We start from the raw sequence: 114097 nt of genomic DNA on the forward strand, positions 1-114097 counted from the left end.
CCAGATGACGCCCGTGATCACCATGGCCACGAACAGGATTAATGCAAAATTACCGAGGATCGGTTGCAGATTCATCGCTTCTTGCTCTTCCCTTATTTTTCTTCAACTTGAAGGATGGCGAGGAAGGCTTCCTGCGGGATCTCCACCGAGCCCACCTGCTTCATGCGCTTCTTGCCGGCCTTTTGCTTTTCCAACAGTTTCTTCTTACGGCTGACGTCGCCGCCATAGCACTTCGCCAGCACGTTCTTGCGCAGCGCCTTGACGTTCTCACGCGAGATGATCGTCGCGCCGATCGCGGCCTGGATCGCCACGTCGAACATCTGGCGCGGAATCAGTTCGCGCATCTTGGCCGCGACCTGGCGGCCGCGGTAGGCGGCGTTCGCGCGGTGCACGATGATGGCCAGCGCGTCGACCTTGTCGCCGTTGATCAGCATGTCGACCTTCACGACGTCCGATGCGCGGTATTCCTTGAACTCGTAATCCATCGACGCATAGCCGCGCGACGTCGACTTCAAGCGGTCGAAGAAGTCCAGCACGATCTCGGCCATCGGGATCTCATACACCAGTTTCACCTGGCGGCCGTGGTAACTCATGTCCATCTGCACGCCGCGCTTGCCGGTGCACAGCGTGATGACGGCGCCGACATATTCCTGCGGCATGTACAGATTGACGGTGACGATCGGCTCGCGCACTTCGTCGATCTTCGACACTTCCGGCATCTTGGACGGGTTGTCGACCTTGATCATCGTGCCGTCGCGCATGATGACTTCGTACACGACGGTCGGCGCAGTGGTGATCAGGTCCTGGTCGAATTCGCGCTCCAGGCGTTCCTGGATGACGTCCATGTGCAACAGGCCCAGGAAGCCGCAGCGGAAGCCGAAGCCCAGCGCCTGCGACACTTCCGGTTCGTACTGCAGGGCGGCGTCGTTCAGTTTCAGCTTTTCCAGCGAATCGCGCAGCGCGTCGTACTGGTTCGCTTCCACCGGGAACAGGCCCGCGAACACCTGCGGCTGCACTTCCTTGAAGCCGGGCAGCGGCTCGGGCGCGGGACGCGAGGCCAGCGTGACGGTATCGCCGACCTTCGCAGCCTTCAGTTCCTTGATGCCGGCGATGATGAAGCCCACCTGGCCGGCCTTCAGCTCCGGCAGTTGCACGGAGCGCGGGGTGAACACGCCGACCTGCTCGACCAGTTGCTGGGATTCCGTCGCCATCAGCAGGATCTTGTCTTTCGGACGCAGCGTGCCGTTCTTCACTCTCACCAGCATCACGACGCCGACGTAGCTGTCGTACCACGAGTCGACGATCAGCGCCTGCAGCGGCGCGTCCGGATCGCCTTCCGGCGGCGGCACCTTCGCGATCAGCGTTTCCAGCACGTCTTCCACGCCCAGCCCGGTCTTGGCCGAGCAGGTGGTGGCGTCGGTGGCATCGAGGCCGATGACGTCCTCGATCTCCTGCTTGGCGCGGTCCGGGTCGGCGTGCGGCAGGTCGATCTTGTTCAGGATGGGCACCACTTCCACGCCCAGGTCGAGCGCCGTGTAGCAGTTGGCGACGGTCTGCGCTTCCACGCCCTGCGACGCGTCGACGACGAGCAGCGCGCCTTCGCACGCGGACAGCGAACGCGACACTTCATAGCTGAAGTCGACGTGGCCCGGGGTGTCGATCAGGTTCAGGTTATAGGTCTGGCCATCGCGCGCCTTGTAGGACAGCGCCGCGGTCTGGGCCTTGATGGTGATGCCGCGCTCGCGCTCCAGGTCCATCGAGTCGAGCACCTGCTCGTCCATTTCACGTTCCGACAAGCCGCCGCACAGCTGGATGATGCGGTCGGCCAGCGTCGATTTACCGTGATCGATGTGGGCGATGATGGAAAAGTTACGTATGTTTTTCATTAACAAACTCAAAACCAAAAAGAGCGGCACGCGGCCAGGCCGGCACGGGCGATGTCCTCATCGTCGGCCGGCGCAATACGAAAAAAGCGCCGCGTCTGGGGGACGGGAAGTTCCCCGGGCGAGCGCCTTATCGAGCGAGATGCGGCGACGATGCGCCGGGGACTCACCCGTAAGCTGCCCATTTTACCGGATTTCGGGCCGGCCGGGTCTTGTCGGGCTGTCAACGGCTGTCCAAATTTCATTTCCAACCGTCAAGTTAGGCATGGGGGCGCCGTTAAAGGGACATCTGCGGCACGCCGCCTTCCCTTCCATAGCCACCATGATCTATACGTCCGATCCGCAAGCATGGAGCGCCCGGCTGGGCCAGCCCATCGAGCAACGCATCCTGCCCCTGCCCGACGATGTGCGCGAATTCGTGCACCAGGTGAACATGGCCACCGGCCTCGACGCCGTGCCGGCCCCGTGCACGCCGGATGCGGCGCTGCAGGCGGACCTGCGCGCCGCGCTGACGGGCATGCCGGCCGCCGTGCGCGACCTCGTGAGCCCGCTGCTGCTGGGCGTTTGCGTCGGCCGCGGCCTCGGCTCGTCGGGCGTGACGGACATCGTCGCGGACGCGGTCGACAATCGCATCCTCGGCTGCATCGTGCTGCTCGACATGGACCTGCTGGAATCGCACACCGCGAATTCCTGGGCGACGTGGAAGGAAAACCTCCCGTTCGGCGGCCCCGGCTTCACGCTCGCCGCGACCATCGCGGAACCCCGCGACGACACCCGCGCGCACGCGCTGCAATTCCTGCTGCTGCACGAATTCGGCCATGTCGTGACGGCGGGCGGCACGTTTCTGCCGCGCTGGTGGGAACCGGTGCCGGAAGCAACGTTCCCCTTCCTCGACCTCAGCTGGGGCGTCAATGCGCAAGGGCGCTTTGTGCCGTGGGACGGGTCGAATTTCGAGCTGCGGGGCGTCGTCGATTTCTACGGCACCAACAAGCTGGACAGCGACGCCATCGTGACGGCGTACTCCGGCCTGGAAGGCAGCGACTTCGCCAGCCTGTACGGCGCGACGAATCCCTACGACGATTTCGCCGAATGCTTTGCGAGCTACGCCCATCATGAATTGCTGGGTCGTCCTTACCTGCTGCGCGTCGACTACGACGGCGTGCCGCAGGCGACGCTCGACAGTTTCTGGGCGAGCCCGCGCAGCGCGGCGAAGCGGGCGTTCATGCGGGGGTTGCTGGGGGAGGCGCCTGCACTGGCCGTCGCCAACGATGCGCAGGTACTCGTCGCAGCATAAAAATCACCGTCGTTCCCGCCTGCACGGGAACGACGGTCAATTTGACGCCGCGTTTGCAGCGCGGTGCAGCATCGCTTCGAACGCGCGGAACACCTTGTCCATCACGGGTCCCTTGTACGGATACTTGCCCGGATCGTCCATCGCGTGCACGACCATGGCATTGTCCACTTCGAAGATGAGCAGCCGGCCATCCTGCGTTTCCGCGCAGTCGATGCCCAGGTAAGGCAGGCCGATGCGCGCATCGATGTCCGCCAGCGCGGCCGCGTGGCGGCGCGCGAAACCGGTGTCGAAATCGGCCATGGCGGCCGCCTCCTCCGCCCGCTTGTCCGCGCTGTCGTCCATGTCCGCGTTCAGGTAGTGCACCATCCAGTGCGACGAGATCGCCAGGTGGCAGATGAACGGCTGACCGTCGATCAGCACGATGCGGTATTTGCGGAACTGGCCGTCCTGGCCGGAATAATCGACGAACGGCGCCAGATAGAATTCGCCCGACGGCTGCGCCGCCAGGTAGTCGCGCAACGCCGCCGCATCGGCCACCTTCTGCAGGTCGGTGCCCGCGTGCGAGTCGAGCGGGCGCACGATCAGGGGAAATGCCGCACCCGGCAATAACGCCTGCACGTCGAGCGCGGCGCCGGCCAATTGCTCCGCCGTCGCGCGGGCCACGCGCACCGTGCGCGGCATCAGCACGCCCGTCGCCCCTTCCAGCTTCGCATGCGCGCCGTCGCGCGACAGGTGCGCGATCCGTTCCGGGCGGTTGACGACGGGACGCGGCCAGCCGTCCAGCATCTGCGCCACGTCGCGCAGCAGCGGCACGTTGGCGTCGGATTGCGCGAGCGCGACGAACAGCACGTCGTGGTCGGGCACCTGTTCCGGCAGCGGCAGGTCGAGCGTCAGGTATTGCACGTTCGCGGCGATGCTTGACGTCTGCAGCAGGAATTCGATCGGCGTGTTGGCCATGAAGTCGCCGGGTCCCATCAGCACGAGCAGGTGCAACGTGGGCGTGCGTGCCGGTGCCGGCAGCGCGTACAGCGAGCGGGTGGCAAGCGCGTGCCGCTGCACGTCCAGGCCGGCCTCGCGCTGGCCCAGCAGTTGCAGCACGAAGCTCGCGTCCAGCCAGGCGTTCGCGTCGTCCGGGTTGGCCTGCGCGCGCGCCAGCAGCAGCTCGCCGACCGGACGCAGGTCGGCGCGATAAAAGGCGCAGCGCATCAGCGTGGCGGCGCCGATCAGCGGGGCGTACGGTGTGGTGGCGGCGTCGATGAGTTCGGGCGTGATCATGGGGCGGGTGGCAAGGAGAGACGGCGGCCGGCGCGCAGCACGGCATCGACGAGCGCGTCGATGTCGGCCGGGCCGGTGCGGTGGTTGACGATGGCGGCGCGGATCGCATAGCGGCCACCGAGCGTGGTCGCCGACGGCGCCACGCGGCCTTCGTCGTACAGGGACAGCACGATCTCGCGATTGACGCGTTCGGGATCGGCGCAGACATAGCGGAAGCAGACGATGTTCAAGGTGACGGGCGCCGCCAGTTCCAGTTCCGGCTCGGCCGCGATGCGTTCGGCCAGCTCGCGCGCCCGCGCGCACGTGGCCGAGATCGAGCGGCCGATGGCGTCGGCGCCGTAGACCTGGAACGTCAGCCACGTCTTCAATGCGCGGAAACCCCGCGACAGGTCGGGCCCTACGTCGCACGGCCACGCCGCGCCCGCCGCGAGGCCGCGTCCCGCGCGCTGCAGGTAGGCGGCCGGTGCCGCGAACGCGTCCAGCATGCGGTCGCCGTCGCGCGCCATGAAATACCCGGCGTCGTATGGCACCTGCCCCCATTTATGGAAATCGAAGGCGATCGAATCGGCCCGGGCGATGCCGTCGAGCAGCGGCGCGACGTCCGGCGCGAGCATGCCCAGCGCCGCATAGGCGCCGTCGACGTGCAGCCACAGCGCGTGCTCGCGGGCGAAATCGGCCAGCGCGGCCAGTGGGTCGATGGCGCCCGTGTTCACCGTCCCGGCGCTGGCCACGACGAGGAACGGCCGCAGTCCGTTGGCGCGGTCCGCGGCGACCTGCGCGGCGAGATCAAGCAGGTCCATGCGGCCGGCGGCGTCCACGCGCACGCAGCGCAAGGCCTCGGTGCCGAAGCCCGCCATGTCCATCGCCTTCGCGATGCAGCCGTGGGCTTCCGTCGACGCGTACGCGCGCAGCCCGGCGTGCGCCGCGAGCCCGTGTGCGCGCACGTCGCGCCCCAGCGCGTGTGTCCGCGCGACGACGACACCCATGAAGTTGGCGATCGACGTGCCCGTGACGAACACGCCGCACGCCCCGGCGGGAAAGCCGAACAGCGACGTCATCCAGCTTGAGACCTGGTGCTCGACCTCGACGGGCGCCTGGTTGCGCCCGCCGACATTGGCATTCAGCGCGCCGGCGATCATTTCGGCCAGCATGCCGACCGGCGTGCCGGCGCCATGCACCCACCCCATGAAGCCCGGATGCGGGTTGCCGACGGTATAGGGAATCACATTGTCTTGCAGGCTGCGGTAGGCGTCCGCCAGCGAACCGGGGCCGCGCGGCATGGGTGAGCGCAGGCTGTCGCGCGCCGCGTCCGGCATCTGCTGCCAGACGGGCCGGGCGCGGATGCCTTCCAGGTGGTCGAACATGTCGTCCAGCATCCGGTGCCCGAGGACACGGATGTCTTTCCAGTCGTCGGGGTCGAGGGTAGCGTCGGGGCCGTCAGCCATATGCGTCATTCAGGAAGCGATTGCGCCGATTATCGCAGGTGACGGCGGTATCGAACCGAAGAACACGAAGGGAATGTCGCGGCACTCCACGCGCTAGGCCACAGCCGCGGGTTCCAGCCCGAGGTGGCGCCGCAGCGCCGCCTCGTCGAGGAAGTAGTGGCAGAGCTCCGGCCCGGCCGGGTCGCCGTACAGCACGGGCACGAGCTCGTCGAAGCGGGCGACCAGGGCCGGGTCGGCGTCGACATCGACCACGTCCACCGTGTACGCCTGCCCCTGCCGTGCCATGAAGGCCTGCAGCGCTGCCAGCATGTCTTCGCACAGGTGGCAGTACGACCTCGAGTACAGCGTGAAACGTGGTGCCGTGCTCATTGGCGCGGCCGGATGACGAGGTAGCGCGAGACGTTATCGCGCCGCACCAGCAGGGCCACCGGTTTTTTGACGTCGAGCTTGGCGACGAGTCCGTTGAACTGGGCGGCGCTCGTGATCTCGACATTGTTCATCTGCAGGATCACGTCGCCCTGGCGGATGCCGGCCGACGCCGCGCGGCCTTCGGCGAACTCGACCAGCACGCCCGCCTCCGTCTTGAGCTCGCGCTTCTGTACGGCGGTGAGGTCGGACACGTGCAGCCCGAGCGCGTTCGGCGCCTGGTCGGGCGCCGGTTTCTTCGGCGTCGCTTTGGCCGTCGGCGATTTTTCGTCCTGCAGTTCGACGATGGTCACCGGCAGGTCGAGCTGGCTGCCGCGGCGCCACACGGTGACGGTGGCGCGGCTGCCGACGGGGCTGCCGCCCACGAGGCGCGGCAGGTCGGAGCTGCGTTCGATGTCCTTGCCGTTGAATTTCAGGATGATGTCGCCGGTCTTGAGCCCGGCCTTGTCCGCCGGGCCGCCCGGCTCGACCATCGCGACCTCGGCGCCGCGCGCGCGGCCCAGGCCCAGCGATTCGGCGACGTCCGTCGTCACTTCGCTGATCTGCACGCCGAGACGCCCGCGCGTGACCTTGCCGGTCTTGCGGATCTGGTCGGCGACGCGCATGACCTCGTCGATCGGCACGGCGAACGAGATGCCGTTGTACCCGCCGGACAAGGTCGCGATCTGCGAATTGATGCCGATGACTTCGCCGCGCATATTGATCAGCGGCCCGCCCGAGTTGCCGGGGTTGACGGCCACGTCGCTCTGGATCAGCGGCAAATATTCTCCCGTATCGCGCGCCTTGGCCGAGATGATGCCGGCCGTCACCGTGTTCTCCAGGTTGAACGGCGAGCCGATGGCGATCACCCACTCGCCCACGCGGATCTTGCTGGAATCGCCGATGCGTACGCTGGGCAGATTGCGCGCGTCGACCTTGAGCAGCGCCACGTCGCTGCGGGCATCCGAGCCCAGCACCTTGGCCTTGAATTCGCGCCGGTCGGTGAGCGTCACGACGACCTCGTCCGCCCCCTCCACGACGTGGGCATTGGTCAGCACGAACCCGTCGTCCGAAATGATGAAGCCGGAACCGACGCCGCGCTGCACGCGCTCTTCCTGCGGCTGCTCCGCGGGCCCGCCGCGGCGTCCGCGCGGCACCATCTGGCCGCCGAAGAAGCGGCGCAGGAATTCCTGCATCTCTTCGTCGGGCCCGCCCTGGTCGAGGCGGATGCGTTCGGTGGTCCGGATGTTGACGACGGCCGGGCCGACCTTGTCGACGAGGTCGGCAAAGTCGGGCAGGCCGGTGACGGTCGGGGCGGCAACGGGAGCGGCCGCGTGGGCCGCCGGGAGGGATATCAGACTCGCGCCCGCAAATACGAGGGCGGACAGGATCGCGCTTCCGGTTTTGCTTGTCATAGGATCGAAAAGGTCTGGGCTGGAATGGTTGGTATGTTAAGACAAAAGTGCATTGTTGTCGCGTTGGCACCGCCGTGGCGAACGGGGCGGCATAGCGGTGCCGGCGGTTCGCGCCGGTGAGGATGTGAAAGCCGGTCCGGCGCGGATCGGGCTCAGGTGGGTCCGGCCACGGTCTGGTCGAACTGCGCCGCCGGACCGGCCGTATCGCTGGCGGCGGCCCCGCGTTTGGCGGGAAGCGGTTCGGCGTCGAGGCGGGCCGCCAGCTTCTCTGCGAAGCCGGGCGACAGGTCGGGCGCGGGCGCCGCGCGCAGGACGTCGCCGACGTGATGAAAGAGCGCCCACGCCTGTTCGCCGTCCGGCGTATCCAGGGCGGCGAGTGCCAGTTCCTGGTCGCCGTCCGGGATCTCGCCGTCGCTCAACGCCGAGATGAGTTCGCGGTTTTTCTTGTTCGTATCCATATTCGTTACGCCGGCATGTGAAAATTTTTCTTCATCATCGCTACCTACCGGCGTTTATCCGCCGAGATATCCAGCAAGGGCCGCAATTTCTCGGCGATGACTTCACGCGCCCGGAAAATCCGGCTCCGCACCGTCCCGATTGGACACGCCATCACTTCAGAGATTTCCTCGTAGCTTAAACCTTCTATTTCGCGCAGAACGATCGCCGTGCGTAATTCCAACGGCAATGCTTCCATGGCCGCATTCACGGTATAGGCGATCTGCTTGCTGGCCAACACCGATTCCGGTGTATTAATGTCGCGCAAGCTATCCGCGTCGTCAAATCCTTCCGCACGTTCGGCATCGGCTTCCGTCGAGGTCGGCGCGCGCCTGCCTTGCGTCACAAGAAAATTCTTTGCCGTGTTAATTCCTATTCGATATAGCCACGTATAAAACGCGGAATCGCCGCGGAAATGGCGCAATGCCCGGAAGGCCTTGATAAAGGTTTCCTGCACCACGTCTTCCGCCTCGGCCGGATCGTGCACGAGGCGCGACACGAGCCGCATCAGGCGACGCTGGTATTTTGCCACCAGCAGGTCGAACGCCCGGCGATCGCCAGCCTGGACGCGCTCAACCAGCAGTTGATCACATTCGCGTTCGGTCGTCACTGCAATGCCCCGTTGGCTGCGGCGGCGTCCCTGTTATACGGAAACGGTCTCGACGTTTCCTTAAGAGTTGGTCCGCTGCAATGAGTTCGTCGTGTCTTCGCATCCTTCGTCTGCATCTCCGCGCCGGCCGACCACTGCCAGCGCGACCGCCAGCGCGCGCCACGTCGCCGTGTCGACGCTGTCGCGCCACACGGCCAGGACCTGCGGCCCCGTGCCCGGCGCGGCGTGCCGCAACATCATCAGCATCGGCCAGATCACCGAGCCTGGCAGCAGGACCGCAATGCCGTCATCCCGACTGCCCACGTCCTGTTGTACCGTCACGCGTAGGTCGCCGGTTCCAGAAATATCAATCCGGTGCGTCTTTGGACGCACCGCCGTGGTGCCGAGCACAGCGAGGCCGGCACCGGCCAGCGCGAGCGCCACCAGAGGCGTTAGCAGGAAACGTCCAGGAGCCAATAGCCCGACGGCCAACGACGACGCGCCTAGCGCCAAGCCGGCCCCGCCCCATAGGCAACGCTGGATGCGTGACGGCCTGACGAGCGCGGATACCGCGATCGACATGGGAAGCTTTCGTGGGGTTGTTGTTGTGACCGCTCTACCGGAAAAGACAAACGCCCATTCCTTGGACAGGAATGGGCGTCTGAAAGTTCGGCTATTTCGGATCGATTAGATCTTGGCGAAGACGAGCGTGCCGTTGGTGCCGCCGAAACCGAAGGAGTTTTTCACCGCATAATCGATCTTCATGTCCCGCGCCGTGTTGGCGCAGAAGTCCAGGTCGCATTCCGGATCCTGGTTGAAGATGTTGATCGTCGGCGGCGAGACCTGGTTGTGGATCGCGAGCACGGTGAACACCGACTCGAGTCCGCCCGCGCCACCCAGCAGGTGACCCGTCATCGACTTGGTGGAGTTGACGACCAGCTTCTTCGCATGGTCGCCGAAGGTGCGCTTGATGCCCTTCACTTCCGCCATGTCGCCCACCGGGGTCGACGTGCCGTGCGCGTTCACGTAGTGCACCTGGTCCGGATTGATGCCCGCGTACTGCATGGCCGATACCATGCAGCGCGCTGCGCCGCTGCCGTCCTCGAGGGGTGCCGTGATGTGGTTGGCGTCCGCGCTCATGCCGAAGCCGACGACTTCCGCATAGATCTTGGCGCCGCGCGCCTTGGCATGTTCGTACTCTTCGAGCACCATGACGCCGGCGCCCTCGCCCAGCACGAAGCCGTCGCGGTCGCGGTCCCACGGACGCGAAGCCGTGGCCGGATCGTCATTGCGCGACGACAGCGCGCGTGCCGCGGCGAAACCGCCCAGGCCCAGCGGCGACATCGTCGATTCCGCGCCGCCGGCGATCATCACGTCGGCGTCGCCGTATTCGATCAGGCGGGCAGCCTGGCCGATGCAATGCAGGCCGGTCGTGCACGCGGTCACGATGGCCAGGTTCGGGCCGCGCAGGCCGAACTTGATCGACAGGTCGCCCGAGATCATGTTGATGATCGACGCCGGGACGAAGAACGGCGAAATGCGGCGCGGACCGCGCGTGTCGTACTCCGACTTGGTCTCTTCGATCAGCGGCAGGCCGCCGATGCCGGAGCCCACGAGCACGCCGATGCGGTCGGCATTGTCCTCGGTGACGACGAGGCCCGAATCCTGTAACGCCTGGATGCCCGCGGCCATGCCGAAATGGATGAACGTATCCATATGACGGCCTTCCTTGCCCGGCAGGTATTCCTCGACGTTAAAGTTCTTCACTTCGCCCGCGAAGCGGGTCGAAAATGGCGTTGCGTCGAACTTGGTGATGTTGGCAATGCCCGATTTGCCCGCCAGTGCTGCCTCCCACGCGTCGGCAATGGTGTTGCCGATCGGAGAGATGCAACCCAGGCCGGTAACGACGACACGGCGGTTGCGTGAACTCAAGCGCTTCTCCTGAAATCCTGAAAGCTTAGGCCTTGACGTGTGCCTGTGCGTACTCGATAGCCTGGCGAACGGTCGTGATCTTCTCGGCCTGCTCGTCCGGGATTTCCATTTCGAATTCGTCTTCCAGGGCCATCACCAGTTCCACGGTGTCCAGCGAGTCAGCGCCGAGGTCGTCAACGAACGAGGAATCGATTTTGATGTCTGCTTCGGCAACGCCCAGTTGCTCAGCGACGATTTTTTTAACGCGTTGTTCGATATCCGACATGTTATGGCTCCATTAGGTATGTGTTGCGGAAAGTGCGCGCATTTTATCAGGGTTTGCGCGTTGAAAAACTATTTTCAGCGTCTGACGCTAAATCAGCTGAAACTACTGCGAACTGCTGAGAATTACTTTAAAACCCCATCACCTCGTCGTTCCCGCCATGCTGGGCGTCCTGGTCGGCTCACACGGATCCCCGCGTCCGCGGGAGTCGTTTCCGGCAATGCCGGGAAGGACGGCTGACCGATCAGTTCATGTACATGCCGCCGTTGACGTGCAGCTCGGTACCCGTGATGTAGCCCGCTTGCGGGCTCGCCAGGAAGGCGACCGCATGCGCGATGTCTTCCGGCTGGCCCAGGCGGCCCAGCGGGATCTGCGTCAGCAGCGCCTCGTGTTGGCCTTCGCCCAGCGACTTGGTCATGTCGGTATCGATGAAGCCCGGCGCCACGCAGTTGACGGTGATGTTGCGGCTGCCGATCTCGCGCGCCAGCGCGCGGGTCATGCCGGCCACGCCGGCCTTGGCCGCCGCGTAATTCATCTGCCCCGGATTGCCGGCCGCGCCGACGACGGACGTGATGTTGATGATACGCCCCTGCTTGGCCTTCATCATCCCGCGCAGCACGGCGCGCGACAGGCGGCCGACGGCGGTCAGGTTGGTGGCGATCACGTTGTCCCACTCCTCGTCTTTCATGCGCATCGCCAATTGATCTTGGGTGATGCCGGCATTGTTGACGAGGATGCCGATGGTGCCGACGTTCTTGCTGACGTCGTCGATGACGGCGGCGCATTGCGCGGCGTCGGTGACGTTCAGCACGACGCCCTTGCCGCCGAACTCGGCGAGGTAGGCGCCGATGGCTTCGGCACCGGCTGCCGTCGTGGCGGTGCCGACGACCTTGGCGCCCTGGCGAGCCAGTTCGAGCGCGATGGCCTTGCCGATGCCGCGCGAGGCACCGGTGACGAGGGCGACTTGGTTTTGCAGATTCATTTTGTCCTCTTCTTTTCTAACGGGGATTCGGCTGTGCTCAGCCTTTGACGGCGGCGAGCACGCGCTCCAGCGCGGCCTGGTCGACCAGGGCTTCGCCCACCAGCACCGGGTCGATACGTTTGGCCATGCCGATCAGGGTCTTGCTCGGTGCGCATTCGATGACTTGCGTCACGCCGTCCGCGGCCATCTTCTGCATGGTCTCGACCCAGCGCACGGGACCGGCAGCCTGGCGCACCAAGGCGTCCTTGATCGCGGCCGGATCGTTCAGGATAGCGACGTCCACGTTGTTGATCAAGTCGATCTGCGGCGCGGCAAAATCCAGGTTCGCCATGTAGTCGCGCAGGCGGTCCGACGCCGGCTTCAGCAGCGACGAGTGGAACGGCGCCGACACGGCCAGCTTCATGGCGCGCTTGGCGCCCTTGGCCTTGGCGATGTCGCAGGCGCGCTCCACGGCGGCCGTGTGGCCGGCGATCACGATCTGCGTCGGCTCGTTGAAGTTCACGGCTTCGACCACCTCACCTTGGGCGGCTTCGGCACACACGACACGGACGTCGTCGGCCGACAGGCCGAGGATCACGGCCATGCCGCCCTGCCCGACCGGCACGGCATCCTGCATCGATTGCGCGCGGAAGCGCACGAGCGGCACGGCATCCTTGAAGTCGATCACGCCGGCGGCGACGAGCGCCGAGTATTCGCCGAGGCTGTGGCCGGCGACGACGGCCGGCTTGGGGCCGCCCGCGGCGATCCACGCGCGGTAGACGGCGACGGCGGCCGTCAGCATCACGGGCTGCGTGTTGGTGGTCAGGTCCAGGTCTTCCTTCGGACCTTCGGCGATCAGCTTGCCGATGTCCTGGCCCAGCGCGTCCGACGCCTCAAGCACGGTCTGTTCGACGGCTTTGTTGCCGGCGAAGCCGTTCAGCATGCCGACGGCTTGCGCGCCCTGGCCGGTGAAGAGAAATGCGAATTTGCTCATCAAGTGCTCCTTGATTGTTGTTCGTTAGGGCCCGTCCGGCGCATCACATGCGCGCGAGCACGGCGCCCCAGGTAAAGCCGCCGCCCACGCCTTCCATCATGACGTTGTGGCCGGGCTTGATGCGGCCGTCGCGCACGGCGACATCGAGCGCCAGCGGGATCGACGCGGCCGACGTGTTGCCGTGTTCGTTGACGGTGACGACCATCTTCTCGGTCGACATGCCCAGCTTCTTCGCGGTGCCCGTCATGATGCGCAGGTTGGCCTGGTGCGGGATCAGCCAGTCGATCTCGCCGGCCGGCATCTGCGCATGCGCCAGCGCTTCGTTGGCGACCTTTTCCAGCACGGAGACGGCCAGCTTGAACACGGCCGGGCCGTCCATGTACAGGAATTTCTGGTTCGTGGCCAGGTTCGACGGGTTCGCCGGGCCGCACAGGATGCCGCCGTGACTGCCGTCGGCATGCAGCTTGACGGCGAGCACGCCCGGCTCTTCGGACGCGGCCAGCACGACGGCGCCGGCGCCGTCGCCGAACAGCACGCAGGTGCTACGGTCATCGAAGTCGAGGATGCGCGAAAACACTTCCGAGCCGATCACGAGCACGTTCTTTGCATTGCCGGCCTTGATGAAGGCGTCGGCCGTCGCCATCGCGTAGACGAAGCCGGAGCAGACGGCGCCCATGTCGAACGCGGCGCTGTTGTTGCGCATGCCCAGCTTGTTCTGGACGATGCAGGCCGTGCTGGGGAAGCTGCCGAAAAAGTCCGGCGTCGAGGTGGCGACGATGATCAGGTCGATCTGTTCGGCCTCCAGACCGGCCGCCTCGAGCGCCTTGCGCGCCGCGTTCACGGCCAGGTCCGAGGCGTTTTCGTCGGCCGCCGCGTAATGGCGGGCGGAGATGCCGCTGCGGGTCACGATCCACTCGTCCGAGGTCTCGATGCCCTTGGCGGCCAGCTGGACCGCGAGGTCGTCGTTCGTGACACGCTGCGCGGGCAGATAACTGCCGGTGCCGATAATTTTGCTATAAGTCATTGCTAACCCTGCTGAATAGTTGAGCCTGGCGCTTCCGGATTGGGAGCTTGCGGCAACATTTCGGCGATCAAGGTCGAGAGTTGCGCCTGCACATTATATTTCGCCGCGTCAAAAGCGCGCCGAAGTGCCCACTCGTAGGCGTAAGCACTGGCACCGCCATGGCTCTTGAATACCAGGCCTTTCAGGCCCAGCAGACCGGCGCCGTTATAACTTTCGGGGTTCAGCTTCTTGAGCGATTTGCGCGCGAACAGTGCACCGATCTTCGACATCGTCGTTTCCAGGAACACCGATTTGACGAAGCGCGACAAGCCCTCGATCGCCTTCAACGTCACATTGCCGACGAAACCGTCGCACACGACGACGTCGACCGTACCCTTGAAGATGTCGTTGCCTTCGACGTTGCCGTGGAAGTTCAGCACGCCGCGTTCGTGGTCGGCCCGCAGCAGGGGCGCGGTGGCCTTGACCACTTCATTGCCCTTGATCTCTTCCGTGCCGACATTCAGCAGGCCGATGCTCGGGCGGCGGTGTTCCATCGCCTCGAACAGCACGGCGCCCATGATGGCGAACTGGTGCAGGTGATGGGGCTCGCAGTCGACGTTGGCGCCCAGGTCCAGCATATAGGTCGGGCCACCCTTCTGGTTCGGCAGGATCGAACAGATGGCCGGACGGTCGACGTCGGCCATGGTTTTCAGGACATAGCGCGAGATCGCCATCAGCGCGCCCGTATTACCGGCGGAGACGCAGACGTCGGCGCTGCCATCCTTGACGAGCTCGATCGCGACGCGCATGGACGAATCCTTCTTGCGGCGCAGGGCGACTTCGACGGGATCGTCCATGGCGACCACCTCGGACGCATGGCGGACGGTCAGGCGCGGGTTGTCGCCCGCATGATGTTTCTTGAGTTCAGCGCGGACCAGCTCTTCCTGGCCGACGAGGATCAGCTCGGCGTCGGGTTCGCGCTTGAGGAATGCGAGGGCTGCCGGGATGGTCACGGCGGGGCCGTGGTCGCCGCCCATGCAGTCGATGGAAATTTTGATTGTCATTTGTCGGGATGCACCGCGGGCTCAAGGTCGGCCGGCGGCTGCTCGTTCTCGGCAGGAAGCAAGGCGGAAGGCAAAGCAGGCCGAGTCAGCGGGATGGTAAATGACGGAGTTACCGCGAAAGAAAAAGCGGTGCCACGCATTCGACATACGTTGCACCGCTTTCATGGAACAAAACAGCAAGGCGTCGATTACTCGTCGTTCTTGGTCTTGAGCACTTTACGGCCACGGTAGAAACCGTTCGGGCTGATGTGGTGACGCAGATGCGTTTCGCCGGTGGTCGGCTCGACTGCCAGGTTCGGGGCGGTCAGGAAATCGTGCGAACGGTGCATGCCGCGCTTCGACGGGGACTTCTTATTCTGTTGAACTGCCATGATGACTCCTAAACATAAGTTCTAAAATTCTAACACATTCGACTTGCAAGTACATGCGCATCGAGTATCCCAGCGGCAATAACTATGGGAACGCCATTGCCGACATGCTTAACGCTGCCTTACAACGATGACTCAATACTCGAGCTGCACGCGTTTGACACGTTTTGACGCTGCGAATGCTACCTGTACGTAGCACCCACTGCAATTCTTTTATTCTGATTTGAGGCTCTTCAATGCCGCGAACGGCGATACCTTCTCGGACTTGATGGAGTCCAGCAGCTTGGTATCGGGGCACACCTCGTGTTTCGGTGCCTGCGGCAGGGCCAGCAGGGCTTCATCTTCCAGCAGATCGCGGATGTCGCAGGTGTGGCTGCCGACGATCACGTCGATACTCTCGTCGTCGAGGATTTCCTCGATTTCGTCCGCTTCCGCGTCGTCCTTGCCCAGCACCAGCACGGTCGACGAATCGATCTCGTAGCCGAACGGGGTCAGGCAGCGCTGGCAGACCAGCTGCACGGTGCCGGAGACGGACAGCGTCAGCATCGGATACCCCTGCCGGGTCTGGCCGCCCTGGATGGACCAGGCGATCTCGCCGGACTTGTCGGCGCATTCGGCCGCCAGGCGGGTCATGTCCGCCACCGGCGTGACGCCTTCACGATGGCCGTTGTTCCGACAAAACTCAAAAGCGTCGATGACAAAAGCGCTCATTTGGAAAAACATCCCCGGAAAACCTGCGATAATAGCAGGCTTCGGCCCGCGCAGTCAAAGACTCCGTCGCAAAAGCGCTATCTTCCTGTTTTATTTACAAAAATCGATGCAACAAACCGCTCTTCCGCGCCTCATTCTTGCCTCCAGTTCCGCCTACCGGCGTGAGTTGTTGAAACGACTGCACCTGCCGTTCGAAGCGATCTCGCCCGACATCGACGAGAGCCCGCTCCCCGGCGAGACGCCGGAAGCGACGGCCCTGCGCCTGGCTCGCGAAAAAGCAGCGGCTGTCGCCCGCAAGCATCCCGGCGCGCTCGTGATCGGCTCGGACCAGGTGGCCACGCTGGACGGCGCCCAGATCGGCAAACCCGGCGACCACGCCCGCGCCCTCGCCCAGTTGCAGACGATGCGCGGCCGCCGCGTCGTGTTCCATACGGCCCTGTGCCTGTGGGACGGACGCCTGCCCGAAAAGGACGCCGCGCAGATCGAGAATGTGCAGGTGGCCGTGACGTTCCGCGACCTGCCGGATGCCGAACTGGACGCCTATCTGCGCATTGAACAGCCGTACGACTGCGCCGGCAGCGCCAAGAACGAGGGACTCGGCATCGCGCTGCTCGAACGCATCGACAGCCACGACCCGACCGCCCTCACCGGCCTGCCCCTGATCGCCCTGACGGGCATGCTGCGCCGCGCCGGCATGCCGTTCTTCACATCCCAACAATAAACAATATGCCCGGTACGCTCTACCTGATCCCGAACACCCTCGGCCCGACCGAAGCGGCGCCGCACGCGCTGTCCCACATCCTGCCCGAACAGGTGCAGGACATCGCCAGCAAGCTCGATTATTTCGTGGCCGAGAACGCCAAGACGGCGCGCGCCTTCCTGAAACTGGTCGCCATCGACCATCCGCTCGCGCGCCCGCTGCAGGAAATCCAGATCGCCGAACTGAACGTCAATACGCCGCCGCAGGCGCTGGCCGCCCTGCTGGCGCCGCTGCTCGAAGGGCGCGATGCGGGTCTCGTGTCGGAAGCGGGCGTGCCGGCCGTCGCCGATCCCGGCGCCGACCTCGTCCGGCTGGCACACCAGCATGGCGTGAACGTGCGCCCGCTCGTCGGCCCCTCGTCGCTGCTGCTGGCCGTGATGGCGAGCGGCTTGAACGGCCAGAGCTTCGCATTCAACGGTTATCTGCCGACGGACGCCGCGCAGCGCACGAAGCGTATCCAGCAACTGGAACAGCGCTCGCGTAGCGACAAGCAGACGCAGTTGCTGATCGAAACGCCTTACCGCAATGGCGCGATGCTGGAAGCGCTCGTCGCCGCCTGCCAGCCGGGCACGTTGATCTGCGTCGCGACCGATCTGTCGCTGACGACGGAAACCGTGCGCACGCAGACGGCCGCCAAATGGAAGGCACAACTGGCGGCCGGCAAGGCGCCCGACTTCCACAAGAAGCCGACCGTCTTCCTGTTCCTGGCACAGTAAGAAGCGCTCAGCGCACCTCGGCGCCCAGTTCGCGCACCCAGCCGAACGCCGCCAGCTCGATCTCGCGCACCTGCTTGACGGACAGCCCCAGCCGCCCCAGCGCGGCGCCCAGGTCGCGCCCTGCCTCCGCGTGCTCAAGCGATTCCGCGATGTTCAGCATGGCGCCATAGTCGCCGTCGCGCTCCAACAGGGCCGCGCGGACGTCGCGCGAGATGTCGACCTTGTCGAGGATCTCGCGCATCGGCACGCCGAACAGCGCATCCATCAACGACATGATGCCGACCGTGAACGCCGTGTTGGCGCCGGCGACGTCGCCCGGGCGCAGGGTCAAGGTCATCAGCTCGAGCAGGCGGCCGCGCGTCGTGGCCATCTGCAGCAGCGGCGAATTCAGTTCGACGTGGCCCTCCGGTCCGCTGTACAGCAGGATCTGCACCCAGCGCTGCAGCTGGCTGCGGCCGAGCAGGGCGAGCGCCTGCGAGATCGATTCCACGCGCGGCGCGCCCGTGCCCGTCAGGTGGCCGTTCACGAGGCGCAGCAGGTTCAGGCTGAGCAGCGGGTCGCGCTTGACGGCCGCTTCGATGGCCTCGTTGTCCGCCTGCGAGTGGATCAGGTCCATCAGGCGCAGCAGCACGAGTTCGGACGGCGTGATCTTCTTGCCCGACAGGATCGCCGGGCGCGCAAAATAATAGCCCTGGAAATATTCGAAGCCGAGTTCCAGGCATAGCTGGAATTCCTCGACCGTTTCGACCTTTTCCGCCAGCAGTTTCTGGTGCGGTCCGCGCAGTGTGTGCACGAGCTCGGCCAATTCGCCGCCCTCGACGCCCTGCAAGTCGATCTTGATGACGTCGACGAGGTTCCTGAGCTTGCTTACCTGCTCGGAATGGCCTATAACATCGTCGAGAGCGAACTTGAAACCGAGCTCTTTCAATTCCCTAATGCGCGCCAGCAATTGCGTCGTGGGACGGACAGTTTCCAGGATTTCGAGAATGACCTGATCGGGAGGCAGGAACCGCACGAAATCGCTCATCAACACGACCTCGTCGACATTGACGAAGGCAATCTGCTCGCCCACCACCTGCTTCATGCCCAGCTGCGACGCATGGGAGATCACGGCGGCGGTGGCGGCGGCATAATCGGTCAGCTGCGCGTCCTCATGCTCCGGGGCGGCGCGGAACAGCAACTCGAACGCCACCAGTTTCTGGTCGCGCCCGAGTATGGGCTGGCGCGCCAAAAAGAAATCGTCGGACGGCGTGGACGTGGCTGCCGTTGCTACCGCATGCATGTAAAAACTCCTGAAACGCACGGCACGCACCATGCGCACCGGGCCCGGTCTGGCCGGGATACCGGTCCGACTATACTACAGACGGGAAGTCTTTACATTTCGACATCGTATCAAATCGTTTCAGACATAGTTGTGCTCGCGAGAAACGATTCATGCAAGCGGGTCAGGAACGGCCCGATCCGTTGCGTTTCAACGGGCCGCGCGGTGCCGGTTTCGCCTCCGTGCGTGGACCGCGCGCACCACGTCCCTCGCCACTCTCGCCTTCCGTACGCGTGCGCGGGCCGTCGCCGAACGCCTGCCCCGGCAGGCGCAGGCTGCCGCCGCCGGACAGCGGGCTCGCGCGGCGCGCATTGCCCACCGGCTGGCGCGGCGTACCGGCCACGCCGCCGCGCGCGCCCGCCGCGCCCGTGATTTGTGTGCCTTTTTCGATACGGAACGTCGCGCCCGCATCCTGGCCCAGCACTTGCACCAGATAAGGCATCGTCTCGCGCAGCGTCGCTTCCAGCGTGTAAGGCGGATTCAGGATGAACATGCCGCTGCTGTGCAGGCCGTTGCCGTCCGCACGCGGGCCCGCCACGCTCAACGTCACGTGCAGCCATTCCTTGGCCGGCAGCCGCTTCAGGCGGTCGGCGAACTGGCGCGATTCCATGCGCTGCAGCACCGGATACCACACGGCATACATGCCCGCCGGGAAACGCTTCAGCGCCTCGTCGAGCGCGTCGCGCACGTGTTTGTAGTCGAGCTTGACTTCATACGGCGGATCGACGAGCACCAGTGCCCGGCGCGACGGCGGCGGCAGCAGCGCCTTGAGTCCGTGGAAGCCATCCGCGTGGTCGACGAGGATGCGGCGGCCGCGCGCACGCTCGCCCTGCTCCGCATGGTGCGCCTCGAGCTTGCGGACATTTTCCGCCAATACCTTGATATCGGCCGGATGCAGTTCGAACAGACGCAGGCGATCTTCCAGGCGCGCCTCGGCGTCCGCCACCCACGGCGAGCCGGGATACCAGCGCAGCTTGCCGCTCGGGTTCAGCTTGCGCACGACGTCCACGTAATCGGCCAGCGCGGGCGGCAGGTCGTCGCGGCCCCACAGGCGCGCGATGCCGTCCACGTATTCCCCGCTCCTGACCGCCTGCGCGCTGTCGAGCGCGTATACCCCGGCACCGGCATGGGTGTCGATATACGTGTAAGCCGTGTCTTTCTGGTTCATGTATTTGTGCAACTGAACCTGAACAAAGTGCTTGAGGACATCGGCGTGATTACCCGCGTGGAAGGCGTGGCGGTAGCTGAACATAGGAGATTCCAATCTGGTTGATGCGGCGCCCGCGGTGCGATCGCGAATGCGGGCCAACCGCCATTATCCACCAGATACGCCCGCCACCCAACAAACACCGGGGTCAGAGCCCGTTTTTAAGCACGAGCCTGGAAGCAAGTTTTATCAGAGTCCGACCCTCGCGCTTCAGGTGATGGCGACCTCGGCGCAGACACGCAAGGTTTGTTGTCACCTTGGATATTGCCAAAAAACGGGCTCTGACCCCGAAGTTTGGAAATAAAAATGCCGCAACGGCTTGTGGCCGCTGCGGCAGACCATCGCGAGGATGGGTGGAGGAAATGTTGGGCACGTCGCAAACCTGCCGCGCGTTGCACTGCCGTCCTGCGATGCTCACCGTACTCACGTACAGCGCCGCTTCTCGAACGGCATTGCTGCCGCTCGCGACGGTTGTCGAAGTGCCCTTGTTGATGAATTAGGCGACTTTCTTTTCGTCGAAGAATTGCTCGTCCTCCGTCGAGCCGTGCAGCGCCGTCGTCGAGCTCTGGTGCCGCTGGATGGTCTGGGTGACGGCGTCGAAATAGCCGGTGCCCACTTCACGCTGGTGCTTGACGGCCGTGAAACCCTTGTCGGCGGCGGAGAATTCCGCTTCCTGCAGCTCGACGAAGGCCGACATGCCGCGGCGGGCATAGCCGTGCGCCAGGTTGAACATGCTGTAGTTCAGCGCATGGAAGCCGGCCAGGGTGATGAACTGGAATTTATAGCCCATGGCGCCCAGCTCTTTCTGGAACTTGGCGATCGTGGCGTCGTCCAGGTTCTTCTTCCAGTTGAACGATGGCGAGCAGTTATACGCGAGCATCTTGCCCGGGAATTTCGCATGGATGGCGTCGGCGAAGCGCTTGGCGAATTCCAGGTCCGGCTTGCCCGTCTCGCACCATACGAGGTCGGCATACGGCGCATACGCCAGGCCGCGCGCGATCGCCTGGTCGACGCCCGGCTTGACGCGGAAGAAGCCTTCGACCGTGCGTTCGCCCGTGCAGAACGGCTGGTCGTTCGCGTCGACGTCGGCCGTCAGCAGGTCGGCCGCTTCGGCGTCCGTGCGGGCGACGAGGATCGTCGGCGTGCCCATCACGTCGGCCGCCAGGCGGGCCGCCGTCAGCTTCTCGACGGCTTCGCGGGTCGGCACGAGCACCTTGCCGCCCATATGGCCGCATTTCTTGACGGAGGCCAGCTGGTCTTCGAAGTGCACGCCGGCCGCGCCCGCCTCGATCATGGACTTCATCAGCTCGAAGGCGTTCAGCACGCCGCCGAAGCCGGCTTCCGCATCGGCCACGATCGGCGCGAAATAATCGATGTCATCCTTGCCTTCCGACCACTGGATCTGGTCGGCGCGCTGGAACGTGTTGTTGATCCGCTTGACGACCATCGGCACCGAGTTGGCAGGGTACAGCGACTGGTCCGGATACATCTCGCCGGCCAGGTTGGCGTCGCCGGCGACCTGCCAGCCCGACAGGTAGATGGCCTTCAGGCCGGCCTTGACCTGCTGCATGGCCTGGTTGCCCGTCAGCGCGCCCAGGGCGTTCACATACGGTTCGTTGTTGATCAGGTTCCACAGCTTCTCGGCACCGCGCCGCGCCAGCGTATGTTCGATCTGCACGGAGCCCCTCAGCCGTACGACATCTTCCGCAGTGTAGTTGCGGACGATACCTTTCCAGCGCGGATTAGACTCCCAGTCCTGTTGCAGGGCGGCGATTTGCTGTTCACGAGTTGCCATGGCGATCTCCTGATGAAAAAACGAGGTTGGACAGTGATTCCGTTAGAAACATGATAGCGCCGGTTGTGCGCAGCACAAACACTCTTATATAAGACATATGATGATTTTTATTTTCTTTAAAATCATATGCTTACAAATTACTTTCCATGATACGAAAACGTATTTCTTAAAATGGAAACGGCCGGGTGTGCCGCTCTTGTGCGCTTTTCATATTTGCGAACAGATTTTCATGATGTGAGATGCGGCCGATGTCCGATCGCTATGCTGCCGCAAATTTCGCGGTGTTATTTGATCAGGCAGTGTCGTGATGCCAAAGAGAATCATTCATGACGACATGCATCAACGGATGGGCGCAAGCCAGCGCGGCCGTTGTTACAAATGATGAGTTAGTCGGCTAACAGAGCCATATCGTCCCTCCCCCTACCCTTGCGGCACGGATCGCATCCGTATGTACCCGGCGGTCTCGCAGGACGCGAGCCGTCGGGTCCTTAACGATTCATGGCGAAGGAGAATCACATGACATCACTCGTCCGCACTACCGTGCTGGCCACGTTGCTGGGCGCCGGCACGCTCGCGTCGGCCCAGGCCGGCACACTGCAATTCCAGGGCGTCGACTTCACGTCGTCCTGGTCCGGCAACGTGTTGACCCTCGAGATTGACGCCGCCAACCCGACCGGCAGCTGGGCCGGCGCCACCTCCCTCGGTGCCCTGCAATTGAAGGACCTCGGCAGCTTCGACAGCGTGTCGCTGACCGCGGCACCGCAGGGTGCGACGAACTGGACCCTGTCGAGCAACGAGCTGAACGCGAACGGCTGCACGGGCGGCGGCCATGCCGGCACGTCGCTGTGCTATTCGGGCGCGCACGTCGCGCTGACGGACGATATGGTGTTCCAGTTCACCTTTTCCGGCGGCACGCCGAATCCCGTCGCGCCCCAGCTCAAGGTGAATATGTTCGGCCCGAACGGCGATCAAAAAGTCGGCAGCCTGATGGGCGAGCACGTCCCGGTCGCCGCCGTCCCCGAACCGCAGACCTACGCGATGATGCTCGGCGGCCTCGGCCTGCTCGGCTTCATGGCGCGCCGCCGCAAGCGCTGACGCGCAGCGCGCACGAAAAAAAACGCCCTGCCGGCGCTTGCCGACAGGGCGTTTCCACATCCACGCGAACTTACTTCGCCAGCTCGACGGCCGGTTCCTCGCCGAACACCAGCTGACCGCCGCGCACGCCGACCCGGATCGTGTCCTTCGGGCCGAAGCGGCCCGCCAAGATTTCCTTCGACAGCGGATTCTCGATCTGCTGCTGGATCGCACGCTTGAGCGGCCGCGCGCCGTACACCGGATCGAAGCCGGCCTCCGCGATCTTCTGCAAGGCCTCCTCGCTGATGTCGAGCGACATCTCCATCTTCTCGAGGCGCTGCTCCAGGTTCTTCAGCTGGATCTTCGCGATCGCGCCGATATTCTTCTCGTCGAGCGCATGGAACACCACGATCTCGTCGATACGGTTGATGAACTCGGGGCGGAAGTGTCCGCGCACCTCGGCCATCACCGCGAGCTTCACGACGGCCGGATCGTCGCTGTCCATCGACTGGATCTTGTGCGAACCCAGGTTCGACGTCATCACGATCACGGTGTTCTTGAAGTCCACCGTGCGGCCCTGGCCATCCGTCATGCGGCCGTCGTCGAGCGCCTGCAGCAGGACGTTGAACACGTCCGGATGCGCCTTCTCGATCTCGTCCAGCAGGATCACGCTGTACGGTTTCCTACGCACGGCGTCCGTCAGGTAGCCACCCTCCTCGTAGCCGACATACCCCGGCGGCGCGCCGATCAGGCGGGCCACGGAATGCTTCTCCATGAACTCGCTCATGTCGATGCGGATCAGGGCATCCTCGGTGTCGAACAGGAAGTTCGCCAGCGCCTTGCACAATTCCGTCTTGCCGACGCCCGTCGGGCCCAGGAACATGAACGAGCCGTACGGACGATTCGGATCGGCAAGACCCGCACGCGAGCGGCGGATCGCATCGGACACGGCCTCGATCGCCTCGTCCTGGCCCACGACGCGCTCATGCAGCTTCTCTTCGATGTGCAACAGCTTGTCGCGTTCGCCCTGCATCATGCGGGCGACCGGAATGCCGGTCGCGCGCGACACGACTTCCGCGATCTCCTCGGCACCGACCTGCGTACGCAGCAGCCGTGGTTTGCCACTGACGTCGTCCGGCTGCTCGCCGGCCGCTTCCGCATCCTTGAGCTGTTTTTCCAGCTCGGGCAGGCGGCCATACTGCAGCTCGGACACCTTCTGCCAATTGCTCTGGCGCTTCGCTTCATCCATCTGCAGACGGATGCGCTCGATCTCTTCCTTGATGTGCGTCGTGCCCTGCACGGCCGCCTTCTCGGATTTGAGGATTTCCTCGTAGTCGTTGTACTCGCGCTCCAGGCGGGCGATCTCTTCGTTGATCAGCTCGAGACGGCGCTGCGATGCCTCGTCCGTTTCCTTCTTGACGGCTTCGCGCTCGATCTTCAGCTGGATCAGGCGGCGGTCGAGCTTATCCATGACTTCCGGCTTGGAGTCGATCTCGATCTTGATCTTCGAAGCGGCCTCGTCGATCAGGTCGATGGCCTTGTCCGGCAAGAAGCGGTCGGTGATATAGCGATGCGACAGCTCGGCCGCGGCGATGATCGCCGGGTCCGTGATCTCGACCTTGTGGTGCAGCTCGTACTTTTCCTGCAGACCACGCAGGATGGCGATCGTCGCTTCCACGCTCGGCTCGTCGACCATGATCTTCTGGAAGCGGCGCTCCAGCGCGGCATCTTTCTCGACATATTTGCGGTACTCGTCCAGCGTGGTCGCGCCGATGCAGTGCAGCTCGCCGCGCGCCAGCGCCGGCTTCAGCATATTGCCCGCGTCCATCGCGCCTTCGGCCTTGCCCGCGCCGACCATCGTGTGGATCTCGTCGATGAAGACGATCGTCATGCCTTCGTCGTGCGCGAGCTCCTTCAGCACCGCCTTCAGGCGCTCTTCGAACTCGCCGCGGAACTTGGCGCCGGCCAGCAGGGCCGCCATATCGAGCGACAGCACGCGCTTGCCCTTGAGCGAATCGGGCACTTCACCGTTGACGATGCGCTGCGCCAGGCCTTCCACGATGGCGGTCTTGCCGACGCCGGGTTCGCCGATCAGCACGGGATTGTTTTTCGTACGGCGCTGCAATACCTGGATGGCGCGGCGGATCTCGTCGTCGCGGCCGATCACCGGGTCGAGCTTGCCGTTGCGGGCACGTTCCGTCAGGTCGAGCGTATATTTCTTGAGGGCTTCACGCTGCCCTTCCGCGTCCTGCGAATTCACGGATTCGCCGCCGCGCACGGCGGAGATCGCGGATTCGAGTGCTTTGCGCGCGAGACCGTTCTCACGGGCGAGACGGCCGGCTTCGGACTTGTCTTCCGTAAAGGCCAGCAGCACCATCTCGCTGGACAGGAACTGGTCGCCGCGCTTCTGCGATTCGCGGTCGGCCAGGTTCAGCAGCGAGACGAGTTCGCGGCCGACCTGCACGTCGCCGCCGGTGCCGGACACTTTCGGCAGGCGGTCGAAGGCCGAGCGCAGCGCCGTCTGCAGGCCGCCCACGTTGACGCCGGCCCGCTGCAGCAGCGAACGCGCGCCGCCGTCGCTCTGGCTCAGCAAGGCGGACAGCAGGTGGACGGGTTCGATGTATTGGTTGTCGTTGCCGACCGCCAAGCTCTGCGCATCGGCGAGCGCTTCCTGGAGCTTGGTGGTCAATTTATCTTGTCGCATATTCTTCGTCCCTGGTTGTTTGGGTTGGATTTCGGATTGACACCAAGTTAGGGATGCCGTAGCGCCTTTTCAAGATGTGAACACGCGGCCGCCGGTCGTTTAAAGTTGCTGAGATAAAATGTTCGGCATGGGCCCCTCCTTCCTCTCCAGACATTTCAACGAACAGTTGCGCCTGCTGCCATACATGGCGAAATGGCTGCTGCTCGCGCTTGTCGTCGGATTGCTGTCCGGCACCGCGTCCGCTTTCTTCCTGCTCGCCCTCGACTGGGCGACGGGCACGCGCAGCGCCCACCGCTGGCTGATCGCCCTGTTGCCGCTGGCCGGGTTCGCCGTCGGCTGGCTGTACCTGCGCTTCGGCAGCGCCGTCGAAGCCGGCAATAACCTGCTGATCGACGAGATCCACGACCCGAAAAAAGTCATCCCGCTACGGATGGCCCCGCTCGTGCTGGGCGGCACGGTGATCTCGCACCTGTTCGGCGCCTCCGTCGGCCGCGAGGGCACGGCCGTGCAGATGGGCGGCGCGCTCGCGGACCAGCTCACCCACGTGTTCAAGCTGCAGCACGAGGACCGGCGCATCGTCCTGATGGCGGGCATCAGCGCGGGCTTCGCGTCCGTATTCGGCACGCCGCTCGCGGGTGCCATCTTCGGCCTGGAAGTCCTTGCGATCGGCCGGCTACGCTACGACGCCCTGCTCGCCTGCCTCGTGGCCGCGGTCGCCGGCGACCAGATCTGCCTGCTGTGGAGCCACGTGCTGGGTATCGGCCACACGCATTATGCGATTGCCTCCGTCCCGGCGCTGGCCCTGTGGCCCCTGCTGGCCGTCGCCATCGCCGGCGCCCTGTTCGGCCTGGCCGGCAAGCTGTTCGCGGATTGCACCCACGCGCTGTCGGGCTGGATGAAGCGGCGCGTCCCGTATGGCCCCCTGCGTGCGCTGGTGGGCGGCAGCGTCGTCGCGGCCGTCGTGCTGGCGTTCGGCGCGGACCGCTACATCGGCCTGGGCATCCCGACCATCCAGGCCGCGTTCGCGCAGCCGCTGGCGCCGTGGGATTTCGCCGGCAAGATGGCTTTCACGATCGGGTCGCTGGGCAGCGGCTTCAAGGGCGGCGAAGTGACGCCGCTGTTCTACATCGGCGCCACGCTCGGCAATGCGCTGGCGCCGCTGCTGCACCTGCCCTTCGCGCTGCTGGCCGGCGTCGGCTTCGTCGCGGTGTTCGCCGGCGCGGCCAACACGCCGATCGCGTCGACCCTGATGGCGATCGAGCTCTTCGGTGCGGACGTGGGCGTGTATGCCGCCGTCGGATGCGTGCTGGCCTATCTGTTTTCCGGCCACACGGGCATTTACCGGGCCCAGCGGATCGGCCTCGCCAAGCCCGGCAAGTCGTGATGCAGGCTCAAGCCTGCTGCGCTTCGGGCACGTCGCCAGCCGCGGCCAGGTTGCGTAAAGTCTTTTGCAGCGACACGGCGGCAAAGCAGCCGTATAGCAGGACAATCAAGTAATACCCTTTCTCATTAAGCTACTGTTCCGGTCAAGTAAAAATATGACATTGCCAGATTGCAGCTTTGGGGCAGTGCGCGCAAGGGAAGGACGAGACGGTATCAGGCGATGGTACGCCAGGTCGCATAACCCGCGATGCAGCAGCCGATCGAGCCCAGCAGGTGCAGGGCCGAATGTGCCAATGCCCAGCTGTAATGGCCCCGTTGCAGCAGCACCATCGCTTCGCCGGAAAAACTGGAAAACGTCGTCAATCCGCCGAGAAAACCCGTGATGACGAACAGGCGCCAAACCGGGGACAGTGCCGGCGACGTGTCGAAGAAGCCGAGCGCCAGTCCGATCAGATAGCCCCCCACGAGGTTGGCGACGAGCGTCCCGAGCTGGATGTGGGCGTGCAGGTGACTCAGAAAGAGGGTCAGGCCCCAGCGCAGCCAGGCGCCGAGGGCGGCCCCGACGGCGACCGCGATCCAGCTCAGCGGTTGGCCCACTTGGCCCGCGCCGTGTCGTCCGTCACGCGTGCATCGACCCAGCGCGCACCGTTCGGCGTCTGTTCCTTCTTCCAGAACGGCGCGTCGGTCTTGAGGTAGTCCATGATGAATTCGCAGGCCGCGAACGCTTCGCCGCGGTGCGCGGCCGTGCAGGCGACGAGGACGATCTGGTCCAGCGGCCGCATCGGACCGATGCGGTGGATGACGAGGACGCCGTACAGCGGCCAGCGTCCGCGCGCTTGTTCGACGATGTCCTGCAGGGCCTTCTCCGTCATGCCCGGATAATGCTCCAGCTCCAGCTCGGCCACGCAGTCGCCGTCATTCATGTCGCGCACGGTGCCGACGAAGCTGACGACCGCCCCCACGCGCGCATCGCCCGCGCGCAGGCGCGCGATTTCGGCGCTCACGTCGAAATCGGCGGCCTCGACCCGGATTTCCGTCACGTCCTTCTTCACTTGCCCTCCTTGGCCACACGCAGCGCCAGCTGCTCGATCCGGGATGCCGTGCGCGCGTCGACGAGCGCCGGCAGCGCGCACAGCTCGCGCAGCTGCGCCCCCGCGCCACCGTGGGCGCCGCGGCCGGTACCGTGGCCGGACTTCAACGATGACTGCAATACCTCGACCTGCAGCTTGAGACGCTCGCGCGCGAATTCCGGACCGCTGTCGATGCCGGTGCCGATCTCGAGGCGCAGCAGGTCGTGCAGCAGCTTGTCGCGATTGCCTTCCAGCTGGCGGGCATAGGCGGCCCGCTCTTCCGGACTGCCGCGCAGCGCGGCCAGCGCGGCGTCGAAACGGGTCCGCAGCGTGCGCTCCATCTCGGCGTCGAGCGGGGGCAGCCCAGCCCAGCGGGCATCCCAGTCGGTGTCGGCCGGGTCGGCGGACGCGACGGCCTGCTCCAGTTCCTGCACGAGGCGCAGCTTGTCGCGCAACATCCCGGCCTGGGCGACGCCGGCCGCGCGGCGCGCCTGGTCGACATGCTGCTGCACGAGCGCCACCGCCGCGTGATAGCGTTTTTCGACCCGGGCTTCATGGGCGCGCGGCACCGGGCCGATCGCCTGCCATTCGGCCTGCGCCTCGCGCAGCAGCTTGGCGGCCGTGGCCGGGGTGACGTCGGCCGCCGCCGCTTCCAGGCGCGCGCTGATCGCTTCCTTGGCGGCCTCGTGGGCGCGGCGTTCGATGTCGGCCTCGTGCATCGTTTCCTTGCGGCGCTGGAACACGTCGTCGCACACGGCGCGGAAGCGCTGCCACAACGCCTGTTCGCTCTTGCGCTCGAGCGGCAGCGCGCGCGCATGCTCCTGCCAGCGCTGCTGCAGGGCGCGCATCGCGTCGATCGCGTGGCGGTCGTGCGGATCGATGGCGGCCGCTTCCTCGATGATAGCTTCGCGCACGGCCATCTCGGACTTGCGCTGCTCTTCGAGCGGCCCCTGCAGCGTGTTCAGCGCATCCGTGAACAGAGCGTCCAGGCGTTTCTTTTCCTTGCGGTCGATAGCGCCCAGATGGCTCCACGCGAGGCGCAGCCGCTGCACGGTGCCGGCCACGTGCTTCCATTCGGCGCTGCCGTCGCGCAGACGCGCGATCTCGGCCTGGGCTTCCTCGACGAGCGCCTGGCCCCGCGCCGCATTCGCATGCCGCTCGTCGGCCAGATGGCGGAAGTGGGCGGCGGCCGGCGCATAGGCGGCCGTGCAGGCGGCATCGAAACGCTCCCACAGGCTCTTGGGCGCGGCGCCGGACAGGCTGTCGAGTGCCTTCCAGCGGTCACGCATGCTGCCGACCTTCTTGGCCAGCTCGCTCATCGCAAGGTTTTGCGTGGGCAACGCTTCGACTGTCTTGATGAGCTCTTCGCGCGACACGTTGCCGCCCCAGCGCGCCCAGTCGGACAGACGCTTGAGCTCGGCCCGCAGATGGGCCAGGCGGTCGGACTGCGCGGGACTCAAGCGCATGCCCTTTTCGCGCGCTTCCTTCAATGTCTTGTCATGGTCGGCGGCGGTGCCCAGCGACCCCTGTTGCAGGGCCGCTTCCATCGCATCCATCGTGTCGATGAAATGCTGGTCGGCGCCGCGCGGCTTGTTGTCCTTGCCGCCCTCTTTGCCGCCCTCTTTGCCGCCATGGACGCCGTCGTGCGCCGGCGCGGCGCGGTCGGGCTTGGGCTCGCGCGGCTCTTTCGGCTTGCGCGGCTCCGGCTGCGGCAGAGAGGCCAGCAACGCATCGAAGCGGTGCTGCAGTTCGGCGGCCTGATCGGCGTGGGGCAGCGGCGGCAAGGCCTTCCATTCGCGGCGCAGCGTCTCGGCGTTCAGTTCGGCAACGGGTTTGGCCTGCTGGGCGTCGAGGAATGCGGCGCGGGCAGCCAGCGCGGCCTGGCCCGCTTCCTGCACCTGCAGGCCGGCCCGCAGCTTCTGCATCTCGGCCGTGAATTCGGCCACGAGGGCGCGCGGCAGCGACGGATGTTCGGGCGAGCGGAGGGCCTCGTCCTGTGCCTGCGCCAGCGCGTCCAGGCGCTGGGCGAATTCGGCCGGCGGCAGTCCGCTCGCCCCCAGCTGGCGCAAGGCGGCCACGCGATCGATCATGGCGCGCTGCAGGGCCACCTGCTCCTCCAGGCGCCGGGCCAGCGCGGCGCGCGCCGTCTGGAACGCGGCATCGAGCTCGGGCGCGGAGATCACGGACCATTTGCGGTCCAGGTCGGCCACGTGGTTCGGGGTGAGCAAGGCATCCTTGAGGAGGGATTCGGCGTGCTCGACGGCCGCCTGGGCGCGCCGGTGCTCGGCCTCGCGGTGACGGTGCGCGTCGAGGCGCGACTGCATCAGCTTGGCGACGCGCCGATCGGTATTGCGCATCGCCGTGTGGACGCGCTCGAGCAGTGCCGGGCTATGGACGAACTCGGCGGCGGACAGCCGCAGTTCGGAAAATTCGCATTGGAGAATGAATTCCACCGCGGCGGCTTCATCATCCCCGAGCCGGCTCAGCTTTTCAGCCTGGGCCGCGCGCTGAGGATGGGACGAATGCGCGGCGGCAGGGGCTGACGGATCCGCCTGCGCCCCCGCCTGCGCTCCTTGCCCGGCCGGCTTGTCGCCGGGCTTGTCGCCCGGCCGCTTGAATAGGAACTCGAACATGATGAAATCGCACTTCCAAAATCGCCATCATAGCAAAGAACCCTGATGGCCCCGTAACGCCAGACCTGGGCGTGCGAGCGACATGTTCGCCATGACCCATTTTGGGTATTAATGAGCCACGGTCAATGTTGCATTCCGGCAACCGGATTCCGGCTGCAGCGGATCGCGCTCGTGCACCTCGTGACCGTCGTGCCCGATCAGCTCGTGGCGCAGGCGGCGCGCATCGCCGCGGTGCTCCTGCGCATGGGCGTCGTGGGCCAGCATCTGGTTGGCGATCGCAAACCAGGCATCGCCGCCGACCGCGGCGCGCGCCAGGGGGAACAACTCGTGTTCCTCGCGTTCCAGCCGGCGGCGCAGGGCCGCGACGCAGCACTCGACGGCGCCGCAGAATCTGTCGCGCTGCACCGGACGATCGGCCGCGCCGACGCAGGCCTCGGCCGTGCTCATCGCGGCGGCGGCCTGGCTACTGAGCCGTTCGAGCTCCGCCAGCAATGCGTCGGCCGCCGCCGTACTGCGGCGCAGGGCCGGCACCAGGAATTTGTCGAGCTTGCGCCAGTGGCAGTTGTCGTATGCCTGGCGCAGGGCGGCGCACATTTGGGCCGCCCTGCCGGCGGCCAGGGTGCTGAAGTCGCCCGGCAGCGCGCGCAGCTCGTCGAGCAGCGACTGCAGGGCTGCTCGCACCGTCGTCTGTTCGACGGACAGTGCGACGAGGGTATAAGTCGATGTCAGCATTCGTCTCCACCTTTTCTCACGAGTGAGTTCCGCTCCGTCGAAAACCGCCCGGCCGCATGGGAGACGCGGCGCGATGCAGTATCCGTGGGAGCGTTGTTGACAGGCCTGGAGCGCTCTCGGGCATCGAGGCGCCCTCTGTTGTCGTCGGCCTGAAGGAAGGTCTAGTGTAAGGAGGGTGGCCGGGCCGTTGTTTGATCTATCACAAACCGTCACTACCCTTAACGAATGCGCAAACGGGGCTAGGCCGCGGCCAACGGGGCAGCCAGCGCCTGGTCCAGTACGGCGGCCAAGGGCGCGGCGATCGCGGCCGGTTCGGCATGCGTCAGCACGACCTGCGGGCAGCCGTGCCAGCGCGCGCAGCGGACGAACGCGGCGGCCAGGTCGCGCACGAAGCGCTCGCTGACACGCACTCCCGGCTCCAGCACGAGCGATTTCAACTCGAACACGCCGCCCTTGCGGTGCGCCTTGGCGTCGACGCGGCCGACGAGCGCCCCGCGGCGCAGCAGTGGCAGGGTGAAATAGCCGTAGCGCCGCTTCTCGGCGGGCGTGTAGCACTCCAGGCGGTAATCGAAGCCGAACAGGTCCAGCGCCCGGCGGCGGTCCCAGACGATCGGATCGAACGGCGACAGCACGGTCGTGAGCGTGGGCTGCAGGGCGCCGCGCGCGGCCTGTTCCAGCAGAGCGGCATGGTCCGGGTGGACGTACACGGGCTCCTTCCACCCGTCGACGCGGGCGCGCAGCAGCACGCCCTCGCCGGCCAGCGCCTGCGGATCCAGGTGCGGCGGCTTCGTGCGGTGATAATCCGGGATCCAGGCCGCCTTCGCCACGCCCAGCGCGCGCACGGCCCGCAGCACGAACTGGCGCCGCGTCTCCTCGACGGATGGCATGCGTGCGTCATCCCAGCCCGGCAGCACGCGCTCGGCCAGGTCGTACACGCGGTGAAACTGCTGGCGGCGCGCGATCATCAGCTGCCCCGTCGTGAACAGGACTTCCAGCGCGCGCTTTTCCGGCTTCCATTCCCACCAGCCGCCGGCCTTGCCGTCGGTGCGCTCGAAGTCGGCCGAGCGGGCCGGCCCGTTGGCGCGGATATGGGCCAGCACGCGCTCGACTTCCTCCCGGTGCGACGCCAGCCACGTCCCCGCGTATTTCCAGCCGAGCGAGCCCGGGTCGACCATCCGGTGCCGGTACAGGCCGTAATCCTCGATCGGGATGAAGCACGCCTCATGGGCCCAGTACTCGAACAGCCTGCCCTCGGCCAGCAACTGGTCGAGCCAGTCCGGATCGTAATCGCCCAGGCGGCTCCACAGCACCAGATAGGGACTGCGCGCGACGACACTGATGGTGTCGATCTGCAACACGCCCATGCGGCGGATCGCCGCCAGCACGTCGTCCTTCGTGGCGCGGGCGCGCTTCGCCTGCAGCATGCCCTGGGCCGCGAGGTGCAGGGCGCGCGCGACAGCGGGAGTCAAAATTGCAAAATTGGTTCGCTCATCCGCACATTCTAGTGACATCCCATCAACATTTGTACAGGTCGCCGCGAAAAAGTACTGGTTTTTTTTACAGTATCGCACCGTCTGCGCTATATTGGCGCCCTGGCTCAACCCCTCGGGAACGTCGAAAAACCTGCTGCGCGTTGCACTGCAGTCCTGCGATGCTCGCTGTACTCCCGTACAGCTGCGCTTCTCGAACTGCATCGCTGCCGCTCGCGACGGTTTTTCGAGGTCCCCACCTGTTGCGGATTTCTTAACGACCATGCGGCTGCTGCACACATCGGACTGGCACCTCGGCCAGACCCTGCACAATTTCGACCGGACCTACGAGCACCAGTGCTTCCTCGACTGGCTGCTCGACACGGTCGTCGCCGAGGAAGCGGACGCCCTCCTGATCGCGGGCGACGTGTTCGACAATTCGAACCCGTCCGCCGCGTCGCAGCGCCAGTTGTACCGCTTCCTGCAGCAGGCGCGGGTACGCTCGCCGCAACTGGACATCGTCATCATCGCCGGCAATCACGATTCGCCGGGCCGGCTCGAAGCCCCGGGACCGCTGCTGGAAGCGCACGGCACTCGCGTCGTCGGCCACGTCGTGCGCGACGCCGCCGGCGACATCGACCTCGAACGGTTCATCGTGCCGCTGACCGGCAAGAACGGCGACGTCAACGCCTGGTGCGTGGCGGTCCCGTTCCTGCGCCCCGGCGACGTGCCGCGCGTGGCCGGACAGGCCGGCGACGATGCGTTCGACGCCTACCTGGCCGGCATCCGGCTGCTCTACCAGCAGGCGTACGACCTGGCGCGCACCAGAGCGCGGGAAGGCCAGGCGATCCTCGCGATGGGCCACTGCCACATGGTCGGCGGCGACGCGTCGCCCGACTCCGAACGGCGCATCGTCATCGGCGGCACCGAAGCCCTGCCCGCATCGATGTTCGGCCCGGACATCGCCTACGTCGCGCTGGGCCACCTGCACCTGGCCCAGCGCGTGGGTCAGCAGGAGCACCTGCGCTACAGCGGCAGCCCCCTCCCCCTGTCGTTCGCCGAAGTCGGCTACAAGCACCAGGTGCTGCGCATCGACCTGGACGGCGCGCGCGCCGCCGCCATCGAACCGCTGCACGTGCCGCGCGCCGTCGAACTGTTGCGCGTGCCGGCCAGCCCGGCGCCCGTCAAGCAGGCGATCGCGGAACTCGTCGGTCTCGACCTGCCCGACCTGCCGCGCGAAGCCTGGCCGTACCTGGAAGTGCGCGTGCTGCTCGACGCGCCCGAGCCGGGCCTGCGCGCCCAGGTCGAGGCGGCACTGGAAGGCAAGCCCGTGCGCCTGGCGAAGATCGAACCGACGCGCCGCATCGTCACGACGGCCGGCGCGGAGCCGGCGCTGAGCCTGGACCAGCTCGCGCAATTGCAGCCGGACGACATCTTCCGCCGCCTGTGGCAACAGCGCTTCGGCGAGGAGGCGCCGGACGACCAGCTGGCCGCGTTCACCGAACTGCTGCTGCCGGCGGATGGCGCCACAGGCAACAGGGAGGCCGCATGAAAATCCTGCGCATCGGTGGCAAGAACCTCGCCTCGCTGGCCGGCGAATTCGAGGTCGACTTCGAGAGCGAACCGCTGGTGACCGCCGGCCTGTTCGCGATCAGCGGCCCGACCGGCGCCGGCAAGAGCACGCTGCTGGACGCCTTGTGCCTGGCCTTGTACGACGCCACCCCGCGCCTCATCAAGGGGCCGCGCGTGGGCAACTACCTGCCCGATGTCGGCGACGAAACATTGTCCGTGGCCGACCGCCGCACGCTGATGCGGCGCGGCACGGCGGATGCGTTCGCCGAAGTGGACTTCGTCGGCAACGACGAGCAGCGCTACCGCGCGCGCTGGAGCGTGCGGCGCTCGCGCAACCGGGCCGCGGGCGCGCTGCAGCCTTCGACGATGAGCTTGCAGCAGCTGCCCGGCCCGCAAGCGCTGGGCGGCACCAAGACCGAGGTGCTGGCCGAGATCGAGCGCCGCATCGGCCTGTCGTTCGAACAGTTCACGCGTTCCGTGCTGCTCGCGCAGAACGAGTTCTCCGCCTTCCTCCGCACCGACGAGAACGAGCGCGGCGAACTGCTCGAGACGCTGACCGGCAGCGCCGTCTACAGCGACATCTCACGCCGCGCCTACGAGCGCTGGCGCGTGGAACAGGAAGCCATGCGCCGCCTGACGTCTCGCTTGCAGGACCATGCACCGCTGAGCCCGGACGAACGGGCCGAACTCGACGCCGGCCACGCCGCCGCGCAAGCCGCGCTGACGGCGGCCGAGGCACGCCGCGCCGGCCTCGAACGGCAGCTGCGCTGGCACCAGGAACTGGACCGCCTGCGGGCGGCGGAGGCCCAGGCGGACGGCGCGCTGGCCCACGCCCGCGCCGACGTCGACGCGGCTGCCGAGCGCCGGCGCCGCCTGGCCACGCTGGACGCCGTGCAGCCTGCACGCGCCCTCGTGGCCGACCTGAACCGCCTGGCCGGAGAACAACGCCAGGTGCAGGCGCAACTGGCCGCCGGCGAACACGACCTGGCACGCGCCCTCGACGCCCAGCAGCAGGCCGCGCGCGGGCTGATGGACGCCGAACGCAAGCTGGAAGCGGCCGAGGAGGCGCAGCACGCCGCCGCCCCGCAGCTGGACCGCGCGAAGGCCCTCGACGCCACGCTGGACACGCTGGCGCCCGCCCACGCCAAGGCCCGCGCGGCGGCGGACGGCGTGCGTGCGGAAGCCAGCCAGGCCCAGGCCGCCCTGCAGGCCAAGGCGGCGGAACTGGAATCCAGCCGGCGCACCCTGCACGACACGAGCGCCTGGCTCGCCGCGCACGGCGCCCGCGCGACGCTGGCCACGCAATGGACGCGCTGGGACCAGCGCCTGGCACAGGCCGGGCAGGCCGCGCGCCAGGATGCGGCGGCTCGCTCCGCGCTCGATGACGCCAGGGCCGGCGCCGAGCAGGCGGCCGCCATGGCCCAGCGCACGGCGCACGCGCTGGCCTCGTCGATCGAACTGCTGGACGTGCGCGAGGCGGCACGCAAACAGGCGACGGACGCGCTGCACGGCATCGACGGCGACGCCCTGCGCACGGAACGCCGCATGCTCGACAAGCGGCGCGAACACCTCGCCTCGCTCGACCACACGTGGCAGGCGCTGCGTGCGAACCGCGGCCGCCTGGCCGACCTGGACGCGCAAACGGCCCAGGCCGCGCAGGCGCGCGCGGGCGCACAGGACGGCCTCGACGCGGCACGCGCCGCCGGCATCGCGCTGGACGCCGCCGTGGCCCAGGCCGAGCGCATGCTCAAGTCGGCCCAGCTGGCGTGCGCGGACGGCGTCGAAAAGCTGCGCGCCACGCTCGTCGACGGCGACGCCTGCCCCGTGTGCGGCGGCACGGAACATCCTTACCGGCACCAGGACGACCGGCTGCACGCCGTGCTGGACAACCTGTCCGCCGAGCTGGCCGCGCGCCGCGCCGAACAGCGCGCCAACGTGGACCAGCAAGCCGGCCAGCGCGCGGCGTTCGACGCGGCCGGCGAGCGGCTGGCGGCGCTGGCGCGGGAGCGCGACGCCCTGGCCGCCGCCCTCGCCCAGCTGGACGCCGAATGGGCCGACAATCCCCTCGCGGCGGAAGCCCCTGGCGACGATGACGGCATCGATGCGCGCGGCCGCTGGCTGGCGGCCGAGCTGGCCGCACTGCGCACGTCCTACGAAGACCTGGAGACGCGCGACGCCGACCTGCGCCGCGCCGTGCTGGCGCGCGATGCCGCCCAGCAGGCGTGGGATCAGGCCAACCGCGAACACGCGCGCCTGCTCGACGCTGCCCGGACAGCCCAGGGCACGCTGGCCCGGCTGGACGCCGAGATCGCGGCACTGGCCGCCCGGCGCGAAGCCGCCGCGGCCGCGCTGGCCGAGCTGCTGGCGGAGCTGGACCCGGTGCTGGCCGAGGCATGCGGCGACGCCTGGCAAAGCCACTGGCAACGCGACCCGGCCGGCTGGCGCCAGGCCCGCGCGCACGAAGCCCGGGAATGGAACGACCAGGCGGCGCGCCAGGCCCGGCTGCAGGGTGCCATCGGCACCCTCGACGCCGAACATGCCGCGCTGGCGGGACGCGTCGAGCACACCCGTCAACGCCTGGCGGACACGGAAGCCGAATTCGCCCGCCTGGATGCCGAGCTGGCCGCGCGCCGTGCCGAGCGTGCCGAGCTGTTCGGTGGCCGTCCCGCGCGCGACGTCGAGCAGGCGCTCACGGCCGCCGTGAGCGCCGCGCGCGACGCCTTGAACGCCTGCCAGGCCGCGAGCCTGCAGGCGGCCCAGTCGGAAGCGCGGGTGCGCGCGGCGCAGGCCCAGGCCGCGGCCCGCATCACCGACCTGCAAGGCGAGCTGGCCGACGCCGGCGAGCGGCTGGCGCAGTGGATCATTGACTTCGACGGCAGCGATCCCGGGCTGGAAAGCGTCGCCAACGAACAGCAGCTGGCCGCCCTGCTCCAGGTCGGCGCCGGCTGGATCGCGCAGGAGCGTGCCGCGCTGCAGGAACTCGACACGGCCGTGCGCCAGGCGACGGCCGTTCTGGCCGAACGCCGCACGCAGCGCGAGCAGCACGAGCGGCTGCGCGAGGACGTGGTGCCGGCGCAGACGGACACGGACGCGGACGCGGACACGGCCGACGAGCAGGCGGAGGCATCCACTGTCGTGCAAACACAGAACGTCGACACGGTCGCCGCCGCACTGCGCCGCGCCCAGACCGAGCGCGATGCCGCGCACGAGTCGGCGGCCGGCTTGGCCATGCGCATCCGCGAAGACGACCAGCGGCGCGAGCGGGCACGGGCGATGATGGCCGAGATCGAACGCCAGCGCGCCATCGAGGACCGGTGGGCGAAGCTGGCGGAGCTGATCGGTTCGGCCGACGGCAAGAAATTCCGTAACTACGCCCAGCAATTCACGCTCGACGTGCTGCTCGGCTATGCCAACACGCACCTGTCCCAGCTGGCGCGGCGCTACCGGCTGGAGCGCGTCGTCAGCACGGCCGGCCCGTCGCTGTCGCTGATGGTGCGCGACCAGGACATGGGGGGCGAGGTACGCTCGGTGAACTCGCTGTCCGGCGGCGAATCGTTCCTCGTGTCGCTGGCGCTGGCACTCGGGCTGGCGTCGCTGTCGTCGAACCGCGTGAAGGTGGAATCGCTGTTCATCGACGAAGGCTTCGGCAGCCTGGACAGTGATACGCTGGGCGTCGCGATGGATGCGCTCGATGCGCTGCAGTCGCTGGGCCGCAAGGTGGGCGTGATCTCGCACGTGCAGGAGATGACGGAGCGGATCGCCACCAAGGTGTTCGTGCGGCCGGCCGGTGGCGGCAGCAGCGCCGTGACCGTGCAATGCTAAAATGCGCCCCTTTTATTGACCCGTCATTCCTGCTCATCATGTCCAAACCCGCCCGCTTCCTGACCTTCAAATGCGCCAAATGCGCCAAGCCGGTCAAGGTCACCCTGCAGAAAGTCTCCGCCTGCTCGCACATCCAGCCCTACCAGGGCATCTGCGAATGCGGCGAGATCAAACGCCACGCGACCGGCAACCCGGATGCCGTGAAATCCTTCGTCGAGTCGAACGAACTCAACTGGCATCACCACCACTGATCGGAACGGCGATGACGACTCCCGACGGCGCGGCGCGCATCCACTGGATCGAACACGGCGAGGAACGCTCGGCGCAGTGGCGCTCGGAAAGCGGCTGGCCGGCGCCCAGGAAAGTCGTGCTGGCCGACGATACGATGAGCGCCGACGCGGCCTGGCGCCACGCGCTGGACGGCACGGCACTGCTGTGGCGCGGCGATTTCCAGAATGCGCGCCAGCTGCTGCAGGCGCTCGTGCGCCGCGTCGATCATAAAGGTCCGCGGGCCAAGCGCGCCAAGGCCGGCAAGGCCCCGACGACGCTCACCGAACAATTCCACCGCCACCGCCTCGCGCAGCTGCAGCGCGCGCGCACGCTGGCGATGCTCCTGATTCCGTTCGACGCCGGCCACGCCATCCCGCTGCGCCGCGCGCCCGACGTGCGCGAGGCGTGCACGGAAGCGTATGGTCCGGCATCCGAGCCGTATGTGGCGTCGCTGCGCGAACTGCTGGGCGTGATCGGCGCGCACGAATGGCGCCGCAAGGGCGTGTTCATCCCGGCCCTCGACGAACGCATCCACCCCTGGTACGGCGTGTTCTCGCCCGTGCGCGGCGAATACGTCGAGCTCGTTGCGCAGGCGCCGCTACCGGCCGGCGCCAAGCTGGCGTTCGACATCGGCGCCGGCACCGGCGTGCTGTCGGCCGTGCTGGCGCACCGCGGCCTGCAAGGCGTGCTCGCGACCGACATGGACGAGCGCGCGCTCGGCTGTGCCCATGCCAACGTCGAGCGCCTCGGTCTCACGGGGCAGGTCGAAGTCGTGCGTGCCGACCTGTATCCCGAGGGGCGCGCCGACCTCGTCGTCTGCAATCCGCCGTGGCTGCCGGGCAAGCCGAGTTCCGCCATCGAATACGCCATCTACGATCCGGACAGCCGCATGCTCAAGGGCTTCCTCGCCGGCCTGAAAGATCATCTGCGCGACGGCGGCGAAGGGTGGCTGATCCTGTCCGACCTGGCCGAGCACCTGGGCCTGCGTTCGCGCGATCAATTGCTTGGTTGGATAGGCGACGCGGACCTGGACGTCGCCGGCCGCCACGACATCCGCCCCACGCACGCCAAGGCCAGCGATCCCGACGATCCGCTGGCCGCGGCGCGCATGGCCGAGGTGACGTCGTTGTGGCGCCTGCGGCCGGCGTGATGAGCACATCGGCAATCCGATTTGCGCTCCGGCGCCGATCCGGTTAAAATAGCGTTCTCAGACGCGGGGTGGAGCAGTCTGGCAGCTCGTCGGGCTCATAACCCGAAGGTCACAGGTTCAAATCCTGTCCCCGCAACCAAATACCGTAACAACAAGCCCGACTCTTGCAGCCGGGCTTTTGTTTTCTGGGCCAGTGCAGCGCATGAGAGACAAGAAAGACAACGCGACCTTCGACCTGCCGGGCTTCGAGCCGGCACCGCACGACGATACTGCCGCTGTCTCTGCCGCCTTGCCCGACTCATCCGCAGAACCTGCATCTGCGTCCAAACGCACCCGGGCGCGGCGCACGCTGCCGAAGCAGGAACAGCTGATGCTGGTGGACCTGGCGGACACGGATGCGACCGGTCTGCCGGCCTGGAAACACGATCCCGATCTCGACCTGACCGGCTTGCCCATCTGGAAGCCGGCGGCCTGAGCGGCAACGCAACGCCGCCCCACGCGGCCAACACACCGCCGCGATCGCGCGGCCGACGACATGTCCGACACCGCCTTTTCCTCGCTGCCGCTGGCAGCCCCCTTCCTGGCCAACCTCGACCAGCTCGGCTACAAACAGATGACGCCCGTGCAGGCGACCACGCTGCCGCTCGCGCTGCAAGGCCGCGACCTGATCGCGCAGGCGAAGACGGGCAGCGGCAAGACGGCCGCGTTCGGCATCGGCATGCTGCTCAAGCTGAACCCGACCTTGTTCGCCGTGCAGGGGCTCGTCATGTGTCCGACGCGCGAACTGGCCGACCAGGTCGCCAATGAACTGCGCCGGCTGGCGCGCGGCATCGGCAACGTCAAGGTCGTCGTGCTGACGGGCGGCATTCCGATGCGTCCGCAGATCGCGACGCTCGAGTTCGGCGCGCACATCGTCGTCGGCACGCCGGGCCGCATCCGCGATCACCTGGAGCGCCGCACGCTCGACCTCGCCCGCCTGCACACCCTCGTGCTGGACGAGGCCGACCGCATGACGGACATGGGGTTCTATGACGAGATCGCCGCAATCGTGCACGCCTGCCCGGCTCATCGCCAGACCCTGCTGTTTTCCGCGACGTATCCGGACGACATCCGCGCCGCCACCGCGCGCTTCCTGCGCGATCCGCTCGACGTGGCGGTCGACACGGAACACGCGCCGGCCCGCATCGAGCAGCGCTTCTACGAGATCGGCTTCGACGGCCGCGTGGACGCCGTCGCCCGGCTGCTGCGGCACCACCGCCCCGCTTCCGCGATCGCGTTCTGCAACACGAAGGCGCGCTGCCGCGAGGTGGCCGACGCGTTGCGCGAGCTCGGCTTTTCGGCGCTCGCGCTGTACGGCGAGATGGAGCAGCGCGAACGCGACGAGACGCTCGTGCGCTTCGCCAACCGCAGCTGCGCGGTGCTCGTCGCGACCGACGTCGCCGCGCGCGGCATCGACATCGCCGGGCTCGGCGCCGTCATCAACGTCGACGTGTCGAAGGACCCGGAAGTGCACGTGCACCGCATCGGCCGCACGGGACGCGCGGGGGCAACGGGTCTCGCGCTGTCGCTGTGTGCGCCCAATGAAAAGCGCTGGGTCCGATTAATCGAGGAAGCGCAGGGCTTCACGGCCGAGTGGCACGCGCTCGATACGCTGAGCGATGAGAACGGCCCGGCCGAACCGGCGCCGATGGTGACCTTGTGCATCTCCGGCGGCAAAAAGGACAAGCTGCGTCCGGGCGACCTGTTGGGCGCACTGACGGGCGATGCCGGCCTCACGAAGGAACAGGTTGGCAAGATCAATATCTTCGAGTTCATGAGTTACGTCGCGCTCGACCGCCACATCGCGCAACAGGCGTTCGACCGGCTGAACGGGGGCAATCCGCTGGGCCCCGAATTCGGCACCATCAAGGGCCGCCACTTCAAGATGCGCTTCATCGAAGACTGACCGCGGCACAGCCGTTCGCGGCCCGCTCATTTTGTAACAGTTGTAACAGGCGCGCACGGTTGAGTTAAGCGCGGGGCATGGGTCCTGTAAATCTGGCATGATTTTGCCAAGCCCATGCCTTAGCAAAATGACCAGCCTAACTTCCATCGGACCCGAGCAGCAGCACCTTGAAGGCCGCAGCGTCAGGGACATCGTCGAGTACAGTCCCGAGCAGGTCAACGAAGTGTGGTGCCGCAAGATCTTTCGCCAGATCCTGCAGTCGCTCGAACTGCAGTACGCCATGCACATGCCGCATCGCGCCATCACGCCCGACACGATCGTGTTCCACGAGAACGGCGAGCCGCTGCTCATCCCCACCGACGTCGGTCCGCCGGACGCGCGCGAAGCCGAGGACCTGAACGCGCTGGCGCGCATCGTCCACTACGCCATCACGCATGAACTCGCGCCCACCGGGCCGCTGGCGGGCCGCGCGGAAGGCTATAGCGAATCCCTCGTCAACGCGGTGGACCGCTGCATGGATCCCGACCCCGCGCGGCGCCCGCGCAGCATCGAGGAATTGCGCGACCTGCTGGGCATCGTTCCGCTGGGGCCGCCCGTCGGCGCCGCAGTGGCGTCGCACATGACGCCGCCACTGGACGACATCGAGCCACACCCGGCGGTCTCCACCGCGCCCCACGTCGAGCACGACACCGACGCGGCGCGCGCGGCGTCGCCCGCCGGCCTCGAACTGCCCTCCTTCATGCAAGGCACCGAACAGCCGCGCCGCAGCCTGGTCCTGAGCCGCTGGCAGCGCTGGGCCGTCGCGGCGGGCGGGGGCGCCATCCTCATCGCGCTCGCGGTGGCCATGTTCGCCGAGATGCGCGATTCGGGCTCGTTCGACCACATCGTACTGACCTTGCCGCAGCAGGGCGACGGGACGCATTCCGCTTCCACGCCGACGGGCAGCGCGACGGCCGGCACGACGGCAAGCGGCGCAGGCAATGCCGCGCCAGCGCCCGGCCTGCCGCAGGCCGCAGCCTCCGCCTCCGCCGACGGCGCCGCGGCCGTGCCGCAAGCGGCGCCGCCGGCGCCAGCCGTCGCCGCCGCGCCAGGCGAGCCGGCCGCCGCGGGCCACCTGCCGGGCGTCGTCGTGACGCCGAACGGCAATCTCTACAAGCTGCAGATCCTGCCGTGGGGCGTCGTGTACGTGGACGACGTCGACCGCGGCGTCAGCCCGCCCGTCAAGCGCCTCACGCTGACGCCGGGCCGCCACACGATCCGCGTCACGAATCCGAATTTCCACGACCGCGTGCTCGAGGTCGACACCGCGAGCGGCGACGGGCAGATCACCGTCGACTTCAACGCCGAACCCCGATGACAGCCCGGAGACCGATGAATATCCAGCGCCCCTTCGTCCACGTTGTGCTGCTGGCCGCGACGGCCGCGCTGCTCGGCGGTTGCGCCGACTTCCCCGGCTTCGACAAGAAACCGGCGCGCACCCCCAGCCATCCCAAGGCGAACACGCCGGTGGAACGGGAAGCGCCGCCGCCGCGCGAAGCCCCACCGCGTCCGAAGGAACGGCCGCGCGACCGCGACGAGACGCCGGCGCCCAGCGCCGGTCTGCAGGAAGGCATCCGCCTGTACAACGACGGCGACTACAACGGCGCGATCCGGCGCCTGTCCGCGCGCGACGTCAACAACGGTCCGCTCGCCACACGCCTCACCGCGCTGAAATACCTGGCGTTCAGCTATTGCGTGACGTCGCGGCCGGCGCCGTGCCGCCAGGCGTTCGACCGGGCGCTGCGGCTCGACCCGTCGTTCGACCTGGCACCGGGCGAGCACGGCCATCCGTTGTGGGGCCCCGTCTTCACCAAGGCCAAGCAGGCGGCGACGCCGCGCTAACGCAGCAACGGCGGACCGTGTGAGCGCCCTGCCCGCCCATTGCGACCGCTCGCTGGCCGACAGCACGCCGCCGAGCGGCCACGCGGACCACCCGAACCTCGTGCTGGCCACGTCGATCCTGGCAAGCAGCCTCGCGTTCATCGACGGCTCGGTCGTCAACGTCGGCCTGGCCGCCATCGGCCGCGACCTGGGCGGCGCGGGAGCCGACCTGTCGTGGGTGGTCAATGGCTATCTTTTGCCGCTGAGCTCGTTACTGCTGCTGGGCGGCGCCGCCGGCGACCGCTACGGCCGGCGCCGCATCCTGCTCGCGGGCATCGTCACGTTCGCGCTCGCGTCGCTGCTGTGCGCGTGGGCGCCGCGGCTGTGGCTGCTCATCGGCGGGCGCGTGCTGCAAGGCATCGGCGCCGCATTGCTGCTGCCGAACAGCCTCGCCATCCTCGGTGCGACGTTCGACGGCAAGGCGCACGGCAAGGCGATCGGGATCTGGGCCGCGGCCGGCGCCGCCGCGGGCGCCGTCGGGCCGCTGCTGGGCGGCTGGCTGATCGACACGGTCGGCTGGCGCACCGTCTTCTACATCAACGTGCCCATCGCGGCACTGGCGGTCTTCCTCGGCTGGCGCTACGTCGACGTGCCGCGCGGCGACAAGCCGGTGGCGCTCGATCCGCCCGGCGCCTTGCTGGCCAGCACCGGCCTGGGCTGCCTGACATGGGGCCTCGCCGCCGCCTCGGCCGACAAGGGCGTGACGATGGCGTCGGGCCTGGCGATGGTGGCCGGCGCCGTCGTCCTGCTCGCCTTCCTGTGGACCGAACGGCGCGCGGGCGACACAGCCATGCTGCCGCTGAAGCTGTTCGGATCGCACAGTTTTTCCGGCCTGAACCTGATGACCTTTCTGCTGTACGGCGCGCTGGGCGCGCTGATGCTGCTCGTGCCGTATGTGCTGATCCAGGCCCTGCAGTATTCGGCCAAGCAGGCGGGCGCCGCGCTGCTGCCGTTTCCCGTCGTGCTGGCGATCGGCTCGCCGCTGATGGGCCGGGTGGCCGGCAGCCACGGGGCCCGGTTGCCGCTGTCGATCGGCGCGCTGATCGTCGCGGGCGGCTTCCTGCTGGGCACGCGCATCGGCGCCGGCGGCTACGCGACGCACGTGCTGCCCGCGATCGTCGTCATCGCCGTCGGCATGGCGTGCGTGGCGGCGCCGCTGACGACGGCCGTGCTGTCGTCCGTCGACGGCAGCCACACGGGCATCGCGTCCGGCTTCAACAGCGCGGTCGCGCGCGGCGGCGGGCTGATCGCGACCGCGCTGCTGGGTGCCGTGCTGACGGCGCAAGGCCGCGCGCTGCTGGGGCCGTTCCACGCGGCGATGATCGTGTGCGCCGCCACGGCGCTGGCCTCGGCCGTCTGCGCCTTCGTCTGGGTCAGGAGCGAACGTTGACGGACGCGGGGAATGTGGGCGCGCGGCGCCGCTGGCTGGCCTGTTCGTAGGCATAGGCCATCGCGATCAGGGCCGCCTCGCTCCATGCGCCGCCGACGAACGACAGGCCGACGGGCAGTCCGTGTACCTGGCCCGCCGGGACCGTCACATGCGGGTAGCCGGCCACGGCCGCGGGCGATGAAAAGCTGGGGCCGTCGTGGTCGCCATTGATGTAGTCGGTCAGCCATCCGGTGCCGCCCGTCGGAGCCACCAGCGCATCCAGTTGTTCCTCGCGCAGGACCTTGTCGATGCCCTCTTCGCGGCTGTAGCGGCGGTTGTTGGCGAGCGCGTCGCGGTAGGCCTTCGCGTCGAGGCCGGGCCTGGCCGCTGCCGCGATCAGATGTTCCTGGCCGAAGTGCCGCAATTCGCGCGCGGCGTGCTTGTCGTTGAACGCAATCAGGTCGGCCATCGTCCTGATCGGCGCATGCGGCGCGTAGCCGGCGAGGTACGCTTCCAGGTCGGGCCGGAATTCGGACAGCAGCACTTCCAGTTCCGTGTCGCCGTATTTGTCGGCATTGGGCACCTGCACGTCGACGAGCGTCGCGCCCTGCGCGCTCAGGATGGCCAGTTCGGCGTTGATGACGGCGTCGACGGCCGGGTGATTCCCGAAGAAATTGCGCGCCACGCCGATGCGGCGGCCGCGCAGGCCGTCCGTCCGCAGCGCGGCCGCGAAATCGGCGGGCTTGCCCTGGAAGGCGCTCGTGGCGGCGTCATCCGGATCGGCGCCCGCGATGGCGGCGAGCAGCAGCGCGGCGTCGGCGACGGTGCGCGTCATCGGGCCGGCCGTGTCCTGCGAATGGGCGATCGGGATGATGCCGCCGCGGCTGACGAGTCCCAGGGTCGGCTTGATGCCCACGATGCCGCAGATCGACGACGGCGACACGATCGAGCCGTCCGTCTCCGTGCCGATCGCGAGCGTTGCGAGCGCGGCCGCCATCGCGGCGCCGGAGCCGGAACTGGAACCGCTCGTGTTGCGGTCCAGCGCATACGGATTGCGCGTCTGGCCGCCGCGTCCGCTCCAGCCGCTGACCGAATGCGTCGACCGCATGTTCGCCCATTCGGACAGGTTCGTCTTGCCGAGGATGACGGCGCCGGCCGCGCGCAGGCGTGCCGCGACGAACGCATCGCGCGTGGCGCGCACGCCATCCAGCGCGAGCGAGCCGGCGCTCGTGCTCATCCTGTCGCCGGTCGCGATATTGTCCTTCAGCAGGACGGGAATGCCGTGCAGCGGGCCGCGCACCTTGCCCGCGCCGCGTTCGCGGTCGAGGTCGGCGGCGATCCTGGGCGCGTCCGGATTCAGTTCGATGACGGCGTTGAGCCGCGGCCCCGCCTTGTCGATGGCGGCGATGCGCGCCAGGTAGCGCTGCACGAGCACCTTCGACGTCAGCTTGCCGGTTTCCATCAGCGCCTGCTGCTCGCGCACGCCGGCGTCCAGGACGGCGTCAAGTTCCTTGCCCGCCGCCTTCGCGGTCATACCCGCCGCGGCAGCCGCCGCCAGTCCCAATCGAACGAAATCCCTGCGATCCATGCATCCTCCCGTCAAGAATGCTCAGCATATCAGCACTCTTGACGATGCGACATGCCGCCATGTCGATAAGAAGGACGAAAAAAAAACGCTGCCCGATGGACAGCGTTTTTCAGGGAGCGGGTCGGCTTAGTTGCGGACGACGCGCTTGTACTCGGCGGTACGGGTGTCGATTTCGATGGTGTCGTCCTGGTTGACGAACAGCGGCACCTGGATCGTGAACTGCTTGCCTTCGATGGCGTTCTCGATCTTGGCTTCCTTCAGGACGTTGCCCGAGGTATTGCCCTTGACGGCCGGTTCCGTGTAGACGACCTGGCGTGCGATGGTGATCGGCAGTTCGACCGAGATGGCCTTGCCGTCGTAGAACACGGCTTCGCATGCCATACCGTCTTTCAGGTAGTTGACGGCTTCGCCCATGTTCTCTTCTTCGATTTCGTACTGGTTGTACTCTTCATCCATGAAGACGTACAGCGGGTCGGCGAAGTACGAGTAGGTCACCGGCTTCTTGTCCAGGACGACGACGTCGAACTTGTCGTCGCCGCGGAACACGTTTTCCAGCGGAGCGTTGGTGAGAAGATTCTTCATCTTCCACTTGTACGTGAAGCCCGTGCGGCTCGAGCCGTTAACGTCGGAGCGCAGCACGATGAAAGGCTTGTCATCAACCATGATGATGTTGCCGACACGGATTTCTTTTGCGGGTTTCATAGGTGGGTTTTAACCTAAAAATGAGTTGCAGTAATCAAGCATGATACCATGTTCCTCGCCCGTCGACTACCGCAGCGACCGGGCGAAACCGAGCAGATTGCTCACCAAGTCGCCATTCGCCAACATCAGCGTTTGCCATTCGACATTGCGCTCGGTAATTGCCGGTAATTCGGCTTGCAGGGACGTCCACAAAGGCGCGTCGACACCCCCGCCTTCCGCGCCATTCCAGCGCAGGGAAAAATCGATCAGGCCATCCAGGTTCGCCGCGTACTTTTGCAGGAACGCGCGGAGTTTAACATGATGCAAGTTTTCATCTTGCGGATAAATGTGCCAGATGAAGGGCCGGCCGGCCCATTGCGCGCGCACCCAGGAATCCTCGCCGCGGACGAAGTTCAGGTCGCACGACCACAGCAGGCGATCGTAGTCGTCCTGCGACAGGAACGGGATCACGCGCAGGGTCAGATTGCCGCGTGTCGCGGCCGCGCCGGGCACGGGGTCGGCGCCGAGGAAATCGCCGACGTGCTCGCGCGCGACGCCCTGCGGCACGAGACACACGACCGCCCGGTCACCGTCGCGCCAGGCGCCGAACAACTCGGCCAGCGGCGCATGCGGATAGCAGAACAGGCTGACCTTCAACGCCGCCGGCGCATCCTGCGTGACGCCCAGCCGCCCGAGGAATCCGGCGCGCGCTGCGGGGTCGGCCTGGAAGCGGTCGCGCGCGTCGAGCAGGCCCCGTTCGCGCAGCAGGCCGCCCGTCTTGTCGGTGAAGCCGGGGAAAAAGAAATGCTTGGTCAGCTTGAGGCGCGGGTGCATCGACGGCAGCCTGTGGCAGCCTTCGACCCACGCTTCGGCACTGAGACCTTCGTAATTGATCCACACGGGCCGCGGCTCGCGCTGCGCCATCGCGGCGATATAGCCGGGCGGGATGTCGACGCCGAAGAATTCGATCACGATGTCGGCCACGTCGTCCGGCACGAATGCGCCGTCCTGGTCGCGCCAGTGGATGACGCGCACGCCGTCCACGACCTGCGTCGCGGCATCGACGGCGACGGCTGGCCAGATGCGGCGGAAGCTGGCGAGGTCGTCGACCCACAGCGTCACGGCGATGCCGTGCTCGTGATGCAGCTGCCGCGCGAGACGCCAGCAGATGCCGATGTCGCCGAAGTTGTCGACCACCTTGCAGAAGATGGTAAGTGTCGTGGAGCGTTGATCGTTGTGCATGGTTTCGCCGATCCAAAGAAAAACCGGAGCACCTTTCCGCATGTGCGGGTGGTCTGCTCCGGTCTTTGACTGGCGTCCCCACGGGGATTCGAACCCCGGTACTCACCGTGAAAGGGTGATGTCCTAGGCCTCTAGACGATGGGGACCTAAAACTGTTGCTGCGTATTCTGTATTGCGACTCTTGGCGTCCCCACGGGGATTCGAACCCCGGTACTCACCGTGAAAGGGTGATGTCCTAGGCCTCTAGACGATGGGGACCTCGGAACTTCCTACTGCTATGCCTGATCGCAGGCATCATACACCAAAAAAACTGGCGTCCCCACGGGGATTCGAACCCCGGTACTCACCGTGAAAGGGTGATGTCCTAGGCCTCTAGACGATGGGGACCTGAACTACCGTACTGCTTGAAACTTGGTGGAGGTAAGCGGGATCGAACCGCTGACCTCTTGCATGCCATGCAAGCGCTCTCCCAGCTGAGCTATACCCCCAAAACAAAAGCCGCTCAAGGCGGCTTCCTTGCACAACCTACTCATCTTCCAGGGTCAGAGCCCGCTTTTCTCGGGTGGGCTCTGACCCGGCTGATCAAATCTTGGCGTCCCCACGGGGATTCGAACCCCGGTACTCACCGTGAAAGGGTGATGTCCTAGGCCTCTAGACGATGGGGACCCTGGACTTTCATGCACTGCATTACGTACTGTTTTTCCCTGCTTGGTGGAGGTAAGCGGGATCGAACCGCTGACCTCTTGCATGCCATGCAAGCGCTCTCCCAGCTGAGCTATACCCCCTACGGGAAAACAGCACTATAACACACTACATTTACTGCTTACGTCGTTTTTCAACGTCGCGATTGCGGATCTGGCGTCCCCACGGGGATTCGAACCCCGGTACTCACCGTGAAAGGGTGATGTCCTAGGCCTCTAGACGATGGGGACCCGAACGTCGCAATCTACTTCAGAACGTGGTGGAGGTAAGCGGGATCGAACCGCTGACCTCTTGCATGCCATGCAAGCGCTCTCCCAGCTGAGCTATACCCCCGCAGCGCTGAAGTGCGAGCATTATAGCGGACGCACTTGCATTTCGCAAATACCAAGACGGGATGTCCTTCTGAGCGCCCCGCGCTCAGAAGCCCTTGCTCACGCGTGCCACGACGACATCGCGGCCGAACAATTCCAGCACCGCGTCGATGGCCGGCGTCTGCAGCTGCCCCGTCACCAGCAGACGCAGCGGCATGGCCAGTTGCGGCATCTTGAGACCGTGCGCGGCCAGCACCTCTTTCATCATGGCGGACAGCGCCGGCTTGGTCCATTCCACGTCGCGCAGGCGCTCGGCGAACTGGGCCAGCGCAGGACGCACGGCGTCGGTCAGGTGCTGGGCCAGCAGCGCCGCGTCCGGCTTGGGCTCGCGGTAGAACAGCATGGCGGCGTCGGCCAGCTCGTTGATCGTGTTGGTGCGCTCTTTCATGAGGCCCAGCACGGCGGCGAGCGGCGGCGCGCCGTCGAACACCGCGCCCTCGCGTTCCATCTTCGGACGCGCCAGGCCTGCCAGACGCTCGTTGTCGGCCTGCTTGATATAGTGGTTGTTCAGCCAGCCCAGCTTTTCCGGATTGAACTGCGCGGCCGACGCGGTCAGGTGGTCGAGGTTGAACCACTCGGTGAACTGCTGCATCGAGAAGATCTCGTCGTCGCCGTGGCTCCAGCCCAGGCGTGCGAGGTAGTTCAGCATCGCTTCCGGCAGATAGCCCTGCTCCGGGTAGTCCATCACGCTGACGGCGCCATGGCGCTTGGACAGCTTCTGGCCATCCGCGCCGAGAATCATCGGCAGGTGGCCGTACTGCGGCAGCTCGGCGCCGAGGGCGCGCAGGATATTGATCTGGCGGGGCGTGTTGTTGACGTGGTCGTCGCCGCGCAGCACGTGGGTGATCTTCATGTCCCAGTCGTCGACCGCGACGCAGAAGTTATACGTCGGCGTGCCGTCCGGACGGGCGATCACGAGATCGTCCAGTTCCTTGTTGGCGATAGTGATCTGGCCCTTGACGACGTCGTGCCACGTGACCTCGCCGTCGAGCGGATTCTTGAAGCGCACGACGGGCTTGACGCCTTCCGGCACGGGCGGCAACGTCTTGCCCGGTTCCGGGCGCCAGGTGCCGTCGTAGCGCGGCTTTTCGCCGGCGGCGCGCATGCGCTCGCGCATCGCTTCCACTTCTTCCGGTGAGCAGTAGCACAGGTATGCGGTGCCGGCTTCCAGCATGCCCTTGACCACCTCGCGGTAACGGTCCATCCGCTGCATCTGGTAGAACGGGCCTTCGTCGTGGTTCAAGCCCAGCCATGTCATGCCTTCCAGGATCGCCTGCACGGCTTCCGGCGTCGAACGCTCCAGGTCGGTATCTTCGATGCGCAGGACGAAGGTGCCGCCGAAGTGGCGGGCATAGGCCCACGAGTAGAGCGCGGTGCGGGCGCCGCCGAGGTGGAGATAGCCGGTCGGGCTGGGAGCGAAACGGGTACGGACGGTCATGGTCGGATACGGCCTGGAATTGATCAAGCGGCTATTTTACAGCCTGCCCCGCCAACGAGGGGAGGCGCGAACCCGCGCCATCACGGCCCGAAACGGCTGAAAATTACTTTACAGAAACTAAACTTTTCGCTAGAGTCTCGCCTCATATTCCCACCTCCCCCCTTCCCGTCCATGCCGAACGACCCGATCCCCGCTGCCATTGCGCGTTTGCGCGGGGAATTCGTCTGCGCGGCGACGGAAATCGGCTTCCTGCACGCGCAATCCCGGACGATCCTGCGCGACCTGCGCCGCGCCCTGACCCTGTGCTCGCTGTTCTACATGATGTTCAGCGTCACCGACATCCTGGCCCTCGGCCTGCCGGGCGCGATCCCGTCGCTGCTGGCCCGGTCCACCGTGCCGATGCTGGCCTGGGTCGGCGTGCGCCATGCGTGGCGCGCGCCAGCGCCCGTCACGGCCGCATACCGGGTCGCGAGCGCCTTCACCTTGCTGGGCATGCTCACGTACATGATCGTCGCGTGGCGCCGCCCGGCCGACACCCTGCTGCACGGCACATCCGTCGGCCTGATGGCCGTCGTGGTCCTGATCTTCATTCCGAACCGGCTGCGCACGGCCGTCGCCATCGCGCTCGGCGCCAGCCTCGTCTTCATCGCGCTGTCCTGGCACCAGCATCTCGAATCGACGCGCCACCTCGTGTCGATGACGATGCTGATCCTGTTCGCCAACGCCTTCGGCGCCGTCGCGGCGAACCGTCACGCGCGCCTGTGGCGCGAGCAATACCGCACGCAGCAGGTGCTGACGAACCTGTCCGTCCGCGATCCGCTGACGGGCTGCTACAACCGGCGCCACCTGAACGCGGCCCTGCTCGACGGCGAGATCGCCCGCGCGCGCCGCTACCGCCTCAGCCTGTCGCTGATCATGTGCGACCTGGACGGCTTCAAGGCCATCAACGACACCTACGGCCACCACGCCGGCGACGAACTGCTGCGCAGCTTCGCGCATCTGCTCCAGACGATGACGCGCGAATCCGTCGACACCGTCGTGCGCTACGGCGGCGAGGAATTCCTGATCATCCTGCCGGAAACGCGGCTGGACGGCGCCACCGAACTGGCCGAGCGCGTGCGCACTGCCTTCGCCGCCCTGCGCGTCGATTGCGGCGACGCGGCCCTGGCCACGACCGCCAGCTTCGGCGTCGTCGGCGCCGACTTCGCCGTGAGCCAGGCGATCACGCCGCAAAGCCTGATCGCCGTCGCGGACGAGCTGATGTACGAGGCCAAGCGGGGCGGCCGCAACCAGGTGCGCGCGCGCCAGGTCGAGCCGGGCATCGCGCGCGTGGCGTAGACGGGCGATAATCTCGCCGATGAGCCATAGTCCTGCACCCGATCTGCGGGCCCACTACGACGCCATGTGGGAACGCGCCTGGCCGGCCGTCGCCCTGGGCGACGTCGACTGCGACACGCATCTGGGCGGCGGCCTCGATCCGCGCCGCGGCATGACCCTGATCGCCCGCCCCGACCCGGCGCTGGCGGCCCGCCTCGAACACGTGCAGGACCGCCTGGCCGGCGCCGATCCGCGCCAGTACCGCCAACCCCGTGCCGACCTGCACGTGACGATCCTGTCGCTGTTCACGGTGACGGAAGACTACGCACCGCATCTGGCGCGCCGTGCCGGCTACACGGCGGCCGTGCGCGCGGCGGTGGACGGCTTGCCCGCGTTCGACATCGACTTCGACGGCATCACGATCTCGCGCGGCGCCGTGCTGGCGCGGGGCTTTCCGCGCGACGGCACGCTGGAGCTGCTGCGCACGCGCCTGCGCGACGCGCTGCGTGCACGTGGACTGGACGGCATGCTCGACCAGCGCTATCGGCTCGTCACGGCGCATTCGACCCTGCTGCGGTTTATTGCGCCGCCGGCCGGTCCCGCACGCTTCGCCGCGGTGCTGGCCGAGCTGCGCGGGATGCCGCTCGGGACGATGCATGTGGACACGCCGCAGCTCGTGGTCAACGACTGGTATATGTCGAGCGCCGCAGTGGAATCGATCGAGGCGTTTCCGTTACGTCGCCACGTGCCGTAGCGCGCGCCCGCAACTGGCCGCAGCCACCGTCGACGTCCTGGCCGGCCGAGTCCCGCAGCTTGGTCAGCACGCCCCGCTCGAACAGCCACGCAGCGATCGCGCGCGCCTTGTCCCAGCGGGGCCGGCGGAAGTCGAGGCCGGGATTCGTGTTGTAGGGGATCATGTTCAGCACGGCATACTTGCCGCGCAGGAGACTCACGAGCGCCTCCAGCTCGTCCTCGCCATCGTTGACGCCGTCCAGCAAGGTCCACTGGTACTGGATCGGATAGCCGGTGAGGCGCGCGTAACGTTCGCCCTCGTCGACCAGCTCAAAGGCCGTCATGCGCGGCGCGCGCGGCAGCAGGCGCGCGCGCAGGTCCGCTTTCGTCGTATGCAGCGACAGCGCCAGCGCCGGCTTCACGCGCCCTTCGGGCAGCCGCTCGAACACGCGCGGATCGCCCACCGTCGAGAACACGAGGTTCTTGTGGGCGATATTGCCCTCGATGCCGAGCAGGTCGATGGCTTCCAGCACATTGTCCAGATTGTGCGCGGGCTCGCCCATGCCCATGAACACGACTTTCTTCACGGGCCGCCGACGGCGCGCCAGCACGACCTGGGCGACGATCTCGCCGCTCGTCACTTGCCGGATCAGGCCGCTTTGCCCCGTCATGCAGAACTGGCACCCGACCGCGCACCCGACCTGGCTCGACACGCACACTCCGTCGCGCGGCAGCAGCACGGATTCCACGGTCTGGCCATCGGCGAGGCCGACCAGCAGGCGGGCCGAGCCGTCGTCGGCCGGATGCGTGCCGAGGACGCGCGCGAGCGCATCCAGTTCGGCATCCAGCTGCGGCAACGCTTCCCGGACGGGCTTCGGCAGGAAATCGTCGGGGCGGCGGCGGCCGCGGTCGTGGTCCATCACGCGGACCCAGTCGCGCAGCACGCGGTCTTCGTGCAGGGGCTGGGCGCCCAAGGCGCGCAACCTCGCGCGAATTGTTTCGATACGCATTCTTTTGTTAGCTCATAAACGCCATCCCCATCTTATGGGGTCAGCATCTTATGGGGTCAGAGCCCGGTTTTTCCGTTAGGGCTCTGACCTCATCTGATCAGATCGACCGGTGAATCTGTGGCCGCGCGTCAGAAACCGGTTTTTAGTTCTGTCGCGGCTGGGCACCGGGGGTCAGCATCTTATGGGGTCAGAGCCCGGTTTTTCCGTTAGGGCTCTGACCTCATCTGATCAGATCGACCGGTGAATCTGTGGCCGCGCGTCAGAAACCGGTTTTTAGTTCTGTCTAGTTCTGTCGCGGCTGGGCACCGGGGTCAGAGCCCTAGAAGAAGAACCGGGCTCTGACCCCTCCGCGTTTAGTCGTTCTTGACGACGATCGTCGGAAACTTCGCCGTCATATCCTTCGCCTGCTCGGCCACCTTGACCGCCACCTTGCGCGCGATGTCCTTGTAGATCGCGGCGACGGGACCATCCGGCTCGGCGACAACGGTCGGCGTCCCCGAATCCGTCTGCTCGCGGATCGACAGCTGCAGCGGCAGCTTGCCGAGGAATTCCACGTGGAAGTCGGCGCACATCTTCTCGCCGCCGCCTTCGCCGAAGATCGCCTCGACATGGCCGCAGTTCGAGCAGATGTGGGTGCTCATGTTTTCCACGACGCCGAGGATCGGGATGCCGACCTTCTCGAACATCTTGAGGCCCTTGCGCGCGTCCAGCAGGGCGATATCCTGCGGGGTGGTGACGATCACCGCGCCCGTGACGGGCACTTTCTGCGCCAGCGTCAGCTGGATGTCGCCCGTGCCCGGCGGCATGTCGACGACGAGGTAGTCGACGTCTTTCCAGTTCGTCTGTTCCAGCAGCTGCTGCAGCGCCTGCGTGACCATCGGGCCGCGCCACACCATCGGCTCGTCCGGATCGATCATGAAGCCGATCGACGACACCTGCACGCCGTGGTTTTCCAGCGGCTCCATCGTCTTGCCGTCCAAGCTTTGCGGACGGCCCGAGACGCCCAGCATCATCGGCTGCGACGGGCCGTAGATGTCGGCGTCCAGCAGGCCGACCTTGGCGCCCTCGGCGGCCAGGGCCAGCGCGAGGTTGACGGCCGTCGTCGACTTGCCGACGCCACCCTTGCCGGACGCGACGGCGATGATGTTCTTCACGTTCGGCATCACCTTCAGGCCGCGCTGCACGGCGTGCGACAGGATCTTGCTCGTGACGTTGACGCTGGCGTTGCTCACGCCGGGCAGCTTGCGCAGCGCGTCGACGACGGAAGCGCGGATGCCCGCCGCCTGGCTCTTGGCCGGATAGCCGAGCTCGATGTCGAGGGCGACGTTGCCCCCGTCGACCTGGATATTCTTGACTGCCTTGGAGGATACGAAATCTTTATTGGTATTGGGATCGACGACAGCGGCCAGGGCGGCCTTGACGTCATCTACAGTGATGCTCATTGGGTTCTCCGGATGTGATGCGCAAGTTTAGCGCAAAAGTTCCCCCTGCGCGCTCAGGGTCATCCGCTGGTAAAATGCCTTTTTTCCTGGACAACCTCAACCTTCCACCATGACACGCAAGCTGTTCGTCACCACCGCCCTGCCCTACGCCAACGCTGCCTTCCACATCGGCCACATGATGGAGTACATCCAGGCCGACATCTGGGTCCGGTTCCAGCGAATGCAGCGCGACGCCGGCGAACAGCGCGTCGTGCACTTCGTCGGCGCCGACGATACGCACGGTACGCCGATCATGATCGCCGCCGAGAAGGAAGGCGTGACGCCGCAGGAATTCGTCGCGAAGATCGCGGCCGGCCGCGCGCAATACCTGGACGGCTTCCACATCGCCTTCGACAACTGGTATTCGACGGATTCGCCGGAAAACGTCGACCTGTCGCAGGGTATCTACCGCCGCCTGCGCGACAATGGCCTGATCTACACGAAGACCGTCGACCGCTTCTACGACACGGCGAAAGGCATGTTCCTGGCCGACCGCAACATCAAGGGCGAGTGCCCGGTCTGCCACGCGAAGGACCAGTACGGCGACAACTGCGAAGTGTGCGGCGCCGCCTACCAGCCGACCGAGCTGATCAATCCGTACTCCGTGTTCACCGGGTCGACGCCGATCCTGAAGCCGTCCGAGCAGTACTTCTTCAAGCTGTCCGACCCGCGCTGCTTCCAATTCCTGAAGGAGTGGCTGAACACCCCGGGCCGCCTGCAGCCGGAAATGGTCAACAAGGTGTCGGAATGGCTGGGCGAGAACGGCGAAAAGCTGGCCGACTGGGACATTTCGCGCGACGCGCCCTATTTCGGCATCCCGATCCCGGACGCGCCGGGCAAATTCTTCTACGTGTGGCTGGACGCGCCGGTCGGCTATCTCGCCAGCCTCAAGAATTACTTCGAGAAGCAGGGTATCGATTACGAAGCCTTCCTGAACGATCCGTCGGCGGAGCAAGTGCACTTCATCGGCAAGGACATCGTCTCGTTCCACCTGCTGTTCTGGCCGGCGATGCTGAATTTCTCGGGCCACCCGATCATCGACAAGCTGAAGGTCAACGTCCACGGCCACCTGACCGTGAACAACGAAAAGATGTCGAAGTCGCGCGGCACGGGCATCTCGCCGCTGCGCTATCTGCAGCTGGGCATGAATCCGGAATGGCTGCGCTACTACCTCGCGTTCAAGCTGAACGCGCGCGTCGAAGATCTCGACTTCACGGGCGACGATTTCGTCGCGCGCGTGAACAGCGACCTGATCGGCAAGTACGTGAACATCGCCAGCCGCTGCGCCGGCTTCGTCGCCAAGCGCTTCGACGGCAAGCTGGCGTCGACGCTGTCGGACGATGCGAAACAGTGGATTGCCCGCGCGCTGAACGGCGAAGTTAATGGCAACCTCGGCGAGCGCCAGGCGTCGATCGCGGCGAACTTCGAGTCGCGCGAGTTCGGCAAGGCGCTGCGCGAGATCATGGAAGTGGCCGATGTCGCCAACCGCTACGTCGACGAGAACAAGCCGTGGATCCTGGCCAAGGACGAGACGAAGACGGCCGAGCTGCACGACGTCTGCACCGCCGCGCTGATCCTGTTCCGCCAGCTGACGATCCTGCTGTCGCCCGTGCTGCCGCATGTGGCCGCGCGCGTGCGCGAATTCCTCGGGGACGAAGCCTACTCGTGGGACGACACCCAAGGCGAGCGCGTGTACGCCCCGCTGCTGGGCCGCACCATCGGCGCCTACAGCCACCTGATGCAACGCGTGGACGCGAAGATGGTCGAGGACCTGTTCGACAAGCCGGCCCCGGCCGCCGCGCCTGCCGCCGAGACCGCAGCCGCACCGGCCGCGACTGCCGAAGCCGCCGACATCGAAGAACTGGCGCCGGAGATCTCGATCGACGACTTCACCAAGATCGACCTGCGCGTGGCGAAGATCGTCAATTGTGAGCACGTCGAAGGTTCGAGCAAGCTGCTGCGCCTCACGCTGGACGTGGGCGAAGGCCGCTATCGTAATGTGTTCTCGGGTATCAAGTCGGCTTACCAGCCTGAGCAGTTGATCGGCAAGCTGACCGTCCTGGTGGCCAACCTGGCGCCGCGCAAGATGAAATTCGGCGTATCGGAAGGCATGGTGCTGTGCGCATCGAGCAAGGACGAAAAGGCGAATCCGGGCCTGTACCTGTTGGAGCCGGTGAGCGGCGCCCAGCCGGGCATGCGGATCCGCTAGGCCCGGCTCGGCGGCGTCAGTGGCTCTGTAACGGCGCCGCCAACGCGCTCTTGTTGTCCTTGTAATCCTGGCCGCCGATCTGGCTGACCATCTTTTCGGTGCGCTTCGCCGGGATGCGGCTGCCCGTGATTGCGGCCGCCGTGTCCATGGTCGACGTGGACGCGGCGCCGAGCGCGGGCGAGTCCGGCGTATCCTGGGTGCTGGCGCATCCGGCCAGGGCAAACGAAACGGCGACGAGAAGCGCGACGCAATGCGGGACAGCTTTCATGGATCACCTGTACGGAAAAGGTTGAGGAAACCGAGTCAATGCCTTGCCAGAATACCATCAATTTTACGCGCCGGTGGCAGTATATAATGCGCTGTTTTTTAATTAGATGAGGTCAGAGCCCTAAAAGAAGAACCGTGCTCTGACCCCATGAAGAATAAATTTAATAAATTTAATAAATCTACTTTTGAGTGGTAGCGAAAAATATGACCGAATACAAAGCCCTGAGGCACATCCCGCAAGCGAATCTGTACCGCCAAGGTGACGTCTTCGTCCTGTTCGGCGAACTGTTCGGCCGCGGCTATGTGAACGGCCTGATCGACGAGGCGCGCGCCGCCGGCATGACGATCCTCGGCATCACCGTCGGCCGCCGCAACGACGATGGCACCCTGCGCGCGCTGACGCCTGACGAGCATGCCGAGGCGGAAGAAAAGCTCGGTGGCCGCATCGTCAACGTACCGCTGATGGCCGGTTTCGACATGGACGCGCCCCCGGGCGAGCAGAATCCGACCGAGATGCTTTCCGGCATTACCCTCAAGAGCTGGCAAGAAGACAAACTGGACTGGACCAAGATCGAAGGTTGCCGCGCCGCCGGCGTGCAGCGCTTCACCGAGTCCGCCAAGGCCGTCATGGCCGAGATCGACAAGCTGATCCCGGACGGCGCCAATGTGTTCTTCGCACACACGATGGCCGGCGGCATCCCGAAGGTCAAGGCCTTCCTGGCCATTGCCAACCGCATCTATAAAGGCCGCGGCGAGCGCTTCATGTCGTCGCGCGCCCTGCTGGACAGCGACCTCGGCAAGCTGATCCTGATGAACTTCGACGAAGTCACGGCAAACACGCTGAAATACCTGATCGACGCGTCCGCCGCGATCCGCGCGCGCGTGGAATCGAAAGGCGGCCAGGTGCGCTACACGGCGTACGGCTACCACGGCACCGAGATCCTGATCGGCGACGAGTACGTGTGGCAGACCTACACGAACTACACGCAGGGCTATGCCAAGATGCGCCTGGAGTCGATCGCCGAGGCCGCTTGGGCCCAGGGCGTCAGCGCCACCGTGTTCAACTGCCCGGAAATCCGCACGAACTCGTCCGACATCTTCGTCGGCGTCGAACTGTCGCTGTTCCCACTGCTGCTCGCCCTGAAGAAGGAAGGCGGCGGCGCATGGGCGCAGGAACAGTGGGACATCTGCCAGGGCCTGCTGGGCGACGGCGTGTCGCTGCAATCGATCCTGGACAAGCTGGAAGCCTATCTGCAGACGGCCACCAGCGCATCGTTCCGCAATTTCGAGGCTTGGCCGATGGACAACACGCCGGAGCTGGCCGACCTGATGATCGGCACGTCCGACGAGATCACCTCGCTGCACAAGGACAAGAAGGCGCTGATCACGGACCACCTGTCGGCCCTCGTGCTGGAAGGCGCCGGCCCGCTGATGTTCCACGGCGCGGCCGAGAAGATCGCCCCGGTGCTGTGGCTCAACCACGACATCATCGCCCGTCAGCTCAATGCGCTGCACCAATAAGCGCTGACTCGCAGTATCATTCTTTGTTTTTATGACGCGGCGGCTCTCGATAAACGAAGCCGCCGTTTTGTACGACCTGCCTAGAAAAGCCATGAAACACACCCAGTACGAATCCGAGCACACCAAGTTCATCAAGCAACTGAAGGAAAAGACCCCGGGCATGGAAGAGCGCCAGCAGGCCGGCCGCTCGCTGCTGTGGGACAAGGCCCCGCTGTCGCTGGACGAGCAGCGCCGCATCGACGAATCGCGTCTCCGCCAGCAGGCGTACCCGTACCAGACCAAGGTCTGACGCGACCCGGTCCGATCTTCACCTGATTCTTTCCGAGGCCGACGACCATGGTGCCCGCGCAGGCGACGCCCGAAGGGCGCGCCGACCCCGATCCGGGCGACGGCACCACGGGCCTCCCGGCTGACGCCGCGGGTGCCGACGCCCACGCCGAGAGCGCCATCGCGCGCCTGTACGGCGAGCCGCTGCTGCACCTGCCCACCGACCTGTACATCCCGCCCGATGCGCTCGAGATTTTTCTCGACGCATTCGAAGGTCCGCTCGACCTGCTGCTGTACCTGATCCGCAAGCAGAATTTCAACATCCTCGACATCCCGATGGCCCAGGTCACGCTGCAATACCTGGAATACGTCGAGCAGATCCGCAAGAGCAATCTGGAACTGGCGGCGGAATACCTGCTGATGGCGGCGGTGCTGATCGAGATCAAGTCGCGTATGCTGCTGCCCAAGCGCGTCGACACGCTCGTCGAGGAAGCGGAAGACCCGCGCGCGGAACTGGTGCGGCGCCTGCTGGACTACGAGCAGATCAAGCTCGCGGCCCAGCAACTGGGCGCCCTGCCCCAGCTGGACCGCGACTTCGTGCGCCCGCAACTGCACATCGAGCAGGCGCTGGGTCCGATCTGGCCGCAGGTCGACCCGCACGACCTGCAGCGCGCCTGGATGGACGTGCTGCGCCGCGCGAAGCTGACCCAGCATCACCGCATCGGCCGCGAGGAATTGTCCGTGCGCGAGCACATGTCGGCGATCCTGCGTACGTTGCAGTCGGCCCGCTTCGTCGAGTTCTCGGAATTGTTCGGCGGCCAGGCCAGCGTGCCGGTCGTCGTCGTGCACTTCGTCGCCATGCTCGAACTGGCGAAAGAAACGTTAATCGAAATTACCCAGGCCGAACCTTTCGCCCCCATCTATGTGCGGCTCGCCTATTCCCCGGCGTAGCGCCACTACGAATCCGATATCATGAAAATCATTTCCACCATTGACGAACTGCGCGACCAGCTGCGCGGACAACTGCGCACCGCCTTCGTGCCGACGATGGGCAATCTGCACGAGGGCCACCTGTCGCTGATGCGCCTGGCGCGCCGCCACGGCGATCCGGTCGTCGCCTCGATCTTCGTCAACCGCCTGCAATTCGGCCCGAACGAGGACTTCGACAAATACCCGCGCACGTTCGAAGCCGACGTCGCCAAGCTGGAGAAGGAAGGCGTGTACGTGCTGTTCGCGCCGACCGAGAAAGACCTGTATCCCGAACCGCAGGAATACCGCGTCCAGCCGCCCGACGACCTGGGCAATATTCTGGAAGGCGAGTTCCGCCCCGGCTTCTTCAACGGCGTGTGCACCGTCGTGACAAAGTTGTTCTCGTGCGTGCAGCCGCGCGTGGCCGTGTTCGGCAAGAAGGATTACCAGCAGCTGATGATCGTCCGCAATATGGCACGCCAGTTCGCGCTGCCGACGGAAATCATCGGCGCCGAGACCTTCCGCGCCGAAGATGGCCTGGCCCTGTCGTCGCGCAACGGCTACCTGAGCACGGCGGAGCGCGCCGAGGCCCCGTTCCTGTACCAGACGCTGCAGTACGTGGCCGAGCAGACCCGCGCGGGCCACGCCGACCTGGTCGCGCTCGAACGCGACGCGATGGACCGCCTGGCCGGGCATGGCTGGAAGCCCGACTACGTGTCGATCCGCAAGCGCATGAACCTGCAGGCCCCGAGCCGCGAGGAATACGAAGCAGGCGCGCCGCTCGTGGTCCTGACCGCGGCCAAGTTAGGGGTGACGCGCCTGATCGATAATCTTGAGATCTGACTCTAAAAGTTCCATTGTTGCAAATATGTTGTAGGAATTAGCAACTCTTCTTGCTAGACTCGGGCTTTGGCTTTTCACCCTTTTTACCCAAGCCACGTAAAAAGAAGGAGTAGCGCTTTGACAGACCTCTCAGTGCCTCTGATGCGCAAGGGTCCGCCCAAACCGGCGGACGCCGTCGCCCGGATCAAACCCGATTCGGGCTTTCACGTAATGCGCGACGCGTTCGACATCGGCGACGCGTTGACGACGCTCGCACTCACCGGCGAGCCCGTGACCGTCTATCCGCGCGGCCAGGACATGGTCATGGCGCGCATCGACAGCGTCGATCCGGAGGGCAAGGTCTTCACGCTGGACCTCGCCGAACACGGCGTGGCGCTGCAAGACAAGACCGTGTTCGTCGCGGCGCTGGGCAGCAATGCCAAGGTCCAGTTCGAGCTCGACGCGGCCCCGGCCGCCGTGCCCGACCGGCCTGACCTCCTGCAATTCCCCCTGCCGGACGTCTGTCTCGTGCTGAACCGGCGCGCCGAGCCGCGCCTCGAATCGCCGGTGGGCATGAATTACGGCGCCCGTTTCACGATGCTGGGCAAGGTGTTCGAGATGCCGCTGTACGATTTTTCGCGCGGGGGCGTCGGCCTGCGCGCGACGCCGGAACAGGCGCTCGAACTGTATGTGGGCAAGAAACTGGATGGCGTCGTGCTGGAGATGGGATCGTCGCTCGTCATCACGGCCGACCTCGAAGTCCGCCTGCTGCGGCCGTTCCGCACCTTCCTCCTGGGCCAGCAGGTGCAGGTGGGCTGCCGCATCTCGAACATGTCGATGCAGATGCGCCAGTCGCTCGAGCGAGCCGTGGACAAGGTGCAGAAGCGGCGCTGAACGGTTACGCGGTACCGATAGCGACACCCGTCGTCCCCGCGAAAGCGGGAACCCATGCTGACCTGTCGGAGTTGAGTCGTCTGAGCAACCGTTACGACGTCGGAAACTCAGTATGGATTCCCGCCTGCGCGGGAATGACGCTTATGCCGCCACGTTTTGCGCCCACGCCAGCGCCGACAAATGCGCCTTGTTGACGTCATGCGGGCTGATGTCCAGCGACGCCGCCAGCGACGCCACGAGGTCGGAATTCAACTCGCACGCCTCCGCCAGCGCCAAGTACGGCCCGTAGGTGCCCTCGCGCCCGAGCAGCGCCTGCACGACCTGTTCCGGCAGCTGGATCGTGTCCAGCACTTCCTTCATCGGCAACCCCAGCAGGCGGTCGAGCAACGAGAACATGCCGGCCACGAACAGGTGCTCGCCTTCGCCGCGGGCCAGGTGCGTCTGGCCGAGCAGCTCGCACAGGCGCGCACGCACGACGGCCGTTTCCATCAGCACGGGCGAGTAGCCGCTCGCGCTCGCGGTGGCCAGCAACAGGACGAGCCAGCGGTACAGCGGCGCATAACCCAGCATCGCGATGGCCTGGCGCAGCGACTGGATCTCGCGGCCCGAACCGAAGCCGGCCGAGTTGATGAAGCGCAGGAGTTTATAGATCAGCGCCGGATCGCGCTTGAGCACGGCCTCGATCTTCGGCACGTCCTCGTTGTTCTGCACCATCTGCATCAGTTGCAGGATGATGGTCTGGGCCGGGTTCATGCCCTTGACCGGGTTGCCCGGGCGCGGCGTCAGGTGCAGCTTGCCGACGAAGGCGTCCAGGCCCAGCGCGGCGCAGGCATCGAAATCCGGCCACGTCGCGACGGGCCGCCCGACGAGGCGCAGCGCCGACTGCTTCGCAAGCGCGTACGCGCGCGCCTGGGCGGCCACGTCGGTACCGGTGAAGCGCACTTCGGCGTAGGACGCGAACGGCGTGAGGTTCTTGCCCAGCAGGGCTGGGTCGGCGCCGCGGATCGAGATGCCGACGCCGCCCGCGCGCAAGGCTTGCACGGCGGCGCGGGTATCGGCGTTGGCGAGGTCGCGTACGCGCAGCGACAACACGGTGCGTTCCGGCGGCAGCGCGTGCAGCGCATCCAGCGACAACATGGCCGGCACGGCGTCGAGGAACAGGATCTTGTCGCGCAGCAGCCAGCCCTGCTCCTCGTCGACCACGTGTTCGGCCACGAAGGCGACGAGGCTTTCGAGGTCGGCGTCGCCGACGGTCTGGCCGTCGCGCTGTTGCCAACCGAGTTCGTAGCCGATCACGCGCTGCTTGGGATCGAGCAGGGGTTCGCGGACGATGAAATTAGTCTGGTACATGGTTTTGTAACGATCCCAAGGTGAAACGAGACGGCGGCGGCGGTACGTACCGCCGCGGCGGGATCAGAAACCGAGACTGTCCAGCAGGTCGTCGACCTGGCCCTGGTCGGCCACGATTTCGGTGTTGCCTTCCGGATTGATCTGCGGACCGTTCAGCAGGCCATTGTCGAGCTCGCGCTTGATTTCGCTCGGGGCGAAATCGACGAGCACCTGCACCAGCTGTTTTTCCAGGTTCTGGGCGATGCCCGTGATGCGTGAAATCACCTGGCCGGTCAGGTCCTGGAAGTCCTGGGCCATCATGATGTCCATCAAATGACCTTTGGTGGCGGTGGCCGCATTGCGCGATTCGGCCAGGCTGGCCACGGTGCGCTCGGCGAGCTCGCGCCATGCACTGTCGCCATTGCCCGGTTCGGCCAGCAGGGCCTGCCAGGAACGGGTCAGTTCAGCGGCACGGTCGTCGATGCCGTCCTGCAGCGGATTGGCCGCATCGGTCGCGTCGAGCACACGCTTGGCCGATTGCTCGGACAGCCGGGCCACGTAATCGAGGCGGTCGCGGGCATCGGGGATGTCGCTGGCCGCCTTTTCGATCAGTTTGTCCAGGCCGAGCCCGCGCAGGCTTTCGTGCAGCGCGCGGGTCATATGTCCGATCCGGCTCAGGACCTCGTCGGGCGAGGTCGAGTCGGCAGTGTACTCGGTCATTTATGCGGCCTTTTCCATCTTTTCGAAAATCTTGTTCAGCTTTTCGTCCAGCGTGGCCGCGGTGAACGGCTTCACGACGTAGCCGTTGGCGCCGGCTTGCGCCGCCGCGATGATGTTTTCCTTCTTGGCTTCGGCGGTCACCATCAGCACCGGCAGCTTGGCCAGTGCGGGATCGGCACGAATATTCTGCAGCATGGTCAGGCCGTCCATGTTCGGCATGTTCCAGTCCGACACGACGAAATCGAACTGTTCGCTGCGCAGCTTGGCCAGTGCCTGGACACCGTCTTCCGCTTCGTCGACATTGCCGTAACCCAGTTCTTTCAGCAGATTTTTGACGATGCGTCGCATCGTCGAAAAATCGTCAACAACCAGGAAACGCATCTTAGGATCAGCCATGAAATACTCCGTTGTTTCTTAACTCTATGATGGGGCGCGCATACTACGCAGCCCCTAGTGTATATGTTGGTAGGTTCGGCACTGCGAATACAAGCTAAAGCATAGCATTTTTGTTGCTCTACGGCGATAAAACCGCAGTGAATGCACCGTATGCGGATCAAACGCGCAACGCACGGCCTCCGTGGGTTGCCAGATGGTCAAGCACGAGGCCCGGCAATGCCGTCAACGGGGCCACCTCGTGGGAGGCGCCGATGGCGATCGCTTCGCGCGGCATGCCGAACACGACGCACGACGCTTCATCCTGGGCGAAATTGTAGGCGCCCGCGTTCTTCATCTCCAGCATGCCTTGCGCGCCGTCCTTGCCCATGCCCGTCAGGATCACGCCGACGGCGTTCTTGCCGGCCGCCTGGGCCGCCGAGCGGAACAGGACGTCCACGGACGGACGATGACGGTTGACCGGTTCGGACTGCTCGATCTTCGTCATGTAGTTCGCGCCCGAACGCGTCAGCAACAGGTGGGAGTGGCCCGGCGCGATGTAGGCGTGCCCCGGCAGCACGCGTTCGTTGCCCGCGGACTCGACGACGCTGATCTTGCACAGGGAGTCGAGGCGGCGCGCAAACGACGTGGTGAAACCTTCCGGCATATGCTGGGCGATCAGGATGCCGGGGCAGTCGGACGGCATCTGCATGAGGAATTCGCGGATCGCTTCCGTGCCGCCCGTCGAGGCGCCGATGATGATCAGCTTTTCCGATGACGTCAGCGGGCTGCGCAGCTGCGGCAGTTGCGTGGGGGCGCCGGCCGCGGCGGTCTGCAGGGTGCGCGCCTTGACGCGGGCACGCGCCGTCGCGCGGATCTTGTCGGCGATCAGCTCCGTGTACTCGCGCATGCCGCTCTGGATCGAGATCTTGGGTTTGGTCACGAAATCGACGGCGCCCAGTTCCAGCGCGCGCATCGTGATTTCGGAGCCGCGCTCCGTCAGCGACGACACCATCAGCACCGGCATCGGGCGCAGACGCATCAGCTTTTCGAGGAAGTCGAGGCCGTCCATCTTCGGCATCTCGACGTCCAGCGTGAGCACGTCCGGGTTCGTGCGCTTGATCAGGTCGCGCGCGACGAGCGGATCGGGGGCGACGCCGACGACCTCCATGTCAGGCTGCGAGTTGACGATTTCCGTCATCACGCTGCGGATCAGGGCGGAATCGTCGACGATCACCACTTTGATCTTCGTCATCGTATTGAAGCTCATTCTTTGCCTTTCTTGTCAGAACAGGTCGACGGCGCCGGCGACCGGCGTGACCTTGAGGCGGCTGGCGTAATCGAGTTCGCGCTTCGCCAGCGTGTCGTTATGGGTCTGCATCAGCTTCTTGACGAGTACCTTGCCGGTGCGCGGGAAAAAATACACCTTGCGCGGGTAAATGTCGTTCAAATCCTCTGCCAGCACGGGAATCCGTTCCGTCTTGAGGAAGTTGATGACGAACGCGGCATTGCGTTCGCCCACGTTCATCGCGGAGAAGCCGCGCAGCACGGCGCCGCCGCCGAAGACCTTCGCTTCCAGGTTTTCGCGGCGCGCGCCGGACTTGAGCAGGTCGTTGATCAGCACCTCCATCGCATACGTTCCGTAGCGCATCGACGCCGAGACCGGGTTGCCCGGGTCGCCGCCGTCCGGCAGCATGAAATGGTTCATGCCACCCAGGCCCTTGACGCGGTCGCGGATGCACGCGGACACGCACGAGCCGAGCACCGTCACGATCAGCATGTCCTTCTCGGTGTAGTAGTACTCGCCGGGGAGGATCTTGGCCGCGTCGCAATCGAAGGTGCGGTCGTAATAGACGTTGGTGGCGAAATGGCTGTTCGTTTCCATGTTCCGATCGGGGCGTCAGCCGTGGTTCAATTCGTAGACCGTCTTGCCGCGCAGGCGCAGCGAGTCGGAGACGTACAGGAAGTTCTCGGAATGGCCGGCGAACAGCAGCGAATCGGGCTTCATCAGCGGCACGAAGCGCGACAGGATCTTGCGCTGCGTGGACTTGTCGAAGTAGATCATCACGTTGCGGCAGAAGATCGCGTCGAACGGGCCCTTGAGGTCCCAGCCGTCGGCCAGCAGGTTGAGCTGGCGGAACGTGATCAGCTGGCGCAGTTCCGGGCGCACGCGCACGAGGCCCTCCTGGGCCCCCTTCCCTTTCAGGAAAAAGCGGCGCAGGCGCGCCTGGTCCATCTTGTCGACGCGCTCGAGCGGATAGACGCCGGCGCTGGCCGTGGCCAGCACGTTCGTGTCGATGTCGGTGGCGACGATCTGCACCGGCGGCGTGAGCGTGTCGAACGCCTCGCACACGGTCATCGCGATCGAATACGGCTCTTCGCCGGTGGAGCTGGCCGAGCACCAGATCGTGAGCGGCCCGCCGTGCCGGGCGCGCGCCTTGAGCACGTGTTCGGCCAGCAGCGGGAAGTGGTGCGCCTCGCGGAAGAACGACGTGAGGTTCGTCGTCAGCGCGTTCGTGAACGATTCCCACTCGGCCGGCATGCGGCCCGCTTCCAGCGCGTCGAGGTAGGACACGAACGAGGCGATGCCGTTGGCGCGCAGGCGGCGCGCGAGCCGGCTGTAGACCATCTCCTGCTTGCTGTCGGCCAGCGAGATGCCGGCGCGCTGGTAGATCAGGCCCCGCACGCGCTCGAAATCGGCGCGGGTGAAGTCGAACTCCTTGCCGGTCTCCTGCCGGGTCGCCGGCTTCGTATTGTGCGGCACGTTGTTAGCCATGGGTTGCATTCGTTCTGCGGACCGCGAGCGGTCCGGGTGGTCCCTTGCGCCGCGCTACCGTGTTTAAGCCGCCAACCGGTCCATCAGGCCCATTTCGCTGGACGACATCAGCTTGTCGATGTCGATCAGGATGAGCATGCGTTCGTCGACGGTACCGAGGCCGGTCAGGTAGTCGGAGTTGAAGGCGGAGCCCATCTCCGGCGCCGGCTTGATCTGGTCCGGCGAGAGCGTGGTGACGTCCGACACGCTGTCGACGACCATGCCCATGATGCGGCCGCCGATGTTCAGGATGATCACGACGGTGAACTGGTCGTAGGTCGGCGTGCCCAGGTTGAACTTGATGCGCATGTCGACCACGGGGATGATGATGCCACGCAGGTTAATCACGCCCTTGATGAATTCGGGGCATTGGCGATGCGGGTCACGGTCTCGTAGCCGCGGATCTCCTGCACCTTCAGGATGTCGATGCCGTATTCCTCGGACCCGAGGGTGAAGGCCAGGTATTCGCTGCCGCTGCCGTCGTGGGCATCGTTCGGCTTGTTCGTCGGTTGAGTGGACATGTCGGTTCCTTATCGGAGCAAAAGTATGGGTTTATTTCAGTAGACGACGGATTCATCGGACAACTGGCGCGACGAGCGCAGCAGCGCGCCCACGTCCAGGATCAGCGCCACGCCGCCATCGCCGAGGATGGTGGCGCCGGAGATCCCGGCCACCTTGCGGTAGTTCGCTTCCAGGTTTTTCACGACGACCTGCTGCTGGCCGACCAGTTCGTCGACGAACAGCGCGGCCTTGCGGCCTTCCGCTTCGAGGATCACGAGGATGCCTTCGCACGGATCGGTGATGCGCGGTTCGATGTTGAACATCTGGTACAGCGGGACCAGCGGCAGATATTCGCCGCGCACCTTGACGACGCGGCCCTGGCCCGCGATCTCCTTGACGTCGGCGCGCGCCGGCTGCAGCGACTCGACGACGAAGCCGAGCGGCAGGATGTAGATCTCTTCGCCGCTGCGGATCGACATGCCGTCCAGGATCGCCAGGGTCAGCGGCAGCGAGATCAGGATCGTCGTGCCGAAGCCGCGCGCGGAACGGATGTCGATGGTGCCGCCCAGCGCCTGGATATTGCGCTTGACGACGTCCATGCCGACGCCGCGGCCCGACACGTCGGTGACGATCTCCGCCGTCGAGAAGCCCGGCGCGAAGATCAGCTGCCAGACGTCGGCGTCGCTCATGTTGTCCGACACCGGCAGGCCGTTCTGCTTGGCCTTGGCCAGGATCTTTTCGCGATTCAGGCCGCCGCCGTCGTCGGCGACTTCGATCACGATATTGCCGCCCTGGTGCGCGGCGGACAGGAACAGGCGTCCCGATTCCGATTTGCCGGCGGCCACGCGCGCGGCGGGCAGTTCGATGCCGTGGTCGATCGAATTGCGCACCAGGTGCGTGAGCGGATCGACGATGCGCTCGATCAGGCCCTTGTCCAGTTCCGTCGCGGCGCCGTTGGTGATGAAGTCGACCTTCTTGCCGAGCTTGCCGGCCAGGTCGCGCACCATGCGCGGGAAGCGCGAGAACACGAAGTCCATCGGCATCATGCGGATCGACATGACGGCTTCCTGCAGGTCGCGCGTATTGCGCGTCAGCTGCGACACGGACGCCAGCAGGCGCTGGTGCAGCATCGGATCGAGGCCGGAGCTGCGCTGCTCGATCATGGCCTGCGTGATCACGAGTTCGCCGACGAGGTTGATCAGCTGGTCGACCTTCTCGATCGACACGCGGATCGACGACGATTCCGAACCCTGCGCGTGGGCGCCTTCGGCCTTTTTGGCGGCCTTCTTTTCGGCCGCCACTTCGGTGATCTCGAGCGGTTCCGGTCGCACCGGTGCCGGCGGCGGCGGCTCGGCCACGATGCCGGCTTCGCGGCGGATCTGCTCGATCGGCTGGAAGAAGCCGTAGCCGAGTTCGTCCTCCGACGGGGCCAGGTCGCTGGCGTCGACCGGATCGGCCGGGTCGAAGAAGCCGTAGCCCTGCTCGTCCTCGATACGGGCGCGGTCGGCCGCCTCGCGGGCGCGCTGCTCGGGCGTGAGCGGGGGCGCTTCGAAGATCTTCAGGTCGCTCGGGTCGAGCACGAAGGAGCAGATGGCGATGATGTCGTCCAGGCCCTCGTGCGTCATGATGATCAGTGCCGTGCGTCCCGCCTCGAGCGGCACGACGGACACGCGACCCAGCAGGCCGAGTTCGTCGACGAGCGCGTCGACGTCGCGCTTGGCGAGGTCGGGCAGCTCGATCTTGTAGCGGTGCGCGCCTTCCGCGACCTGCTGTTTTTGCTCGGCGTGCAGGAACGAGGGCACGGTCGGCTGGTGCGTCGGCACGATCACGCCTTCGGACAGGTCGTGCAGCATCATGCGCACGTTGGCGACGGCTTCCTGGTCGACGTCCGCACCGTTACGGTGGCCGTCGAGCTGCATCTTGAGGATGTCCTTGGCGGCCAGGAAGGCGTCCACGTGCTGGGCCGTGAGGGCCATCTCGCCCTTGCGGATGCGGTCCAGCAGGGACTCGAGCACGTGCGTCACTTCGCTCATGTCGTTCAGGCCGAAGGTCGATGCCCCGCCCTTGATCGAATGGGCGGTGCGGAAGATCGCGTTCAGGTCTTCCGGGTCCGGCGAGTCGATATCGACGGCCAGCAGCAGACGCTCCTTTTCGGCGAGCAGCTCTTCCGCCTCGTCGAAAAAGACCTTGTAAAACTGGCTGATGTCGATGGTCATGTTGAATATCCGTCTGGTGCGAACGGCACGGCGGCCACGAGGCCGCTCAGCCGATGACTTTCTTGACCACCTCGATCAGGCGCTGCGGGTCGAACGGCTTGACCAGCCAGCCGTTCGCGCCGGCCGCGCGGCCCTTCGTCTTCATGTCTTCGGACGACTCGGTCGTGAGCATGAGGATCGGCGTCTTCTGGTAGCCCGGCAGGCCGCGCAGCGATTTGATCAGGGTGAGCCCGTCCATCTTGGGCATGTTCTGGTCGGTCAGGACCAGGTCGACGGTCTGCAGCTTCGCCTTTTCCAGGCCATCCTGTCCGTCGACGGCTTCCACCACCTGATAGCCGGCGGCCTTCAGGCTGAAAGCCACCATCTGGCGCAGGGAACTGGAATCGTCGACTGCGAGAATCGTTTTTGCCATCTTTATGCTCCTGTTCGAGTCAGAGCCCGGTTTTTCTTTTGGGGGCTCTGACCCAGGTTTTCACTCGCGCCAGTCGCCTGGCTGCTTTTTTTATAATCAGATGAGGTCAGAGCCCACCCGGTGAACCGGGCTCTGCCCCCATGGTTAAAACAACTCGACATCACCACTCTCGAGGTGCCGCTGTTCGACCGACTTGCGCAGCATGCTGCGCAGCTCCAGCGACTGGATCGCCAGCGCCATGCTGACCTTGCCCAGGCGTTCGACGATCTCGTCGCCGTCGCTCTCGGGCAGGATGTCGTCGCCATGCTCGGACAGCGTGGTCAGGAAATCGCGCAGGCCCGTCACTCGGCGCAGCGTGCGGTCGAGCAGCTGGCTCGTCATGTCCTGAAATTGCATACTCGTCACCGCCGCGTTCACGTGGCCGGCGATCTCGCCCGACATCCCGGTCAGGCAGGCGCTCTCTTCCGCCGTCGGCGCCTGGCCGGCCAGCAGCCGGTTGATTGCTTCCTGGCGCGAATCGACCACGTGGTGAATCGCCATGAAACTGCTCGTCAGCTTCTCGACGGCTTCCTCGAGCAACAGCGTCGTCTGCACGAGGTCGGTCTCGACTTCGGACAGGTGGCGCCGGCCATGGTCGGACACACCCGACAAGAGGCGCTTGACGTGTGACCCGAGAATCTTTTTTCTTGTCGTCATAAAATCCTCCAGAACATCCCGTCCGTTACTTTTTCCCTGCCGGCGTTGCCGCCGGTTGCGCCAGACCGCCACCCTTTGCGCCGGATGCCGCCACCCCGGCACCCTTTTCGACGGAGGCCGCCACCCCGGCACCCTTTTCGACGGAGGCCGCCACCCCGGCACCCTTTTCGACGGGTGCCGCCACCCCGGCACCCGTCGCCTCAGCGACCGCTTTCACTGCCGCGTCCGCGCTCTCGCCGGGTACGTCCAGCGGCGTGCCGTCGTGCAGCACGGCGTTCTCGGTCCGCTTGTTCATGACCAGAATGCTGATGCGGCGGTTGATCGGGTTGAACGGGTCCGCGCGGTCCAGGTGGACGGCCGAACCGAGGCCGACCACACGCAGGATTTTCGCATCGGACAGTCCGCCGTGCACCAGTTCGCGGCGCGAGGCATTGGCGCGGTCGGCGGACAATTCCCAGTTCGTATAGCCGGCGGGCGTCGAATACGGCGTGGAATCGGTATGCCCGGACAGGCCGATGCGGTTCGGCACGTCGTTCAGCACGAGGCCCAGCACGTCGAGAATGTCGCGGGTATAGGGCTGCAGCTCGGCGCTCGCGGACGCGAACATCGGACGGTTCTTTTCGTCGACGATCTGGATCCGCAGGCCTTCGCTCGTCACGTCGAGCAGCAACTGGTTCTTGTATTTGCGCAGCAGCGGATTGGCTTCGATCGTCTGCTGGATGCGTTGCTTGAGCTGTTCCAGACGCGTCGCTTCCTCTTTCTCGAGGGCTTCGCGCGCGGACTTCAGGTCCATCGATTTCTTGTTGGATTCGACATCGCCGTTCTTGACCTGGCCGCTGCGGCGCGTCAGGTCCTTGCCGCCGCCCTGCAGGATCGAATTGCTGTTGCCGGCGCCGGTGCCGCCCTGCATGGCGACCTTCAGCGGCGTCTTGAAATAATTTGCGATACCTTCCATGTCGCCCTTCGTCGTCGAGCCGAGCAGCCACATGAGCAGGAAGAACGCCATCATCGCCGTCACGAAGTCGGCGTACGCGATCTTCCAGGCGCCGCCATGGTGACCATGGCCGCCCTTCTTGATGCGCTTGACGATGATGGGCTTCTGGCCTTCGTCAGCCATGCCGCACTCCCGCGCCGATGTGAATGTTACGCACCATTACTTGCTCTTGGCCTTCTTGATGTGATCCTCGAGTTCCGCGAAGGTCGGGCGCTCGGTCGAGTACAGCACCTTGCGGCCGAATTCGACGGCCAGCGCCGGCGCATAACCGTTCAGGCTGGCGAGCAGCGTCACCTTCACGGTCTGGAACATCTTCGTCGACTCCTCCAGCTTCTGTTCGAGCAAGCTGGACAGCGGACCGACGAAGCCGTAGGCCAGCAGGATGCCGAGGAAGGTGCCGACCAGCGCGTGCGCGATCAGGATGCCCAGCTCGGCCGGCGGCAGGCCCACGGATTCCATCGTATGCACCACGCCCATCACGGCCGCCACGATACCGAACGCCGGCAGGCCGTCGCCGAGCTTGGCAATGCATTGTGCCGGGACCGCACCCTCATGATGGTGGGTCTCGATCTCGTTGTCCATCAGGTTCTCGATCTGGAACGCGTCCATGTTGCCCGAAACCATCAGGCGCAGGTAATCGGTGATGAATTCGACAATGTGATGGTCCGCCAGCACCGCCGGGTACTTCGAGAACACGGGGCTCTGCTCGGGGGCCTCGATGTCGCCTTCGATCGACATCAAGCCTTCCTTCCTCACCTTCGACAGCACGTCGAACAGCAGCGACATCAGCTCCATGTACATCTCGCGCGTGTACTTCGACCCCTTGAACAGGGTGGGCAGCGCGGCCAGTGTCGCCTTCACGGCCTTCGGATTGTTACCGACGAAGAACGCGCCGACGGCGGCACCGCCGATCATGACGAGTTCCAACGGCTGCCACAGCGCCGCCAGGTGACCGCCGTTCATCGCGAAGCCGCCGAACACGGCAGCGAGCACTACAACGTAACCAACAATGACAAACACGGGACTCCCGATGCGTGATTCCGGGACAGGCCCGGTTTGGATCCAAGTTGATGAATCCAAAGAGAAATATTTACGTAGGGAACTAGATTAGCTTGAGAATGGCCCACGGGCAAGTAAAAGTGCCCCGACGACCGTCAAAATTGCCAAAGATAGAGAATCTTCTTACTGTTAGTCGTCACAATGCGACGGTCGGGCATTCTTGCGGGGATGTCGAACTCATAACTTAACAGCATGCTACCGGGCCGCATTTCGTTCTCCGCCTTGCGCCAGAGACCGGCCATCGCGGCCGGCGACAGGTAGGCGAACACGACGTCATAGTGACCAAAATTCAACGATTCGTAGTCCCCGCGCAGGAAGCGCGCGCGGCTACCGGACAGTTTGCCGCGCAACCGGCTGACGAACCACGGCAGCGGCGCCAGCTCGATGCCGTCCACCTGCGCATCCGGCCGGCGCCGCGCCAGGTCGAGCACGAGGCCCCCCAGGCCGCTGCCGACGTCGACGATGGCGAGCGGCCGGTCGGCCGGCAACGCCTGCGCGACGGCTTCCCACGCGCCCCGCCCCGACGGGTAGTACGGCACCTGGGTGCGGAACGTGGACCAGTACACGAGCAGGAACAGCACGAACAATATTAAAAACAGGACGGGCGGCAGATCGAGGCCGCGCGCCAGCAGTACGCCGGAGGGAAATACGAGTTCGATGGCGCGCCACCAGACGGCGAGCCCGAGGCGCCAGGCCAGCAGCGCGGCCCAGGCGCCCTGGATCAGCGCAACGCCTTCCCAGCGCATGGGCAGGCCGATGCGCGCCAGCAGCCAGACGGCGATCAGGGTCAATGGGAAGGCGCCGGCCTGGGCCAGCAGCGCCCGTATAGACGGCGCCTCGAACAAGCGGCGCGGGGCAGGCTGATTCATGGCCTGCCCCGCGGGGAGAAAATACGGATCACGTAAAGAGAAAAACGGCTCAGGCGGCGGCGAGCGCGGCGTCCTTGGCTTTGCGGGTCTTGCCGGCGCGCGACGGCATATGGCACAGGCCGCACTGGTAATCATTGTTCAGGTCGAGCGCATTGACGACGTACTTGCCCTGGCATTTGCCGCACGGGGCCAGCACGAGCATATTGCCCTGGAAGAAGCGCACGAGGGTCCAGGCGCGGGTCAGCGACAGCAGCGGCTCTTCGCCAGGTGCCGGCGGCATCTGTTCCAGGTACAGCTTATAAGCCTTCATCACGGCCTGGATGCCCGTGGCGCCGGCATACTCGACCAGGAACTTATAGATATTGATATACAGCGAAGCGTGGATGTTCGGCTGCCAGGTCAGGAACCAGTCGGTCGAGAACGGGAGCATGCCTTTCGGCGGCGACACGCCCTTGAGTTCCTTGTACAGCTTGATCAAGCGCTCGCGCGACAGGGAGACTTCGCTTTCCAGCAGCTGGAGACGGGCACCGAGCTGAATCAGTTCGATGGCCAGCTGGATTTCCTGGGCTTCCGAGACGACGCTTTTCTTGGTCATGCTGTTCTCCGTGACTTCGATTCTGGAACTGGGGCTGCCGGCTGGACACCGGGGTCAGAGCCCTGAAATGGGCAATTGAACCCGGGTCAGAGCCCTAAAAGAAAAACCGGGCTCTGACCTTAGGCGATTTCTTCGGCCGGCTGGCCAGCCATCAGGATCGCAGCGTGCGACTGGGCCAGGGCGCGGTCCTTGCTGTGGCTCGTCAGCATGCCGAGGATGGCGGCGTCGTCGAAGCGGAAGCGGGCCAGCATCATGTTGCCGCCGGCGAGTTTCAGGATCTGAGCGTTGCTCATGCCTTCGATCAGGTCGGCGATGTCGGCCGAGATGCCGAGGCGGAAAATTGCGGTGACCTTGTCTGCGCGGATCATCTGCTGTGCCAGCATCAGGTAGCTCAGGTTTGCATCACGAATTTCAGCCATCATGTCGTTCGCAGTCATTTCCATCTCCGTGTGATCTATCTGTGAGGCGTTGTGTGTTGCCGTTGAGATAGATTCTGACTGTGAGGAAACTTTTGGAGAATTGGAGAGTGTCTGTATTTTTCGTCCGGCAAAGGCGAACGCGACCCGTAGGAGTTTGTCTGACAAACCCTGCCGAATCGTGGTGACTCCCCTATGAAAACGGGGTAGATGTGAGGTGTGAAACCGGGGCGGCTTTCAGCCCTTTCGGGCCGCCAACAACATACTGCTGTGTTGGTTTACGTCAACGGTTCCGGGAACTTTAGGGTTTCGCAAAAAAATTTTTTGGCCCTCAAGCATCCCATCTGACTCGTTATCGGTCGGGCTTTGCCGAACTTTAGGGTTTCGACAAAAATTTTTTTCAAGACCCGATCCCGGTCATCTGGATAGGTTATCGGACGGCTTTTGGAGAACTTTAGGGTTTCAGCGAAAAATTTTTGAAAATTTTTGGCCGCCGCAATTCGATGCAATTTTGCTACACTTTCCGTTCCTTTACCCTACCGGAATCCACATGCCAGCTCCCATCGCCACGCGCGCCGCCTGCCTCGCCCTGGACGCGGCCGACCCGCTCGCACCGCTGCGCGAACGCTTCGACCTGCCCGAGGGGGTGATCTACCTGGACGGCAATTCGCTGGGCGCCCGCCCGCGCGCCGCGCTCGAACGCGCGCGCGACGTCGTCGGCCAGGAGTGGGGGCAGGGATTGATCCGCAGCTGGAACACGGCCGGCTGGTTCGCCCTGCCCGGCCGCCTCGGCGACCGCCTCGCGCCCCTGATCGGCGCCGCGGCCGGCGAAGTGGTCGTCACGGACACGACGTCGCTGAACCTGTTCAAGGCGCTGGCCGCCGCGCTGGCGATCCAGGCCGAGCGCGACCCGGCCCGCAAAGTCATCGTGACGGAACGCAGCAACTTCCCCACCGATATCTATATGGCAGACGGCCTCGCGCGCTGGCTGGACCGCGGCTACCGCATCCACCTCGTCGACGCACCCGAGGAACTCGATGCCGCCATCGGGGCCGACTGCGCCGTGCTGATGCTCACGCACGTGAACTACCGCACCGGACGCATGCACGACATGGCGGCGCTGACCGCCCTCGCGCACGCGCGCGGCACGCTGGCCGTGTGGGACCTCGCCCATTCCGCCGGTGCCGTACCGGTGGACCTGAACGCGGCCGCAGCCGACTTCGCCGTCGGCTGCACCTATAAATACCTGAACGGCGGCCCGGGCGCGCCGGCCTTCATCTGGGTGCCGCGTCGTCACCAGGCCGCGTTCCGCCATCCGCTCACGGGCTGGTGGAGCCACGCGGCGCCGTTCGCGATGTCGCACGGGTTTTCTCCCGCCGACGGCATCGCCCGCGCCCTGTGCGGCACCCAGCCAGTCGTGTCGCTGGCGCTCGTCGAATGCGGACTGGAGATCTTCGAGGCGACGACCATGGCCGCCCTGCGCGCCAAGTCGCTTGCGCTCACGGACCTGTTCATCGAACTGGTGGAAAGCCGCTGCGCCGCGCATCCGCTGGGCCTCGTCACGCCGCGCGCGCATGCCGAACGCGGGAGCCAGGTCGGCTTCACGCATCCGCACGGCTATGCGGTCATGCAGGCGCTGATCGCGCGCGGCGTCATCGGCGACTACCGCGAACCGGAGATCATGCGCTTCGGCTTCACGCCGCTGTACACGAGCTTCGCGGACACGTGGGACGCCGTCGAGACCCTGCGCGACATCCTCGACCGCGAAGCCTACGACACCCGCGCCGAGAAGAGCGCCGTCACCTGAGGAGCGACCATGGACGACAACAAACAAGACCCGAAGTGGCACGGCGCGCAGATGGATTTCAGCCGCAGCATGAGCTACGGCGACTACCTGGGCCTGGACGCGATCCTGTCCGCGCAGCACCCGCTCTCGCCGAACCACAACGAGATGCTGTTCATCATCCAGCACCAGACGAGCGAGCTGTGGATCAAGCTGATGCTGCACGAACTGCAGGCCGTGCGCGCCCACATCCGCGCCGACGACCTGCCGCCCGCTTTTAAAATGTTGGCACGGGTGGCGCGCATCATGGACCAGCTGGTGCACGCCTGGGACGTGCTGGCCACGATGACGCCGCCCGAATACAGCGCCATCCGTCCCTATCTGGCGTCGTCGTCCGGCTTCCAGTCGTTCCAGTACCGCGAGCTGGAATTCATCCTCGGGAACAAGAACGCCGCCATGCTGGCCGTGCACAAGACGTCGCCCGAGCACCATGAGCTGCTCGAACGCGAGCTGCACGCGCCGTCGATCTACGACGAAGCCGTGCGCCTGCTGGCGCGCTCCGGCCTGGCCATCGCGCAGGGCCGCCTGGACGCCGACCCGACGCAGCCGACGGTCCACGACGATTCCGTGATGGCCGCATGGCTCGAGGTGTATCGCGATCCGGAGCATCACTGGGCCCTGTACGAACTGGCCGAGAAGCTCGTCGACCTGGAGACGGCCTTCCGCTTCTGGCGCTTCCGCCACGTGTCGACGGTGGAACGTATCATCGGCTTCAAGACGGGGACGGGCGGCACGGCCGGCGTGAGCTATCTGCGCAAGATGCTGGACGTCGTGCTGTTTCCGGAACTGTTCGCGTTGCGCACGGCGTTGTAACGGCGCGTCATCGTACAATGGCCGGCACGACCACACTGGAGCGAACATGAAGTGCGACATCCTGACCCTGGCGGGCCTGTGGAACTCGGGCCCGCAGCACTGGCAGACCCACTGTGAACAGAAACACGCGTGCTGGACGCGGGTGCCGCACCGCGACTGGAACAATCCGGTTTGTTCCGAGTGGGTGGCCGAACTGGATGCCGCCATCGCCGACTGCGAGGGCCGGCCGATCCTCGTCGCGCACAGCCTCGCGTGCATGCTGGTGGCGCAGTGGGCGCAGTCCGGCTCGACGCTGAAGGTGGCCGGCGCCTTCCTCGTCGCCCCGAGCGACGTCGAAGCGCCCTCCTACCCGATCGACGCCAACGGCTTCAAGCCGATCCCGCTCGCACCGCTGCCGTTTCCGTCGCTGGTCGTCGCCAGCAGCAACGACGAATACGTGTCGCCGGAGCGCGCACGCGCGTTCGCACGCGCGTGGGGCAGCAAGCTGGTGGAGATCGGCCCGGCGGGCCACATCAACGGCGGCAGCGGCTACGGCCCGTGGCCGGAAGGCGAAGCGATGCTCGACGAATTCTGCCGCGACCTGAACCCCTGAGCGCCCGGATGGCACCATGACGCCGCCCCGGGCCGGCTCGCTCGACGCGCGCTTTTCCCTCTATCTCGACCTCGCGCGCGGCTGCGCCGCGCTGGCCGTCGTGGTGGCGCATTTCGGCTATTTCCGCATCTTCGACGACGCCCAGATCGCCCGCATCCCCGACTTCGGACGCGAGGCCGTGATCACGTTCTTCGTGCTGTCCGGCTTCGTGATCGCCTACAGCGCCGAGCACAAGAACCTCACGGCGAAGAGCTACGTGGTGGCCCGCGCGGCGCGCCTGTTTTCCGTCGTGCTGCCGGTGCTGGCGCTGTCCTTCATCCTGGCGACGTGCGTGCGCGACATCCTGCACGTGCCGGTCGAAGACGCCTACGAGTTGCGCCGCCCCTGGCTCTACGTGCCGTTCCACCTGGCTTTCCTGGGCGACGTGTGGCACTTCGTCGAACGTCCGCCCTGGCTGATCCCGTACTGGTCGCTCGACTACGAAGCCTGGTACTACGTGCTGTTCGGCGTCTTTCACTTTCTCGGCGGCCGGCGGCGCTGGCTGGCGGCCGGCGCCGTCCTCGCCCTCGTCGGCCCGCGCCTGTGGCTCCTGCTGCCCGTGTGGCTGTCCGGCGTCGCGCTGTACCGGCTGCAGGCCCGCCTGACGTTCGGTCGCGGCATCGCACGCGCGCTCTGGCTGCTGAGCATCACCCTCATCGGCCTGTGGGGCTGGCTCGATCCCGAGCCATATTTGCGCGGCGTCGCCAACGCCTGGTGGCCGTTCCCCGGCATCCGCATGGGCAGCGCCGACCGCGTGCTGGCCGACTACGCCGTCATGGTGCTCGTGCTGCTGAACTTCGCCTGCGCGCGCCAGGCTGGGTTCGACGCCATCCTGCGTCTGGCACGCCCCATCCGCTTCCTGGCCGCGCACACGTTCACGCTGTACCTGTCGCACGGCATCGTGATCGGCCTGTGGCAATCGGTGCTGCCGATCGAACGCGGGGCGGGCTACGAGATCGTCGCGATCGGCACCGCGATCGCAGTCACGGCGCTGGCGTTGAATCCGCTCACGGAGGCATTGCAGCGCGGGTTGCGGCGCGCGTTCGATGCGGGGTTCGCCCTGGGTGCGCGTGGGCTGGGCCTGAAAGCCTGAAGGCCTGAATCGCCGGGTTCCGGTGGTCCGGTCGCCGCCTGTCGATTAGTTGCAAAATTCAAAAACAAAAAGCCGGGCAATGCCCGGCTGCTTGCGATTACTTGGCTGCGGTGGCCAGCAACATCTCGTTCAACCGCTTCACGAACGCCGCCGGATCGCTCAAGCTGCCACCCTCGGCCAGCATGGCCTGGTCGAACAGGATGTGCGCCCAGTCGCCGAAGCGCGGGCTCGCCGCGTCCTCGTACTTCAGGCGCGTGACGAGCGGATGGTTCGGGTTGATCTCCAGGATCGGCTTGGTCTCCGGCGCATTCTGGCCGGCGGCCTTCAGCATGCGCACGAGGTTCGCGGACAGCTCGTGCTCGTCCGCGACCAGGCAGGCCGGCGAATCGGTCAGGCGGAACGTCACGCGCACGTCCTTGGCCTTGTCCGCCAGAGCGCCCTTCATCTTCTCGACGAGGTCCTTGTACTGGGTCTCGGTTTCCTCGTGCTCCTTCTTCTCGGCCTCGTCCTCGAGCTTGCCCAGGTCCAGGCCGCCCTTGGCGACGGATACCAGTTCCTTGCCGTCGAAGTCGTTCAGGAACGACAGCATCCACTCGTCGACGCGGTCCGTCAGCAGCAGCACTTCGACGCCCTTCTTGCGGAAGATTTCCAGGTGCGGGCTGTTCTTCGCGGCGTTGTAATTGTCCGCCGTGACGTAATAAATCTTGTCCTGGCCTTCCTTCATGCGCCCGATGTAGTCGGCGAACGAAACGGTCTGGTCCGGCGAATCGGTGTGCGTCGAGGCAAAGCGCAGCAGCTTGGCGATGCGCTCCTTGTTGGTCGAATCCTCGCCGATGCCTTCCTTGAGGACCTGGCCGAATTCCTTCCAGAAGGTCGCGTACTTGTCGCGGCCTTCCTGCTCGTCGCTGTTGGCCATTTCCTCCAGCATGCCCAGCACGCGCTTGGTCGAGCCTTCGCGGATCACGCGCACGTCGCGCGACTCCTGCAGGATCTCGCGCGAGACGTTCAGCGGCAGGTCGTTCGAGTCGATCACGCCCTTCACGAAGCGCAGGTAGACCGGCATCAGCTGCTCGGCGTCGTCCATGATGAAGACGCGCTTCACGTACAGCTTGATGCCGCCGCGCTTGTTGCGGTCCCACAGGTCGAACGGCGCGTGGCTCGGCACGTACAGCAGCTGGGTGTATTCGCTGCGGCCCTCGACGCGGTTGTGCGTGTAGGCGAGCGGCGGCTGGAAGTCGTGCGAGACGTGCTTGTAGAATTCCTCGTACTGCTCCTTCGTGATGTCCGACTTCGAACGGGCCCACAGCGCGGACGCCTGGTTCACGGTCTCGAATTCGTCCTTGACGACGGTTTCCTTTTTCTCCGCGTCCCACTCTTCCTTCTTCATCACGATCGGCAGCGAGATGTGGTCGGAGTATTTGCGGATGATGGATTTCAGCTTCCACGACGACAGCAGCTCGTCCTCGCCTTCGCGCAGGTGCAGGATGACGTCCGTGCCGCGGTTGGTCTTCTCGATCTGTTCGACGGTGTAATCGCCCTCGCCCGTCGATTCCCAGCGGACGCCGTCATGCGCGTCGGCGCCCGCGCGCCGGGTTTCGACGGTGACGCGGTCGGCCACGATGAAGGCCGAGTAGAAGCCCACGCCGAACTGGCCGATCAGCGCGGCGTCGGCCTGCTGGTCGCCCGACAGCTTGCTGAAGAATTCCTTCGTGCCCGACTTGGCGATCGTGCCCAGGTGCGAGATCACCTCGTCGCGGCTCATGCCGATGCCGTTGTCGGAAATGGTGACGGTCTTCGCATCCTTGTCGAACAGGACCTTGATCTTGAGCTCATGGTCGTTGCCGTACAGGCTGTCGTTATTGATCGCCTCGAAGCGCAGCTTGTCGGCCGCGTCGGAGGCGTTGGAAATCAGTTCACGCAGGAAAATTTCCTTGTTGGAATACAAGGAGTGGATCATCAGTTGCAGCAGCTGTTTGACTTCTGCTTGGAACCCAAGGGTTTCTTTTTCGGCGATAGCCATCTTATGTCCTCGTTGTAGCGGGCACGTCGCCAAACCTGCTGCGAACTCGCGACGGTTTTTCGAGGTGCCCTGGGGGGTTGAACAGACCGGTCCGATATTGGGATACGAACAAGGATTTCAAGAGCTATTTTTTGCCGGACCGCATTTCTTATACATATACTAAGTTGCTCGACTTTTTGATCGAGTCGGCATAACGTGACGATCCACTGAAATTTTTTCGCGCGGGCGTGTCGAAACCGGGGAAGCCCGATCGTCGTACGGACAGCAGCATCCGAGCTGCGGACCCATTGACCAGAACAGGAGATCATCATGACCGAACAAGTGCGTCCCATTCCCGAAGGCTTCCACACGATCACCCCGCACCTCGTCTGCAGCGGCGCGGCCGACGCGCTGACGTTCTACAAGCAGGCCTTCGGCGCCGTCGAAACGAGCCGCATGCCCGGCCCGGGCGACAAGATCATGCACGCCCAGATGCGCATCGGCGATTCGATCTTCATGCTCGCCGACGACTTTCCCGACTTCGGCTGCGTCGGTCCGCTGGCCCTGAAAAACACACCCGTGTACATCCATCTGTACGTGGAAGACGTCGACGCCGTCTACGCGCGCGCCGTGGAAGCGGGCGCCAAGCCGGTCATGCCCGTGTCCGATATGTTCTGGGGCGACCGCTACGGCCAGATCGAGGACCCGTTCGGCCACCGCTGGTCGATCGCCACGCACAAGCGCGACATGACGCCCGAGCAGATGCGCGAAGAAATGATGAAATCGATGGACCAGACCTGCGCGGGAGCAAAACAATGAAATTCATGGTCATCGTCAAGGCCACCGCGGCCACGGAAGCCGGCGTCATGCCGAGCGAAAAACTGTTCGTCGACATGGGTAATTTTAACGAGGAACTCGTCAAGGCCGGCATCCTGCTCGCCGCCGAAGGCCTGCAACCCAGCAGCAAAGGCGCGCGCATCCGGTTCAATGGCGCGCAGCGCACCGTGATCGACGGCCCGTTCGCGGAAACGAAGGAACTCGTCGCCGGGTTCTGGCTGATCGAAGTCGGCTCCAGGGAAGAAGCCATCGAGTGGTTCAAGCGCTGCCCGAATCCGCACGAGGGCGTAGAAAGCGAGATCGAGATCCGCCAGCTGTTCGGTCCCGACGACTTCGGCACCGACCTGCCGGCCGACGTCCGCGCACAGGAAGACCGCATGCGCGAACAACTCGCCACGCGCTGAAGGAGGCCGCCATGCAGTTCATGCTCATCCGCACCGACAACGACGACCGCGCCGCGGCCGCCGATCCGCAAGCCGTGCTGGACGACCTGCTGCGCCGGCTGCCGGGCGGCGCCGCGGCCGCTGGCGCTCCCGGCGCCCCCGCGCTGGCGCTGGCATTCGCGCCGGACTCGGAAGCGCTGCGCCTCAAGCTGTGGCCCGACGGCGAGGCCGTGACGGCCGGCCCCTTCCCGCGCGCCGAGCGCCTGCCAGCCGGTTTCGCCGTGTTCGAGGCGCCGTCGCGCGCCGCCGCGCTGGCATGGCTGCAGGGTCACGCTCACGCCACCGGCACCGTCACGCTGGAACTGCGCGAGACGGGCTGCCCGGGCGGCTGCGCCGGCATCCCGCCCGGCGCCGCCGGGGACGATGCGTGCTACGCGATCCTGCTGCGCTCGGACGCCGGTACGGAGCGCGACGCGATCCCCCTGCAGGAAAAGCTCGACCGGCTGAACGCCTTCAACGCCATCCACGCGGCGGCCGGCACCTTGCTGGCCGGCGACGGCCTCAAGTCCACCGCCCGCGGCGCCCGCGTGCGCGTGGCGAATGGCGGCGCCAGCGTGATCGACGGACCGTTCGCGGAAGCCAAGGAACTCATCGCCGGCTTCTGGATGATCCGCGCCCCCTCGATCGAAGCGGCCCTGGGCTGGGCGCGCACGCTGCCCTACCCCACCGGACCCGAGGTCGAGGTCGAGATCCGGCGCGTGGCGCTGATCGCGCCGCTGGGCGCGGCCGCAGGCGATGTGTCGGACCGGCTGCGCGAGGATGCCAGCGTGCGCGCCGAACAGCTCGACGCCGCCCTGCGCGCCGAACTGGCGCCGCAACCGGCGTGGGACCGCCCATGATGCCCATGCGGGCGGGAGGACGCGCATGACGGCCGGCGCCGACACGGGCAAGGTCGTCGAGGCCGTCTGGCGCATGGAGTCGGCGCGCATCGTCGGCGCGCTGACCCGCATGCTGCGCGACCTCGGCCGGGCCGAGGAACTCGCGCAGGACGCCTTGCTGGAAGCGCTGGAGCGCTGGCCGGCGGACGGCGTGCCCGACCGCCCCGGCGCCTGGCTGATGCAGGTGGCCAAGCGGCGCGCCCTCGACCACCTGCGCCACCACGCCATGCACGCCAGCAAGGAAGGCGAAATCAGCTGGGAGATGGATAATGTGCTCGGCGACAGCGGCAGTTTCCGCGATCCCGCCGAGCTGGCCGCGCTGACGCAAGAGACGGCCGGCGAGATCGACGACGACGTGCTGCGCCTGATCTTCGTGTGCTGCCACCCGGTCCTGTCGGCCGAAGCGCGCGCGGCGCTGGCGCTCAAGCTGCTGGGCGGCCTCGCCACCGGCGAGATTGCGCGCGCCTTCCTCGTCCCGGAAGCGACGGTGGCCCAGCGCATCGTGCGCGCCAAGCGCACCCTGGCCGAAGCGCGCGTGCCATTCGAAGTGCCGCGCGGCGAGGAACTCAAGCCGCGGCTCGCGTCCGTGCTGCAGGTGATCTACCTGATCTACAACGAAGGCTATTCCGCCAGCGCGGGCAACGAGTGGCTGCGGCCCACGCTGTGCCGCGAGGCGGTCCGCCTGGGCCGCGTGCTGGCGGAGTTGATGCCCGACGAAGGCGAGGTCCACGGCCTCGTCGCGCTGATGGAGATCCAGTCCTCGCGCGAGCGCGCCCGTACGGGGCCGGACGGCGCGCCGATCCTGCTGATGGACCAGGACCGTTCCCGCTGGGACCGCCTTCTGATCGGCCGCGGCCTGGCGGCGCTCGACCGCGCCGGCCGCCTGGGCGCGCTGGGGCCATACGCGCTGCAGGCCGCCATCGCCGCCTGCCACGCCCGTGCGCTCCAGCCGGAAGAAACGGACTGGGCCCGCATCGCCGCCTTGTACGACGCGCTGTCCCAGCTGATGCCCTCGCCCGTCGTCGAACTGAACCGCGCCGTGGCGCTCGGCATGGCCTACGGTCCGGCCGCCGGCCTCGCCCTCGCCGACGCCCTGCTGGAAGTGCCGGCACTGCGCAACTACCACCTGCTGCCGAGCGTGCGCGGCGACCTGCTGGCCAGGCTGGGGCGTCACGAGGAAGCGGCGGCGGAATTCGAGCGGGCGGCGGGGATGACGCAGAACGAACGGGAACGCGAACTGCTGCTGGTGCGTGCCCGGGCGAGCAAGGCCCGGTTGGCACACGGCGGATGAACGCATCGGGAGGCCGGGAGCCAAAAATCGACCTGAAAAAAAACTGAAACATCTTTACCAGCCCTCCGCGCGGGACGTCGTCCAGGTCGACGTTCCCGCATTCCGCTTCCTCATGATCGACGTGACGGGCGATCCCGACACGTCGCCGTGGTACGCCCAGGCCGTGGAAGCCCTGTTCTCCGTGTCCTACACGGCGAAGTTCATGGTCAAGAAAGGACCGGTGGGCATCGATGACGCGGTGATGCCACTGTAAGGCCTGTGTTGCTCGGACGACCTGTCGTCGTTCGCCCGCAATGACCGGTCGAAGTGGAAATGGACAATGATGATCCACCAGCCATCGTACGCGCACGATGCGGCCCTCAAGGACGCGATCGCGGTCGTGAAGCGCAAGAGAGACCTGGCCGCCATCGACGCGCTCCGCATCGACACGTTCGCGGAAGGCTGATGTGCCCAGACGCTGCACGTCGGACCGTTCACGGAAAAAGGTCCGACGATACGACGCGTCCACGAATTCATCGAGGCCCGCGCCGCCCTCGCCGGCAAGCACCATGAAATCGATCTGAGCGACATCCGCCGTGCCGAGGCCAGCCGGTGGAAGACGATCGTGCGCCAACCGATGGCCAGGCCGCTCAGCCGAACGCCGGATGCCGTGACAACCCGTCGAACAGGAATGCCGTGAACACCCGGATCCGGTTGACCCGCCTAAGATCCGGATGCGTCAGGATCCAGACGTCCGTGTCCAGCGCGGGCTCGGGCTCGGCGAGGCGGACGAGTCCGGGCCGCGCGTCCGCGAGCAGGCACAGCAGCATGCCGGCGCCCAGGCCCGCCTCGACGGCGGCCGCCATCCCGAGCAGGGAATCGACGCTGATCGCATACCGTTCCGGCGGCACGTGCTCGCGCAGCCAGCGGGCTTGGCGCAGGTGCGCCAGGCTGTCGTCGGGCGCAACCCAGTCATGGTCGGCCCAGCCACCGACCGCTCCACGCCGGCGCAGATAGGCCTGAGCCGCATAGGGCGCCGTGCGCAGGCGGCCGAGCTTGCGGCCGACGAGATTGTCCGGCGGCGTGTTCGAGGGCCGGATGGCGACGTCGGCGTCGCGCCTCGACAAATTCAAGAAACTATTGTTGACCGTGACCTGCAGCTGGATGCCGGGATAGGTGCGGCGGAATTCGGACAGCGCCGGCAGCAACAGCGCCATCAACGTGTCGGTCGTCGTGACGCGGATCGCGCCCTGCAGCGTGGCGTCCTGCCCGCTCAGCTTCCGTTCGATCTCCTGCATGCCCTCGGCGACCGGCGCCAGCAGGGCCTGCAATTCCTCGCCGTTGGGCGTCAGCACATAGCCCGTCTGGAAGCGCTCGAACAGGCGGACGTCGAGGGCGGCCTCCAGCTTGTCCAGCCGGCGCAGGACCGTCGAATGGCTCTGTCCGAGCCGGCGCGCGGCCGCCGAGACGGACCCGCCGCCCGCCACCGCGAGAAAGTATTGGTAGTCTTCCCAGTCCATGGATGCGCAAAAACAGACAAGAATTGTGCGAAACAATCGAATGTTCAGACATTTTTGCACAAGCTACGCTTCCAGGCACCATCAACGACCGGAGCCACCATGTACACCGCCCATATCGCCGACACCCCGAACGGCAAGAAAGTCATCATCGCCCTGGAAGAAATGAGCCTGGATTACCGGGTCCGCCACGTCGACCTGAGTGCGGGAGAACAGTTCACGCCGGAGTTCGAACGGGTCAGCCCCAACAACAAGATTCCCGTGCTCGTCGACGAGCGCACTGGCCAGAGCCTGTTCGAATCGTGCGCCATCCTGTATCACCTCGGCCTCGCCACGGGCAAGCTCGTGCCCGGCGACGCGCAAGGCCGCGAGGCCGTGCTGCAATGGCTGTTCCTGCAGGCGGCCAGCACCGGGCCGATGCTGGGTCAACTCTGGTGGTTCCGGCACGGCGCGCCGGAACGCAACGAGATGGCGCTGGAACGTTATACGCGCGAAACGAAGCGGATCTACGGCGTGATCGAGCGCCGGCTCGCCGTCTCGGACCACGTCGCGGCGGACGAGTACACGGTGGCCGACGTCGCCTTCTATCCGTGGCTCGCAAGCCACGACGAACTGGGCGTCGACCTTCGCGACTACCCGCGCGTGGCCGCATGGCTGCAAAAGATCGGTGAGCGTCCCGCCGTTGGCCGGGCTCAGCGCAAGATGAGGAAGGCCTGATATGCCGAGCTTGTCTGCATGGGCGCAATTGCTCGCGGCGGGTGTGCTGGAAGTCGTCATGGCCTTCGCGCTCAAGGCCTCGGCGGGCGCGAGCCGCCCGGGGCCCAGCCTGCTGGCCGTGCTCGCCGCGCTGGCCAGCATCTGGCTGCTGGCCGCGGCCGTGCGCACGCTGCCGCTCGGCATCGCCTATGCCGTCTGGACGGGCATCGGCGCCCTCGGCGTCAGCCTCGTCGGCGCCGCCGTGTTCGCCGAGCCGCTGTCGCCGGCGCGGGTGGCGTGCATGGCGCTCGTCTTCGGCGGGATCGCGGGACTCAAAGTACTGGAGCACCCGTCGTCGTGACCACGACGCATGTTCTCGTCAGCCCGCCGTGACCGTCACCCGAGCTCGCGCTCCAGGAACCGCCACGCGCCGGCATCCTCCAGCGCCGCCACGTTCAGCCGCAGCTTCGTGGACGGCAGCTGGGTCGGCGAAAACAGGCTGCCCGGCGCCAGCAGCAGGCCCTCGTCCATCGCGCGGGCCGCGAGCGCGTTCGTGTCGCGGCCGCAGTCGGCCCACGCGAACATGCCGGCCGTCGGCGCCGGTTCCAGGGTCATGCCGAGCGACTCGATGCGGCGCAGGACCTGGGGCCGCACGGCATCCAGACGCGTGCGGATGCGGTCCAGGTGCTTGCGGTACACACCCTCGGACAGGATCTTGTAGACGATCCGCTCGCCCAGGTCGCTCGTGCTCAGCGTGGCGAGCATCTTGCGGTCGGCCAGGCGCTGCACCGTCTCGGCGGACGCCGCGATGAAGCCGACGCGCAGGTTCGCCGCCAGCGATTTCGAGAAGCCACTGAGGTAGATCACGCGCTGCAGCTGGTCCAGCGCCGCGAGCCGCGTCGCGCTCTGGACGCCGCCCGGATGCAGGTCGCAATAGATGTCGTCCTCGACGACCGTGATGTCGTGCCGTTCGGCGATGCGCAGGATCTGGAAGGCCTTCGCGGCCGACAGCGACGTGGAACTGGGGTTGTGCAGCACCGAATTGATGATGTACAGGCGCGGCTGGTGCAGCGCCGCCAGCGCCTCGAGCTGGGCCAGGTCCGGACCGTCGGCCTGGCGGCGGATGCCGACCACCTTCAACCCCATCGCGGCGAACGAGCCGAACATGAGGAACCAGGCCGGATCGTCGACGAATACGGTGTCGCCGGGACGGCAGAATTCGCGCGCGACGAGGTCGAGGCCTTGCGTCACGCCGAGCGTCGTCATGAATTGCGCGGGCGCGGCCGCGATTTCCAGCTCGGCCAGCTTGCGCTGCAATTGTTCGCGCAGGGGCGCATAGCCCTGCGGGCTGGCGTAGTTGAGCAGCACGCTGCTGTTCTGGCGGCTGACGGCGCGCAGCGCGTTGGCGACGCCGGGGCCGTCCAGCCAGGCCGTCGGCAGGACGCCCGCCGCGCTCGACGGCTGGCCCGGCATCTGGCGGAACATGTGGCGGATCAGCCAGACGACGTCCAGCGCGCGCGACTCCAGCGCGGGATCGGCATGCGCTTCGGCACGGCGCAATGCCGTGTTCAGCGGCGCGCGCTCGCGCACGAAGAAACCGGCGCCGCGGCGCGATTCCAGGTAGCCCTGCGCGACGAGGCGGTCGTAGCTGGCGACGACCGTGAACGGCGACACGCCGTGCGCGGCCGCGAACCGGCGGATCGAGGGCATGCGCGCCCCGGCCCGCAACTGCCTGTCGTCGATGCGCGCGGTCACCATCCGGACGATCTGGTCGGACAACGGTTCGCCGGAATCGCGCGACAGCAAGGTCGGCATGAGTGTATCGGTCATTTCGCCATCACAGTATGCAAAAGGATATCGGCAAGTGTATAGGGACTGTACTGCTCGTCCGGTCTAGCATAACCCTGACCACGGTTTGCTGCAACGACAACAGGAGAGCCCATGCGTCCCACCACCCTCGCCCCGACCCCTGCCGTCGCGGCCGCGTCCGACGAAGCGCGCGGCATGCTACTCGGCCTGATCGGCGTCGCCATCTTCAGCCTCACGTTGCCGTTCACGCGGCTGGCGGTACGCGAGCTCGATCCGTTGTTCCTCACGCTGGGCCGCGCGCTGGGCGCCGCCGTGCTGGCGGCCGGGTGGCTGCGCATGCGCCGCGTCGCCTGGCCAGGGCGCGCGGCGCTGCGGCCGCTGGCCGTCGTGGCGCTCGGGTGCGTGCTCGGCTTTCCGCTGCTCAGTTCGATTGCGATGCGCAGCGTGCCCGCGTCGCACGGCGCCGTGCTGGGCGGCGTGCTGCCGCTCGCGACCGCCTTGTACGCGGCGCTGCGGGGCTACGAGCGGCCGTCGACCGGGTTCTGGCTCGTCGCGCTGCTCGGAACCGGCCTCGTGCTCGTCTTTGCGCTGGGCCAGGGCGGCGGGATGTTGCAGAAAGCCGACCTGCTGATGTTCGGCGCGATCGTCGCCGCGGCGGCCGGCTACGCGGAAGGCGGGCGTCTCGCGCGCACGCTGGGCGGCCAGGAGACGATCTGCTGGGCGCTCGTGCTGGCTGCCGTCCCGGCCGCGCTCCTGCTGCTGGCGTTCGAAGGCGACCGGTTCGGCCGCCTGGGCGCCGTCGGCCCGGCCAGCTGGCTCGGGTTCGCGTACGTCACGACGTTCTCGATGTTCATCGGCTTCTTTTTCTGGTATCGCGGCCTGGCGCTGGGCGGCGTGGCCCGCGTGGGACAGGTGCAACTGCTGCAACCCTTCCTGTCGCTGGCCGGGGCGGCCGTCCTGCTGGGCGAGGCGCTCACGCTGGCCAACGTCGGCTTCGCGCTGGCCGTGATCGCGACCGTGGCGCTGGGCCGCCGCATGCAGGTGAGGCGATAATGGGTATGCACCCCACGATGGGCACGCTCGCCGGCAAGTCGTACAATAGCTGCTTTCTCGATATCTGCTTTCTTTTCACACAACCCTGGGGAATTCATGTCCGTCTACGACAAACTCAAAGAACTGAACATCACCCTGAGCGCACCGGCGACGCCGGCGGCCGCCTATGTCATGTATGCGCAGACCGGCAACCTGGTCTTCCTGTCCGGCCACATCAGCAAGAATGCCGACGGCACCGTCAATACCGGCCTCTTGGGCCGCGACAAGACGACGGAACAGGGCAAGGCGGCGGCGCGCGCCGTGGCCGTCGACCTGATCGGCACGCTGCAGGCGGCCGTCGGCGGCGACCTGAACCGTGTGAAGCGCATCGTCAAGGTGATGAGCCTGGTCGCGTCGACGCCGGACTACACCGAACAACACCTCGTGACGAACGGCTGCTCGGAGCTGCTGGGCGAGGTGTTCGGCGCTGCCGGCAAGCACGCGCGCTCGGCGTTCGGTGTGTCTTCCCTGCCCCTCGGCGCCTGTGTCGAGATCGAACTCATCGCCGAAGTGGCGTAAGCTATCGTTCGGCAGCGACATTTTCAGCAGTAATTTAATCGGAGCATGCCTACCAGGCGTGCTCCTCTTGAGAGAGCAGCCTATCCGGCGTGCTTTATAATGGCCGACGCACCATCGTGGCCCTTCCTGTGAGACCAGTATGAAAATCGAAAATCCCAATCCCATCCAGTGGCAGTTCTCGGAGCGCGCACAGCAGCTGCAAAGCTCGGCGATCCGCGAGATCCTGAAGATCACCCAGCGTCCGGAAATCATTTCCTTCGCCGGCGGCCTGCCCTCGCCCGCCACCTTCCCCGTCGAACGCATGAAGGCGGCCTTCGACAAAGTACTGTCCGACAATGGCAAGCAGGCCCTGCAATACGGCCCGACGGACGGCTACGCGCCGCTGCGCGAATGGGTGGCGAACTACCTGTCCACGGAAGGCACGACAATCGTGCCGGAACAGATCCTGATGGTGTCCGGCTCGCAGCAGGCCCTCGACCTGCTCGGTAAAGTCCTGATCGACGAAGGCAGCCGCGTGCTGGTGGAAACCCCCAGCTACCTCGGCGCACTGCAGGCCTTCTCCGTCTACCGTCCGGAATTCCAGTCGGTCGAGACGGACGACCACGGCCTGGTGCCGTCGTCGATCGAGCCGCTGGCCAAGGGCGCGCGCCTGCTGTACTCGCTGCCGAACTTCCAGAACCCGACCGGCCGCTCGCTGTCGATCGAGCGCCGCCGCGAGTTGGTCGAGACTTGCGCCCGCCTGGGCCTGCCGCTGATCGAGGACGATCCGTACGGCGCGCTGTCGTACAAGGGCGAGCCGATGCCGCGCATGCTGTCGATGAATCCGGACGGCGTGATCTATATGGGGTCGTTCTCGAAAGTGCTGACGCCGGGCATCCGCCTGGGCTACGTCGTCGCTCCGCTGCCGCTCGTGCGCCGCCTCGAGCTGGCCAAGCAGGCCGCCGACCTGCACACCGCCACGCTGACGCAGATGGTCGTGCACGAAGTCATCAAGGACGGCTTCCTGAACGAACACATCCCGACCATCCGCAACCTGTACGCCAACCAGTGCCAGGTGATGCTGGACGCGATGGCCGAGCAGTTCCCGGAAGGCGTCACGTGGACGCGCCCGGAAGGCGGCATGTTCATCTGGGTCACGCTGCCGAAGCACATCAACGCGATGAAACTGCTCGACCAGGCCATCGCCGCCCGCGTCGCATTCGTCCCGGGCGCCCCGTTCTACGCCAACGAACCGGCCCCGAACACGCTGCGCCTGTCGTTCGTGACCGTGCCGCCGGAGCGCATCCGCGAAGGCATCGCCACGCTGGGCAAGCTGATCAAAGATCAGATGTAATACCTCATTGCCCGGCGGCGCTCACACGTGCCGCCGGGCATAAACAATTGTTGAACAGACCAAACAATTGTCAGTTGCGCAAAAGTTACAGATTTTTCCACTTGTAAAAAAACTTATTGCCCTATGTCAGCTTGCGGGGTGTATGATTTTGCACGCAATCTAAACGTGCAGTTCCCGCAAAGCACCGTATGACCAATCCAGCGACCGTGCCGCTTGCCGATCCGCGCAAGCCCGCAATCCTCATTGTCGACGACGCACCGGACAACCTCGGCGTGCTGCGCGCGATGATGCTGCGTCAAGGCTATCAGACGTTCGTGGCCACCTCCGGCGACCGCGCGCTCGACATTGCCCAGCGCGTCAAACCCGACCTGATCCTGCTCGACGTCGTCATGCCCGGCATCGACGGCCTGGAAACGTGCCGCCGCCTGAAGGCGCACCCGGCCACGGCGCGCATCCCCGTCATCTTCATGAGCGCGCGCGGCACCACGGAAGACATCGTCGCCGGCTTCGACACCGGCGCCGCCGACTACATCCCGAAGCCGCTGCGCCTGGAAGAAGTCTGCGTCCGCGTGCGCGCCCAGCTGCGCCTGCGCAGCACCAGCGACACCCAATCGGAACAGGCCGACCGCCTGCGCATGATCGTCAACAGCATGGACCAGGGCCTGTTGATCGTCGAAGGCTGCGGCCGCGTGCAGTACGCGAACCCGGCCTGCGACCGCTATCTGGGGTATGCGCCCGACGAGCTGGTCGGCCTGTCGCTGATGGATCTGCTGGACTGCAATGAGCCCGGCCGCCGCGAGGGCCTCGATGCGATGGCCTACGGCACGCGCGAAGTCAAGATCCGCCACCGCGACGGCGGCCTGCGCGCGATGGACCTGACGATGACGCCGATGCATGCGGCCGACGGCCTGTTCGTCGCGCTGCTGCACGACATCACGCACCACAAGCAGTCCGAGGACGCGCTGCAGCGCGCGGCCATGCTGGACCCGCTGACCAAGATCGCCAACCGTCGCCATTTCGACGCCTTCCTCGACAAAGAATGGCAGCGCGCGATCCGCAACGCCCAACCGCTGTCGCTGGTCGTGCTCGACGTCGACCACTTCAAGCTGTACAACGACACGCTGGGCCATGCGGCGGGCGACGTCTGCCTGCAGAAAGTCGCGCAGGCGCTGCAGGACCACGCCGCGCGCCCGACCGACCTGGCGGCCCGCTACGGCGGCGAGGAATTCGTGCTGCTGTTCGCCGAGACCCCTGCGGAAAACGCGGCGCGCCTCGCGGAGATGATCCGCGCGGCCGTCCAGGCGCTGGAAATCCCGAACCCGCGCTCGACGACGTCGACCTGGCTCACGGTGTCCGTGGGCGTGGCGACGATCGTGCCGACGCAGCTGGACGCGATCGACAACCTGTTCGTGTGCGCGGACCGGGCCATGTATGCGGCGAAGGCCGCGGGGCGCAATCGCGTCGAGTCGACCATCGTCGGCGCGGCGTGGGATGTGGTGCAGGATGCGGCGTTGTACTAGGCCGTCGTCCTCGCGAAAGCCGGGACCCATGCTGACTCCCCGAAGCCACACGATTTGAAGCGCCGCAGGATATTCAACGTACCGACTTCGGTGCTTCAGTATGGATTCGCGCTTTCGTGGGAAGTCGTTTCCGGCAGTGCCGGGAAGTCGTTTCCGGCAGTGCCGGAAACGACGGTTCATCGCTTCGGATACCCCGTAATCTCCGCAATCTCCCCATACAACGGCTTCAACTGCCGATACATCTTCAGATAAACCCGCCGGTACAGCCGCTCGTACACGTCGCGGTGCGCCGGCACCGGCTCGAACACCCGTCCCACCCGCGTCATCGCGGCCATCGCCGCCGCGAAATCGCGGTGCAGCTTGAGGCCCACGGCCGCGTCGATGGCGGCGCCCAGGCCCGACGTCTCGTACACGTGCGGGCGCGCCGTCGGCAGGCCGAAGATGTCGGCCGTCAGCTGCATCGCGCAATCGCTCTGCGACCCGCCGCCCGCGACCCGCAGTTCCGTGATCGCCACGCCGCTGCGCTTCTCGATGCGTTCCTTCCCTTCGCGCAGCGCGTACGCGAGCCCTTCCAAGATCGCGCGGTAGACATGCGCGCGCGTGTGCACGTCGCCGAAACCGACGATGGCACCCTTCGCCTCGCGGCCCGGTACGCGGATGCCCGGCGTCCAGTACGGCTGCAGCATCAGGCCCATGGAGCCCGGCGGGACGGCGCTGGCCAGCTGGTCGAACAGCTGTTCGGGCGCCACGTCTTCCGCGAGCGCGCGGGCAAGCTCGGGGTGGCCGAACTGCTCCTTGAACCAGTTGACCATCCAGTAGCCGCGGAACACCTGCACCTCGCTGCTGTATGCGCCCGGGATCGCGGCCGGATACGGCGGCAGGAACGGCGTCACCTCGACGTAGCGCGTGCCCGTCGTGTTGATGGTGGCCGTCGTGCCGTAGCTGAGGCACCCCACGTGCGGCTCGCGGCAGCCGGCGCCGATCACCTCGCAGGCTTTATCGGCCGCGGCGGCCAGCAGCGGCGTGCCGGCCGGGATGCCGGTGGCGTCCGCAGCATCGCGCCCGATCTCGCCGAGATGGTCGCCCGGCTCCACGAGGTCCGGCAGCATGCGCCGTTCGACCGCGAGCGCCTGCCACTTCCAGTCGCGCGGCCCGGCCCAGCGGCGGCGTTTGTAATCGAACGGGACGTAGGCGACCTGCGAGCCTGACGAATCGGCGAAACGTCCGCACAGCCGCCAGTTCAGGTAGCCGGACAGCAGCAGGAATTTGTCGGTCGCGGCCCACACGTCCGGCTCGTGCGCGCGGATCCAATTGATCTCGGCCTCGCCGCGGAAGTAGTCGATGGTGCCGTCCACGCGCGCCAGCTTGAACGCCGCGCGCCACCACCACGACATCGGCGGAACCACGTCCGTATGGCGCTGGTCGAGCCACGTGATCGCGGGCCGCAGCGGGCGGCCATCGCGGCCGAGGTTGACGACGGTGCCGCGCTGCGTCGTCACCGCGACGCCGGCGATGGACTCGCGGCGCACGCCGGGCTGCGTCCACAGGCCCTGGCATGCGCGGCACAGCGCTTGCCAGTAATCCTCCGGGTCGTGCTCGGCCCAGCCGGGGTGCGTGGAAAAATACGGGTCCAGCATGACCTGCGATTTGGCGACGATGTTCCCCGCGAGGTCGAACAGGATCGCGCGCACGCTCTGGGTGCCGTTGTCGATGGCGAGGATGGTCGTGTCAGTCTTCATGAGGCAGGCCGTGGTGAAGGGTCCAGTGCGCGCGGTACGCGGCGTCTTCCCGCGCCCAGCGCGCATCGCTCCAGCCGAGTTCCGGCTGGCAGATGGCGCGGATGCGGTCCATATGCGCCGTACCGCCGTCGCGCAGCAAGAGGCCCAGGCGCGTGCGGCGCAGCAGCAGGTCGTCGAGGTGCAGCACTGCTTCGCGGCGCGCGGCCCAGCGCAGCTCGGCCCATGCCGTTTCGGTGCCGGGGATGCGTTCCAGTTCGCCAGGCCGCGCCGCATCCAGCAGGGCCGCCGTGCACGCGCCGTGGCGGCCGTGCAGGCGCCGCAGCAGGCCGGCATCGACGTGCGGCGCGTCCGGCCGCAGCACGGGCGCGAACACGGGACAGGCGTCGAGCGGGTCGATCCAGCCCGGCAGCTGGGCCTTCGCGAGGCGCAGCGCGTCGAGGGCGATGGCGCGGAACGTCGTCAGCTTGCCGCCGGCGATGGCGACGAGGCCGTCCGCGCTCCACACGACGTGCTCGCGTCCTTCCCGCGACGGCGCCCCGCCCTCCTTGCCCGCGATGACGGGGCGCACGCCCGCGTAAGTCGCCACGACGTCCTTGTCGGTTAGTTGCAGGTGAGGGAACTGCGCCCGCAGCGCCGCCATCAGGTAATCCATCTCCGCGCGGGTGATGCGGGCCGCGCGTTCCATCGGATCAACGTGGTCGAGGTCCGTCGTGCCGACCAGGGTCGCGCCCTCCCACGGAAAGGCGAACACGGGACGGCCGTCGTGTGGATGCATCAGGCTCACGGCGCGCGCCAGCGGCAGGCGCCATGCGGGCAGGATCAGATGGCTGCCGCGCAAGGGGCGCAGGCGCGGGCCCTGGCCTGCATTTTCCCCGTGTAGCGCGCCCGACCACGCGCCCGTCGCATCGATCACGACCTTCGCCCGCACGGCGTACTCGGTGCCGTCGACCGCGCAGACGAGCGCCGCGCCGCACACGCGGCCACCGTCGCGCAACAGCGCGCGCGCACCAAGATGATTGACGGCCGCCGCGCCATGGTCGAGCGCCTCGCGCAGCACGCGCAGTACCAGGCGCGCATCGTCCGTGCGCGCGTCCGTGTAGACGATGCCGCCGGCCAGGCCGTCCCGTTTCACGTTCGGCGCCGCCATCAGGAAGTCGTCGGCAGGGAGCCAGTGGCGCTCGCGCCGGCCCGCCATCACGTCGTAGACCGCGAGGCCGGCCAGGAAGCTGCGCCGCCCGCGCGCGCCATCGTACTGCGCGAACGCGAAGCCCTGCGGTTCGACGAGGCCGGGCGCGCAGCGCAGCAGCATCTCGCGCTCGCGCACGGATTCCGCGGTCAGCCGCACGTGGCCATCCTTCAGGTAGCGCAGGCCGCCGTGCACGAGTTTCGACGAGCGGCTCGACGTGCCCCATGCGAAGTCATGACGCTCGACCAGCAAGGCCTTCAATCCCCGCCGCGCAGCCTCCAGCAGCACCCCGGCGCCGCAGATGCCGCCGCCGATCACGAGCACGTCCCAGTCGCGCGCCAGCACGTCTGGCAAACCGGCGCGCCCGCCCCGCTGCCACAGCGCGGAGAATGCTCCGCTCATGGCGTCACCAGCTTGCCCGGATTCATGCGGCCGTCCGGGTCGAACGCGTGGAACAGCGTGCGCAGCGCGGCCATCCCCAGTTCTCCCTTTTCGTGGGCGAGCCACGGCGCGTGGTCGCGGCCCACGCCGTGCTGGTGGCTGATTGTGCCGCCGCTCGCGACGATCGCCTCGGATACCGCCGTCTTGAGCGTGCGCCAGCGCGCCAGGTCCGCGTCGTAGTCGCCGGCCAGGCGCCAGATGAACGTCGAGTAGACACTGGCGCCTTGCGGATACAGGTGCGACAGGTGCGTGTAGGCATGCGCCTTTTCGCCATCGGATGCCAGGGCCGCGTGCGCGGCGCGTTCGATGGCGCGCATGGCGGGCGTGACGCGGGGCCAGTCGAGCGCCGTCTCCACCGTGTCGATCGCATAACCGTGCGCCCACGCGCTGTTGCGCAGATAGACGTTGCGGAAGCGGTTGCGCTTCCAGCGCTCGCCCAATCCACGGCCCGCGTGCACGCCGCCGTCGCGCCGCGCCAGTCCCAGGGCGGCCTTCAGCGCGGCGCGGGCCTGGGCCTTCCCTCCGCTGGCGCCGACGAGCAGCATGCATTTGCCGGCGCCCGCGCCGCGCAGCTTCAGCCACGCCTCCAGCAATGCCACCTGGCGGCCGTGGCCGGCCAAGGTGAGCATCGTCGCGGTCTCGGTCGCATTCGACAGGCGCAGCATCGACAGGCCAAGTCGCGCCTGCACGATCGTCCGCACCGCGCGCTCGGCGGCGGTCCAGTCGGGGAAGAACACGGCGTGGAACGCTTCGTAAGGCGGCAAAGGGCTGATGCGGACCGTGGCTTCCGTCAGGATGCCGAGCCGCCCTTCCGACCCGAGCACCAGTTCGCGCAGGTCGGGACCGGCGGCGGACGCGGGAAACGTCGGGATGGCGAGCGGACCGGCCGGCGTCTCCACGCGGCCGCCGGCGAACAGCTGCTCGATGCGGCCGTAGCGCAGCGATTGCTGGCCCGACGAGCGCGTGACGACCCAGCCGCCGAGGGTCGAATAATCGAACGATTGCGGGAAGTGGCCGAGCGTATAGCCGTGCGCGCGCAGCTGCGCTTCCAGGTCCGGCCCCGCCACGCCGGCTTCGAACACGGCCAGCTGCGCGTCCCGGTCGATGGCGGCGAGGGCCCGCATGCGCGACATGTCGACGCATAACGTCGGCCGCGCGCCGACGGCATCCAGGTGCCCGGCGACGCTCGTGCCGCCGCCGTACGGGACGATGGCCGCATCGTTCGCTCGCGCCCAGCGCAGCAACGTGCGCACGTCCTCCGCGCTTTCCGGGAACGCGACGGCGTCCGGCGCGGCATCGATGCGGCCGTAGCGCAGGCGCAGCCAGTCGTGCAGGCTCTGGCCCGCCGCATGCGTCAGCCGCGTCTGCGGACTGGCGTCGGCCAGCGGATGCGGCGGCAGGCGGCCTGGCGGCAGAGAAGCGCACATTGCATCGAACGCGGCGTCGCGCGGCGGCGTGCCGGCGCCGATGCGCCCGCGCAGGAAATCCAGCGCGGGTTCGCCCAGCGCCACCTCGATCGTATCGTCTCCCCAGCCGTTCCAGCGTCGCATCGATCTGTTCTCCGTGCTCAGTGTTCATCGTGCGGCTATACTGCCTTGCGTCATCACGACCGTATTGCGGATTCATGCCAAGCGCTTGTTCGAACATGCCAGCCTCGCCGCCGCGCGTCACCGCGGCCTATCTGCAGCCGCTGCTGGAGACGGCCGCCGCGCACGGTGTCAGCCCGTCCGCGCTGGCCACCGGGGCCGGCCTCGCGCCCACGGCGCTCGATCCGCTGCCGGACGCGCTGGCGGCCGGCGACTACATCGCCCTGCTGGATGCGGGCAGCCGCCTGGCGCACGATCCGCATTTCGGCCTCCACGTGGGCGAGCGCGTGCGGCCCGGCACGTACAGCGTCTACGGCCTCGTGCTGCTGGCCTGCCGCGACATCGGCCAGGCGCTGGAACAGACGCAGCGCTACGAACAGCTGGCGCACGATCTCGGTCGCTCGCGCCTAGAACCGGAAGGCGCCCTCGCGCGCTATACGTGGGTCAGCCATTATCCGCTGGCGAGCCGTCACCTGGCGGAGTCGGTGTTCGCCGGCATCCGCACGTTCGGCTGCTGGCTCGCGGGCCGGCCGCTGGCGCCGCAGGCCCTCGCCTTCGCGCATGCGAGGCCAAAGGGCGTCGACCCGGCCGAATACGTCCGCGTGCTGGGCACCGTGCCGGACTTCGACGCGCCCGCGCACACCGCCGCCTTCGACGCATCCCTCCTCGCGCTGCCGCTGCCGGCCGCGGACACGGGCATGTATCCGCTGCTGCAGCAGCACGCCGAACGGCTGCTGCGCGAACGGGCGCAGGCGTCGAGCGGCATCGTCGCGCAGGTGCACGCGGCCATCGTGCGGAGCCTCGCGACCGAACCCGTACGCCTGGCCGGCGTCGCCGCCGCGCTGGACCTGTCGCCGCGCACGCTGCAGCGCAAGCTCGCCGACGCCGGCGCGACGTTCCAGCAGGTGCTCGACGCGGCCCGCTACGCGCTGGCGATGGACTATCTGCGCCAGGACGCTTTGTCCCTCGTCGACATCGCCTTCCTGCTCGGCTTCCAGGAACAGAGCGCGTTCACGCATGCGTTCCGCGAGTGGTCGGGCCTGAATCCCGGCGCGTGGCGCGAACGGGCGCTGGCGGGCGGCCGTTAAAAAATGGATGGCGGGCTGGGTGTTTTCGTAATACTTCCCGGGTGCGGTTTTGCTGTAACGTCAGGTCGACCCGGCCGCTGCGCCGGACAACACAGAAAGATAAAACAGACAAAACATGATGTGGAAATCGTTATTCATCGGGGGAGTCGCCGCGTGGGCATTGGCCGGCCATGCCGCCACGCTCGATATGCAGCGCATGGGCACGGGCATGCGGGTGCGCACGGACGAAGGTGTATTGACCATCGAACCGGTGGCGCCGCGCGTGGTCCACGTCCGCTTCGGCCCGGCCGGTTTCGCGGGTAATTACAACCCGGCCGTCATCGCGCAGCCCGAGAAGGTCGCATTCCAGATCGGCGAGGCCCCCGACGCGTACACGCTGTCGACGGCGATTCTCCGGGTGCGCGTGGCGCGCCCTGGCGGCGCCGTCACGTTCCAGACGGCGGACGGCAAGGACATCCTGCAGGAAGGCGGGCGCGACGTCGCCCACGGCGTCACGCAGCGTTTCAATACCGAGACGATCCTGTACGGCCTGGGCCAGCACCAGAACGGCCTGCTCGACTACAACGGCACCATCACGCGCCTGCAGCAGGCCAACCGCGACGTGGCGGTGCCGATGCTCGTGTCGCCCAAGGGGTTCGGCATCCTGTGGAACAACGCGGCCGTCACGGACGTGGAGGCCGGCCTGCCTTCGGGGCCGGCGCTGCTGATCCGTTCGGAAGCGGGCGGCGGCGTCGATTACCACTTCATGTACGGTCCGGAACTCGACGACGTGATCAAGGGCTACCGCCGCCTGACCGGCACGGCACCGCTGATGGCGCGCTGGACGTGGGGCCTGTGGCAGTCGAAGGAACACTACGAGACGCAGGACGAGCTGCTCGGCGTCGCCGCACGATACCGCCAGATGAAGGTGCCGCTCGACGCCGTCATCCAGGACTGGCAGTACTGGCTGCCGGGCCAATGGGGCAGCCACGAATTCGACCAGGCGCGCTACCCCGATCCGGCCGGGATGGTCGGGAAGCTGCACGGCCAGAACGTCCACGCCATCATTTCCGTGTGGGCCCGCCTCGATGCCGACATGGCGAACACGCGCGCGCTGGACGCCATCGGCGGCCTGTACCCGGCCACCTACCCGAACGTCTACCCGGCGGGCTCGGGCCGCTGGTACGACGCGTACAACCCGCGCGCCCGCGACCTGTACTGGCGCCAGATGATGCGCAACCTGGGGACGCTCGGCTTCGACGGCTGGTGGCTGGACGCATCGGAAGCGGAACTGGGCGGCTGGTGGGGGCAGATGCGCGAGGTGACAACGGCTGCCGGTCCGGGCCGCGTCGTCTACAACGCCTATCCCCTGCTGCACACGACGGCCGTGCATGACGGGATGGTGCGCGACCAGCCCGGGAAGCGCGCGTTCATCCTGACCCGCTCCGCCTACGCGGGCCAGCAGCGCAACGCGGCCATCACGTGGTCGGGCGACACGATGGGCAACTGGGACGTGTTCCGCCGCCAGGTGCCGGCCGCGCTGAACTTCACCCTGACCGGCATCCCGTACTGGTCGGCGGACATCGGCGGCTTCTTCGGCGGCAAGCCGAAGGATCCGGCGTATGCGGAACTGTTCACGCGCTGGTTCCAGTTCGGCGTCTTCAACCCGATGTTCCGCGTGCACGGCACCGGCGACGGCAAGGAGATCTGGGCGTTCGACGACGCCACGCAGAAGATCCTGCGCGACTACATCGACCTGCGCTACCGCCTGCTGCCCTATATCTACTCGGCCTCGTGGGACGTCACGCACGACGACGGCACGATGATGCGCGCCCTCGCCTTCGACTTCCGCGACGACGAGCAAGCGCTCCACATCCCGGACGAGTACATGTTCGGCAAGGCCCTGCTGGTGGCGCCCGTCGTGCAGGACAAGGCGCGCGCGCGCCAGGTCTACCTGCCGGGCAAGGACGCGTGGTTCGACTTCTGGACCGGCAACCGCTTCGACGCGGGCCGAGTCGTGACGGCGCAGGCCGACATCGCGACGATCCCCGTCTACGTGCGCGCGGGCAGCATCCTGCCGCTGGGTCCCGTCAAACAATTCGCGGACGAGAAGTCGGATGCGCCGATCGACCTCGCGGTCTATCCGGGCAAGGATGGCGCCTATGCGCTGTACGACGACGCCGGCGACGGCTACGCCTACCAGAAAGGCGCGCATGCGCTCGTGCGGATGACGTGGCACGACGGGGCCAGGCGTCTCGACATCGCGCCGCGCGAAGGCCGCTACGACGGCATGCCGGCGCGCCAGACGTTCGCGGTGCGCTGCGGTCCGCGGGCCGGAGACGTCGTCAAGGTGGTCTACGACGGCACAGCAACCGCGGTCGCGCTGCCGCACTGCGGTATATAAGAACCGTCGTCCCGCGTAGACGGGATAGCGCCACTGGCACTATCCCGCCAAGTTCTGCATGCGCCGCGACGACGCGTGCAAATCGGGTCCCCGCCTGCGGGGACGACGTTCTAACGTTGCCGAATCCACGTCGGTTGCGTCGCATTCAGTCGAAAGACCCTGGCGCGCGGGCGCCAGGTCGTCCACGGCCGGCACGACGGCGAGGCCGCACAGCAGCAATGCCGGCGGCACCGTCGCCACCCAGCCGAGCACCTGGAACCGGAGCACGCCCGCGACGCCGCCGCAGAAAAAGCTGCCCAGCAGCCCGCACGGCACGGCCAGGCGCGCATGGTCCGGCGCCACGTGCGGCCGGGCCGCGTTTGCCGCACCCTTGCCGGATGCGGCGGAGCGCTGCATGACGGAGAGGCCCGGTTAGGATTCTCGTCGTCAATACTAGCGCCGCCCGGGGCACCGGGAAAGATCTGGCTATAATTGCCGTTCTCACACCGCACACCGAATCCGCCAAGAAGACACATCGCCGTGAATCCACATCTCGACCGCCTGCACCCCTATCCGTTCGAAAAGCTGCGCCAGCTGTTCGCCGGCGTGACGCCGAATCCCGACTTCAAGCCCATCAGCCTGGGCATCGGCGAACCGAAGCACCCGACGCCCGCCTTCATCCAGAGGGCGCTGACGCACGCCATGGCCGGCCTGGCCACGTATCCGACCACGCACGGCAGCGAGCCGCTGCGCGCCGCGATCGCCGGCTGGCTGGAGCGCCGCTACGCGATTCCGGCGCTGGACCCGGCCACGATGGTGCTGCCCGTGAACGGTTCGCGCGAGGCGCTGTTCGCGATCGCGCACAGCGTGGTCGATGCGTCGAAGCCGGGCGCGCTCGTCGTCAGCCCCAATCCGTTCTACCAGATCTACGAAGGCGCGGCCTACTTGGCGGGCGCCGAGCCCTATTTCGTGAACTCCCAGCCGGCCCGCAACTTCGCCTGCGATTACTCCAGCGTGCCTGCCGACGTGTGGGCGCGCGTGCAGCTCTTGTACCTGTGCTCCCCCGGCAATCCGACCGGCGCCGTGCTGTCGCTGGACGACTGGCGCGAACTGTTCGCGCTGTCCGACCGCCACGGCTTCGTCATCGCGGCCGACGAGTGCTATTCCGAGATCTATTTCGGCGCGACGCCGCCGCTGGGCGCGCTGGAAGCGGCGCACCAGCTCGGGCGCAGCGGCGGCGCGCGTCCGTACGCCAACCTGATCGTGTTCTCGAGCCTCTCGAAGCGCTCGAACGTGCCGGGCATGCGCTCGGGCTTCGTCGCCGGCGATCCGGAACTGATGAAGAAATTCCTGCTGTACCGCACCTACTGCGGCGGCGCGATGTCGCCGCCGGTGCAGGCCGCGTCGATCGCGGCGTGGAACGACGAGCACCACGTGCAGGAGAACCGCACCCTGTACAAGGAAAAGTTCAATCTCATCACCCCGCTGCTGAAACAGGTGATGGACGTCGAGCTGCCGGACGCCGGCTTCTACCTGTGGGCCGACGTGCGCCGGACAGGCATGTCGGACACGGAGTTCGCACGCAGCCTGTACGCCGAATATAATGTGACGGTTTTGCCCGGCAGTTATCTGGCGCGCGACGCGCACGGCAGCAATCCGGGCCGCAACCGCATCCGCATGGCGCTCGTCGCCGAAGTGGACGAAGGACTGGAGGCGGCGAACCGCATCGTCCAGTTCTGCAAAGACATCAAGGCTTCCTGACTTACCACCTGAATAGACCATTGACCATGACCCAACAACTCCAGACCATCATCGACACCGCGTGGGAACAGCGCGCAGAAATCAGCCCGACCGGCGCCAGCGCGGAAGTGCGCGACGCCGTCGCCCACGTCCTGGCCGGCCTTGACGACGGCAGCCTGCGCGTCGCCCAGAAAGACAGCGGCAGCTGGGTCGTCAACCAGTGGATCAAGAAAGCCGTCCTGCTGTCGTTCCGCCTCGAGAACAACGTGCCCGTCGAAGGCGGCGGCATGCAGTTCTACGACAAGGTCCCGACCAAGTTCGCCAACTACACCGCCGAAGACTTCGCGAAAGGCGGCTTCCGCGTCGTGCCGCCGGCCGTCGCCCGCCGCGGCTCGTTCATCGGCAAGAACGTCGTGTTGATGCCGTCGTACGTGAACATCGGCGCCTACGTCGACGAAGGCACGATGGTCGACACGTGGGCCACCGTCGGCTCCTGCGCCCAGATCGGCAAGAACGTCCACCTGTCGGGCGGCGTGGGCATCGGCGGCGTGCTGGAACCGATGCAGGCCAACCCGACCATCATCGAAGACAACTGCTTCATCGGCGCCCGCTCGGAAATCGTCGAAGGCGTGATCGTCGAAGAGAACTCGGTGATCTCGATGGGCGTGTACATCGGCCAGTCGACCAAGATCTACAACCGCGAGACCGGTGAAGTCAGCTACGGCCGCATCCCGGCCGGTTCGGTCGTGGTGTCGGGCAGCCTGCCGTCCGCCGACGGCAAGTACAGCCTGTACTGCGCCGTGATCGTCAAGCAGGTGGATGCGAAGACGCGCGCGAAGACCGGTATCAACGAGCTGCTGCGCGGGATTTAAAAATCACCGTCGTCCGGGGCTGCCGCTCGGCGGCCCCGCAGGTTAGAATCCCTTAATCGCAAAAAATTACCGCGAAGCAAGGGAGAGACAACCATGATGATGGAACGCCTGTTCCAATTGATGAAGGAAAAGAACGCGTCGGACATGTTCTTCGCGGTCAATTCCCCAGTCCACATCAAGATCAACGGGAACCTCATCCCGATCAACCAGAACAAGCTCGAGCCGGAAAACATCCGCGTGCTGCTGTCGGAGATCGCGAGCCCCGAGCAGATGGAAGAGCTGGAGCGCGACAACGAGCTCAACATGGGCATCTCGGTCGCGAACCTGGGCCGCTTCCGCCTGTCCGCGTTCCGCCAGCGCGGCAGCATTTCCGCCGTGTTCCGTTTCGTTCCCGCGACAATCCCGCCGCTGGCCGAGCTGGGCCTGCCGTCCGTGCTGTCCGAGCTGATCATGGAAAAGCGCGGCCTGCTGCTCATCGTCGGCGCGACCGGGTCGGGCAAGTCGACGACGATCGCCTCCATGCTCGACCACCGCAACGAGCAGCGCCACGGCCACATCCTGACCTTGGAAGATCCGATCGAGTACCTGTTCAAGAACAAGAAGTCGATCGTCAACCAGCGCGAGATCGGCAGCGACGCGAAGAGCTTCGCCGTCGCCCTGCGCAACTCGATGCGCCAGGCGCCCGACTGCATTCTGATCGGCGAGATCCGCGACAAGGACACGATGGCCGCCGCCCTCGCCTACGCCCAGTCCGGCCACCTCGTGCTGGCGACCTTGCACGCGAATAACAGCTACAACGCGCTGAACCGCATCATCAGCTTCTACCCGATCGAGAACCGACCCGCCCTGCTGCAAGACCTGTCCTCAAGCGTCAAGGCGATCGTGTCGCAGCGCCTCGTGCGCGCGAAGGCGGGCGGGCGGCGCCAGGCCGCGGTCGAGATCATGGTCAACACGCGCTATGTGGCCGACCTGATCGAAAAAGGCGAGATCGGCCAGATCAAGGAAGCGATGGACAAGAGCCTGTCGCCGGGCTCGCAATCGTTCGAAAAAGCCTTGCTGGAACTCGTGCAAGCCGATTTGATCACGCAGGAAGAGGCGCTGGCCAACGCCGACTCGGCCACCAACCTGCTCTGGCTGATCAACAACGGGCCGGACAGCAAGTCCAAAGAAGAGGACGCGCCAAAACCGGCCGAGCCGGACGGGCCGTCGTTCACGGAATTCACGCTGGACAACTGAGCGGCCGCCGGCCGCGCGCTGCCCGGGTCTCGCCATTGCTAAACTATCCGTCGGATAGCCGGCCTGTGCTATCCTTCGCGCCTTCCCGAACAGCAAGACCCGCCGGCCGCCAGGCCGGCCAGCGAACGCCATGAAAAAGATCCTCTACGGTATTCCCAACTGCGACACCGTCAAGAAAGCACGCACCTGGCTCGCCGACAACGGCCAGGAATTCGCGTTCCACGACTTCAAGAAACAGGGCCTGGACCGCGCCACCGTCGCCCACTGGCTCGAGCAGGTCGATTGGGAAACCCTCGTGAACCGCAAGGGCACGACGTGGCGCAAGCTGTCCGACGAGCGCCGCGCGCTGGTCGTCGACAAGGCCAGCGCGCTCGACCTGATGCTGGAGAATCCGTCCGTCATCAAGCGCCCCGTGCTGGAAGGCGCCGGTAAATTGTCCGTCGGCTTTTCCGCCGCGCAGTATGAAGAGCTGTTCGGAGACTGGCCCGCATGAAGCCGTCGCGCACCCAGAAGTTGACCGAAGAGCTCATCGCGCTCGATTCCGTCACGCCGCAAGATAAAGGTTGCCAGCAGAAACTGAAGGATTTGCTGGCCCCGCTGGGTTTTCATTGCGAAACGATCGAATCGAACGGCGTGACGAACCTGTGGGCCCGCCGCGGCGATACGTCGCCCGTGTTCGTGTTCGCCGGCCACACGGACGTCGTGCCGACGGGCCCCGCGAGCCAGTGGGCGTCGCAGCCGTTCACGCCGACCATCCGCGACGGCAAGCTGTACGGCCGCGGCGCGTCCGACATGAAGACGTCGATCGCCGCCATGGTCGTCGCCGTCGAGGAATTCGTGGCCGCGCATCCCGAGCATGCCGGCTCGATCGCCTTCCTGATCACGTCCGACGAGGAAGGTCCGGCCACGGACGGCACCGTCGTCGTCTGCGACCTGCTGGAAGACCGGGGCGAAGCGATCGACTATTGCCTCGTCGGCGAACCCACGTCCAGCCACGTGCTGGGCGACATGATCAAGAACGGCCGCCGCGGGTCGCTCTCCGGCTGCCTCGTCGTCAAGGGCGTGCAGGGCCATATCGCCTACCCGCACCTGGCGCGCAACCCGATCCACCTGGCCGCGCCGGCGCTGGCCGAGCTCGCGGCCGAGAAATGGGATGAAGGCAACGAATACTTCCCGCCGACGAGCTGGCAGATGTCGAACATCGCGGCCGGCACCGGTGCCACGAACGTGATCCCGGGCGAGCTCAAGGTCGATTTCAACTTCCGCTTCTCGACGGCCAGCACGGCCGAGAGCCTGCAGGCGCGCGTGCACGCGATCCTCGACCGCCACGGCCTCGACTACGACCTCAAGTGGACGCTGTCCGGCCATCCGTTCCTCACGCCGAAGGGCACGCTGTCGGACGCGATCTGCGGCTCGATCAAGCAGGAACTGGGCGTGACGACGGAATTGTCGACGACGGGCGGGACGTCGGACGGGCGCTTCATCGCCCGCATCTGCCCCCAGGTGATAGAATTCGGGCCACCCAACGACAGCATCCACAAGATCGACGAGCACATCGAAGTGCGCTATATCGATCCGCTCAAGAACATCTACCGGCGCACGCTGGAGCGATTGCTGACCCTCCCGCCGTCCGCGGCATAACGACGAGACCTGGCCATGACCACCACCAATTTCTGCACGCCGCGCGACCTGCTGCGTTACGCCGTCACCCGTTTCAACGGTGCCAAGCTGTTCTTCGGCCACGGCAGCGCCGAAGCGCTCGACGAGGCCGCCTACCTGATCCTGCACACCCTCAAGCTTCCGCTGGACAAGCTCGAGCCCTTCCTCGACGCCCGCCTGCTGCCGGAAGAAGTGCTGCAAGTGCTGGCCGTCATCGAGCGCCGCGTCACGGAACGCGTGCCGGCCGCCTACATCACGAACGAAGCATGGCTCGGCAGCTACAACTTCTACGTCGACGAACGCGTGCTCGTGCCGCGCTCGTTCATCGCCGAGCTGATCCCGAACATGTTCAGCCCGTGGGTGGCCGATCCGGACGCCGTCGAGAACGTGCTGGAACTGTGCACCGGCTCGGGCTGCCTGGCGATCATGCTGGCGGACGCCTTCCCGAACGCCGTCGTCGACGCCGTCGACATCTCGCAGGACGCGCTGGCCGTGGCCGAGCGCAATATCCGCGACTATAAGCTGGAAGGCCGCGTGAACCCGATCGAGTCCGACCTGTACCAGCACGTGCCGTTCAAGAAGTACGACCTGATCGTGACGAACCCGCCGTACGTGAACAGCGATTCGATGGGCAAGCTGCCGCCGGAATACCTGCGCGAACCGAGAATCGCCCTGGCCGGCGGCGAGGACGGCATGGACCTCGTGCGCAAGATCGTCGACGGCGCGGCCGAGCGTTTGACGTCGGAAGGCGTGCTGATCGTCGAGATCGGCAACGAACGCGAGTATGCGGAAGCGGCGTTCGGGCACCTGGGGCTGACGTGGCTGACCACGAGCCAGGGTGACGATGCGGTGTTTCTGCTGACGGCCGAACAGCTGGCGCAGTAATCCACGTCGTCCCAAGCTACACCGTCATTCCCGCGCACGCGGGCATCCATACTGAATCGGCACTCTGATGCTCAGCATGGGGGAAACAGCCACTGGTCTGTTCCCGCTTTCGCGGGAACGACGTTTATACGGTAACTAATTTCAAATGATCCGATTCTCCAACGTCAGCCTGATGCGCGGCACGAAACCGCTGCTGGAAGACGCCGACCTCACCCTCAACCCCGGCGACAAGATCGGCCTGATCGGCGCGAACGGCGCCGGCAAATCGAGCCTGTTCGCGATGCTGCGGGGCGAGCTCCACCCGGACCAGGGCGCGATCGACTTCCCCGCGCGCTGGCGCATGGCCTATGTGGCGCAGGAGACCCCGGCGCTGGACCGTCCCGCGATCGAATACGCCATCGACGGCGACGCCAGCCTGCGCACCCTGCAGGCCGAGCTGGAACGCCTGGAACACCTGCCGCACACGACGGAGAATGGCATCGCCATCGGGCACGTGCACGCCGCGCTGGCCGACGCGGATGCGTACACGGTGCAATCGCGCGCCGAGCAGCTGCTGCTCGGCCTGGGGTTCTCGCTGGACCAGATGCGCCAGCCGGTCGCCAGCTTCTCGGGCGGCTGGCGCATGCGCCTGAACCTGGCGCAGGCGCTGATGTGCCCTTCCGATTTATTACTGCTGGACGAGCCGACCAACCACCTGGACCTGGACGCCATCATCTGGCTCGAGGACTGGCTCAAGCGCTACGCGGGCACCCTGATCATCATCTCGCACGACCGCGACTTCCTCGACGAGATCGTGAACGTCGTCGTGCACATCGACGAGCGCAAGCTGAAGCGCTACTCCGGCAACTACTCCGCGTTCGAGCGCCAGCGCGCCGCGCACCTGGTCCTCGCGGCGGCCGCGTACGAAAAGCAGCAGCGCACGCGCGCGCACCTGCAATCGTTCGTCGACCGCTTCAAGGCCAAGGCCACCAAGGCCCGCCAGGCGCAAAGCCGCATGAAGGCGCTGGCGAAGATGGAAGAACTGGCGCCGCTGCGCGCGGCCGCCGAGTTCTCGTTCGAATTCCGCGAACCGCTGTCGGCACCGAACCCGCTGCTCGTGATGGAAGACGTCGACGCCGGCTATCCGATCCTCGACGGCCATGGCGACAAGGTCGGCGGCAAGACCATCGTCCACAAGGTGAACTTCTCGCTGCAGACGGGCCAGCGCATCGGCCTGCTGGGCGTGAACGGCGCCGGTAAATCCACGTTGATCAAGACGGTCGCCGGCGACCTCGCGCCCCTCGCCGGCACGGCGACCCTGGGCAAGGGCCTCGTGATCGGCTACTTCGCCCAGCACCAGGTCGAGATGCTGCGCCACGACGAATCGCCGCTGTGGCACCTGCAAAAGATCGCCCCGACCACGCGCGAACAGGAACTGCGCAACTTCCTCGGCGGCTTCAACTTCCCGGGCGATATGGTGACGAGTTCCATCGCGCCGTTCTCCGGCGGCGAGAAGGCGCGGCTGGCGCTGGCGCTGATCGTGTGGCAGCGCCCCAACCTGCTGCTGCTGGACGAACCGACGAACCACCTGGACCTGGAAACGCGCGAGGCGCTGACCCTGGCGCTGGCGCAGTTCGAAGGCACGCTCGTCGTCGTCTCGCACGACCGCCACCTGCTGCGCGCGACGACCGACCAGTTCATCATCGTGGCCGACGGCCGCCTGCAGCCGTTCGACGGCGACCTGGACGACTACAAGGACTGGCTGTTCCAGACCAAGCTGAAGGCCGACGGCGCCGCCAGCGCACCGCTGCCGTCGTCCACCCCGGCGGCCCCCGTCGTCGACCGCAAGGAGCAGAAGCGCCTGGAAGCGGAAGAACGCCAGCGCATGGCCGCGCTGAAGAAGCCGATCGAAAACCGCATCAAGCGCCTGGAAGAGCAGATGGCCAAGCTGAACGCGAAAAAGGCCGACGTCGACGCCCGGTTGCTGGAGCCTGGCATCTACGAAGCGGACAAGAAGGAGGAGCTCAAGAATCTCGTGGCGGATCAGGCGTTTTTGACGCGCGACCTGGGCAATCTGGAGAACGAGTGGCTGGAGTTGCAGGAGCAGCTCGAAAGCTTGGTGGCCTGATTGGCCGTCGTTCCCGCGAAAGCGGGAATCCATGCTGAACAGCCGAAGTCGGAATCGTGTCTTCACGCGAGGCATTCGAGTCCCGATGCTCGGCATGGGTCCCCGCTTTCGCGGGGAGGACGTTACGCAACCTGCCGCGCGCCGTCCTTCTTCGGCCTGCGTACCGACATCAACCGGTCGATGTCGACGAGGATCAGCCGCCGTGTCCCCATGTGTCCCAGCCCGATCAGGTAATCGACCTGGGCCTGGTCCGCGCCCGGCACCGGCGACACCTGGTCGGGCGCGAGCGACACGACGCCCGTCACACCGTCCACCACCATCCCCATCACGCAGCTCGACAGCCTCAGGATGATCACGTCCGTCATCGGATCGGGTGCGCCGGGCGCCCGGCCGCAGGCGGCGCGCATGTCGACGAGCGGCATGATCACGCCGCGCGACACGGCCACGCCACCGATGATCTCGCCGTCCGATGCGAACCGCTCGAGCGCCTTGAGCACGCGCAGTTCCTGCACCTTGGCGAAGTCGAGCCCGTATTCGAGGCCGCCGAGGGTAAAACTCAGGAACTGGGTGGCCGTGGTCGTAGTGGTGTGCATGGCGGATCCTTTCTCAAGATCGCCATGCTAAGACGGTGACGTTCGGCAATTGTTGAGTGCTGTCAACAATCAATGAGACATTTCCTACCTTGCGCCGCGCGCTTACGCCCGTACAATGTTCGGAATTGACCTAAAGGGGATGACGATGTTCCGGTGGCTGCACCGCTTGATTTCCGGCCCGACCGTCGGGCAACAACCGCAGACGGCCCCCGCCGCCGTGGTCGATGCACCGCCCGTCCCGCCGCCCGCGTCCCCGCCGCCTGCGCCCGCGCCGGCGCAACCGGGTACGGCCCCCGTCTCGTTCGAGCAGCTGGAGCGGGTCAACGGCGCCTGGAACGCCTGGCTGTTCGACCGCGCCGACGGCGGCCTCGAACTCCTTGATGCCGAGACGCGCGTGCTGGACGCGCTGGCCGCGATCGTCGGCTCGCAGCAGTCCGGCGCGGCGCTCGTGCGGCGCATGCCGGGGCTCATCCCGCAACTGCTGCAAAGCCTGCGCAGCGAGACGTTCTCGGGCAGCGCGCTGTCGCGCACGATCGCATCCGACCCCGTGCTGGTGGCGGCCGTCGTCCGCCTCGCCAACAGCTGTTACCAAGGCACGGGGAATTCGATCACGAGCGTCGAACACGCGGTGATCCTGATCGGCCAGGAAGGCTTGCGCCAGCTGATCACGACGGTCGCGTTCCGGCCCATCATCGACATGCATTCGGGGTTCTACACGCGCCGCCTGGCGCCGCACCTGTGGGCGCATTCGGAGCGCTGCGCAATGGCCGCGCGCCAGGCGTCAGGCAGCGGCATCGAGCCGTTCGACGCGTTCCTGGCCGGCCTGTTGCAGAACGTGGGTCTGATCGTCAGCCTGCGTATCATGGACCAGACGGCGCAGGACGGCGAGCGCCTCGGCTCCGACGTCTTCCTGGCCCAGCTGGCACGCGACACGCGCCGCCTGTGCGCGAGCATCGCGCGCGAATGGAATTTTCCCGACACGGTGGCGCAGGCGCTGCTGGAACAGGGAGCACTGCGGCGCGGCGCGCCGGTGTCGCCGCTGGGGCGGTTGCTCAAGCTGACGGATTATCTCGGGAAGGTGCGGATGCTCGTCGAGCAGGGCTTGCTCGACGAGGCGGACGATGCCTTGTTCGCGGGGCTGCCGCCGGAGGCCGCGCAGTGTTACGCGGCATTGGCGGAGACCGCGTAGGGTGGACGGCTACACCGCGAACGCGTGCAGGGAGGCGGCATGCGCGCCGTCCACGCGTCCAGCCGCCGCATGACACCGCACGGCTCATCAACCGATGATTCGACGCGTGGACGGCAAGCCGTCCACCCTACCGTTTCAGCTTCGCGTCTTCGATCGCCAGCTGCTTGTTCTGCTCATCCAGCCAGGTCTTGAGCGGCGCGAAGTATTCGAGCATCGCGGTCGCATCCATCTTCTCCGAGCCCGTGACGGCCTTCAGCGCTTCCGGCCACGGCTTGCTGGTGCCCATCGCCAGCATCTGCTGGAACTTGGCGCCCGCCTTCTTGTTGCCGTAGATCGAGCAGCGGTACAGCGGCCCGGTATCGCCCGCTTCCTTGCACAGCGCGCGGTGGAACTGGAACTGCAGCACGTGGGCCAGGAAGTAGCGGGCATACGGGGTGTCGCTGGCGACGTGGAACTTGGCCCCGGCATCGAAGCCGCCGTCGACCATCGGCGCGGGACGCGAGACGCCCTGGTACTGCTCCGTCAGCGCCCACCAGGCCTTGTCGTAGTCGGCCGGCTTGACCTGGCCGCCATAGACCTGCCAGCGCCACTTGTCGACCTTGTACGCGAACGGCATGAACGCGATCTTCTGCAGCGCCGTGTACAGCAGCGGGCCGATCTCCTGCTTCGGATCGGGGTCCGTGTTCATCAGGCCGATCTTCTTGAGGTAGGCCGGCGTGATCGACAGCGCGACGGTGTCGCCGATGGCTTCGTGGAAGCCGTCGTTGGCGCCGTTCTTGAACAGCGGCGACTGGGTACTGTATGCGAGGTCGTAGTACAGGTGGCCCAGTTCGTGATGGATGGTGCGGAAGTCCTCGGCCGTCGGCGTGATGCACATCTTGACGCGCACGTCGTCCTTGCCGTCCAGGTCCCAGGCGGAGGCGTGGCACACGACTTCGCGGTCGCGCGGCTTGGTCAACAGCGAGCGTTCCCAGAACGTGGCCGGCAGCTTCTGCATGCCCAGCGACGTGTAGAAGCCTTCGGCATAGCGCGTCATCTCGACGGCGCTCGCCTTGCGCTCTTCCAGCAGCGCCGTCAGGTCTGCGCCCTTCTCCAGGCCCGCCGGCTTCAGGATCGGGTACAGGTTATCCCAGCTCTGCGCCCACATATTGCCCAGCAGGTGGGCCGGGATAGGGCCGTCGGCCGGCACGGCATCGGGCCCGTAGGCCTGCCGCAATTTGTAGCGCGTGTAGGTGTGGAGCGAGTCGTACAGCGGCTTCACCTGCTGCCACAGGCGTTCCATCTCGGCCGCGAAGGCACTAGGGGCCATGTCATAGCGCGAGCGCCACAGGGCCCCGGTATCGGCATAGCCCATCGCGCGGGCGCCCTTGTTCGACAGGTCGATGTACTTCGCGTAGTCCTGCTTGTAGGCCGGCGACTGGGCGTGCCAGCCGAGCCAGACTTCCTTCAGGCGCGCCGGGTCGTGGCTCGTGGCCAGCACTTTTTCCAGTTCGCCCAGCGGCATGCAGTCCGGCTTCACGGCGCCCGCGGAAGGATTGGCAGCTGAGGGCGGGCAGTACTTGGCCTTGCCGTACGCGCCCGTCATGCTGGCGGCCAAGCGCGCATAGG

At 66.3% G+C, this 114097-nt stretch carries 104 protein-coding genes, 9 tRNA genes and 2 pseudogenes (2 of these 115 cut by a window edge); 49 read left to right on the forward strand and 66 right to left on the reverse strand.

The genetic code is table 11. From position 1 onward, the window contains the following. Both lepB and lepA read right to left on the reverse strand, forming a co-directional pair. Positions 1-75, reverse strand: the beginning of a protein-coding gene (lepB, locus tag BVG12_RS10120; protein ID WP_075792283.1) for a signal peptidase I. The gene continues 840 nt to the left of window position 1, outside the view; only the first 75 of its 915 coding nucleotides appear in the window; it begins with the start codon at positions 73-75; its stop codon lies off the left edge, out of view. Between the two features lie 17 nt (positions 76-92). Then, a complete protein-coding gene (gene lepA / locus BVG12_RS10125; protein WP_075792284.1) occupies positions 93-1886 on the reverse strand; it encodes a translation elongation factor 4 in 1794 nt (597 codons plus the stop codon). Between the two features lie 319 nt (positions 1887-2205). Between lepA and BVG12_RS10130 the strand changes: the two genes are divergently transcribed. Then, positions 2206-3177 carry a hypothetical protein gene (locus BVG12_RS10130; RefSeq protein ID WP_075792285.1) on the forward strand — a complete coding sequence of 324 codons (972 nt, stop codon included), beginning with the start codon at positions 2206-2208 and terminating at the stop codon, positions 3175-3177. A 36-nt stretch (positions 3178-3213) separates the two neighbouring features. Here the strand turns inward: BVG12_RS10130 and BVG12_RS10135 are convergent, their stop codons facing one another. The 15 genes from BVG12_RS10135 to BVG12_RS10205 all read right to left on the reverse strand — a co-directional run bounded on the left by BVG12_RS10135 (position 3214) and on the right by BVG12_RS10205 (position 16096). Continuing rightward, a complete protein-coding gene (locus BVG12_RS10135) occupies positions 3214-4452 on the reverse strand; it encodes an ATP-grasp domain-containing protein (protein WP_075792286.1) in 1239 nt (412 codons plus the stop codon). After that, the gene (locus BVG12_RS10140; protein ID WP_075792287.1) at positions 4449-5897 is read right to left on the reverse strand and encodes a pyridoxal phosphate-dependent decarboxylase family protein; all 1449 of its coding nucleotides are present in this window, start codon (positions 5895-5897) and stop codon (positions 4449-4451) included. Before BVG12_RS10140 ends, BVG12_RS10135 begins: the two co-directional genes overlap by 4 nt. A 93-nt stretch (positions 5898-5990) precedes the next feature. Then, complete coding sequence (locus BVG12_RS10145; RefSeq protein ID WP_075792288.1) at positions 5991-6266, reverse strand: glutaredoxin family protein; 276 nt, start codon at positions 6264-6266, stop codon at positions 5991-5993. Further along, positions 6263-7717, reverse strand: a complete 1455-nt coding sequence (locus tag BVG12_RS10150) for a DegQ family serine endoprotease (RefSeq protein ID WP_075792289.1) — start codon at positions 7715-7717, stop codon at positions 6263-6265. The genes BVG12_RS10145 and BVG12_RS10150 overlap by 4 nt, the downstream gene beginning before the upstream one ends. A gap of 152 nt (positions 7718-7869) precedes the next feature. Further along, positions 7870-8175, reverse strand: coding sequence for a sigma-E factor negative regulatory protein (locus tag BVG12_RS10155; protein ID WP_075792290.1), 306 nt, complete (start codon positions 8173-8175; stop codon positions 7870-7872). A 44-nt stretch (positions 8176-8219) separates the two neighbouring features. After that, entirely contained in the window at positions 8220-8822 is a 603-nt protein-coding gene (gene rpoE, locus BVG12_RS10160; protein ID WP_036240215.1) for an RNA polymerase sigma factor RpoE, read from the reverse strand. 60 nt (positions 8823-8882) lie between these two features. After that, positions 8883-9383, reverse strand: a complete 501-nt coding sequence (locus BVG12_RS10165) for a hypothetical protein (protein ID WP_075792291.1) — start codon at positions 9381-9383, stop codon at positions 8883-8885. 105 nt (positions 9384-9488) lie between these two features. Further along, a complete protein-coding gene (gene fabF / locus BVG12_RS10170) occupies positions 9489-10733 on the reverse strand; it encodes a beta-ketoacyl-ACP synthase II (protein WP_075792292.1) in 1245 nt (414 codons plus the stop codon). Between the two features lie 25 nt (positions 10734-10758). Beyond that, positions 10759-10998, reverse strand: a complete 240-nt coding sequence (acpP, locus tag BVG12_RS10175; protein WP_036168404.1) for an acyl carrier protein — start codon at positions 10996-10998, stop codon at positions 10759-10761. 241 nt (positions 10999-11239) lie between these two features. After that, positions 11240-11977 carry a 3-oxoacyl-ACP reductase FabG gene (gene fabG / locus BVG12_RS10180; RefSeq protein WP_075792293.1) on the reverse strand — a complete coding sequence of 246 codons (738 nt, stop codon included), beginning with the start codon at positions 11975-11977 and terminating at the stop codon, positions 11240-11242. A gap of 37 nt (positions 11978-12014) precedes the next feature. Continuing rightward, positions 12015-12950: an ACP S-malonyltransferase gene (gene fabD / locus BVG12_RS10185; protein WP_075792294.1), complete on the reverse strand. Its 936-nt coding sequence runs from the start codon at positions 12948-12950 to the stop codon at positions 12015-12017. A 43-nt stretch (positions 12951-12993) separates the two neighbouring features. Then, on the reverse strand, positions 12994-13974 hold the full coding sequence (locus BVG12_RS10190; RefSeq protein ID WP_075792295.1) for a beta-ketoacyl-ACP synthase III: 981 nt from the start codon (positions 13972-13974) through the stop codon (positions 12994-12996). Between the two features lie 2 nt (positions 13975-13976). After that, positions 13977-15017, reverse strand: coding sequence for a phosphate acyltransferase PlsX (plsX, locus tag BVG12_RS10195; protein ID WP_075792296.1), 1041 nt, complete (start codon positions 15015-15017; stop codon positions 13977-13979). Positions 15018-15205: 188 nt separating this feature from the next. Further along, positions 15206-15388, reverse strand: a complete 183-nt coding sequence (rpmF, locus tag BVG12_RS10200; protein WP_005666806.1) for a 50S ribosomal protein L32 — start codon at positions 15386-15388, stop codon at positions 15206-15208. 210 nt (positions 15389-15598) lie between these two features. Then, complete coding sequence (locus BVG12_RS10205; protein ID WP_083685687.1) at positions 15599-16096, reverse strand: YceD family protein; 498 nt, start codon at positions 16094-16096, stop codon at positions 15599-15601. Positions 16097-16202: 106 nt separating this feature from the next. Here BVG12_RS10205 and BVG12_RS10210 point away from each other — a divergent pair, with 106 nt between their 5' ends. Beyond that, entirely contained in the window at positions 16203-16817 is a 615-nt protein-coding gene (locus BVG12_RS10210; protein ID WP_075792298.1) for a Maf-like protein, read from the forward strand. Between the two features lie 5 nt (positions 16818-16822). Beyond that, positions 16823-17572 carry an SAM-dependent methyltransferase gene (locus BVG12_RS10215; protein ID WP_075792299.1) on the forward strand — a complete coding sequence of 250 codons (750 nt, stop codon included), beginning with the start codon at positions 16823-16825 and terminating at the stop codon, positions 17570-17572. 7 nt (positions 17573-17579) lie between these two features. Here BVG12_RS10215 and BVG12_RS10220 read toward each other — a convergent pair whose 3' ends face one another. From BVG12_RS10220 to aceA, 3 genes are all read right to left on the reverse strand, one after another. After that, positions 17580-18854, reverse strand: coding sequence for an EAL and HDOD domain-containing protein (locus BVG12_RS10220; protein WP_075792300.1), 1275 nt, complete (start codon positions 18852-18854; stop codon positions 17580-17582). 163 nt (positions 18855-19017) lie between these two features. After that, a complete protein-coding gene (locus BVG12_RS10225) occupies positions 19018-20061 on the reverse strand; it encodes a 23S rRNA (adenine(2030)-N(6))-methyltransferase RlmJ (RefSeq protein ID WP_229503850.1) in 1044 nt (347 codons plus the stop codon). Positions 20062-20596: 535 nt separating this feature from the next. After that, positions 20597-21895 (reverse strand): isocitrate lyase, encoded by a 1299-nt coding sequence (gene aceA, locus BVG12_RS10230; RefSeq protein WP_075792301.1) that lies wholly within the window; start codon positions 21893-21895, stop codon positions 20597-20599. 516 nt (positions 21896-22411) lie between these two features. Between aceA and BVG12_RS34700 the strand changes: the two genes are divergently transcribed. After that, positions 22412-22990, forward strand: coding sequence for an FxDxF family PEP-CTERM protein (locus BVG12_RS34700; RefSeq protein ID WP_083684881.1), 579 nt, complete (start codon positions 22412-22414; stop codon positions 22988-22990). A gap of 70 nt (positions 22991-23060) precedes the next feature. Here the strand turns inward: BVG12_RS34700 and clpB are convergent, their stop codons facing one another. Further along, complete coding sequence (gene clpB / locus BVG12_RS10240; RefSeq protein ID WP_075792302.1) at positions 23061-25673, reverse strand: ATP-dependent chaperone ClpB; 2613 nt, start codon at positions 25671-25673, stop codon at positions 23061-23063. Between the two features lie 118 nt (positions 25674-25791). Here clpB and BVG12_RS10245 point away from each other — a divergent pair, with 118 nt between their 5' ends. After that, positions 25792-27057: a voltage-gated chloride channel family protein gene (locus BVG12_RS10245; protein ID WP_083684884.1), complete on the forward strand. Its 1266-nt coding sequence runs from the start codon at positions 25792-25794 to the stop codon at positions 27055-27057. Between the two features lie 7 nt (positions 27058-27064). Here BVG12_RS10245 and BVG12_RS35840 read toward each other — a convergent pair. From BVG12_RS35840 to BVG12_RS10275, 6 genes and pseudogenes are all read right to left on the reverse strand, one after another. Next, positions 27065-27175: pseudogene (locus BVG12_RS35840) on the reverse strand (hypothetical protein); the annotation flags it as partial. A gap of 94 nt (positions 27176-27269) precedes the next feature. Beyond that, positions 27270-27653 (reverse strand): fluoride efflux transporter CrcB, encoded by a 384-nt coding sequence (gene crcB, locus BVG12_RS10255; RefSeq protein WP_229503851.1) that lies wholly within the window; start codon positions 27651-27653, stop codon positions 27270-27272. Next, positions 27638-28096 carry a molybdopterin synthase catalytic subunit MoaE gene (gene moaE / locus BVG12_RS10260; protein WP_075796294.1) on the reverse strand — a complete coding sequence of 153 codons (459 nt, stop codon included), beginning with the start codon at positions 28094-28096 and terminating at the stop codon, positions 27638-27640. The genes crcB and moaE overlap by 16 nt, the downstream gene beginning before the upstream one ends. 8 nt (positions 28097-28104) lie before the next feature. Next, the gene (locus tag BVG12_RS10265) at positions 28105-30759 is read right to left on the reverse strand and encodes a DUF349 domain-containing protein (RefSeq protein WP_075792303.1); all 2655 of its coding nucleotides are present in this window, start codon (positions 30757-30759) and stop codon (positions 28105-28107) included. Positions 30760-30867: 108 nt separating this feature from the next. After that, positions 30868-31491, reverse strand: coding sequence for a hemerythrin domain-containing protein (locus BVG12_RS10270; protein WP_075792304.1), 624 nt, complete (start codon positions 31489-31491; stop codon positions 30868-30870). A gap of 239 nt (positions 31492-31730) precedes the next feature. Next, complete coding sequence (locus BVG12_RS10275) at positions 31731-33002, reverse strand: winged helix-turn-helix domain-containing protein (protein ID WP_075792305.1); 1272 nt, start codon at positions 33000-33002, stop codon at positions 31731-31733. 241 nt (positions 33003-33243) lie between these two features. Here BVG12_RS10275 and BVG12_RS10280 point away from each other — a divergent pair, with 241 nt between their 5' ends. From BVG12_RS10280 to BVG12_RS10325, 10 genes are all read left to right on the forward strand, one after another. Next, a complete protein-coding gene (locus BVG12_RS10280) occupies positions 33244-34512 on the forward strand; it encodes an exonuclease SbcCD subunit D C-terminal domain-containing protein (protein WP_075792306.1) in 1269 nt (422 codons plus the stop codon). Further along, positions 34509-38354, forward strand: a complete 3846-nt coding sequence (locus BVG12_RS10285) for an AAA family ATPase (protein WP_075792307.1) — start codon at positions 34509-34511, stop codon at positions 38352-38354. The genes BVG12_RS10280 and BVG12_RS10285 overlap by 4 nt, the downstream gene beginning before the upstream one ends. Before the next feature lie 38 nt (positions 38355-38392). After that, the gene (locus BVG12_RS10290; RefSeq protein WP_075792308.1) at positions 38393-38605 is read left to right on the forward strand and encodes a hypothetical protein; all 213 of its coding nucleotides are present in this window, start codon (positions 38393-38395) and stop codon (positions 38603-38605) included. Positions 38606-38616: 11 nt separating this feature from the next. Further along, the gene (locus tag BVG12_RS10295) at positions 38617-39774 is read left to right on the forward strand and encodes a methyltransferase (RefSeq protein ID WP_075792309.1); all 1158 of its coding nucleotides are present in this window, start codon (positions 38617-38619) and stop codon (positions 39772-39774) included. A gap of 62 nt (positions 39775-39836) precedes the next feature. After that, positions 39837-39913, forward strand: a tRNA-Met gene (locus tag BVG12_RS10300). Between the two features lie 63 nt (positions 39914-39976). After that, positions 39977-40249 carry a hypothetical protein gene (locus tag BVG12_RS10305; RefSeq protein ID WP_075792310.1) on the forward strand — a complete coding sequence of 91 codons (273 nt, stop codon included), beginning with the start codon at positions 39977-39979 and terminating at the stop codon, positions 40247-40249. Positions 40250-40309: 60 nt separating this feature from the next. Continuing rightward, on the forward strand, positions 40310-41719 hold the full coding sequence (gene dbpA / locus BVG12_RS10310) for an ATP-dependent RNA helicase DbpA (RefSeq protein ID WP_075792311.1): 1410 nt from the start codon (positions 40310-40312) through the stop codon (positions 41717-41719). Positions 41720-41846: 127 nt separating this feature from the next. Next, on the forward strand, positions 41847-43076 hold the full coding sequence (locus tag BVG12_RS10315; protein WP_075792312.1) for a serine/threonine-protein kinase: 1230 nt from the start codon (positions 41847-41849) through the stop codon (positions 43074-43076). A gap of 14 nt (positions 43077-43090) precedes the next feature. Further along, positions 43091-43600, forward strand: coding sequence for a TssQ family T6SS-associated lipoprotein (locus BVG12_RS34530; RefSeq protein WP_169926805.1), 510 nt, complete (start codon positions 43091-43093; stop codon positions 43598-43600). A 19-nt stretch (positions 43601-43619) separates the two neighbouring features. After that, positions 43620-45029 (forward strand): MFS transporter, encoded by a 1410-nt coding sequence (locus tag BVG12_RS10325; protein ID WP_075792313.1) that lies wholly within the window; start codon positions 43620-43622, stop codon positions 45027-45029. On the opposite strand, the gene BVG12_RS10330 is transcribed toward BVG12_RS10325, so the two are convergent. The 12 genes from BVG12_RS10330 to gltX form a co-directional block, all read right to left on the reverse strand. Next, complete coding sequence (locus tag BVG12_RS10330) at positions 45013-46596, reverse strand: amidase (RefSeq protein WP_075792314.1); 1584 nt, start codon at positions 46594-46596, stop codon at positions 45013-45015. The two genes, BVG12_RS10325 and BVG12_RS10330, sit on opposite strands and share 17 nt — an antisense overlap. Before the next feature lie 126 nt (positions 46597-46722). Further along, positions 46723-47298, reverse strand: coding sequence for an elongation factor P (locus tag BVG12_RS10335; protein WP_075792315.1), 576 nt, complete (start codon positions 47296-47298; stop codon positions 46723-46725). Positions 47299-47364: 66 nt separating this feature from the next. Next, complete coding sequence (earP, locus tag BVG12_RS10340; RefSeq protein WP_075792316.1) at positions 47365-48519, reverse strand: elongation factor P maturation arginine rhamnosyltransferase EarP; 1155 nt, start codon at positions 48517-48519, stop codon at positions 47365-47367. A 70-nt stretch (positions 48520-48589) separates the two neighbouring features. Next, positions 48590-48665, reverse strand: a tRNA-Glu gene (locus BVG12_RS10345). Positions 48666-48701: 36 nt separating this feature from the next. Beyond that, positions 48702-48777: transfer RNA gene (locus tag BVG12_RS10350), tRNA-Glu, on the reverse strand. Between the two features lie 53 nt (positions 48778-48830). Then, positions 48831-48906, reverse strand: a tRNA-Glu gene (locus tag BVG12_RS10355). Between the two features lie 25 nt (positions 48907-48931). Beyond that, positions 48932-49007 (reverse strand) — tRNA-Ala (locus BVG12_RS10360). A 102-nt stretch (positions 49008-49109) separates the two neighbouring features. Next, positions 49110-49185: transfer RNA gene (locus BVG12_RS10365), tRNA-Glu, on the reverse strand. Positions 49186-49228: 43 nt separating this feature from the next. Further along, a tRNA-Ala gene (locus BVG12_RS10370) sits at positions 49229-49304 on the reverse strand. A 71-nt stretch (positions 49305-49375) separates the two neighbouring features. Beyond that, positions 49376-49451: transfer RNA gene (locus tag BVG12_RS10375), tRNA-Glu, on the reverse strand. A 27-nt stretch (positions 49452-49478) separates the two neighbouring features. Continuing rightward, a tRNA-Ala gene (locus BVG12_RS10380) sits at positions 49479-49554 on the reverse strand. A gap of 84 nt (positions 49555-49638) precedes the next feature. Next, positions 49639-51030 (reverse strand): glutamate--tRNA ligase, encoded by a 1392-nt coding sequence (gene gltX, locus BVG12_RS10385; protein ID WP_075792317.1) that lies wholly within the window; start codon positions 51028-51030, stop codon positions 49639-49641. Positions 51031-51201: 171 nt separating this feature from the next. On the opposite strand from gltX, the gene BVG12_RS10390 reads away from it, so the two are divergent. Together BVG12_RS10390 and BVG12_RS10395 are read left to right on the forward strand one after the other, a co-directional pair. Next, the gene (locus BVG12_RS10390; protein WP_075792318.1) at positions 51202-52368 is read left to right on the forward strand and encodes a GGDEF domain-containing protein; all 1167 of its coding nucleotides are present in this window, start codon (positions 51202-51204) and stop codon (positions 52366-52368) included. 19 nt (positions 52369-52387) lie between these two features. After that, positions 52388-53101 carry a 2'-5' RNA ligase family protein gene (locus tag BVG12_RS10395; protein WP_156895603.1) on the forward strand — a complete coding sequence of 238 codons (714 nt, stop codon included), beginning with the start codon at positions 52388-52390 and terminating at the stop codon, positions 53099-53101. Here the strand turns inward: BVG12_RS10395 and BVG12_RS10400 are convergent. Both BVG12_RS10400 and apbC read right to left on the reverse strand, forming a co-directional pair. Further along, entirely contained in the window at positions 53028-54089 is a 1062-nt protein-coding gene (locus BVG12_RS10400) for an RNA methyltransferase (RefSeq protein ID WP_083684887.1), read from the reverse strand. The two genes, BVG12_RS10395 and BVG12_RS10400, sit on opposite strands and share 74 nt — an antisense overlap. Positions 54090-54442: 353 nt before the next feature. Beyond that, the gene (gene apbC / locus BVG12_RS10405) at positions 54443-55531 is read right to left on the reverse strand and encodes an iron-sulfur cluster carrier protein ApbC (RefSeq protein WP_075792320.1); all 1089 of its coding nucleotides are present in this window, start codon (positions 55529-55531) and stop codon (positions 54443-54445) included. Positions 55532-55640: 109 nt separating this feature from the next. Between apbC and metG the strand changes: the two genes are divergently transcribed. Next, positions 55641-57779, forward strand: a complete 2139-nt coding sequence (gene metG, locus BVG12_RS10410) for a methionine--tRNA ligase (protein WP_075792321.1) — start codon at positions 55641-55643, stop codon at positions 57777-57779. Positions 57780-57795: 16 nt separating this feature from the next. On the opposite strand, the gene BVG12_RS10415 is transcribed toward metG, so the two are convergent. Further along, entirely contained in the window at positions 57796-58047 is a 252-nt protein-coding gene (locus BVG12_RS10415; RefSeq protein ID WP_075792322.1) for a hypothetical protein, read from the reverse strand. Positions 58048-58250: 203 nt separating this feature from the next. Here BVG12_RS10415 and BVG12_RS10420 point away from each other — a divergent pair, with 203 nt between their 5' ends. The 5 genes from BVG12_RS10420 to BVG12_RS10440 all read left to right on the forward strand — a co-directional run bounded on the left by BVG12_RS10420 (position 58251) and on the right by BVG12_RS10440 (position 62519). Further along, positions 58251-59567, forward strand: a complete 1317-nt coding sequence (locus BVG12_RS10420; protein WP_075792323.1) for an enoyl ACP reductase FabMG family protein — start codon at positions 58251-58253, stop codon at positions 59565-59567. A 91-nt stretch (positions 59568-59658) separates the two neighbouring features. Next, positions 59659-59856, forward strand: coding sequence for a DUF3460 family protein (locus tag BVG12_RS10425; protein ID WP_075792324.1), 198 nt, complete (start codon positions 59659-59661; stop codon positions 59854-59856). Between the two features lie 47 nt (positions 59857-59903). Continuing rightward, positions 59904-60785 (forward strand): segregation and condensation protein A, encoded by an 882-nt coding sequence (locus BVG12_RS10430; protein ID WP_075792325.1) that lies wholly within the window; start codon positions 59904-59906, stop codon positions 60783-60785. Between the two features lie 21 nt (positions 60786-60806). Further along, positions 60807-61646, forward strand: a complete 840-nt coding sequence (gene panC, locus BVG12_RS10435) for a pantoate--beta-alanine ligase (protein ID WP_075792326.1) — start codon at positions 60807-60809, stop codon at positions 61644-61646. Positions 61647-61763: 117 nt separating this feature from the next. Beyond that, positions 61764-62519 (forward strand): PilZ domain-containing protein, encoded by a 756-nt coding sequence (locus BVG12_RS10440; RefSeq protein WP_229503853.1) that lies wholly within the window; start codon positions 61764-61766, stop codon positions 62517-62519. Between the two features lie 141 nt (positions 62520-62660). Here the strand turns inward: BVG12_RS10440 and BVG12_RS10445 are convergent, their stop codons facing one another. The 15 genes and pseudogenes from BVG12_RS10445 to flhD all read right to left on the reverse strand — a co-directional run bounded on the left by BVG12_RS10445 (position 62661) and on the right by flhD (position 75534). Beyond that, a complete protein-coding gene (locus BVG12_RS10445; protein WP_075792327.1) occupies positions 62661-63869 on the reverse strand; it encodes an EAL and HDOD domain-containing protein in 1209 nt (402 codons plus the stop codon). Between the two features lie 63 nt (positions 63870-63932). Next, positions 63933-64568 carry a protein phosphatase CheZ gene (gene cheZ / locus BVG12_RS10450; protein ID WP_075792328.1) on the reverse strand — a complete coding sequence of 212 codons (636 nt, stop codon included), beginning with the start codon at positions 64566-64568 and terminating at the stop codon, positions 63933-63935. After that, on the reverse strand, positions 64569-64964 hold the full coding sequence (gene cheY, locus BVG12_RS10455) for a chemotaxis response regulator CheY (RefSeq protein ID WP_036230336.1): 396 nt from the start codon (positions 64962-64964) through the stop codon (positions 64569-64571). It abuts the gene before it with no gap. 157 nt (positions 64965-65121) lie between these two features. Beyond that, positions 65122-66195 carry a protein-glutamate methylesterase/protein-glutamine glutaminase gene (locus tag BVG12_RS10460; protein WP_075796297.1) on the reverse strand — a complete coding sequence of 358 codons (1074 nt, stop codon included), beginning with the start codon at positions 66193-66195 and terminating at the stop codon, positions 65122-65124. Positions 66196-66225: 30 nt separating this feature from the next. Then, complete coding sequence (gene cheD / locus BVG12_RS10465) at positions 66226-66825, reverse strand: chemoreceptor glutamine deamidase CheD (RefSeq protein ID WP_075792329.1); 600 nt, start codon at positions 66823-66825, stop codon at positions 66226-66228. A gap of 15 nt (positions 66826-66840) precedes the next feature. Beyond that, a complete protein-coding gene (locus BVG12_RS10470; protein WP_370662834.1) occupies positions 66841-67725 on the reverse strand; it encodes a CheR family methyltransferase in 885 nt (294 codons plus the stop codon). Positions 67726-67779: 54 nt separating this feature from the next. After that, a pseudogene (locus BVG12_RS10475) lies at positions 67780-68276 on the reverse strand (chemotaxis protein CheW). Between the two features lie 36 nt (positions 68277-68312). Continuing rightward, positions 68313-70472 carry a chemotaxis protein CheA gene (gene cheA, locus BVG12_RS10480; RefSeq protein ID WP_075792331.1) on the reverse strand — a complete coding sequence of 720 codons (2160 nt, stop codon included), beginning with the start codon at positions 70470-70472 and terminating at the stop codon, positions 68313-68315. A 46-nt stretch (positions 70473-70518) separates the two neighbouring features. Next, complete coding sequence (locus BVG12_RS10485) at positions 70519-70884, reverse strand: response regulator (RefSeq protein ID WP_036230353.1); 366 nt, start codon at positions 70882-70884, stop codon at positions 70519-70521. Between the two features lie 144 nt (positions 70885-71028). Beyond that, on the reverse strand, positions 71029-71580 hold the full coding sequence (locus BVG12_RS10490; RefSeq protein WP_056436267.1) for a hypothetical protein: 552 nt from the start codon (positions 71578-71580) through the stop codon (positions 71029-71031). A 25-nt stretch (positions 71581-71605) separates the two neighbouring features. Further along, positions 71606-72697: a flagellar motor protein MotB gene (gene motB / locus BVG12_RS10495; RefSeq protein ID WP_083684893.1), complete on the reverse strand. Its 1092-nt coding sequence runs from the start codon at positions 72695-72697 to the stop codon at positions 71606-71608. Between the two features lie 36 nt (positions 72698-72733). Next, positions 72734-73594 carry a flagellar motor stator protein MotA gene (gene motA, locus BVG12_RS10500; protein ID WP_075792332.1) on the reverse strand — a complete coding sequence of 287 codons (861 nt, stop codon included), beginning with the start codon at positions 73592-73594 and terminating at the stop codon, positions 72734-72736. 134 nt (positions 73595-73728) lie between these two features. Beyond that, positions 73729-74502 (reverse strand): class I SAM-dependent methyltransferase, encoded by a 774-nt coding sequence (locus BVG12_RS10505; protein WP_075792333.1) that lies wholly within the window; start codon positions 74500-74502, stop codon positions 73729-73731. A gap of 49 nt (positions 74503-74551) precedes the next feature. Beyond that, on the reverse strand, positions 74552-75097 hold the full coding sequence (flhC, locus tag BVG12_RS10510) for a flagellar transcriptional regulator FlhC (RefSeq protein ID WP_075792334.1): 546 nt from the start codon (positions 75095-75097) through the stop codon (positions 74552-74554). Between the two features lie 119 nt (positions 75098-75216). Next, entirely contained in the window at positions 75217-75534 is a 318-nt protein-coding gene (gene flhD, locus BVG12_RS10515) for a flagellar transcriptional regulator FlhD (protein ID WP_036230363.1), read from the reverse strand. A 529-nt stretch (positions 75535-76063) separates the two neighbouring features. Between flhD and kynU the strand changes: the two genes are divergently transcribed. Genes kynU through BVG12_RS10535 form a run of 4 tightly spaced genes read left to right on the forward strand, consistent with a single transcriptional unit; the run spans position 76064 to position 79893 of the window. Beyond that, entirely contained in the window at positions 76064-77320 is a 1257-nt protein-coding gene (gene kynU, locus BVG12_RS10520) for a kynureninase (protein ID WP_075792335.1), read from the forward strand. A 9-nt stretch (positions 77321-77329) separates the two neighbouring features. Continuing rightward, positions 77330-78169 (forward strand): tryptophan 2,3-dioxygenase, encoded by an 840-nt coding sequence (gene kynA / locus BVG12_RS10525; RefSeq protein WP_075792336.1) that lies wholly within the window; start codon positions 77330-77332, stop codon positions 78167-78169. Between the two features lie 46 nt (positions 78170-78215). After that, a complete protein-coding gene (locus BVG12_RS10530) occupies positions 78216-78761 on the forward strand; it encodes an RBBP9/YdeN family alpha/beta hydrolase (RefSeq protein ID WP_075792337.1) in 546 nt (181 codons plus the stop codon). Between the two features lie 16 nt (positions 78762-78777). Then, positions 78778-79893, forward strand: coding sequence for an acyltransferase family protein (locus BVG12_RS10535; RefSeq protein ID WP_075792338.1), 1116 nt, complete (start codon positions 78778-78780; stop codon positions 79891-79893). 97 nt (positions 79894-79990) lie between these two features. Here BVG12_RS10535 and htpG read toward each other — a convergent pair whose 3' ends face one another. Continuing rightward, positions 79991-81913, reverse strand: a complete 1923-nt coding sequence (gene htpG / locus BVG12_RS10540; protein ID WP_075792339.1) for a molecular chaperone HtpG — start codon at positions 81911-81913, stop codon at positions 79991-79993. A gap of 309 nt (positions 81914-82222) precedes the next feature. On the opposite strand from htpG, the gene BVG12_RS10545 reads away from it, so the two are divergent. The 6 genes from BVG12_RS10545 to BVG12_RS35515 all read left to right on the forward strand — a co-directional run bounded on the left by BVG12_RS10545 (position 82223) and on the right by BVG12_RS35515 (position 85786). After that, the gene (locus BVG12_RS10545; RefSeq protein ID WP_075792340.1) at positions 82223-82711 is read left to right on the forward strand and encodes a VOC family protein; all 489 of its coding nucleotides are present in this window, start codon (positions 82223-82225) and stop codon (positions 82709-82711) included. Continuing rightward, positions 82708-83133, forward strand: coding sequence for a YciI family protein (locus BVG12_RS10550; protein WP_075792341.1), 426 nt, complete (start codon positions 82708-82710; stop codon positions 83131-83133). Before BVG12_RS10545 ends, BVG12_RS10550 begins: the two co-directional genes overlap by 4 nt. 11 nt (positions 83134-83144) lie before the next feature. After that, positions 83145-84011 carry a YciI family protein gene (locus tag BVG12_RS34820; RefSeq protein ID WP_075792342.1) on the forward strand — a complete coding sequence of 289 codons (867 nt, stop codon included), beginning with the start codon at positions 83145-83147 and terminating at the stop codon, positions 84009-84011. Between the two features lie 25 nt (positions 84012-84036). Further along, positions 84037-85341 carry an RNA polymerase sigma factor gene (locus BVG12_RS10560; RefSeq protein WP_075792343.1) on the forward strand — a complete coding sequence of 435 codons (1305 nt, stop codon included), beginning with the start codon at positions 84037-84039 and terminating at the stop codon, positions 85339-85341. A gap of 112 nt (positions 85342-85453) precedes the next feature. Beyond that, a complete protein-coding gene (locus BVG12_RS35045) occupies positions 85454-85594 on the forward strand; it encodes a hypothetical protein (protein WP_229503854.1) in 141 nt (46 codons plus the stop codon). Between the two features lie 66 nt (positions 85595-85660). After that, positions 85661-85786, forward strand: a complete 126-nt coding sequence (locus tag BVG12_RS35515; RefSeq protein WP_267877480.1) for a hypothetical protein — start codon at positions 85661-85663, stop codon at positions 85784-85786. A 184-nt stretch (positions 85787-85970) separates the two neighbouring features. Here the strand turns inward: BVG12_RS35515 and BVG12_RS10570 are convergent, their stop codons facing one another. Continuing rightward, positions 85971-86840 (reverse strand): LysR family transcriptional regulator, encoded by an 870-nt coding sequence (locus tag BVG12_RS10570; RefSeq protein WP_075792344.1) that lies wholly within the window; start codon positions 86838-86840, stop codon positions 85971-85973. A 99-nt stretch (positions 86841-86939) separates the two neighbouring features. Between BVG12_RS10570 and BVG12_RS10575 the strand changes: the two genes are divergently transcribed. Further along, the gene (locus BVG12_RS10575; RefSeq protein WP_075792345.1) at positions 86940-87554 is read left to right on the forward strand and encodes a glutathione S-transferase family protein; all 615 of its coding nucleotides are present in this window, start codon (positions 86940-86942) and stop codon (positions 87552-87554) included. Position 87555: 1 nt separating this feature from the next. After that, entirely contained in the window at positions 87556-87894 is a 339-nt protein-coding gene (locus BVG12_RS10580) for a DMT family transporter (RefSeq protein ID WP_075792346.1), read from the forward strand. A gap of 35 nt (positions 87895-87929) precedes the next feature. On the opposite strand, the gene BVG12_RS10585 is transcribed toward BVG12_RS10580, so the two are convergent. Beyond that, positions 87930-89363, reverse strand: coding sequence for an aminotransferase-like domain-containing protein (locus BVG12_RS10585; RefSeq protein WP_075792347.1), 1434 nt, complete (start codon positions 89361-89363; stop codon positions 87930-87932). Between the two features lie 111 nt (positions 89364-89474). Here BVG12_RS10585 and BVG12_RS10590 point away from each other — a divergent pair, with 111 nt between their 5' ends. From BVG12_RS10590 to BVG12_RS10605, 4 genes are all read left to right on the forward strand, one after another. Beyond that, on the forward strand, positions 89475-90395 hold the full coding sequence (locus BVG12_RS10590) for a DMT family transporter (protein ID WP_075792348.1): 921 nt from the start codon (positions 89475-89477) through the stop codon (positions 90393-90395). A gap of 96 nt (positions 90396-90491) precedes the next feature. Next, on the forward strand, positions 90492-90953 hold the full coding sequence (locus BVG12_RS10595) for a RidA family protein (RefSeq protein ID WP_075792349.1): 462 nt from the start codon (positions 90492-90494) through the stop codon (positions 90951-90953). 139 nt (positions 90954-91092) lie between these two features. Continuing rightward, positions 91093-92286: an aminotransferase-like domain-containing protein gene (locus tag BVG12_RS10600; RefSeq protein ID WP_075792350.1), complete on the forward strand. Its 1194-nt coding sequence runs from the start codon at positions 91093-91095 to the stop codon at positions 92284-92286. 188 nt (positions 92287-92474) lie between these two features. Then, a complete protein-coding gene (locus BVG12_RS10605; RefSeq protein WP_075792351.1) occupies positions 92475-93806 on the forward strand; it encodes a diguanylate cyclase in 1332 nt (443 codons plus the stop codon). 176 nt (positions 93807-93982) lie between these two features. Here BVG12_RS10605 and BVG12_RS10610 read toward each other — a convergent pair whose 3' ends face one another. From BVG12_RS10610 to BVG12_RS10620, 3 genes are read right to left on the reverse strand one after another with little or no spacing between them, the layout of a single operon-like run. Next, a complete protein-coding gene (locus BVG12_RS10610; protein ID WP_075792352.1) occupies positions 93983-95545 on the reverse strand; it encodes an FGGY-family carbohydrate kinase in 1563 nt (520 codons plus the stop codon). After that, on the reverse strand, positions 95535-97133 hold the full coding sequence (locus BVG12_RS10615; protein WP_075792353.1) for a glycerol-3-phosphate dehydrogenase/oxidase: 1599 nt from the start codon (positions 97131-97133) through the stop codon (positions 95535-95537). The genes BVG12_RS10610 and BVG12_RS10615 overlap by 11 nt, the downstream gene beginning before the upstream one ends. Continuing rightward, a complete protein-coding gene (locus tag BVG12_RS10620; protein WP_075792354.1) occupies positions 97130-98722 on the reverse strand; it encodes an FAD-binding oxidoreductase in 1593 nt (530 codons plus the stop codon). The genes BVG12_RS10615 and BVG12_RS10620 overlap by 4 nt, the downstream gene beginning before the upstream one ends. Positions 98723-98817: 95 nt before the next feature. Between BVG12_RS10620 and BVG12_RS10625 the strand changes: the two genes are divergently transcribed. Beyond that, on the forward strand, positions 98818-99846 hold the full coding sequence (locus tag BVG12_RS10625) for an AraC family transcriptional regulator (RefSeq protein WP_229503855.1): 1029 nt from the start codon (positions 98818-98820) through the stop codon (positions 99844-99846). A gap of 115 nt (positions 99847-99961) precedes the next feature. Then, the gene (locus BVG12_RS10630) at positions 99962-102229 is read left to right on the forward strand and encodes a glycoside hydrolase family 31 protein (RefSeq protein WP_075792356.1); all 2268 of its coding nucleotides are present in this window, start codon (positions 99962-99964) and stop codon (positions 102227-102229) included. 39 nt (positions 102230-102268) lie between these two features. Here BVG12_RS10630 and BVG12_RS10635 read toward each other — a convergent pair whose 3' ends face one another. Next, entirely contained in the window at positions 102269-102625 is a 357-nt protein-coding gene (locus BVG12_RS10635) for a YoaK family protein (protein ID WP_075792357.1), read from the reverse strand. 123 nt (positions 102626-102748) lie between these two features. Between BVG12_RS10635 and dapC the strand changes: the two genes are divergently transcribed. From dapC to BVG12_RS10670, 7 genes are all read left to right on the forward strand, one after another. Beyond that, a complete protein-coding gene (gene dapC, locus BVG12_RS10640; protein ID WP_075792358.1) occupies positions 102749-103969 on the forward strand; it encodes a succinyldiaminopimelate transaminase in 1221 nt (406 codons plus the stop codon). 26 nt (positions 103970-103995) lie between these two features. Next, complete coding sequence (gene dapD, locus BVG12_RS10645) at positions 103996-104820, forward strand: 2,3,4,5-tetrahydropyridine-2,6-dicarboxylate N-succinyltransferase (RefSeq protein WP_075792359.1); 825 nt, start codon at positions 103996-103998, stop codon at positions 104818-104820. Positions 104821-104913: 93 nt separating this feature from the next. Beyond that, positions 104914-106056 (forward strand): PilT/PilU family type 4a pilus ATPase, encoded by a 1143-nt coding sequence (locus BVG12_RS10650; protein WP_075792360.1) that lies wholly within the window; start codon positions 104914-104916, stop codon positions 106054-106056. 130 nt (positions 106057-106186) lie between these two features. Further along, the gene (locus BVG12_RS10655) at positions 106187-106549 is read left to right on the forward strand and encodes an ArsC family reductase (RefSeq protein ID WP_075792361.1); all 363 of its coding nucleotides are present in this window, start codon (positions 106187-106189) and stop codon (positions 106547-106549) included. Continuing rightward, on the forward strand, positions 106546-107697 hold the full coding sequence (gene dapE / locus BVG12_RS10660; protein WP_075792362.1) for a succinyl-diaminopimelate desuccinylase: 1152 nt from the start codon (positions 106546-106548) through the stop codon (positions 107695-107697). The genes BVG12_RS10655 and dapE overlap by 4 nt, the downstream gene beginning before the upstream one ends. A gap of 15 nt (positions 107698-107712) precedes the next feature. Further along, positions 107713-108600 (forward strand): 50S ribosomal protein L3 N(5)-glutamine methyltransferase, encoded by an 888-nt coding sequence (prmB, locus tag BVG12_RS10665; RefSeq protein WP_075792363.1) that lies wholly within the window; start codon positions 107713-107715, stop codon positions 108598-108600. Positions 108601-108745: 145 nt separating this feature from the next. Further along, entirely contained in the window at positions 108746-110707 is a 1962-nt protein-coding gene (locus tag BVG12_RS10670; RefSeq protein ID WP_075792364.1) for an ATP-binding cassette domain-containing protein, read from the forward strand. 122 nt (positions 110708-110829) lie between these two features. Here the strand turns inward: BVG12_RS10670 and BVG12_RS10675 are convergent, their stop codons facing one another. Continuing rightward, a complete protein-coding gene (locus BVG12_RS10675; protein WP_075792365.1) occupies positions 110830-111300 on the reverse strand; it encodes a chemotaxis protein CheW in 471 nt (156 codons plus the stop codon). A 145-nt stretch (positions 111301-111445) separates the two neighbouring features. Here BVG12_RS10675 and BVG12_RS10680 point away from each other — a divergent pair, with 145 nt between their 5' ends. Further along, positions 111446-112489: an HDOD domain-containing protein gene (locus BVG12_RS10680; protein WP_075796298.1), complete on the forward strand. Its 1044-nt coding sequence runs from the start codon at positions 111446-111448 to the stop codon at positions 112487-112489. A gap of 127 nt (positions 112490-112616) precedes the next feature. On the opposite strand, the gene BVG12_RS10685 is transcribed toward BVG12_RS10680, so the two are convergent. After that, positions 112617-114097: the 3' portion of a M2 family metallopeptidase gene (locus tag BVG12_RS10685; protein ID WP_075792366.1), read on the reverse strand. Its footprint extends 397 nt past the window's final position; 1481 of the gene's 1878 nt are visible here — the last part of the coding sequence; its start codon lies beyond the right edge, outside the window; it ends in the stop codon at positions 112617-112619.

Source organism: Massilia putida, from assembly GCF_001941825.1.
Lineage (GTDB): Bacteria > Pseudomonadota > Gammaproteobacteria > Burkholderiales > Burkholderiaceae_D > Telluria > Telluria putida.

Coding starts and splice junctions, on each gene's coding strand:
- lepA (WP_075792284.1), bottom strand. CDS start 1,886: ATGAAAAACATACGTAACTTTTCCATCATCGCCCACATCGATCACGGT.
- BVG12_RS10130 (WP_075792285.1), top strand. CDS start 2,206: ATGATCTATACGTCCGATCCGCAAGCATGGAGCGCCCGGCTGGGCCAG.
- BVG12_RS10135 (WP_075792286.1), bottom strand. CDS start 4,452: ATGATCACGCCCGAACTCATCGACGCCGCCACCACACCGTACGCCCCG.
- BVG12_RS10140 (WP_075792287.1), bottom strand. CDS start 5,897: ATGGCTGACGGCCCCGACGCTACCCTCGACCCCGACGACTGGAAAGAC.
- BVG12_RS10145 (WP_075792288.1), bottom strand. CDS start 6,266: ATGAGCACGGCACCACGTTTCACGCTGTACTCGAGGTCGTACTGCCAC.
- BVG12_RS10150 (WP_075792289.1), bottom strand. CDS start 7,717: ATGACAAGCAAAACCGGAAGCGCGATCCTGTCCGCCCTCGTATTTGCG.
- BVG12_RS10155 (WP_075792290.1), bottom strand. CDS start 8,175: ATGGATACGAACAAGAAAAACCGCGAACTCATCTCGGCGTTGAGCGAC.
- BVG12_RS10165 (WP_075792291.1), bottom strand. CDS start 9,383: ATGTCGATCGCGGTATCCGCGCTCGTCAGGCCGTCACGCATCCAGCGT.
- acpP (WP_036168404.1), bottom strand. CDS start 10,998: ATGTCGGATATCGAACAACGCGTTAAAAAAATCGTCGCTGAGCAACTG.
- fabG (WP_075792293.1), bottom strand. CDS start 11,977: ATGAATCTGCAAAACCAAGTCGCCCTCGTCACCGGTGCCTCGCGCGGC.
- fabD (WP_075792294.1), bottom strand. CDS start 12,950: ATGAGCAAATTCGCATTTCTCTTCACCGGCCAGGGCGCGCAAGCCGTC.
- BVG12_RS10190 (WP_075792295.1), bottom strand. CDS start 13,974: ATGACTTATAGCAAAATTATCGGCACCGGCAGTTATCTGCCCGCGCAG.
- plsX (WP_075792296.1), bottom strand. CDS start 15,017: ATGACAATCAAAATTTCCATCGACTGCATGGGCGGCGACCACGGCCCC.
- rpmF (WP_005666806.1), bottom strand. CDS start 15,388: ATGGCAGTTCAACAGAATAAGAAGTCCCCGTCGAAGCGCGGCATGCAC.
- BVG12_RS10205 (WP_083685687.1), bottom strand. CDS start 16,096: ATGAGCGCTTTTGTCATCGACGCTTTTGAGTTTTGTCGGAACAACGGC.
- BVG12_RS10210 (WP_075792298.1), top strand. CDS start 16,203: ATGCAACAAACCGCTCTTCCGCGCCTCATTCTTGCCTCCAGTTCCGCC.
- BVG12_RS10215 (WP_075792299.1), top strand. CDS start 16,823: ATGCCCGGTACGCTCTACCTGATCCCGAACACCCTCGGCCCGACCGAA.
- BVG12_RS10220 (WP_075792300.1), bottom strand. CDS start 18,854: ATGCATGCGGTAGCAACGGCAGCCACGTCCACGCCGTCCGACGATTTC.
- BVG12_RS10225 (WP_229503850.1), bottom strand. CDS start 20,061: ATGAACCAGAAAGACACGGCTTACACGTATATCGACACCCATGCCGGT.
- aceA (WP_075792301.1), bottom strand. CDS start 21,895: ATGGCAACTCGTGAACAGCAAATCGCCGCCCTGCAACAGGACTGGGAG.
- BVG12_RS34700 (WP_083684881.1), top strand. CDS start 22,412: ATGACATCACTCGTCCGCACTACCGTGCTGGCCACGTTGCTGGGCGCC.
- clpB (WP_075792302.1), bottom strand. CDS start 25,673: ATGCGACAAGATAAATTGACCACCAAGCTCCAGGAAGCGCTCGCCGAT.
- BVG12_RS10245 (WP_083684884.1), top strand. CDS start 25,792: ATGTTCGGCATGGGCCCCTCCTTCCTCTCCAGACATTTCAACGAACAG.
- BVG12_RS10265 (WP_075792303.1), bottom strand. CDS start 30,759: ATGTTCGAGTTCCTATTCAAGCGGCCGGGCGACAAGCCCGGCGACAAG.
- BVG12_RS10270 (WP_075792304.1), bottom strand. CDS start 31,491: ATGCTGACATCGACTTATACCCTCGTCGCACTGTCCGTCGAACAGACG.
- BVG12_RS10275 (WP_075792305.1), bottom strand. CDS start 33,002: ATGTCACTAGAATGTGCGGATGAGCGAACCAATTTTGCAATTTTGACT.
- BVG12_RS10280 (WP_075792306.1), top strand. CDS start 33,244: ATGCGGCTGCTGCACACATCGGACTGGCACCTCGGCCAGACCCTGCAC.
- BVG12_RS10285 (WP_075792307.1), top strand. CDS start 34,509: ATGAAAATCCTGCGCATCGGTGGCAAGAACCTCGCCTCGCTGGCCGGC.
- BVG12_RS10290 (WP_075792308.1), top strand. CDS start 38,393: ATGTCCAAACCCGCCCGCTTCCTGACCTTCAAATGCGCCAAATGCGCC.
- BVG12_RS10295 (WP_075792309.1), top strand. CDS start 38,617: ATGACGACTCCCGACGGCGCGGCGCGCATCCACTGGATCGAACACGGC.
- BVG12_RS10305 (WP_075792310.1), top strand. CDS start 39,977: ATGAGAGACAAGAAAGACAACGCGACCTTCGACCTGCCGGGCTTCGAG.
- dbpA (WP_075792311.1), top strand. CDS start 40,310: ATGTCCGACACCGCCTTTTCCTCGCTGCCGCTGGCAGCCCCCTTCCTG.
- BVG12_RS10315 (WP_075792312.1), top strand. CDS start 41,847: ATGACCAGCCTAACTTCCATCGGACCCGAGCAGCAGCACCTTGAAGGC.
- BVG12_RS34530 (WP_169926805.1), top strand. CDS start 43,091: ATGAATATCCAGCGCCCCTTCGTCCACGTTGTGCTGCTGGCCGCGACG.
- BVG12_RS10330 (WP_075792314.1), bottom strand. CDS start 46,596: ATGGATCGCAGGGATTTCGTTCGATTGGGACTGGCGGCGGCTGCCGCG.
- BVG12_RS10335 (WP_075792315.1), bottom strand. CDS start 47,298: ATGAAACCCGCAAAAGAAATCCGTGTCGGCAACATCATCATGGTTGAT.
- earP (WP_075792316.1), bottom strand. CDS start 48,519: ATGCACAACGATCAACGCTCCACGACACTTACCATCTTCTGCAAGGTG.
- gltX (WP_075792317.1), bottom strand. CDS start 51,030: ATGACCGTCCGTACCCGTTTCGCTCCCAGCCCGACCGGCTATCTCCAC.
- BVG12_RS10390 (WP_075792318.1), top strand. CDS start 51,202: ATGCCGAACGACCCGATCCCCGCTGCCATTGCGCGTTTGCGCGGGGAA.
- BVG12_RS10395 (WP_156895603.1), top strand. CDS start 52,388: ATGAGCCATAGTCCTGCACCCGATCTGCGGGCCCACTACGACGCCATG.
- BVG12_RS10400 (WP_083684887.1), bottom strand. CDS start 54,089: ATGCGTATCGAAACAATTCGCGCGAGGTTGCGCGCCTTGGGCGCCCAG.
- apbC (WP_075792320.1), bottom strand. CDS start 55,531: ATGAGCATCACTGTAGATGACGTCAAGGCCGCCCTGGCCGCTGTCGTC.
- metG (WP_075792321.1), top strand. CDS start 55,641: ATGACACGCAAGCTGTTCGTCACCACCGCCCTGCCCTACGCCAACGCT.
- BVG12_RS10415 (WP_075792322.1), bottom strand. CDS start 58,047: ATGAAAGCTGTCCCGCATTGCGTCGCGCTTCTCGTCGCCGTTTCGTTT.
- BVG12_RS10420 (WP_075792323.1), top strand. CDS start 58,251: ATGACCGAATACAAAGCCCTGAGGCACATCCCGCAAGCGAATCTGTAC.
- BVG12_RS10425 (WP_075792324.1), top strand. CDS start 59,659: ATGAAACACACCCAGTACGAATCCGAGCACACCAAGTTCATCAAGCAA.
- BVG12_RS10430 (WP_075792325.1), top strand. CDS start 59,904: ATGGTGCCCGCGCAGGCGACGCCCGAAGGGCGCGCCGACCCCGATCCG.
- panC (WP_075792326.1), top strand. CDS start 60,807: ATGAAAATCATTTCCACCATTGACGAACTGCGCGACCAGCTGCGCGGA.
- BVG12_RS10445 (WP_075792327.1), bottom strand. CDS start 63,869: ATGTACCAGACTAATTTCATCGTCCGCGAACCCCTGCTCGATCCCAAG.
- cheZ (WP_075792328.1), bottom strand. CDS start 64,568: ATGACCGAGTACACTGCCGACTCGACCTCGCCCGACGAGGTCCTGAGC.
- cheY (WP_036230336.1), bottom strand. CDS start 64,964: ATGGCTGATCCTAAGATGCGTTTCCTGGTTGTTGACGATTTTTCGACG.
- BVG12_RS10460 (WP_075796297.1), bottom strand. CDS start 66,195: ATGACGAAGATCAAAGTGGTGATCGTCGACGATTCCGCCCTGATCCGC.
- cheD (WP_075792329.1), bottom strand. CDS start 66,825: ATGGAAACGAACAGCCATTTCGCCACCAACGTCTATTACGACCGCACC.
- BVG12_RS10470 (WP_370662834.1), bottom strand. CDS start 67,725: ATGCAACCCATGGCTAACAACGTGCCGCACAATACGAAGCCGGCGACC.
- cheA (WP_075792331.1), bottom strand. CDS start 70,472: ATGACCATCGACATCAGCCAGTTTTACAAGGTCTTTTTCGACGAGGCG.
- BVG12_RS10485 (WP_036230353.1), bottom strand. CDS start 70,884: ATGGCAAAAACGATTCTCGCAGTCGACGATTCCAGTTCCCTGCGCCAG.
- BVG12_RS10490 (WP_056436267.1), bottom strand. CDS start 71,580: ATGACGACAAGAAAAAAGATTCTCGGGTCACACGTCAAGCGCCTCTTG.
- motB (WP_083684893.1), bottom strand. CDS start 72,697: ATGGCTGACGAAGGCCAGAAGCCCATCATCGTCAAGCGCATCAAGAAG.
- BVG12_RS10505 (WP_075792333.1), bottom strand. CDS start 74,502: ATGAATCAGCCTGCCCCGCGCCGCTTGTTCGAGGCGCCGTCTATACGG.
- flhC (WP_075792334.1), bottom strand. CDS start 75,097: ATGACCAAGAAAAGCGTCGTCTCGGAAGCCCAGGAAATCCAGCTGGCC.
- flhD (WP_036230363.1), bottom strand. CDS start 75,534: ATGACTGCGAACGACATGATGGCTGAAATTCGTGATGCAAACCTGAGC.
- kynU (WP_075792335.1), top strand. CDS start 76,064: ATGCCAGCTCCCATCGCCACGCGCGCCGCCTGCCTCGCCCTGGACGCG.
- kynA (WP_075792336.1), top strand. CDS start 77,330: ATGGACGACAACAAACAAGACCCGAAGTGGCACGGCGCGCAGATGGAT.
- BVG12_RS10530 (WP_075792337.1), top strand. CDS start 78,216: ATGAAGTGCGACATCCTGACCCTGGCGGGCCTGTGGAACTCGGGCCCG.
- BVG12_RS10535 (WP_075792338.1), top strand. CDS start 78,778: ATGACGCCGCCCCGGGCCGGCTCGCTCGACGCGCGCTTTTCCCTCTAT.
- htpG (WP_075792339.1), bottom strand. CDS start 81,913: ATGGCTATCGCCGAAAAAGAAACCCTTGGGTTCCAAGCAGAAGTCAAA.
- BVG12_RS10545 (WP_075792340.1), top strand. CDS start 82,223: ATGACCGAACAAGTGCGTCCCATTCCCGAAGGCTTCCACACGATCACC.
- BVG12_RS10550 (WP_075792341.1), top strand. CDS start 82,708: ATGAAATTCATGGTCATCGTCAAGGCCACCGCGGCCACGGAAGCCGGC.
- BVG12_RS34820 (WP_075792342.1), top strand. CDS start 83,145: ATGCAGTTCATGCTCATCCGCACCGACAACGACGACCGCGCCGCGGCC.
- BVG12_RS10560 (WP_075792343.1), top strand. CDS start 84,037: ATGACGGCCGGCGCCGACACGGGCAAGGTCGTCGAGGCCGTCTGGCGC.
- BVG12_RS35045 (WP_229503854.1), top strand. CDS start 85,454: ATGATCGACGTGACGGGCGATCCCGACACGTCGCCGTGGTACGCCCAG.
- BVG12_RS35515 (WP_267877480.1), top strand. CDS start 85,661: ATGATGATCCACCAGCCATCGTACGCGCACGATGCGGCCCTCAAGGAC.
- BVG12_RS10570 (WP_075792344.1), bottom strand. CDS start 86,840: ATGGACTGGGAAGACTACCAATACTTTCTCGCGGTGGCGGGCGGCGGG.
- BVG12_RS10575 (WP_075792345.1), top strand. CDS start 86,940: ATGTACACCGCCCATATCGCCGACACCCCGAACGGCAAGAAAGTCATC.
- BVG12_RS10580 (WP_075792346.1), top strand. CDS start 87,556: ATGCCGAGCTTGTCTGCATGGGCGCAATTGCTCGCGGCGGGTGTGCTG.
- BVG12_RS10585 (WP_075792347.1), bottom strand. CDS start 89,363: ATGACCGATACACTCATGCCGACCTTGCTGTCGCGCGATTCCGGCGAA.
- BVG12_RS10590 (WP_075792348.1), top strand. CDS start 89,475: ATGCGTCCCACCACCCTCGCCCCGACCCCTGCCGTCGCGGCCGCGTCC.
- BVG12_RS10595 (WP_075792349.1), top strand. CDS start 90,492: ATGTCCGTCTACGACAAACTCAAAGAACTGAACATCACCCTGAGCGCA.
- BVG12_RS10600 (WP_075792350.1), top strand. CDS start 91,093: ATGAAAATCGAAAATCCCAATCCCATCCAGTGGCAGTTCTCGGAGCGC.
- BVG12_RS10605 (WP_075792351.1), top strand. CDS start 92,475: ATGACCAATCCAGCGACCGTGCCGCTTGCCGATCCGCGCAAGCCCGCA.
- BVG12_RS10610 (WP_075792352.1), bottom strand. CDS start 95,545: ATGAAGACTGACACGACCATCCTCGCCATCGACAACGGCACCCAGAGC.
- BVG12_RS10615 (WP_075792353.1), bottom strand. CDS start 97,133: ATGAGCGGAGCATTCTCCGCGCTGTGGCAGCGGGGCGGGCGCGCCGGT.
- BVG12_RS10620 (WP_075792354.1), bottom strand. CDS start 98,722: ATGCGACGCTGGAACGGCTGGGGAGACGATACGATCGAGGTGGCGCTG.
- BVG12_RS10625 (WP_229503855.1), top strand. CDS start 98,818: ATGCCAGCCTCGCCGCCGCGCGTCACCGCGGCCTATCTGCAGCCGCTG.
- BVG12_RS10630 (WP_075792356.1), top strand. CDS start 99,962: ATGATGTGGAAATCGTTATTCATCGGGGGAGTCGCCGCGTGGGCATTG.
- BVG12_RS10635 (WP_075792357.1), bottom strand. CDS start 102,625: ATGCAGCGCTCCGCCGCATCCGGCAAGGGTGCGGCAAACGCGGCCCGG.
- dapD (WP_075792359.1), top strand. CDS start 103,996: ATGACCCAACAACTCCAGACCATCATCGACACCGCGTGGGAACAGCGC.
- BVG12_RS10650 (WP_075792360.1), top strand. CDS start 104,914: ATGATGATGGAACGCCTGTTCCAATTGATGAAGGAAAAGAACGCGTCG.
- BVG12_RS10655 (WP_075792361.1), top strand. CDS start 106,187: ATGAAAAAGATCCTCTACGGTATTCCCAACTGCGACACCGTCAAGAAA.
- dapE (WP_075792362.1), top strand. CDS start 106,546: ATGAAGCCGTCGCGCACCCAGAAGTTGACCGAAGAGCTCATCGCGCTC.
- prmB (WP_075792363.1), top strand. CDS start 107,713: ATGACCACCACCAATTTCTGCACGCCGCGCGACCTGCTGCGTTACGCC.
- BVG12_RS10670 (WP_075792364.1), top strand. CDS start 108,746: ATGATCCGATTCTCCAACGTCAGCCTGATGCGCGGCACGAAACCGCTG.
- BVG12_RS10675 (WP_075792365.1), bottom strand. CDS start 111,300: ATGCACACCACTACGACCACGGCCACCCAGTTCCTGAGTTTTACCCTC.
- BVG12_RS10680 (WP_075796298.1), top strand. CDS start 111,446: ATGTTCCGGTGGCTGCACCGCTTGATTTCCGGCCCGACCGTCGGGCAA.